The 111812-nt window shown below is 67.7% G+C and carries 107 protein-coding genes (2 of these 107 cut by a window edge); 57 read left to right on the top strand and 50 right to left on the bottom strand.

Features of this window, described 5'->3' with window-relative positions; all coding sequences use genetic code 11:
* The 7 genes in view from EL288_RS21375 to EL288_RS21345 are tightly spaced (at most 23 nt apart) and all read right to left on the bottom strand, a layout consistent with a single transcriptional unit that may run on beyond the window.
* On the bottom strand, window positions 1-112 hold the 5' portion of the coding sequence (locus EL288_RS21375) for a PhlB family protein (RefSeq protein ID WP_003807929.1). The gene continues 131 nt to the left of window position 1, outside the view; the window shows 112 of its 243 coding nt (coding positions 1-112); it begins with the start codon at window positions 110-112; its stop codon lies beyond the left edge, outside the window.
* Window positions 113-937, bottom strand: coding sequence for an alpha/beta fold hydrolase (locus EL288_RS21370; RefSeq protein ID WP_033452590.1), 825 nt, complete (start codon window positions 935-937; stop codon window positions 113-115).
* 2 nt (window positions 938-939) lie between these two features.
* Window positions 940-1674, bottom strand: coding sequence for an ABC transporter ATP-binding protein (locus EL288_RS21365; protein WP_003807934.1), 735 nt, complete (start codon window positions 1672-1674; stop codon window positions 940-942).
* Entirely contained in the window at window positions 1667-2380 is a 714-nt protein-coding gene (locus EL288_RS21360; RefSeq protein ID WP_003807937.1) for an ABC transporter ATP-binding protein, read from the bottom strand. The genes EL288_RS21365 and EL288_RS21360 overlap by 8 nt, the downstream gene beginning before the upstream one ends.
* 1 nt (window position 2381) lies before the next feature.
* Entirely contained in the window at window positions 2382-3419 is a 1038-nt protein-coding gene (locus EL288_RS21355) for a branched-chain amino acid ABC transporter permease (protein WP_003807939.1), read from the bottom strand.
* A 16-nt stretch (window positions 3420-3435) separates the two neighbouring features.
* Window positions 3436-4311 (bottom strand): branched-chain amino acid ABC transporter permease, encoded by an 876-nt coding sequence (locus EL288_RS21350; protein ID WP_003807941.1) that lies wholly within the window; start codon window positions 4309-4311, stop codon window positions 3436-3438.
* Between the two features lie 23 nt (window positions 4312-4334).
* Window positions 4335-5624, bottom strand: a complete 1290-nt coding sequence (locus EL288_RS21345; RefSeq protein WP_003807943.1) for an ABC transporter substrate-binding protein — start codon at window positions 5622-5624, stop codon at window positions 4335-4337.
* A gap of 38 nt (window positions 5625-5662) precedes the next feature.
* On the opposite strand from EL288_RS21345, the gene EL288_RS21340 reads away from it, so the two are divergent.
* Complete coding sequence (locus EL288_RS21340; RefSeq protein ID WP_125327407.1) at window positions 5663-5923, top strand: hypothetical protein; 261 nt, start codon at window positions 5663-5665, stop codon at window positions 5921-5923.
* Window positions 5904-6647 (top strand): TetR/AcrR family transcriptional regulator, encoded by a 744-nt coding sequence (locus EL288_RS21335; RefSeq protein WP_003807945.1) that lies wholly within the window; start codon window positions 5904-5906, stop codon window positions 6645-6647. Before EL288_RS21340 ends, EL288_RS21335 begins: the two co-directional genes overlap by 20 nt.
* Before the next feature lie 36 nt (window positions 6648-6683).
* Here EL288_RS21335 and EL288_RS21330 read toward each other — a convergent pair whose 3' ends face one another.
* The 8 genes from EL288_RS21330 to EL288_RS21295 form a co-directional block, all read right to left on the bottom strand.
* A complete protein-coding gene (locus EL288_RS21330) occupies window positions 6684-7121 on the bottom strand; it encodes a Zn-ribbon domain-containing OB-fold protein (RefSeq protein ID WP_003807947.1) in 438 nt (145 codons plus the stop codon).
* The gene (locus EL288_RS21325) at window positions 7118-8317 is read right to left on the bottom strand and encodes a thiolase family protein (RefSeq protein ID WP_003807949.1); all 1200 of its coding nucleotides are present in this window, start codon (window positions 8315-8317) and stop codon (window positions 7118-7120) included. The genes EL288_RS21330 and EL288_RS21325 overlap by 4 nt, the downstream gene beginning before the upstream one ends.
* Window positions 8318-8357: 40 nt before the next feature.
* Window positions 8358-9149, bottom strand: coding sequence for a maleate cis-trans isomerase family protein (locus EL288_RS21320; RefSeq protein ID WP_225665571.1), 792 nt, complete (start codon window positions 9147-9149; stop codon window positions 8358-8360).
* Between the two features lie 5 nt (window positions 9150-9154).
* Window positions 9155-9922 (bottom strand): SDR family NAD(P)-dependent oxidoreductase, encoded by a 768-nt coding sequence (locus tag EL288_RS21315; protein ID WP_003807952.1) that lies wholly within the window; start codon window positions 9920-9922, stop codon window positions 9155-9157.
* 62 nt (window positions 9923-9984) lie between these two features.
* Entirely contained in the window at window positions 9985-11142 is a 1158-nt protein-coding gene (locus EL288_RS21310; RefSeq protein ID WP_003807953.1) for an acyl-CoA dehydrogenase family protein, read from the bottom strand.
* An 11-nt stretch (window positions 11143-11153) separates the two neighbouring features.
* Window positions 11154-11906, bottom strand: coding sequence for an SDR family NAD(P)-dependent oxidoreductase (locus EL288_RS21305; RefSeq protein WP_003807954.1), 753 nt, complete (start codon window positions 11904-11906; stop codon window positions 11154-11156).
* 17 nt (window positions 11907-11923) lie between these two features.
* A complete protein-coding gene (locus EL288_RS21300) occupies window positions 11924-13588 on the bottom strand; it encodes an ATP-dependent acyl-CoA ligase (RefSeq protein ID WP_232018711.1) in 1665 nt (554 codons plus the stop codon).
* A 71-nt stretch (window positions 13589-13659) separates the two neighbouring features.
* Window positions 13660-14298 carry a DUF4286 family protein gene (locus EL288_RS21295; protein ID WP_232018710.1) on the bottom strand — a complete coding sequence of 213 codons (639 nt, stop codon included), beginning with the start codon at window positions 14296-14298 and terminating at the stop codon, window positions 13660-13662.
* A 129-nt stretch (window positions 14299-14427) separates the two neighbouring features.
* Between EL288_RS21295 and EL288_RS21290 the strand changes: the two genes are divergently transcribed.
* The 18 genes from EL288_RS21290 (at window position 14428) to EL288_RS21205 (ending at window position 31525) form a co-directional block, all read left to right on the top strand.
* On the top strand, window positions 14428-15234 hold the full coding sequence (locus EL288_RS21290) for an enoyl-CoA hydratase/isomerase family protein (protein ID WP_003807958.1): 807 nt from the start codon (window positions 14428-14430) through the stop codon (window positions 15232-15234).
* A 187-nt stretch (window positions 15235-15421) separates the two neighbouring features.
* Window positions 15422-16405 carry a Bug family tripartite tricarboxylate transporter substrate binding protein gene (locus EL288_RS21285; RefSeq protein WP_010925886.1) on the top strand — a complete coding sequence of 328 codons (984 nt, stop codon included), beginning with the start codon at window positions 15422-15424 and terminating at the stop codon, window positions 16403-16405.
* 2 nt (window positions 16406-16407) lie between these two features.
* Entirely contained in the window at window positions 16408-16980 is a 573-nt protein-coding gene (locus EL288_RS21280; protein ID WP_003807960.1) for a nuclear transport factor 2 family protein, read from the top strand.
* A 17-nt stretch (window positions 16981-16997) separates the two neighbouring features.
* Window positions 16998-18740 (top strand): FAD-dependent oxidoreductase, encoded by a 1743-nt coding sequence (locus EL288_RS21275; RefSeq protein ID WP_080705030.1) that lies wholly within the window; start codon window positions 16998-17000, stop codon window positions 18738-18740.
* A gap of 203 nt (window positions 18741-18943) precedes the next feature.
* Window positions 18944-19831, top strand: a complete 888-nt coding sequence (locus tag EL288_RS21270; RefSeq protein ID WP_003807962.1) for an HpcH/HpaI aldolase/citrate lyase family protein — start codon at window positions 18944-18946, stop codon at window positions 19829-19831.
* Between the two features lie 35 nt (window positions 19832-19866).
* Window positions 19867-20322: a MaoC family dehydratase gene (locus tag EL288_RS21265; RefSeq protein WP_003807963.1), complete on the top strand. Its 456-nt coding sequence runs from the start codon at window positions 19867-19869 to the stop codon at window positions 20320-20322.
* A gap of 25 nt (window positions 20323-20347) precedes the next feature.
* A complete protein-coding gene (locus EL288_RS21260; protein WP_003807965.1) occupies window positions 20348-21514 on the top strand; it encodes an acyl-CoA dehydrogenase family protein in 1167 nt (388 codons plus the stop codon).
* 92 nt (window positions 21515-21606) lie between these two features.
* Entirely contained in the window at window positions 21607-22845 is a 1239-nt protein-coding gene (locus EL288_RS21255) for a CaiB/BaiF CoA transferase family protein (RefSeq protein ID WP_033458386.1), read from the top strand.
* Between the two features lies 1 nt (window position 22846).
* A complete protein-coding gene (locus EL288_RS21250; RefSeq protein ID WP_003807967.1) occupies window positions 22847-24022 on the top strand; it encodes a CaiB/BaiF CoA transferase family protein in 1176 nt (391 codons plus the stop codon).
* 10 nt (window positions 24023-24032) lie between these two features.
* Window positions 24033-25007: a Bug family tripartite tricarboxylate transporter substrate binding protein gene (locus tag EL288_RS21245; protein ID WP_033453682.1), complete on the top strand. Its 975-nt coding sequence runs from the start codon at window positions 24033-24035 to the stop codon at window positions 25005-25007.
* A gap of 10 nt (window positions 25008-25017) precedes the next feature.
* Window positions 25018-25440 carry a YybH family protein gene (locus tag EL288_RS21240; RefSeq protein ID WP_003807970.1) on the top strand — a complete coding sequence of 141 codons (423 nt, stop codon included), beginning with the start codon at window positions 25018-25020 and terminating at the stop codon, window positions 25438-25440.
* A gap of 19 nt (window positions 25441-25459) precedes the next feature.
* Complete coding sequence (locus tag EL288_RS21235) at window positions 25460-26143, top strand: nitroreductase (RefSeq protein ID WP_033458385.1); 684 nt, start codon at window positions 25460-25462, stop codon at window positions 26141-26143.
* Between the two features lie 34 nt (window positions 26144-26177).
* Complete coding sequence (locus tag EL288_RS21230; protein ID WP_003807972.1) at window positions 26178-26951, top strand: enoyl-CoA hydratase/isomerase family protein; 774 nt, start codon at window positions 26178-26180, stop codon at window positions 26949-26951.
* 155 nt (window positions 26952-27106) lie between these two features.
* The gene (locus tag EL288_RS21225; RefSeq protein ID WP_003807973.1) at window positions 27107-28276 is read left to right on the top strand and encodes an ABC transporter substrate-binding protein; all 1170 of its coding nucleotides are present in this window, start codon (window positions 27107-27109) and stop codon (window positions 28274-28276) included.
* A gap of 16 nt (window positions 28277-28292) precedes the next feature.
* Window positions 28293-29168, top strand: a complete 876-nt coding sequence (locus EL288_RS21220) for a branched-chain amino acid ABC transporter permease (protein WP_033458383.1) — start codon at window positions 28293-28295, stop codon at window positions 29166-29168.
* Entirely contained in the window at window positions 29161-30057 is an 897-nt protein-coding gene (locus EL288_RS21215; protein ID WP_033458381.1) for a branched-chain amino acid ABC transporter permease, read from the top strand. The genes EL288_RS21220 and EL288_RS21215 overlap by 8 nt, the downstream gene beginning before the upstream one ends.
* A 9-nt stretch (window positions 30058-30066) precedes the next feature.
* Window positions 30067-30816: an ABC transporter ATP-binding protein gene (locus tag EL288_RS21210; protein WP_003807977.1), complete on the top strand. Its 750-nt coding sequence runs from the start codon at window positions 30067-30069 to the stop codon at window positions 30814-30816.
* A complete protein-coding gene (locus EL288_RS21205; protein ID WP_003807978.1) occupies window positions 30806-31525 on the top strand; it encodes an ABC transporter ATP-binding protein in 720 nt (239 codons plus the stop codon). Before EL288_RS21210 ends, EL288_RS21205 begins: the two co-directional genes overlap by 11 nt.
* 14 nt (window positions 31526-31539) lie before the next feature.
* Here EL288_RS21205 and EL288_RS21200 read toward each other — a convergent pair whose 3' ends face one another.
* Window positions 31540-33510, bottom strand: coding sequence for an oxidoreductase (locus EL288_RS21200; protein WP_033458378.1), 1971 nt, complete (start codon window positions 33508-33510; stop codon window positions 31540-31542).
* The gene (locus EL288_RS21195; protein ID WP_003807981.1) at window positions 33507-34289 is read right to left on the bottom strand and encodes an SDR family oxidoreductase; all 783 of its coding nucleotides are present in this window, start codon (window positions 34287-34289) and stop codon (window positions 33507-33509) included. Before EL288_RS21195 ends, EL288_RS21200 begins: the two co-directional genes overlap by 4 nt.
* Window positions 34290-34575: 286 nt before the next feature.
* On the opposite strand from EL288_RS21195, the gene EL288_RS21190 reads away from it, so the two are divergent.
* The 3 genes from EL288_RS21190 to EL288_RS21180 are packed head-to-tail and all read left to right on the top strand — an operon-like array spanning window position 34576 to window position 38370.
* A complete protein-coding gene (locus EL288_RS21190; protein WP_003807982.1) occupies window positions 34576-35541 on the top strand; it encodes a Bug family tripartite tricarboxylate transporter substrate binding protein in 966 nt (321 codons plus the stop codon).
* 11 nt (window positions 35542-35552) lie between these two features.
* Window positions 35553-36836, top strand: a complete 1284-nt coding sequence (locus EL288_RS21185; RefSeq protein ID WP_033457355.1) for an acetyl-CoA hydrolase/transferase family protein — start codon at window positions 35553-35555, stop codon at window positions 36834-36836.
* 13 nt (window positions 36837-36849) lie between these two features.
* Window positions 36850-38370: a class I adenylate-forming enzyme family protein gene (locus tag EL288_RS21180; RefSeq protein WP_003807985.1), complete on the top strand. Its 1521-nt coding sequence runs from the start codon at window positions 36850-36852 to the stop codon at window positions 38368-38370.
* 12 nt (window positions 38371-38382) lie between these two features.
* On the opposite strand, the gene EL288_RS21175 is transcribed toward EL288_RS21180, so the two are convergent.
* The 4 genes from EL288_RS21175 to EL288_RS21160 all read right to left on the bottom strand — a co-directional run bounded on the left by EL288_RS21175 (window position 38383) and on the right by EL288_RS21160 (window position 44908).
* The gene (locus EL288_RS21175) at window positions 38383-39192 is read right to left on the bottom strand and encodes an IclR family transcriptional regulator (protein ID WP_003807987.1); all 810 of its coding nucleotides are present in this window, start codon (window positions 39190-39192) and stop codon (window positions 38383-38385) included.
* Window positions 39189-39998, bottom strand: a complete 810-nt coding sequence (locus EL288_RS21170) for an IclR family transcriptional regulator (protein ID WP_003807988.1) — start codon at window positions 39996-39998, stop codon at window positions 39189-39191. Before EL288_RS21170 ends, EL288_RS21175 begins: the two co-directional genes overlap by 4 nt.
* A 215-nt stretch (window positions 39999-40213) precedes the next feature.
* The gene (locus EL288_RS21165) at window positions 40214-43717 is read right to left on the bottom strand and encodes a pyruvate carboxylase (protein WP_033452578.1); all 3504 of its coding nucleotides are present in this window, start codon (window positions 43715-43717) and stop codon (window positions 40214-40216) included.
* Window positions 43718-43759: 42 nt separating this feature from the next.
* The gene (locus EL288_RS21160; protein WP_003807990.1) at window positions 43760-44908 is read right to left on the bottom strand and encodes an acyl-CoA dehydrogenase family protein; all 1149 of its coding nucleotides are present in this window, start codon (window positions 44906-44908) and stop codon (window positions 43760-43762) included.
* A gap of 88 nt (window positions 44909-44996) precedes the next feature.
* Here EL288_RS21160 and EL288_RS21155 point away from each other — a divergent pair, with 88 nt between their 5' ends.
* From EL288_RS21155 to EL288_RS21130, 6 genes are all read left to right on the top strand, one after another.
* On the top strand, window positions 44997-46022 hold the full coding sequence (locus tag EL288_RS21155) for a MaoC/PaaZ C-terminal domain-containing protein (protein ID WP_003807991.1): 1026 nt from the start codon (window positions 44997-44999) through the stop codon (window positions 46020-46022).
* Between the two features lie 25 nt (window positions 46023-46047).
* Entirely contained in the window at window positions 46048-46797 is a 750-nt protein-coding gene (locus EL288_RS21150) for an SDR family NAD(P)-dependent oxidoreductase (RefSeq protein ID WP_003807992.1), read from the top strand.
* Window positions 46798-46900: 103 nt separating this feature from the next.
* Window positions 46901-48106, top strand: a complete 1206-nt coding sequence (locus EL288_RS21145) for an acetyl-CoA C-acetyltransferase (protein WP_003807993.1) — start codon at window positions 46901-46903, stop codon at window positions 48104-48106.
* A gap of 9 nt (window positions 48107-48115) precedes the next feature.
* Window positions 48116-50065, top strand: a complete 1950-nt coding sequence (locus tag EL288_RS21140; RefSeq protein WP_050486096.1) for an AMP-binding protein — start codon at window positions 48116-48118, stop codon at window positions 50063-50065.
* Between the two features lie 13 nt (window positions 50066-50078).
* On the top strand, window positions 50079-50930 hold the full coding sequence (locus EL288_RS21135) for an IclR family transcriptional regulator (RefSeq protein ID WP_003807995.1): 852 nt from the start codon (window positions 50079-50081) through the stop codon (window positions 50928-50930).
* Window positions 50931-50980: 50 nt separating this feature from the next.
* The gene (locus EL288_RS21130) at window positions 50981-52162 is read left to right on the top strand and encodes a CaiB/BaiF CoA transferase family protein (protein WP_003807996.1); all 1182 of its coding nucleotides are present in this window, start codon (window positions 50981-50983) and stop codon (window positions 52160-52162) included.
* Between the two features lie 23 nt (window positions 52163-52185).
* Here EL288_RS21130 and EL288_RS21125 read toward each other — a convergent pair whose 3' ends face one another.
* Complete coding sequence (locus EL288_RS21125; protein WP_003807997.1) at window positions 52186-53115, bottom strand: LysR family transcriptional regulator; 930 nt, start codon at window positions 53113-53115, stop codon at window positions 52186-52188.
* A 113-nt stretch (window positions 53116-53228) separates the two neighbouring features.
* Between EL288_RS21125 and EL288_RS21120 the strand changes: the two genes are divergently transcribed.
* The 4 genes from EL288_RS21120 (at window position 53229) to EL288_RS21105 (ending at window position 57029) form a co-directional block, all read left to right on the top strand.
* Entirely contained in the window at window positions 53229-54395 is a 1167-nt protein-coding gene (locus tag EL288_RS21120; protein WP_033452573.1) for an acyl-CoA dehydrogenase family protein, read from the top strand.
* Window positions 54396-54413: 18 nt separating this feature from the next.
* Window positions 54414-55169 carry an electron transfer flavoprotein subunit beta/FixA family protein gene (locus EL288_RS21115; protein ID WP_003807999.1) on the top strand — a complete coding sequence of 252 codons (756 nt, stop codon included), beginning with the start codon at window positions 54414-54416 and terminating at the stop codon, window positions 55167-55169.
* Between the two features lie 9 nt (window positions 55170-55178).
* Complete coding sequence (locus EL288_RS21110) at window positions 55179-56117, top strand: electron transfer flavoprotein subunit alpha/FixB family protein (RefSeq protein WP_033458376.1); 939 nt, start codon at window positions 55179-55181, stop codon at window positions 56115-56117.
* A gap of 63 nt (window positions 56118-56180) precedes the next feature.
* Window positions 56181-57029: an FAS1-like dehydratase domain-containing protein gene (locus tag EL288_RS21105; RefSeq protein WP_010925894.1), complete on the top strand. Its 849-nt coding sequence runs from the start codon at window positions 56181-56183 to the stop codon at window positions 57027-57029.
* 111 nt (window positions 57030-57140) lie between these two features.
* Here EL288_RS21105 and EL288_RS21100 read toward each other — a convergent pair whose 3' ends face one another.
* Window positions 57141-58097 (bottom strand): LysR substrate-binding domain-containing protein, encoded by a 957-nt coding sequence (locus EL288_RS21100; protein ID WP_003808002.1) that lies wholly within the window; start codon window positions 58095-58097, stop codon window positions 57141-57143.
* 110 nt (window positions 58098-58207) lie between these two features.
* Here EL288_RS21100 and EL288_RS21095 point away from each other — a divergent pair, with 110 nt between their 5' ends.
* The 4 genes from EL288_RS21095 to EL288_RS21080 all read left to right on the top strand — a co-directional run bounded on the left by EL288_RS21095 (window position 58208) and on the right by EL288_RS21080 (window position 62643).
* Window positions 58208-59632, top strand: a complete 1425-nt coding sequence (locus EL288_RS21095; RefSeq protein ID WP_003808003.1) for an MmgE/PrpD family protein — start codon at window positions 58208-58210, stop codon at window positions 59630-59632.
* A 225-nt stretch (window positions 59633-59857) separates the two neighbouring features.
* Window positions 59858-60829, top strand: coding sequence for a Bug family tripartite tricarboxylate transporter substrate binding protein (locus EL288_RS21090; RefSeq protein WP_003808004.1), 972 nt, complete (start codon window positions 59858-59860; stop codon window positions 60827-60829).
* A gap of 62 nt (window positions 60830-60891) precedes the next feature.
* A complete protein-coding gene (locus EL288_RS21085) occupies window positions 60892-61881 on the top strand; it encodes a tripartite tricarboxylate transporter substrate binding protein (protein WP_003808005.1) in 990 nt (329 codons plus the stop codon).
* 150 nt (window positions 61882-62031) lie between these two features.
* On the top strand, window positions 62032-62643 hold the full coding sequence (locus tag EL288_RS21080) for a TetR/AcrR family transcriptional regulator (RefSeq protein ID WP_003808006.1): 612 nt from the start codon (window positions 62032-62034) through the stop codon (window positions 62641-62643).
* A 52-nt stretch (window positions 62644-62695) separates the two neighbouring features.
* Here EL288_RS21080 and EL288_RS21075 read toward each other — a convergent pair whose 3' ends face one another.
* Window positions 62696-64117, bottom strand: coding sequence for an MmgE/PrpD family protein (locus EL288_RS21075; protein ID WP_033453693.1), 1422 nt, complete (start codon window positions 64115-64117; stop codon window positions 62696-62698).
* Between the two features lie 41 nt (window positions 64118-64158).
* The gene (locus tag EL288_RS21070; protein WP_033446672.1) at window positions 64159-64965 is read right to left on the bottom strand and encodes an enoyl-CoA hydratase/isomerase family protein; all 807 of its coding nucleotides are present in this window, start codon (window positions 64963-64965) and stop codon (window positions 64159-64161) included.
* A gap of 213 nt (window positions 64966-65178) precedes the next feature.
* Between EL288_RS21070 and EL288_RS21065 the strand changes: the two genes are divergently transcribed.
* Window positions 65179-65940: a nitroreductase gene (locus tag EL288_RS21065; RefSeq protein ID WP_033458373.1), complete on the top strand. Its 762-nt coding sequence runs from the start codon at window positions 65179-65181 to the stop codon at window positions 65938-65940.
* A 79-nt stretch (window positions 65941-66019) separates the two neighbouring features.
* On the opposite strand, the gene EL288_RS21060 is transcribed toward EL288_RS21065, so the two are convergent.
* Complete coding sequence (locus tag EL288_RS21060) at window positions 66020-66706, bottom strand: TetR/AcrR family transcriptional regulator (protein ID WP_003808010.1); 687 nt, start codon at window positions 66704-66706, stop codon at window positions 66020-66022.
* 173 nt (window positions 66707-66879) lie between these two features.
* Between EL288_RS21060 and EL288_RS21055 the strand changes: the two genes are divergently transcribed.
* The 6 genes from EL288_RS21055 (at window position 66880) to EL288_RS21030 (ending at window position 73015) form a co-directional block, all read left to right on the top strand.
* Window positions 66880-67887 carry a hydroxymethylglutaryl-CoA lyase gene (locus EL288_RS21055; protein ID WP_080707651.1) on the top strand — a complete coding sequence of 336 codons (1008 nt, stop codon included), beginning with the start codon at window positions 66880-66882 and terminating at the stop codon, window positions 67885-67887.
* The gene (locus EL288_RS21050; RefSeq protein WP_033458368.1) at window positions 67884-68663 is read left to right on the top strand and encodes an enoyl-CoA hydratase-related protein; all 780 of its coding nucleotides are present in this window, start codon (window positions 67884-67886) and stop codon (window positions 68661-68663) included. Before EL288_RS21055 ends, EL288_RS21050 begins: the two co-directional genes overlap by 4 nt.
* Window positions 68664-68720: 57 nt before the next feature.
* A complete protein-coding gene (locus EL288_RS21045) occupies window positions 68721-69983 on the top strand; it encodes a CaiB/BaiF CoA transferase family protein (RefSeq protein WP_003808014.1) in 1263 nt (420 codons plus the stop codon).
* A gap of 98 nt (window positions 69984-70081) precedes the next feature.
* The gene (locus tag EL288_RS21040; RefSeq protein WP_003808015.1) at window positions 70082-71053 is read left to right on the top strand and encodes a Bug family tripartite tricarboxylate transporter substrate binding protein; all 972 of its coding nucleotides are present in this window, start codon (window positions 70082-70084) and stop codon (window positions 71051-71053) included.
* On the top strand, window positions 71050-72234 hold the full coding sequence (locus tag EL288_RS21035; RefSeq protein WP_232018709.1) for an iron-containing alcohol dehydrogenase family protein: 1185 nt from the start codon (window positions 71050-71052) through the stop codon (window positions 72232-72234). Before EL288_RS21040 ends, EL288_RS21035 begins: the two co-directional genes overlap by 4 nt.
* Before the next feature lie 22 nt (window positions 72235-72256).
* The gene (locus EL288_RS21030; RefSeq protein ID WP_003808019.1) at window positions 72257-73015 is read left to right on the top strand and encodes an enoyl-CoA hydratase/isomerase family protein; all 759 of its coding nucleotides are present in this window, start codon (window positions 72257-72259) and stop codon (window positions 73013-73015) included.
* 40 nt (window positions 73016-73055) lie between these two features.
* On the opposite strand, the gene EL288_RS21025 is transcribed toward EL288_RS21030, so the two are convergent.
* The 9 genes from EL288_RS21025 to EL288_RS20985 are packed head-to-tail and all read right to left on the bottom strand — an operon-like array spanning window position 73056 to window position 81814.
* On the bottom strand, window positions 73056-74537 hold the full coding sequence (locus EL288_RS21025; protein ID WP_003808020.1) for an amidase: 1482 nt from the start codon (window positions 74535-74537) through the stop codon (window positions 73056-73058).
* Between the two features lie 3 nt (window positions 74538-74540).
* Window positions 74541-75374, bottom strand: a complete 834-nt coding sequence (hutG, locus tag EL288_RS21020) for an N-formylglutamate deformylase (protein WP_010925900.1) — start codon at window positions 75372-75374, stop codon at window positions 74541-74543.
* 17 nt (window positions 75375-75391) lie between these two features.
* Window positions 75392-75835, bottom strand: coding sequence for a hypothetical protein (locus EL288_RS21015; RefSeq protein ID WP_010925901.1), 444 nt, complete (start codon window positions 75833-75835; stop codon window positions 75392-75394).
* Window positions 75836-75874: 39 nt separating this feature from the next.
* A complete protein-coding gene (locus EL288_RS21010; protein WP_033458323.1) occupies window positions 75875-77332 on the bottom strand; it encodes an aldehyde dehydrogenase family protein in 1458 nt (485 codons plus the stop codon).
* A 7-nt stretch (window positions 77333-77339) separates the two neighbouring features.
* Window positions 77340-77948 (bottom strand): NADPH-dependent FMN reductase, encoded by a 609-nt coding sequence (gene ssuE, locus EL288_RS21005; RefSeq protein WP_003808029.1) that lies wholly within the window; start codon window positions 77946-77948, stop codon window positions 77340-77342.
* A gap of 7 nt (window positions 77949-77955) precedes the next feature.
* Window positions 77956-78741, bottom strand: coding sequence for an ABC transporter permease (locus EL288_RS21000; protein WP_003808030.1), 786 nt, complete (start codon window positions 78739-78741; stop codon window positions 77956-77958).
* Window positions 78742-78756: 15 nt separating this feature from the next.
* Window positions 78757-79572, bottom strand: a complete 816-nt coding sequence (locus EL288_RS20995; protein WP_003808032.1) for an ABC transporter ATP-binding protein — start codon at window positions 79570-79572, stop codon at window positions 78757-78759.
* A gap of 27 nt (window positions 79573-79599) precedes the next feature.
* Complete coding sequence (locus tag EL288_RS20990; RefSeq protein ID WP_003819325.1) at window positions 79600-80676, bottom strand: ABC transporter substrate-binding protein; 1077 nt, start codon at window positions 80674-80676, stop codon at window positions 79600-79602.
* Window positions 80677-80707: 31 nt separating this feature from the next.
* Complete coding sequence (locus EL288_RS20985) at window positions 80708-81814, bottom strand: LLM class flavin-dependent oxidoreductase (protein WP_003808035.1); 1107 nt, start codon at window positions 81812-81814, stop codon at window positions 80708-80710.
* A gap of 230 nt (window positions 81815-82044) precedes the next feature.
* Between EL288_RS20985 and EL288_RS20980 the strand changes: the two genes are divergently transcribed.
* From EL288_RS20980 to EL288_RS20965, 4 genes are all read left to right on the top strand, one after another.
* A complete protein-coding gene (locus EL288_RS20980; RefSeq protein ID WP_225665741.1) occupies window positions 82045-82887 on the top strand; it encodes an IclR family transcriptional regulator in 843 nt (280 codons plus the stop codon).
* A 66-nt stretch (window positions 82888-82953) separates the two neighbouring features.
* Entirely contained in the window at window positions 82954-83619 is a 666-nt protein-coding gene (locus EL288_RS20975; RefSeq protein WP_225665738.1) for a Crp/Fnr family transcriptional regulator, read from the top strand.
* Between the two features lie 96 nt (window positions 83620-83715).
* Complete coding sequence (locus EL288_RS20970; RefSeq protein WP_003808041.1) at window positions 83716-84465, top strand: SDR family NAD(P)-dependent oxidoreductase; 750 nt, start codon at window positions 83716-83718, stop codon at window positions 84463-84465.
* A gap of 67 nt (window positions 84466-84532) precedes the next feature.
* Window positions 84533-85510, top strand: coding sequence for a Bug family tripartite tricarboxylate transporter substrate binding protein (locus tag EL288_RS20965; RefSeq protein WP_010927608.1), 978 nt, complete (start codon window positions 84533-84535; stop codon window positions 85508-85510).
* Window positions 85511-85539: 29 nt separating this feature from the next.
* On the opposite strand, the gene EL288_RS20960 is transcribed toward EL288_RS20965, so the two are convergent.
* The 7 genes from EL288_RS20960 to EL288_RS20930 all read right to left on the bottom strand — a co-directional run bounded on the left by EL288_RS20960 (window position 85540) and on the right by EL288_RS20930 (window position 93895).
* Window positions 85540-87024, bottom strand: coding sequence for an aldehyde dehydrogenase family protein (locus tag EL288_RS20960; protein WP_033458321.1), 1485 nt, complete (start codon window positions 87022-87024; stop codon window positions 85540-85542).
* 5 nt (window positions 87025-87029) lie between these two features.
* Window positions 87030-88037: a Bug family tripartite tricarboxylate transporter substrate binding protein gene (locus EL288_RS20955; RefSeq protein ID WP_033458319.1), complete on the bottom strand. Its 1008-nt coding sequence runs from the start codon at window positions 88035-88037 to the stop codon at window positions 87030-87032.
* Between the two features lie 89 nt (window positions 88038-88126).
* Entirely contained in the window at window positions 88127-89413 is a 1287-nt protein-coding gene (locus tag EL288_RS20950; protein WP_050486095.1) for an NAD(P)-binding domain-containing protein, read from the bottom strand.
* A 123-nt stretch (window positions 89414-89536) separates the two neighbouring features.
* On the bottom strand, window positions 89537-90457 hold the full coding sequence (locus EL288_RS20945) for a LysR family transcriptional regulator (protein WP_033458317.1): 921 nt from the start codon (window positions 90455-90457) through the stop codon (window positions 89537-89539).
* Window positions 90458-90572: 115 nt separating this feature from the next.
* Window positions 90573-91568: a Bug family tripartite tricarboxylate transporter substrate binding protein gene (locus tag EL288_RS20940; protein ID WP_003808053.1), complete on the bottom strand. Its 996-nt coding sequence runs from the start codon at window positions 91566-91568 to the stop codon at window positions 90573-90575.
* Window positions 91569-91588: 20 nt separating this feature from the next.
* The gene (locus tag EL288_RS20935; protein WP_015064572.1) at window positions 91589-92596 is read right to left on the bottom strand and encodes a glutamate cyclase domain-containing protein; all 1008 of its coding nucleotides are present in this window, start codon (window positions 92594-92596) and stop codon (window positions 91589-91591) included.
* 3 nt (window positions 92597-92599) lie between these two features.
* Window positions 92600-93895 (bottom strand): aminotransferase class I/II-fold pyridoxal phosphate-dependent enzyme, encoded by a 1296-nt coding sequence (locus tag EL288_RS20930; RefSeq protein ID WP_225665736.1) that lies wholly within the window; start codon window positions 93893-93895, stop codon window positions 92600-92602.
* Between the two features lie 148 nt (window positions 93896-94043).
* Between EL288_RS20930 and EL288_RS20925 the strand changes: the two genes are divergently transcribed.
* Window positions 94044-94958 carry a LysR family transcriptional regulator gene (locus EL288_RS20925; RefSeq protein WP_033446568.1) on the top strand — a complete coding sequence of 305 codons (915 nt, stop codon included), beginning with the start codon at window positions 94044-94046 and terminating at the stop codon, window positions 94956-94958.
* 18 nt (window positions 94959-94976) lie between these two features.
* Here EL288_RS20925 and EL288_RS20920 read toward each other — a convergent pair whose 3' ends face one another.
* Window positions 94977-95762 (bottom strand): IclR family transcriptional regulator, encoded by a 786-nt coding sequence (locus EL288_RS20920; protein ID WP_003808058.1) that lies wholly within the window; start codon window positions 95760-95762, stop codon window positions 94977-94979.
* 187 nt (window positions 95763-95949) lie between these two features.
* Here EL288_RS20920 and EL288_RS20915 point away from each other — a divergent pair, with 187 nt between their 5' ends.
* The 5 genes from EL288_RS20915 (at window position 95950) to EL288_RS20895 (ending at window position 101237) form a co-directional block, all read left to right on the top strand.
* Window positions 95950-97140: an acyl-CoA dehydrogenase family protein gene (locus EL288_RS20915; RefSeq protein WP_010925907.1), complete on the top strand. Its 1191-nt coding sequence runs from the start codon at window positions 95950-95952 to the stop codon at window positions 97138-97140.
* The gene (locus EL288_RS20910; RefSeq protein ID WP_003808060.1) at window positions 97137-98645 is read left to right on the top strand and encodes a class I adenylate-forming enzyme family protein; all 1509 of its coding nucleotides are present in this window, start codon (window positions 97137-97139) and stop codon (window positions 98643-98645) included. The genes EL288_RS20915 and EL288_RS20910 overlap by 4 nt, the downstream gene beginning before the upstream one ends.
* 31 nt (window positions 98646-98676) lie before the next feature.
* Window positions 98677-99696, top strand: coding sequence for a cyclase family protein (locus EL288_RS20905; RefSeq protein ID WP_003819337.1), 1020 nt, complete (start codon window positions 98677-98679; stop codon window positions 99694-99696).
* Between the two features lie 9 nt (window positions 99697-99705).
* Window positions 99706-100191 carry a MaoC family dehydratase gene (locus tag EL288_RS20900; protein ID WP_003808064.1) on the top strand — a complete coding sequence of 162 codons (486 nt, stop codon included), beginning with the start codon at window positions 99706-99708 and terminating at the stop codon, window positions 100189-100191.
* A 62-nt stretch (window positions 100192-100253) separates the two neighbouring features.
* Window positions 100254-101237: a Bug family tripartite tricarboxylate transporter substrate binding protein gene (locus EL288_RS20895; RefSeq protein WP_003808065.1), complete on the top strand. Its 984-nt coding sequence runs from the start codon at window positions 100254-100256 to the stop codon at window positions 101235-101237.
* A 45-nt stretch (window positions 101238-101282) separates the two neighbouring features.
* On the opposite strand, the gene EL288_RS20890 is transcribed toward EL288_RS20895, so the two are convergent.
* The 5 genes from EL288_RS20890 to EL288_RS20870 are packed head-to-tail and all read right to left on the bottom strand — an operon-like array spanning window position 101283 to window position 106789.
* A complete protein-coding gene (locus tag EL288_RS20890) occupies window positions 101283-102104 on the bottom strand; it encodes an enoyl-CoA hydratase-related protein (RefSeq protein WP_042143145.1) in 822 nt (273 codons plus the stop codon).
* Window positions 102105-102112: 8 nt separating this feature from the next.
* Entirely contained in the window at window positions 102113-103516 is a 1404-nt protein-coding gene (locus EL288_RS20885) for a tetratricopeptide repeat protein (RefSeq protein ID WP_015064566.1), read from the bottom strand.
* Window positions 103513-104739: an acyl-CoA dehydrogenase gene (locus EL288_RS20880; RefSeq protein WP_003808068.1), complete on the bottom strand. Its 1227-nt coding sequence runs from the start codon at window positions 104737-104739 to the stop codon at window positions 103513-103515. The genes EL288_RS20885 and EL288_RS20880 overlap by 4 nt, the downstream gene beginning before the upstream one ends.
* A gap of 46 nt (window positions 104740-104785) precedes the next feature.
* Window positions 104786-105586, bottom strand: a complete 801-nt coding sequence (locus EL288_RS20875) for an enoyl-CoA hydratase/isomerase family protein (protein ID WP_003808069.1) — start codon at window positions 105584-105586, stop codon at window positions 104786-104788.
* An 18-nt stretch (window positions 105587-105604) separates the two neighbouring features.
* Entirely contained in the window at window positions 105605-106789 is a 1185-nt protein-coding gene (locus EL288_RS20870; RefSeq protein ID WP_003808070.1) for an acetyl-CoA C-acyltransferase, read from the bottom strand.
* A gap of 266 nt (window positions 106790-107055) precedes the next feature.
* On the opposite strand from EL288_RS20870, the gene EL288_RS20865 reads away from it, so the two are divergent.
* From EL288_RS20865 to EL288_RS20855, 3 genes are read left to right on the top strand one after another with little or no spacing between them, the layout of a single operon-like run.
* Window positions 107056-108030, top strand: a complete 975-nt coding sequence (locus EL288_RS20865) for a tripartite tricarboxylate transporter substrate binding protein (RefSeq protein WP_033458315.1) — start codon at window positions 107056-107058, stop codon at window positions 108028-108030.
* Between the two features lie 16 nt (window positions 108031-108046).
* Window positions 108047-109474 carry a CoA-binding protein gene (locus EL288_RS20860; protein ID WP_230591445.1) on the top strand — a complete coding sequence of 476 codons (1428 nt, stop codon included), beginning with the start codon at window positions 108047-108049 and terminating at the stop codon, window positions 109472-109474.
* A 15-nt stretch (window positions 109475-109489) separates the two neighbouring features.
* Window positions 109490-110203: an acetate--CoA ligase family protein gene (locus EL288_RS20855; RefSeq protein ID WP_003808073.1), complete on the top strand. Its 714-nt coding sequence runs from the start codon at window positions 109490-109492 to the stop codon at window positions 110201-110203.
* Here EL288_RS20855 and EL288_RS20850 read toward each other — a convergent pair.
* Both EL288_RS20850 and EL288_RS20845 read right to left on the bottom strand, forming a co-directional pair.
* On the bottom strand, window positions 110178-111149 hold the full coding sequence (locus EL288_RS20850; protein ID WP_226376496.1) for a LysR family transcriptional regulator: 972 nt from the start codon (window positions 111147-111149) through the stop codon (window positions 110178-110180). The two genes, EL288_RS20855 and EL288_RS20850, sit on opposite strands and share 26 nt — an antisense overlap.
* A gap of 204 nt (window positions 111150-111353) precedes the next feature.
* Window positions 111354-111812 carry the 3' portion of an alpha/beta fold hydrolase gene (locus EL288_RS20845; RefSeq protein ID WP_003808075.1) on the bottom strand. 399 nt of this gene lie beyond the right edge of the window, so the window shows 459 of its 858 coding nt (coding positions 400-858); its start codon lies beyond the right edge, outside the window — the gene reads right to left on this strand; its stop codon occupies window positions 111354-111356.

Raw genomic sequence — 111812 nt, 5'->3', positions numbered from 1 at the left:
CGACGCCGGCGGCCAGCAGCACGATGGCGATGGCTAGGACCAGGTTGCGGCCATGCCGCGCAACGAAGCGCAGCATGGGGTAGCGGGGGATGTTCAAGGGCAAGGCCTGCATTTATGACACTTCCCTGTCGAGAAAGGAGGCGACCCGCGCGGCCACGGCGTCGGGGCGCTGCAGCGGGGGAAAATGGGCGGCGCCCGCCACCGCCTCGAACCGCGCGCCGCTGATGCGCGCGGCCAGCGCGGCGCCGGTTGCGGGCGGCCAGATGAAATCGTGCTCGCCAGTCAGCACCAGTGTCGGCGCCGCGATGCGCGAGAAGTCGCTGTCGTCCAGGCTGAACGCGGCCAGCGCTTCGGAATGCATGGCGTAGGAGACGGGCGCATTGCAGATGAAGCGCTCCAGGTACTGGTCCCAGCCGTCATCCTCGGCCTGGCCGAGCAGGCCCTTGAAGGCGTTGCGATAGCTGGGTTCGGCCACGACGCGCATGCCGTCGGTGCGTACCTTGGCGGCGCGGCCCAGCAGATAGTCGCTGCTGTTCCTGTCGATGGCGGGCGTGCCATCGCACAGCACCAGGCCGTGCAGTCGATCGGCGTGCCGGGCGGCGACATGCGCGGCGGTGACCGCGCCCATGGCCAGGCCCATCAGGGCGAAGCGGCCTTCGATCTTCATGGCATCGACGAAATCGATGGTGTCCCGGGCCAGGTCCCAGAGGGTGAAGGGCTGGCCGGTATGTTCGGAGCGTCCCGCGCAACGCTGGTCGAACGCATAGACGTCGTAGCGGCGGCAAAGGCGCTGGGCGAAAGGCTCCCAGCTTTCCAGTGTGCCGCCCAGCTCATGCAGCAGCACCAGCGGCGTGGCGTGCGCCGGCCCGGGAAAGCGCCGGTAATGCAGGCAAAGCGGGGTAGCGCGGCCGGGGCCGTCAAGCTGGACATAGGGCATCGTCAGTGCACGCTTTCCTTCGAGCCGATGCCGAAATAGGCATTGACCACGTTGGGATTGTTGGAGAGTTCCGCGGCGGAACCCGAGAGCTCGACCGAGCCGTTCTCGATGACATAGGCCCGGTCGACGAAGGACAGCACCGAGCGCACGTTCTGCTCCACGATCAGGACCGTCACGCCCTGTTCGCGGATGCCGGCGATGGCCTGGAAAAGCTGCTTGACGATGGTGGGCGCCAGCCCCAGCGAGGGTTCGTCCAGCAACAGCATGCGCGGCGCCGACATCAACCCCCGGCCGATGGCGACCATCTGCTGTTCGCCGCCGGAAAGCGTGCCGCACAATTGGCCGCGGCGTTCCTTCAGCTTCGGGAAAAGCTGGTAGACGCGCTCCAGGTTCTCGTCGCGCCGTTGCCTGGCGCGCGGCGTGGAGACGCCGACCAGCAGGGTGTCGAGCACGGTCATCTGGGGAAACAGCTGGCGGCCTTCCGGCACGCACACCAGGCCCCGCGCCACCATCTGGCTGGGCGACAGGCCGGTCGTATCCTTGCCGTCGAAGCGGATCGTGCCGCCGGATGGCGCGATCAGCCCGGAGACGGCCCGCATGGTGGTGGTCTTGCCCGCGCCGTTGGACCCGACCAGCGACACGATCTCGCGTTCGGCGACGTGGAAGTCCAGTCCGTGCAGCACCGAGAACAGACCGTAGCCGGCGCGCAGGCCGGAAACTTCAAGCAGGCTAGGCATTGCTGACTCCCATGTAGGCAACCTGGACCGCTTCCGACTGGATCACGTCCCTGGCCGTGCCTTCGGCGATCTTGCGTCCGGAATCCATGCACAGTACGTGCTGCCCCAGGCGCTGGACGATCGCCAGCGAATGTTCCACCAGCAGCACGCCCACGCCGCGCTGGTGGATTTTCTCGATCATGGCGGCCACTTCGTGCTGCTCGGGCAGGTTCAAGCCGGCCATGACTTCGTCGAGCAGCAGGTAGGAGGGCTGGGTGGCGAGCGCCTTGGCGACCTCCAGCCGCTTGAGGTCCGGCAAGGTCAGGTATGACGCCAGGAAGTCGCGCTTCCTGTGCAGGCCGACTTCGTCGATGATGTGCAGGGCGCGCTCGCGCGCTTCCTCGTACCTGGAGCAGCGGGCGTAGGCGCCCACCATGACATTGTCGAGCACCGTCATGTCGCGAAACGGCCTGACGATCTGGAACGTGCGCGCGATACCGGCCAGCGCGACCTGGTCCGGGCGCATGGACGACACGTCGAGGCCGTTGAACCTGACCTGCCCGAGCGTGGGCCGCAGAAAGCCCGACAGCACGCTGAAAAGCGTCGTCTTGCCAGCGCCGTTGGGGCCGATGATGCACAGTATCCGGTTGGTATCGGTGTCGAAGGATATGCTGTCGACCGCCACCAGCCCGCCAAACCGGACACTGACGTTTTCCACGTTCAGCATGTCAGGACGCCTCCGGGGTTGCGCTGGCGGGAAGGCGCGTGGCCTTGCGGTCGACGCGCCGATGCAGCAGCTGGCCGACGATGCCGCGCGGGAACACCAGCAGGATCACGACGAAGAACAGGCCGTAGATCATTTGCGCCAGCGCCGACACGGAGGTCGTGCCGAACGCGCTGCCGACCGTGATCAGCGTCTCCTGGACGATGACCATCACGACGCCGCCCAGGAACGGCCCCAGGGCGGTGCCCCGTCCTCCCAGCACCGCGCCCATGACCATGAACAGGGTGATGGACAGCGACAGGTCGTAGCCGGGTTCGACGTATCTGACCAGGCCGGCGTAGATGACGCCGCCGACGCAGGTCAGCGCGGCGCTGAGGACGAACGCCAGCCGCTTGATCGCGGCGACATCCACCCCCAATGCCTGCGCCCCTTCTTCCTGCTCGCGCAGGGCCACGAGGTCGTAACCCAGCTTGCAGCGCTCCAGCGCCAGGCTGCCCAGCGCCAGGGCAATGGATATGCCCAGGAAGATGTAGAAAAAGGGCAGGTCGGAGCCGAAGCTGAAGTTCAGGGCGCCCTGCATGCCCGGGATCTGCAGGCCTTGCGATCGTCCCAGCACATCGCTGTTGATGACCAGGATGCGGGCGATCTCCGCCAGCAACAGGGTGCCGACGGCGAAGTAGATGCCGCGCAGCGCATAGCGAAAGCATATGGTGGCGATGATCCAGGCCAGCCCGACGGAGACCAGGATGGCCAGGGGAAACGCGGCGACCAGAGGAACGTCCGGCATGCGGGCAAGCAGGGCGACCGAATAGGAACCGATGGCGAAGAAGAGCGCATGGCCCAGCGACATCTGGCCCGCATAGCCGCCGATCAGGTTCCAGCTGGCGGCCAGGTAGCCGCACATCAGGCCCATGGTCATGACCCGGGTGTAGTAAGGATTCATCCACGGGGCGGCGACCGCCGCCGCGACGACCACCAGGGCGGCGATGCACCAGAGCGTCGTTCCCTGCTGCCGGAATGAGTCTGTCAATTTAGAGAACATACATTTTCCTGCGTGCTCAACGTTTGACCGCACTGATCAGCCCCGTCGGGCGGACCAGGAAGATGAGGAAAACCAGCGCATAGACGATGGCGAGCGCGAGATCGCCATGGCCGGTGACCTGCGAGACGGCGATGATGACGCCCACGATCAATCCGCCCAGGATGCTGCCGCTCATGCTGCCCATCCCGCCGAGCACCGACACCACCACCGCGGCCAGCGAGTACTCGAAAGCCCGTTCCGGGAAGATGGGCGCCATGGTGGCCAGGGCGGTGCCGCTGACCGCCGCGCAGGCGGCCGCGATGCCCAGCGCCACCGCCGAAAGGTGCTCGACGTTCAGGCCGGCCACCCGCGCGCCGACGGGGTTCTGGGCGCACGCATGCAGCTTGCGTCCCAGATCGGTGCGGGTCAGCATCAGATGCAGCAACACCAGCACCAGCAGCGAGACGGCGGCGGCGGCGAGCTGGGTGTATTGCAGGATGACCGGGCCGATGATCAGGGAATGCTGCAGGCTTTCCTCGGTCAGCGAGCGGGCGTCCGTGGAATAGACGAACTGGGCCAGGTACTGGAAGGCGATCAGCAGTCCGATGGAGAACAGGATCTGGCTGTCTTCAGGGGTCTGGAGCGAGCGGATGATCAGCCAGCGATGCAGGAAGTAGCCGATGGCGAAAGCCACCGGCACGATCAGCAGCAGGCCGAGATAGGGATTGATGCCGGTAGCCTCCCACAGCACGTAGGCCGCGTACATCGACCAAAGCACCACGGCGCCGTGCTGGAAGTTCACGACGCGGGACACCCCGAGGGCAAGGTTGAAGCCGGTGGACAGGAGGGCCAGTATCAGCCCTCCCAGCACGCCGCTGACGATACCCACCAATAACAGAGTCAGGAACATCATGGAGATCGGGCGTAAAAGGATTGTCAGGTGCGCTTGGACCAGGGCGGCATCGGCCATACCGGCTTGGTCGTGGCGATGTCGGCCGGGTAGACGATGCGCTGTTGTCCGTCGAGCAGCTGCATCACCAGGCCCTTGGCCCGGACGTTGTCGCCCGCCTGGTCGAACTTGACGCCATCGCGCAGCACGAACGGATTTCCGCCCGCCTGGAGGTCGGTGGCGCGCAGGGCTTCGGTCAGCGCTTCGCGGCTGAGATCCGGGGCGCGCTCCAGCGCGTCGTACAGCGCGCCCACGCATGTCACCGCGAGCGAGGCCTGATCGTCCAGGTCGCGGCGGTACTTGGCCTTGTAGGCGTTGGCGTAGTTGGCCAGCAGGGGGTTGTTGGCGACCAGCTCGGGAACGAACCCCACCGCATCGGTGACGAACGCGGCGTCCTTCTTCAGGTTCTCGACATACTCGGGCGTGTACGGCGCCCCTGCGATGTGCACCGACGCCATGAGGTCGTAATTGAGCGTCTTCATGGCCCGCATGATCTGTATGCCGTCAGGCGCGAAGAGGGCGTGGAAGATGAGATCCACGCCGGACAGTTTCAGCCGCTGCAGGACGGGCAGGAAATCGCTGACCTTGCCGGCCGGGAAGGAGACGTTCTCCTGGACATCCCAATCCGTCTTCTTGATGCGGGCGATGGCGCCCTGGATGGCGTCCTGGCTGAAGGTGGAGTCGTCCGCCATGGTGGCAACCTTGCGCGGCTTGGTGCCGGTGGCCTTGATCATGGCTTCGGAGAAGTCCACGGCGGTGGCCGCCAGATGGCTGGCCTTCGCGCCGATGCGGAAGAAATACTTCATCCCGCGCTGGGTCAGCGAATCGCCGAGATCGGTGCTGACCATGGGGGTACGGGATTTTTCCGCCACGGCGCTGCCGACCATGGTCGCGCCGCTGGTGACGTTGCCGATGACCGCCAGCACGTTGTTGACCTGGATCACCCGCTCGGTCTGCGTGCCGGCCATCTGCGGATTGCTTTGATGGTCGACGGAAATCAGGTCGATCTGCGCGCCGCCTTTCGATTTGATGCCGCCCGAGGCGTTGATCTGCTCCACGGCGAGCCGCACGGCATCGTTGACCGGGATGCCCCAGGGGCCGGCGCGGCCGGTCAGGCCGGCCACGACGGCAATCGGAATGCGCTTGGGCTGCGCCCGCACGATGGCGGGGAAGGCCATGGCAGCGGCCAGTCCGCCTGTGCCCAGCGTCAGGCGCCGGCGTGTCTGGTTCACTTGCGCGTCGACCGGCCGGTGGCCGTCGGGGGATTTGTCTCTCATCCTGAGCCCTCTCTCGTGGTTTCTTGGAATGTTATCGAATGACCATTCATTCATTATTGGGCCGCGCCGAAAGCCTGTCAATTGGCAATCCTGGGGAAACAGCTAGTGGAAATCCCGAACGGAAGGCGTCGGATCAAGAAAATCCGGTATCAATTTGGCATTTGGATGAACATTGGTTCATAATGCGTCCGTGCCTTGGCGCGACCGGCCGTGGCCGTGGCGCCGGGCTTTCGGGTTACAGCGGCGCCTTCGAGCCGGCTGCAGGAGTTCCATATCAAAATGCAAAACACCGTCGATGAGTCCTCTCTGGTGACAAGGCGCCGCGCGCAACTGGTCAAGGCAGCAATCAAGCTCTTCTCCCGGATGGGGTATCACGCGGCCACGGTCAAGGACATCGCCGACGAAGCCGGCGTCAGCGCCGGGCTGATGTACCAGTACGTATCGGATAAGCAGGACCTGCTGTTCCTGGCGTTGCAGCACATCGTCCAGCGCAACAAGGAAGAAATGCCCTTGGCGCTGAAGGGGGTCGAAGACCCGATCGCCCGCCTGTACCGGGCCATCGACGCCTATACGCGCGTGATCGCGGCGAACCAGCAGGCGGTGCTGCTGACCTATCGCGAAACGAAGTCGCTCAAGCCCGAGTACATCGAGCAGATGAAAGAGCTCGAGCTGGAAACCAACCAGCTGATCACCGAGTGCGTCACCGACTGCATCCGCGCGGGCTACCTGGCCCAGACCCACGAAGAGCTGCTGGTCTACCGCATCATTGTCGCGGCCCATGCGTGGCCGCTGAAGCACTGGCGCCTGCGCCACATCGTCACGCTCGACGAGTACCTGGAGCAGGCCATCCACGCGCCCTGGATGGGCCTGCTGCTGCCGCGCGGCACCAGCCGGTACGAGGAATTGCGCCGCGCCGGCGAGCTGTGCCCCACCCGTATCGCAAGCGAGCCCGAAGTCGAGGATGCCGATCAGGCCCCCGCGCCGAAGGCGAAAAAGCGCGCCCGGCGCAGCCGCGCCGCCTGAGACTGGCGCGGGCGGGCGCGGTGCGCGCCCTGCCGCCTATGCCTGTTCGGGCACGAAGTAGAAATCGGCGATGGTGCGGATTTTCGAAAGGTAGCGCGCTTCGACGCGCGTGCCCGGCGGCGCCCCGTTCTCGCCCACCACCATGAACGCCTTGATGCATGTGTCGGCGCCGTCGGGCCGCACCAGCGCCGTGGCAATCACGGCGTCCAGGTGCGCCAGGTGCGCCGGCGCTTGCGGCAGCACGATCGTGGTGATGACTTCGCCCTTGCCGCTCAACGGATATTCGCTGGCGGGGGCGTAGCATTTGGAGCAGATCGGGCGCAACGGCAGCCACACGAAGCCGCAGCCGGAACAGCGGCTGGCGATCAGCGTCTTGTTCTGCAGTCCGTGGAAATAGGCGGATTGCCCGCCGTAACTGAGGCGGTACCGGTAGACGTCCTCGAGCTCGACTTCGAAAATGTCCGTCTCGTTCATGATTTCCCCAATACGATGGTGCAGCTCTGCGAAATCCCGGGTCCGCCGATCGCCGAAAAGATCGCCCGCCCCTGGTTGATCGGTACTTGCGTGCCGCCCGCGCGGCCGCGCAGCTGCTGCACGATTTCGCCCACGCGGGAGATGCCCGAGCAGCCGGCCACGTGGCCGCAGCCGATCATGCCGCCGGAGGGGTTGACCGGCATGGGGCCGCTACGCTCGGTGAAGCCCTCGTCGATCAGCCGGCCTCCTTGCCCCGGTTCGCACAGGCCCAGCTCGGCATAGCTCATGAGCTCGACGCCGCTGAGCAAATCGTGGGTTTCGATGAAATCGAGCTGCCTGAGGGGATCGCTGATGCCCGCCATGGAATAGGCGCGCTGCGCCGATTGCTGCTGGCAGGGCAGCCGTCCCAGGTGGTCGAAGTCGGGCATGTAGCTGCGCAGGTTGGACGCGCCGGCGCCCTCGATCCAGATCGGATCGTCGCAGATCTCGCGCGCCCGGTCCTCGGAGGCCAGGATCAGCGCCGCCGCGCCCTCGCTGTACAGGCAGCAGTCGAACATCTTGATGGGGCCGGCGATGCGCCGGGAGTTCATGACCTCGTCGACGGTCAGTTCCATGCCGCTTTGCGCCAGCGGGTTGGCCAGCGCGTTGCGGTGGTTCTTGACGGAAACCTTGGCCATCTGCGCTTCGGTGGGCGCGCCGTACCGGTCGATATGCGCCTGCACGGCGAAGCCGAAGTTGGCTGCCGCCAGCGGTTCGACCGGGACTTCCCAGTTGGTGTCCAGGTCCAGCATGATGGCCTTCAGGAACGCCGAGGACCGCTTGTTCTGTTCCGGGTCCCAGAGATCCATGCCCTTGCCGGAGCCTACGACCAGCGTCACATCCGACATGCCGGACATGATCTCGATCATTCCCTGCCGCACCGACATGGCGCCGGTGACCGCGCCGGCGCTGACGTGCACCGACGACTTGCCCGCCATGCCGATGTAGTCCTGCATGGTGGTGCTCGGGCAGCATTGCCGTACCCAGGCCACCATCAGGTCGGACAGCCCCCAGACGACGTGATCCACGTCGCCGGGCGACAGGCGCGCATCCTCGAGCGCCGCCTTGGTCACGTCCAGGGCCAGTTCATAATATGTCTTGTCGGCGTATCGAACCCGCCATGGAATCAGGCCTACGCCCACGATGCCTACTTTCAATTCGAAGCTCCTTTTCGTCCCTTGCTCGTTGTCCCGCCGCTCAGTGCTCGGCCAGCAAGCGGCCATAGCCCGGTATCCGGTCTGCGCGGCCCGCGCTGCGCAACAGTTTCCAGAGCGTGGCGGTGGTGGAGGTGATGACCGGGCGGCCCAGCTGCTGTTCCAGCAGGCCGACGACTTCCTGGGCGTGCATGTTCAGGCAGCTGATCAGCAACGCGTCGGCGTCGGGGTGCCAGGCGCGCTGCGCCAGCTCGTACATCTGGCGCGCGTCCGGCGCCGCCAGCGCGAACGATTCGGCGATGTTCAGGTTGGCGGCGTTCAACACCTGGAAGCCCGCTTCCTCGAAGAATGCCTTTTCGGCATGATCGATCGCGTCGGTATACGGAGAGGCGATGGCGATCTTGCGCGCGTTGCATGCCTGCAATGCCTCGATGATCGCCCCGACGGCCGTGAAGCACGGCTTGCCGGTCGCTTCCTCGAGCGATTGCCGCAGGCGCCGGTCGTAATCCAGCCCCTGGACGATGCTGGAAGCCGTGCAGCAGTAGGCAATCGCGTCCGGACGGCAGCTGGCGATGCGCCGCGCCGCGTCCAGCCCTTCCTCGTGGTCCATGCGCCGCAGCGCTTCGGCCGTGACTTCGCTGGCCAGCAGCATGCGGGTCGCGTGCACGCGGACGTCGGCCGCGACGGCCTGGCCGAACCAGGGCTCGACCACGGTATTGACGCTGGGCAGGATCACTCCAAGCCGCGTGCGCGCCGCCTCGGGCGCGCGCAGCAGCCCGGGGAAGCTGCGCAGCGCCGCGTCGTAGGGCATCAATGTGTGGGCCGGCGTGTTCATGGCGGTCAGCACATGGTCAGGCCGCCGCTGACGCTGATGGCCTGCCCGGTTATGAACGATGCCTCGTCCGAAACCAGGAAGACCGCCGCGGCGGCCACCTCTTGCGGCCGGGCGGTACGGCGCAGGGGAATGGCCCGCACCATGGCGTTGCCGATCTTGCCCCCGAATTCGTCGTTCTTCACCAGGTCGTCCCACAACCCGGTGTCGGTCGGACCCGGGCAAACGACGTTGGCCAGCACGTTGTGCCGGGCATACTCGCGCGCGATCGATTTGGCGAACGCGATGGCCCCGCCGCGGCAGGCGGCCGAGACCGATTCGCCGCTGGTGCCCACCTTGCCCGAATCGGAGCCGATGATCACGATGCGGCCGCCGCCGTTGCGGATCAGTTCCGGCAGTACCGCGCGCACGGAGTCGATCACGCTGCGCAGCTCCACCGCGATGGTCAGGTCGACAGTGTCTTCCGAGGTCTCGAGAAAGGGCAGGATGCGCAGCGCCGTGCCCACCGTGCTCATGAATGCGTCGATCTTGCCGTAGCGCTCGACGGTGGCCGAGACGATGGCCGCGACGTCCTGGCGCCGCGTCAGGTCGCCCTTGACCAGCAGCACACGTTCGTCGCCGTACTGCGCGGCGATCTTGTTCAGCTCGTCGGCGCTGGAACGATAGTGCAAGGCGACGCGGGCGCCGCGTTCCAGCATCATCCTGGCGGCGGCCAGCCCGATCCCGCCCGAGGCCCCGCCCAACAGCACCACTTTATCGTTGAAGTCCTGCGACATGGTCTTGCTCCTTTTGGTTTGCTATTCCGTGCACCGGCACGCTGTGCCCATATGTGTTGCGCCTACATCCGTTTGGCCACTTCCTCGAGCATGATCTCGGTAGCGCCGCCGCCGATGGCGTGCACCCTGGCGTCGCGGTACATGCGCTCGACCGCAGTGCCCTGCATGTAGCCCGTCGCGCCGTGAAACTGCACGCAGTCGTCCATGACTTCGTTGACCAGTTCCCCGCACAGGGCCTTGATCATCGAGACTTCCTTGACGCACTCCACGCCGCGCGCATCCAGGGCGGCGACGCTGTAGACGAAGTGGCGGGCGCTTTCGACCCGCGCCGCCAGCATGGCCAGGCGGTGCCTGATGGCCTGTTTGTCCCACAGGGTGGCGCCGAAGGCCTTGCGCAGCCTGGTGTAGTCCAGCGTCTGGGCGATCGCGGCCTGGGACTCCCCCAGGGCCTGCGCCGCCAGGACCAGGCGTTCGTTCTGGACGTTCCTCATCAGCGCGGCGAAACCGCGGTTCGGTTCGCCCAGCAAGGCGCCAGCGGGCACGCGGCAGCCATCGAAAGACAATTGCGCCGTGTCGGAGCTTTTCCAGCCCATCTTGTCCAGGCGGCGCTCCACGCGCAGCCCGGGCGTCCCCTTGTCGACCAGGAACAGCGAGACGCCCTGCGAGGGGCGGGCCGACGCATCGGTGCGCGCGGCCACCACGTAAAGGTCGGCATGCACGCCGTTGGTGATGAAGGTCTTGGCGCCGTCCAGGACCCACTCGTCGCCGTCGCGCACGGCGCGCGTGCGCAGCGTGGCGATATCCGAGCCCACGTCGGGCTCGGTCATGGCGATGGCGACCAGGCATTCGCCGCGGACGATGGCGGGCAGATAGCGCGCCTTCTGCTGCGGCGTGCCGACCGCGGCGATGGGCGGCGAAGCGGTATCGGTCTGGGTGAGGATGGTGATGGCGAAGCCGCCGAAGGTGCTGCGGCCCAGTTCCTCGGCGAACACGACCGAGGCGACGGTATCGGCGTCGGCGCCGCCGTAGCTTTCCGGAAAGCGCATGCCGAGCATGCCGAGCTCGCCCATGCGGCGGATCACCGGGCGGGGTGTATGGCCATCGTGCTCCCACGCCTGCGCATGGGGGATGACTTCGCGCTCGACGAAGCGCCGCACCTGCGAGCGCAGCAGTTCGTGCTCTTCCTTCAGGCCGGGCAGGTTCGAGGTTTCAATGGACATGGCGTGGTTCCTCAGCGGGCGATCTGCCCGCCGTCGACCACGAAACTCTGGCCGGTCGTCCATTGCGCCTCGTCCGAGGCCAGGTAGACGGCGATCGGACCGATATCGGCGGGCTGGCCGAAGCGGCGCAAGGGAATCTGTTTCAGCCCGGCCGCGCGCACCTGTTCGTCCTGCATGTACGGCGCGGTCAGGTCGGTCTCGATCCAGCCCGGGCAGATCGCGTTGACGCGCACCTTGTGGCGGGCCCATTCCATCGCCAGGCTTTTCGTCAGTTGCAGCAAGCCGCCCTTGGTGAGGCAATAGACGCTGTTGTCGGGCGCGCCCACATGGCTGTAGATGGACGACATGGTGATGATGCTGCCCTGCTTGCGCTCGGTCATGTGCCGGCCGACGGCCTGCAGCGTGTGCATCGCGCCGACCAGGTTCACGCCGATCATGTGGTCCCATTGCTGCGGGGTCCAGTCCAGGAAGGGGCGCAGCACATTGACGCCGGCGTTGACGACCAGCACGTCCAGGTGGCCGAAACGCTCGATGGCCTGGGCCGTGGCGCGCCGCACCGATTCGGCCTCGGTAATGTCGAAGGCGTCGATGGTGGACTGGACGCCGTATTCGTCGATCCGTACGCGCGTCTGTTCCAGTTCCGCCTGGTCGCGTCCCCACAGCACGACGTTCGCGCCCGCCTGCGCCAGGCACAGCGCGACATTCTGGCCGATGCCACGGCTTGCCCCGGTGACGAGGGCGGTCTTTCCGCTCAAATCGAACAAAACAATCTCCGCAGGATTCAGGTTCCGGACCGCGGCGTTTGCAGGCGGTCCCATGTGTTGGTGGTAAAAGGCTGGGCGCGCAGGACGTGTTTCATCACCTTGTTGGTGGGCGTCTTGGGCAGGGCGTCGACGAACTCGACATAGCGCGGGACCGCGAACCGGGGCAGCCGCGCGAGCGCATGCTCGACCAGGGTCTGGGGCTCCAGTTGCGCGCCGTCGCGCACGACCACGACGATCTTCACGTCGTCGCCGCCGAGTTCGCACGGCACCGCGATCGCCGCCACCTCGAGCACGGCGGCGTCCTCGCTGATCGCGCGCTCGACCTCGAAAGCGGATACGTTCTCGCCCCGCACGCGGATCGCGTCCTTGATGCGGCCGGTAAAGTAGAGATCGCCATCGGCGTCCAGCTTGCCGGAGTCGCCCGTGTGGAACCACAGATCTTTCCACGCGGCGACGGTCGCGGCCGGATCGCCGTCGTAGCCGGCCATCAGGGCGCCGGGCTCGGCGGCCCGCACCAGGATCTCGCCCACGCTGTCGGCGGGCAGGGCCTGGCCGTGCTCGTCGGCGATGCGTATCTCGAACCCGGGCGCGGCGCGTCCCGCGCTGCCGGCCTTGGCCGATCCGTGCGGCACGTAGCAGGGCACGTTCGCCTCGGTGGATCCATAGCCCGAACGCAGGTCGACGCCGAAGCGCTCGCGAAACGCCACCAGGTCGTCCGCCGCCCCGCCGATGCCCCAGCCGACCCGCAGGGTCGAGCCCTTGCTGTCTTCCCGCGTGGTCGACTTCAAGAGGATGTGCAGGATCTCGCCGATGTAGTAGAAGGCGGTGCAACCGTGCTCCCGCACCTCGGGCCAGAAGCGCGATGCGCTGAAACGCTCGGTCAGCACCATGCGGGCGCCGACCAGCATGACGGGGATGGTCAGCATCGCCTGCGCGGTGTTGTGAAAGAGCGGGAAGTAGTTGTAGTAGACGTCGTCCGGGCCGAGATGCATGTCCGCGGCCATCATCCGGCCCAGGATGTACTGCTGCGCGTGCGTCAGCAGCACCCCCTTGGACGGGCCGGTCGTGCCGGAGGTGTTCATGACCGCGCCGATGTCCGCGCCGCTGACATCGGCGCAGCCCGGCACCGGCGCGTCGGAGGCGGCCGCGACCAGCTCGGCGTAATCGAACCCGCGGGCGGCGGACACTTGCGCGGGGGCCGCGTCCAGCAACAGCAGCGCCGGGCGGCTTTCCAGGCCTTCGAGCGCCGCTTCCAGCTCGGGCAACAGGGCGGCCTGGACCACCACGGCGTCGATGCCCGAGCGCTTGAAGGTATGGGCGATCTGCGGGGTGCGGTAATCGGTATTGATCGGCACCTGTATGGCGCCGAGCCGGGACAGGCCGAACCACAGATCCAGGTACTCGAGGCGGTTGTGCAGGTCGATGGCAACGCGATCGCCTGGCTTGACGCCGGCGGCGGCCAGCGCGTGGGCGGCCCGGTTGGCGCGCCGGTCGGCTTCCGCATAGGTAAGCCACTGGCCGTTGAAATAGACAAAAGGCCGATCCGGCGCGGCCTCGGCCTGCCTGGCGAGCACTTTCGCCGCGACGCGCTCGCCAAGCGGTAGCGGATCTTCCGAGGGGGCGGCCAAGCCAGCGCCCAGCGGAAATCCGAATTGCAGCGGATTTTTTGAATGATCAGTCATTCGATAATTTTCCAGAGCCATGTTTGAACCAATGCGAGTTTCGATGTGTCCGTCGGGGCCGCGCGCCGCGGTCAGTCGTCCAGCACTTTCCCCAGCACGGGATTGGGCGCGTATGCCCAGTATCGAGCGTACTCGTTTGCCACCACGATGCAACGGCCGTTTTCCCCCTCCAGGGCGGGACCGCGCAGGGCGCCCAGGCTGCCCTTGCCCTCGATGAGCGCGACATGGCCGGGCGGCTCGCCGGCGCCGGATTGGTAGCGGATGACCCGCAGCTGGCTGACCTGGGCGTGGGGTTCGTAAGTGGCGCGCAGTTCGTCGACCAGCCTGGCGGCCGCGGCCTGCGGGACGCCGCGGTAGTGCAGCAGAAGCAGGCGCGGCGCCTCGCAGGCGCGCGCCTGGCCGGGGTAGACCTGCTCGCCGGTGACGCGCCACAGGCCCTTGGCCTTGCGCAGTATCCGCTGGGACCAGGGGCTGAAGCGCTCGCCCGCCATGTTGCGGTAGGACTCGGCTTCCAGCACGGCGGGCGAACTCAGGTCATAAGCCGCCATATAGCGCGGAAATCCGTCCAGGCACACGTATCGCCGGGCCGTCTCGAATCCGTCGACGGCCGCGCGCTCGGGAAGATGTTCGGTGTCGTACCACTCGTTGAACTCTTCCTCCATGGCCGATGGCGGTTCCATGGTCACCATCAGAAAGCCCTTGCTGTTCATAGTCGGTTGCGACTCCCCCGCCGTTATCCGCAGGCTTGAAATTGACATCGAATGAATGTTCATTTAGCTTACGTGACACCCTTTTGCCCGTCAACAGGATATTTCCCTAGAACCACGATCAAGGCTGATATGAACTACGACGACTTCAAGCACATCGACTTCGACCGCCGCCCGGATGGCGTGCTGCTGGCCACGTTGAATCGCCCCGAAGTAATGAACGCCACCAACGCGCGCCTGCACTGGGAGCTGAGCAAGCTGTGGAACGTGATCAATGACGACGCCAGCGTGAAGGTGGTGGTGGTCACCGGCGCCGGCGACCGGGCCTTTTCGGCCGGCGGCGACCTGGAATGGATCGAAGGCATGATCGGCGATCCGGAGGTGGTCACGGCCGTCATGAAGGAAGTGGCGGACATCGTCTACAACATGCTCGCTTGCGAGAAGCCGATCATTTCGGCCATCAACGGCACGGCGGTCGGCGCCGGACTGGCGGTCGCGCTGCTGGCCGACGTCAGCGTCATCGCCGAGGACGCCACGTTCACCGATGGCCACGCCCGCATCGGCGTGGCCGCCGGCGATCATGCCGCCATTGTCTGGCCCTTGCTGTGCGGCATGGCCAAGGCCAAGTACTACCTGATGACCGCGGACTTCATCAATGGCAGGGAGGCGGAGCGGCTGGGCCTGGTCACCTTCGCCGTGGCCCGCGACGAACTCATGGAGCGCGCCATGGCCATCGCCGCCAAACTCGCGCGGGGCAGCCAGACCGCCATCCGCGGCACCAAGAAAGCGCTGAACAACTGGATGCACATGGCCGGTCCGATCTTCGATGCGTCGCTCGGCATCGAGATGCTCGGATTCCTCGGCGCGGACGCCCGGGAGGGCCTGGACGCGGTACGCAACAAGCGGGCTCCCGATTTTCCATCCGCCCGGCTGCCTTGAGCCACGGCGCGGCCCTTCGTTGCCATCGCCCGCGGGCAGGATGGCTGGGGGGCACACAAATTGAATGACTAGCCATTCAATTTCATGATAAATTCGCTGCGCCTGGAAGGCCGGCGCCGGATGCGGCCGGCCGCGACCCGGCGCCAACAAACGATGGTCTGTGAAAGATCCACGAGGAGACGTTGAGATGGGGAGTTCGATTTTCCGGCGGGCCGTGCCTGTGCTGGCCATGCTGGCTTTTTCCGCGTTCTGCGCCCATGCCGGCGCCGCGCCGTTTCCGAACAAGGACCGGCCGGTGCGGCTGATCGTGCCCTTCACGGCGGGCAGCTCCTTCGACGCGGGCGCGCGCGCCTACGCGCAGGCGCTGTCCGAGGATCTGGGGGCGAACGTGGTGGTGGAAAACCGGCCGGGCGCCGATGGCGTCATCGGGGTTTCGGCGGCGAAAACCGCCGCGCCCGACGGATACACCATTCTGTTCACGTCCCTGTCGACGCAGGTGGTGAACCCGCACATCTTCAAGAAGCTGGCCTACGATCCGATCAACGACTTCATTCCCCTGATCGGGACCATGAAAACGACCCTGGTCATGGCGGTGGGGCCGTCGTTCCCGCAGGGCACGGCGGCCGATTTTCTCGAGGCGGCCCGCAAGAACCCCGGCAAGCATACCTATGCCAGCTACACCGCCACCACCAAAATGGCCGGCCAGATGGTGGCCAAGGCGGCTGGCGTGGACTACCTGAATATCCCGTACAAGTCGCTCAATGACGCCATGTCGAACATGCTGGGCGGGCTGGTCGACATGATCGCGGCGGACATGCCGTCGATCCAGCCGTTCTTCTCGAAGGGCGTGCGGCCGCTCGCCGTGCTCGCGCCCGCGCGGCTGAGCGCCTACCCCGACATCCCCACGTTGGCGGAATACGGCCTGGCCGATGTCGATATCGCGGGCTGGTTCGCGGCCTATGTTCCCAAGGGCACGCCCGCCGACGTGACGCAGATCCTCACGGATTCGCTGCGCAAGGCGGCCAAGAGCAAGTATGTGGGCGATTTTGTCACCACCTTCGGGATAGAAACCTTCCCCCTCGAAGGAGAGGCGCTGTCGACCTATCAGAAGGCCGAGCTGGAAAAATGGGGCAAGGCGGTGAGGGACGCCGGACTTTACGGCACGCTCTGACCATGCAAGGCGATCCCATGGCCGGCTGCATCGAAGAGATCCGCGACCGGATGGCAATCCAGGACGTGATCCTGAAATACGCCCGCGCCATCGACCGCAAGGACTGGAGCGCGGTGCGGGCCGCCTTCCATGAAGGCGCCACCGACGATCATGGCGAATACCGGGGCGGCATCGACGGGATGATCGAATGGATTGCACGGCGCCATGCGGCCATCCATCAGTCGATGCATTTCATCGGCAATTTGCTCGTCGAATGGCTGCCCGGCCGCAGGGCCCTGGTGGAAACCTATTACCAGGCCCACTTCACGCTGGACGGCGACGCGCGCGAGGCCAGGGCGCTGTGGCTGGATGGCCAGGCCGGCGGCGGCGCCAACCTGATCGTGCTGGGCAGGTACATCGATGTGTTCGCGGCCAGGCCGGACTGGCGCGTCGCCGAACGAACCAATGTCTATGAGTCGGTGCTTGCGCCGCAGCAGCCGCCATCGGGGCGCAATCCCGCCAATCATTGGTCCACCCGCGACCGGCACGACATGTACTTCAAGATACGCCGGGACCTGCTTCCGGACGCGCCATAGGCGCACGCAAGGCCTGCATGGCCGCCCGGCGCCAGGATATGCTGGGGCAGGGCCGCAGTCCGTCATTGGCAGAGGAATGCATGACCACGGAAGACAAGGTAGACCTTTTGGTAATCGGCTCGGGCGCGGCCGGATTGAGCGCCGCCATCACCGCGCGCAAGCTGGGGCTCGATGTGCTGGTGGTGGAAAAAACCCCGGTGCTTGGCGGCACCACCGCAGTGTCGGGCGGCTGGGCCTGGATTCCCTGCAGCCCGGTCGCGCGCCGCGCCGGCGTGGAGGACTCCACGGAGCAGGCCGCGACGTATCTCAAGCACGAGCTGGGCGAGGCCTACTCCGCGCCTCACGTCGAGGCCTACCTGAAGCACGGCCCCGAGATGGTTGCCTTCCTGGAGGATGCCACCGAGGTCAGGTTTCTCGCGTCGCCGACGTTTCCCGACTACCACTCCGAAGCCCCGGGCGCGGCGATGGGGCGCTCCATCGTCGCGCAACCCTATGACGCGCGCCTGCTGGGCAAGCATATCAAGCTGCTGCGCCGGCCCTTGCGGCAAACCACGCTGTTCGGGCTGAACATCGGGTCCGGCACCGAGCTGGGCCATTTCTTCAACGCCACGCGGTCCGTCAAGTCCGCGTATATCGTCTCGAAACGCCTCGCGGCCCATTGCCGCGACCTGCTGCTGTATCGGCGCGGAACCCGGCTTGCCAACGGCAATGCGCTGGCGGCCAGGCTGATAAACAGCGCCATGGACGCCGGCGTCAGGTTCAGCGTCTCGACCCAGGTGGAGAGGCTGGAGCGCGAGGGCGGGCGGGTCACGGGGGCATGGGTCAGCATCGACGGCAAGCCCGCGCGACGGATCCGGGCCGATCGCGGCGTGGTGCTTGCATGCGGGGGATTCTCCAACGACGCCGCGCTCAAGCAGGAACTCTTCAGGCACGTGGCAGCGGGGCGCCCGCATGCTTCGCCGGTCATCGCAAGCAACGTGGGCGACGGCCTGCGGCTGGGCATGTCGGCCGGCGGCGTGGTGCGCAACCAGCTGCCGGACAATGCCGCCTGGATGCCGGTTTCCCTGGTCCCGATGCCCGGGGGGGAGGCGGCGTTTCCGCATGTGATCGATCGGGCCAAACCGGGAATGATCGCCGTCCTGCGCGATGGAAAGAGATTCGTCAACGAATCCCACTCGTACCATGACTTCGGCCGTGCGTACATCAAGTCGGGCAGCGACGGCGACATCTTCCTGATCTGCGACCGCCGCGCGCTCAGGCGCTATGGGCTGGGCTTCGTCAAGCCTTTCCCGTTTCCCGTCGGCAAGCACGTGAAGTCGGGCTACCTGATCCGGGGCGAGTCGATCGCGGACCTGGCCGGAAAGGCGGGAATCGACGCCGCGAACCTGGCCGAGACGCTGGCGAGATTCAACGCGGGAGCGCCGCGCGGCATCGACCCGGAGTACGGCAAGGGCAGCACCCGGTACAACCGCTTCCAGGGCGACGGCGGCCACGCCGGCAACCCGTGCGTGGCCGAGATACGCAGCGCGCCGTTCTATGCGGTGAAGCTGCTGATCGGCGACATCGGAACCTTCGCGGGGCTGGCGACCGACGAGCGCGCCCGGGTGCTGGACGGCGACGGACGGACCATCGACGGGCTGTTCGCCGCGGGCAACGATATGCAGAGCATCATGGGCGGCAACTATCCGGGCGCGGGCATCAACATCGGACCCGCGCTGACCTTCGGATACATCGCCGCGCGGGGCGCCGCCGGCGCCTGAACGAGAGGGCGCCACGGCGCGGCGCGCCCGCCGCCGGATACGGGCCCTCGACCCCCTTTCCGCACATACTCAGTGAAAACCCTAGTTTCGGGCGCGCATTTTCGTCGTCAAACTAACTAACTAACTGTTGTTAGGCAGCTAACTACCAGTTGGTAGATTGGCGGCCGACTGAACCTGATCGATACCCCCAAGTCGAGGTGGACATGACGACGCAAGTGAAGCCTATCCGTTCCTTTCTTTTCGTTCCCGGCAACAAGGAGTCCATGCTCGACAAGGCCGCGCTGGCCAAGGCCGACGCACTGATTCTCGACCTCGAAGACAGCGTGCCGCCGGCGGAGAAGCTGGCCGCGCGCGAGCTGGTGGCGCGGAAAATCCCCGCGCTGATCGCCCAGGGCCAGCGCATCTGGGTGCGCATCAACCGCAGCGCGCACATCTATGACCTGGACGACATTCTTGCCGTGGCGCAGCCCGGCGTCGAAGGCGTCGTCATCTCCAAGCCCTGGGGGCCGGAAGATGTGTACATGGCCTCGAGCATGATCGCCGAGGCGGAAACGCGCGCCAATCTGCCGCTGGGCTCCATCGGTCTGATCCCCCTGCTGGAGACGGCGCGCTCGATGCAGCTGTGCTACGAGATCGCGCAAATGCCGCGCGTGGTCGGCATCGTCGGCGCCACGGCCAAGAACGCCGACATGGGGCGCGCCCTGAAGTTCGTCTGGACGCCGGAAGGCCGCGAAACCGAGTACCTGAAATCGCGCGTGGTCATGGCCGCGCGCGCCGCGGGCAAGCAGGCCATCGGCGGCATCTGGCAACAGATCAAGGACCTGGAGGGACTGGCCCGGTCTTCCGCGTTCGACCGCCAGCTCGGCATGTCCGGCGAGCTGGCCCTGCATCCGATGCAGGTGGAAACGATCAACCGCACCTATACGCCGACGGCCGAGGACGTGGCGTATTACCAAGGAATGATAGACGCGCTCGACGCCGCCCAGGCGCAAGGCCGCGCATCGGTCATGTACGACGGCGAACACATCGACATCGCCCACGTCAAGACCGCGCACGAGGTCATTGCGCTCGCGCGGGCCTTCGACGCCTGAGCACGGCAACACCCCCCATACCCAGGAGATCCGACATGGCAGGCCTGTATTTCGAAGACTTCAAAACCGGCATGGTGGTCGAGCATGCCATCCGCCGTACCGTCACCGAGACCGACAACGTGCTGTTCTCGGCCATGACCTACAACTGCGCGCCGCTGCACATCGATGCCGAGTACAGCGCGAACAGCATCTACGGCCAGCGCCTGGTCAACAGCATGTTCCTGCTGGCGCTGGTGGCCGGCATTACGGTGTACGAGACCACGCTGGGCACCACGCTGGGGAACCTGGGCTTCGGGGAGATCGCGTTTCCCAAGCCCACCTTCCACGGCGACACCATTCGCGTCGAGACCGAGATCCTTGAAACCCGATTGTCCAGGAGCCGCCAGGATTCCGGCATCGTCACCTTCAAGCACGTGGCCAGGAATCAGCGCGATGAGATTGTATGCACGGCCGTGCGCACGGGCCTGATGATGCTCAGGCCCGCCGCCTGATCGCGTCGCTACAAGGAGATGCAGCATGAATTATCAGCTCAGCGAAGAGCAGCAGGCCATTGTCGACGCGGCGGAGAAGATCTGCGCGGACTTTCCGCATTCCTACTGGCGCGAGAAGGACAAGAAGCATGAGTTTCCCCATGAGTTCTTCGAGGCTGTCGCGAGCGGCGGCTGGCTGGGGATCTGCATGCCGGAGGAGGTGGGCGGGGCGAACCTGGGCGTGACCGAGGCCGCGCTGTTCATGCGCGTGGTGGCCGAATGCGGCGGACAGGCCGCGGCGTCGAGCATCCACATGAACATTTTCGGCCTGCAGCCGGTGGTGCATTTCGCCACGCAGGCCCAGAAGCAGGCCTGGCTGCCGCCCTTCGGCCGCGGCGAACACAAGGCGTGCTTCGCCGTCACCGAGCCAGATCCGGGGCTGGACACGACGAAGCTGAAGACCGTGGCCAGGAAGCAGCCCGACGGCAGCTACCTGATCACGGGGAAAAAGGTCTTCATCTCGACCGCGCAGGTGGCCGACCACATGCTGATCCTGGCCCGCACGACGCCGATCGAGGAAGTGAAGAAGCACAGCGAAGGGCTGAGCCTGTTCTACACCAAACTGGACCGCAACTACGTCGACATCCGGGAGATCGACAAGCTGGGCCGGGGGGCGGTGGATACGAACGAGTTGTTCATCGACAACCTGCCGGTAGCCAAGGATGCCCTGATCGGCGAAGAGGGCAAGGGGCTGTCCTATATCTTCCACGGCATGAACGCCGAACGCGTCCTGGTGGCGGCGGAGCAGGTCGGCATGGGCCGCGCCGTGCTGAAGCTGGCCACGCAGTACGCCAAGGAGCGCGTGGTGTTCGGCCGCCCCATCGGCAAGAACCAGGGAATCCAGCATCCCCTGGCGCGCAGCTGGGCCGAGCTGGAGGCCGCCAATCACATGATGCTTGCCGCGGCGGACCTGTACGACCGCGGAGAGTCCTGCGGATCGGAGGCCAATGCGGCCAAGCTGCTGGCGTCCGAGGCCTGCATGCAAGCGTGCCAGAATTCGATCCTGACGCACGGCGGCTACGGTTATGCGAAGGAGTACCACGTGGAGCGCTTCATGCGCGAGGCCTGGATCGGCTACATCGCGCCGGTTTCGCCGCAGCTGGTCTTGTCGAACATCGCCGAGCGCAAGCTGGGGCTGCCCAAGTCGTATTGAGCGGCGGGCGCGGATGTTCCCAATAATGGTTGCGGCGCCAACCCGGCCTTCGATGGCCGGGCCCCGACCGCACAGGGCTTGAGGAGACGGCCATGGCAGTAACAGGACCTTTGGAAGGTATACGCGTTCTTGATTTGACCGTGGCGCTGGCCGGCCCGTTGGGCTCGCTGCTGCTGGGCGGCCTGGGCGCCGAAGTGATCCGGGTCGAATCGCCGGGCGGCGGCGACATCGCGCGCAACAATCCGCCCTATGTCGGCAAGGACGGCATTCACTTCGGCGTCAGGCATGAGGACGAGGTGTCCTTGACCACGCTCAACCGGGCGCGCAACAAGAAAAGCGTCACCTTGAACCTGAAGACCGAGCAGGGCCGGGCGCTGTTCATGGAGCTGGCCAAGGAGTGCGATGTCCTGATCGAGAACGCCAGCGAGGGCACCACGGCCCGCCTGGGCGTGGATTATGAGAGCGTGCGCAAGGCCAACCCGAAGATCATCTACGCTTCGGTCAAGGCCTTCGGCGAGCCCAGCCCGTATCCCAAGCTCAAGGGCATGGATATCATCGTGCAGGCGCTGTCGGGCATCATGGACGTGACCGGCGTCGCCGATGGTCCGCCCACGCGCTGGGCGCTGCCGATTGCCGACATGGTCGCGCCCCTGTACGCGGTAAACGGGATTCTCGCCGCGCTGATCCATCGCGGCAAGACGGGCGAGGGGCAGTGCGTGCAGGTATCGATGCTCGATTGCCTGGCCTCGCTGGTGGCCGAAGAGCATTTCGACGTGTTCATGGCGCACGGCTATCCCAAGCGCTCGGGCAACTTCCACGACCGGCTCGTGCCGTTCGGGGTTTATGGCACCTCCGACGGCCATGTGGCGATGGTGGCCTTCCAGCCGGATTGGTTCGGCAGTCTCATGCAGGCCATCGGCAAGCCCGAGCTGGCCGAGGACCCGCGCTATGCCACGCGGGGGCCGCGGATGAAGCACGCGACCGAGATCAACGCCATGATCGAGGACTGGACGCGCCGCCATACCAGCGCCGAAGTCATACACGAGCTGCAGGAAAAGCGCGGCGTGCCGGCCGCGCCGGTGCGCTCGCCCCAGGAGGTGCTGCAGGATCCGGCATTGCGGCAACGCGGCGCGGTGGTCAAGCTGGAGCACCCGGGCCTGGCCAATATCGATGCCATGGGCATGGGCCTGCCCATCCAGTTTTCCGGCACGCCTTCCAGCTTCGGGCAACCCGCCCAGGAGCTCGGGACATCCAACAACGAGATCTACCAGGGCCTGCTCAAGCTGTCCGACGCCCAGCTCGACCAGTTGCGCGGCGCAGGGGTGATCTGAGATGGGCGATGCTGCGAAGGCCGGCCACCGTCCTGGCCCGCTTGCCGGCGTGAAGGTGGTCGAGATCGCGGGCATCGGCCCGGGGCCGCTGGCCGCCATGTTCCTGGCCGACCTGGGCGCCACGGTGATCCGCGTGGACCGCAAGCAGCCCTCCGGGCTGGGGGCGCCGCGTCCGGTGCAGTTCGACCTGGGCCTGCGCAACCGCAAGTCCATCCGCGTCGATCTCAAGGACCCGGCCGCCGTCGAGATGGTGCTGGAATTGCTGGGCCAGGCCGACGCCTTGATCGAGGGCTTCCGCCCGGGGGTGATGGAGCGCCTGGGCCTGGGGCCGGATGCGTGCCTGGCCCGCAACCCGCGCCTGGTCTATGGCCGGGTGACGGGCTGGGGGCAGGAGGGGCCGCTGGCCAAGGCGGCGGGCCACGATCTGAACTACATTTCCATCACGGGCGCCCTGCATGCCATGGGCCGGGCCGGGCAGGCGCCCACGCCGCCGCTGAACGTGCTGGGCGATTACGCGGGCGGCTCGCTGTACCTGGCCTTTGGCCTGCTGGCCGGCATACTGGAGGCGCGCGGGTCCGGCAAGGGCCAGGTGGTCGATGCCGCCATGGTGGATGGGGTCGCTTCGCTCATGACGGTGATCATGGGCATGCATGGCGCGGGCATGCACGGCAAGCAGCGCGGCACCAATCTGGTCGATACGGGCGCGCCCTGCTATGAGGTGTACGAATGCGCGGACGGCAAGTATGTGTCGGTGGCGCCCATCGAAGACAAGTTCTACCGGCTGTTGCTGGAGAAACTGCAGCTGCAGGATCATCCGCTGCTGCAGGAACAAATGGACCGCGCCGCGTGGCCGCAGGCCAAGCAGGTTCTGGCGGCCCGGTTCCGGGAGCGCACGCGCGATGAGTGGACCGAACTGCTGGGGGCGTCGGACGCCTGCCTGGCGCCGGTGCTGGATTTCGACGAGGCGCTCGCGCATCCGCATATCCGCCAGCGCGGCACGCTGACCGACATCGAGGGCGTGGTCCATCCCGCGCCGGGGCCGCGCTTTTCGCGCACCCCGGCGGGGCGGCCCGAGCCGCCCGCGCCGCTCAGTACCGGCAATGCCGTCGCCGCGTTGCGCGGCTGGCTGCCGGACGAACACATCCTCGCATACCAAGAAAGACAGACCTTTATCTAAGGAGACGATCATGACGATTGCGCGCACACTCTTCGGCGCCGCCGCGCTGGCCATGCTTGCCGTGCTGGCCAGCCCCGCCATGGGCGCGGATTTTCCCGATGGCAAACCCGTGCGCATCATCGTGCCGACCGGCGTGGGATCGGGCACGGACCTGACCGCGCGCCAGATCGCGGCCAGCATGGGCAAGGCATGGAGCGTTCCGGTCGTGGTCGAGAACAAGGCCGGCGCCAGCGGCATGATAGGCACGGAATTCGTGGCCAAGGCGACGCCCGACGGCTATACCTTGCTGGCCACCTATGCGCAGCACTACACCAATCAATTGGTGATGAAGACGCCCTACGATGCGGTCAAGGACTTCGAGCCCGTCGCCCGCGTCGCGAATTCGGCGCTGGTGATCTCCGTGTCGACGAGCTCCCCGTACAAGACCCTGGGCGACGTGATCGAGGCCGCCAGGAAGAAGCCGGGCGTCATTACCTATGGTTCGTCCGGCAATGGCACGACCTCGCACCTGGCCGCGACGCTGTTCGAGGAAATGACGAAGGTCAAGCTCAACCATATCCCGTACAAGGCGCCGGGCCAGGTGGCGCTGGACGCCGCATCGGGGCAGATCGACCTCAGCTTCAACGGCATGTCCTCGGTGTTGCCGCTGATCAAGGGCGGCCGCCTGCGCGCCCTGGCGGTAACCACCTTGCAGCGCTCGCAAAGCCTGCCCGATGTGCCGACGGTGGCCGAGTCGGGCTATCCCGGTTACGAGACGGCCTCGCCGATCTGGCTGTTCGTGCCGCGCGGCACGCCGCAGGCCGTCGTCGACAGACTGTCAGCAGGCGTTACCGCGGCCGCCGGCACGACCGAGTTCCAGGATTTGTGCCGGCAGCAGGGCCTGGAAGTGGACATCCAGGATGCCGCGACCGCCAAGGCGGCCGGCCCCGGAGAGCTGGAAAAATGGCGCAAGCTGATGAGCACGGCCGGCGCGCCGAAAGGCTGAGGAGGCGCGCGTGGCCGATCTCTGCGATATCGCGCAGCCCGCGCTGGACGCGGTGTGCGCCGAATGGAACCGCGCGGGCGCGCGTTGGGACGCCGACGGCCTGGCCGCCACGTATTGCGAGGACGGCCTGCTGTTTGGCGGACGTCCCGGCCACTACGTGGGGCGTGAGTCCATAAGGGCCTACTTCGCCACCTACGACGGCGTGATCCTCGCCGGCGGCATGACGCTGTCGGAGACGGCGCTGCGCACGCTGGGCGAGGATTGCATACTTGCCCAGGGCATGGTGTGTTTCGCGTTCACGCTGGCCGGCCAGGCGCAGACGCGGTCGACCCTGCGCGCCACCCTGGTGCTGCGGCGCGACGCGGGCCGCTGGCGCATCCTCCAACACCACTTTTCCTCCGAACCGGCGGCGCCGCCGCTGGGCCAGGACTGACCTTCCGGGAGTCGCATTCATGACCGCAGGCCACGCCGACATCGAAGCGCTGAAGCGCCTGAGCGCGGGGCGTTCCACCTGCCGCGCCTATCTGCCGCGCCAGGTACCGGAGGCGGTGATCCGCGACATCGTCGATGTGGCGCGGCGTACCGCCTCGTGGTGCAACACCCAGCCCTGGCAGCTGGTGGTTGCCTCGGGCGCGAGCACCGACCGTTTCCGCCTGGCCTTGATGGAGCAGGCGCGCCGGCATCCCGAGCTGGATTCCGATTTGCCGTTTCCGGCCGAGTACCGGGGCGTCTACCTGGATCGCCGGCGCAGGTCGGGCCTGCAGCTCTACGAGGCGCTGGGTATCGAGCGGGACGACAAGGCGCGCCGCGCGAGCCAGTCGTTCGAGAATTTCCGCCTGTTCGGCGCGCCCCATGTGGCGATCGTCACGGTCGCGCGGGAGCTGGGCGCGTATGGCGCGGTGGACGTGGGCGGCTTTGTCGGCGCGTTCCTGCTTGCCGCCCATGCCCACGGCGTCGCGACCACGCCCCAGGCCGCGCTGGCGATGCAGTCGGGATTCATCCGGCGGTATTTCGGCCTGGACGAAGGGCGCGCCGTGGTGTGCGGCATTTCGTTCGGCTACGCGGACCGCGCGCACCCCGTCAACGGATACCGTACCGAACGCGCGGGGCTGGACGACATCCTGCAAATGGTTTGATCCATCCGATGGCGATGACGCCGGAGAACCCAGCATGACATTGTTGATCGACAATCCCGCGCCCCATGTGCGGCGCCTGACGCTGAACCGCCCCGAGCGGATGAACGCCCTGGACGGACCGACGCTGCAAATGCTCAACGATGCGGTGCGCGAATGCGGCGCGGCCGCGGACGTGAAGGTCCTGGTTATCCGCGGCCAGGGGCGCGCCTTCTGCGCAGGCAATGACCTCAAGTGGCTGGCCGGCGGGGTGCTGGCCGACCGCGCGGCGCATATGCGCCACCAGGACCTGATGCAGGACACCTACGAGCGCCTGGAGTCCGCGCCGCAGATCGTGCTGGCCAGCGTCAACGGCTATGCCATGGCGGGCGGCTTCGAGCTGGCGCTGGCCTGCGACCTGATGATCGCGGATGCCCAGGCCCAGCTGGGCGACGAACACATCCGCCGCAATCTGTTGCCCAGCGGCGGCAGTTCCCAGCGCTTGCCGCGCAAGCTGGGCCTGCAGCGCGCCATGTACTACCTGGTGACGGGCAGGCGCATGACGGGCCAGGAGGCGGTCGAGCTGGGCCTGGCGGCGCAGGCCGTGCCCGCCGAGCAACTGGAGCGCGCCACGCTGGAGCTGGCCGGCGAAATTGCCCGGGCCGATGCGCTGGCGCTGGCGTCGATGAAAGAGATGGTGCGCAAATCGATGGAGCTGCCGCTGTCGGACGGACTGCGCCACGAACGCTGGATGCAGCATCGCTATCGGACCCAGTCGCCGTCGCTGGAGGCGGGCGTGGCGCGCTTTGCCGGCGGCCGCAAGGACGGTTGAGACTGGCCGCAACACCATCATGATGCCGCGCCTGGCGCGCGTTTCCAGGGTACGGAACAACCGCGCGGTCTGGATTGACCGGGTTCTGTCTCCACGCATCTAATGCGTACGGGCCAGGCGGCTTAGCCTTCACGAGCCCTTCCGAAGGAGACATCATGAAAACATCGTTTCACCTTGCGGTAACGCTTAAGAGCGGTTTCGCGATTGCCATGCTGGCGGCCGCCACCTTGAGCCATGCCGAGACCATCAAGCTGGGGATGTCGATTCCCCTGTCCGGCTCCGGCGCCAACTGGGGCAAAGGCTCCGAATGGCTGTGCGCGAAGGCAGCCGAAGAGATCAAGGCCGCGGGTGGCGTCAAGGTCCAGGGCAAGGTCTACGACTTCGAGTGCGTCGGCTACGACAACAAGTACAACGCCGCCGAAGGCGCCAAGGTCGCGCAGGCGCTGGTGTCGCGCGACGGCGTGAAGTACGTGGCGGGCAGCATCGGCGTGGCGCCGGTGCGCGCATTGCAGTCGTTGACCGAGCGCAGGGGTGTGCTGCTGTTCACCGCGGCCTGGGGCAATTCGATCAAGGGGCCGAAGTTTCCGCTGACCTTTACGCAGATGAACTCGGTCAATGAAATCTCCGAGCCCATGATCGCGCACGTCAAGAAGCTGCACCCGGAAATCAAGACCGTGGTGCTGCTCAACCCCAACGACGCGACGGGCCAGGAAACCGAGAAGGTGGCCAAGGCCGCCTGGGAAAAGAATGGCGTGAAAGTCCTGGCAAGCGATTGGTACGAACGCGGCACCAGCGAGTTCCAGCCCATCGCCGCCAAGCTGAATTCCCTCAAGCCCGATCTGGTCGACCTGGCTTCCACGCCGCCGGCCGACGCCGGCCTGGTGTTCCGGGAATTGAAAGCCTTGGGCTGGAACGGCGTGAAGGTGGTGGAAGTGGGCACGGGAGCCGATGGCTTGCTGGCGACCGGCAAGGATGCCGTCGATGGCACGTACCTGGGCGCCGCGGTGGCCGTGGATGGCTTGAGCGCGCACCAGAAAGCGCTGAACGACGGCGTGAAGAAGGTCACCGGCGAGAACATCAACTCGGTGCAGATCGGCTTCTACGACTCGGTGTACGCGATCAAGGCGGCGATGGAAAAGGCCCAGAGCGTCGACCCGCAACAGGTCGCCAAGGTCATGCCCGACGTCAAGTTCCAGTCCTTCTTCGGCGAGGTCGATTTCGGTGGCAAGAGCGTCTACGGCAGCGACCAGCAGATGCAATTGCCCGTCATCATTACCCAGATCTCCGGGACCGCGCTGAAGGAAGTCGGCCGCGTGCAGAAATAAGCCAGGAGCCACGCTCATGCAGGACAACCTCCAGTTGCTGTTCACGGCGCTGCAGATCAGCTCGGTGTACATACTTTTCTCGCTCGGGCTGACGATCATCTTCGGCGTGCTCAAGGTCGTGAACTTCGCTCACGGCCAGTTCTTCACCTTTTCGGCACTGGTGTTGTCGCTGGCGCTTTCCTGGCTGGCTCCGCATGTGGGCAATCCATTCGTGGTTTACCTGCTTGCGGGCCTGGCCGGACTGGCAGCCTGCCTGCTGTTCGGGCTGGTGCTGTACCAGTTCGGCTTCAAGCGGCTGGAGCGCGACATGATCGGATCCTTCATCCTGTCGGCCGGCCTGGTGCTGTTCTTCGAAGGCCTCATGCTGGAGATATTCGGCGGTGCGGTACGCCCCGTTCCCGCGCTGATCGACGGCAACGTCGACCTGTTGGGCCTGTCGGTCTCGAAACAGCGCCTGGTGCTGTTCGCGTTCGCCGTGGCGCTGACGACCCTCATCATCACGCTGCTTCGAAGCACCAAGTTCGGCAAGGCGCTGCGCGCCGTGGCCATCGACCACGAGGCGGCGATGCTGCAGGGCATCGCCTATCGCAAGATCGCGCTCTATGGCTTTCTGATCGCGACCGGCGTGGCGGCCATCGCCGGCATGCTGATCGCGCCGGTGGCGGCGGTCACGCCCACGCTGGGCGATTCGTACCTGGTCAAGGGTTTCATCGCCGTGGTGGTGGGCGGAATGGGCAGCATCGTCGGGGCCATCTTCGGCAGTCTGCTGATCGCGCTTCTGGAATCATTCATCGGGTTTTACTTCGACCCTTCGGCGGCCAACCTGACCATCTTCGTCATCGTGATGCTGGTACTGCTGATCAAGCCCAAGGGGTTCTTCGGCAATGACTAAACGCAAAGACCTCGTATTCATCCTGTTCATCGCCGCGGTGCTGGTCGGCTGCATCGCGCTGGGCAGCGGCTATATCGGCAACCTGGTGGTGTGGATGAGCGTTGCCGCCGTCATGGCGACCAGCCTGCGCTTCGTGCTGTTGATCGGCGAACTGAATTTCGCCACGGCGGCCTTCTTCGGCATCGGCGCGTACTGCACCGGCTATATCGCCAACTACCTGGACCTGCCGTTCTTCCTGATCCTGGCCCTGAGCGCGCTGCTCGCGCTGGCGGTGAGCGTGGTGTTCGGCTGCATCACGCTCAAGGTGAAGGGGCCGTACTTCCTGCTGATCGGCTTTGCGTTCACCGAGGCCTTGCGGATTCTCTACACCCGCACCGACGTGCTGGGCGGGAACTCGGGCCTGGTGGGCATTTTCCCGCCGATCTGGCTCGAAGCGCACTACCACTATTTCGCGACGGTATTGTGCTTCGCGCTGATCGTGGCGTTGCTGTTCGTGGAGCGCTCGAACCTGGGCAAGGTCTTCGTCGCCATCCGCGACAACGAGAACGTGGTGCGCAGCCTGGGCATTCCGGTCTTCATGACCAAGGTGCTGTGCTTCGCGGTCGCATCGGCGGTGGCCGGCCTGGCGGGTTCGGTGCATGCCTATGCGAGCAATGTCATCAGTCCGCTGGATTTCGGCTTCATGCTCTCCACCTTCGCCCTGGCCTATCTCAAGGTGGGCGGCGAGGACAGCCCGCTGGGGCCCATCATCGGGGCGGTGCTGCTCGTGGGGATCGCCAGCTATGCGCAGACCCTCGGAGGCAACGAGCACATTCTCTACGGCCTGGCCATCATTGTGTCGGTGCTGTTCATGCCCAAGGGCCTGATGGGCCTGTTCAAGAGTCGCTGAGAGGACCGCATGCAGACAGGATCAATGCTGCTCACGGGGCAGAATCTTTCGAAGCAGTTCAAGGGCCTCCTGGCGGTATCCGGCGTCGACATCCGGATCGCGCGGGGGGAGATCGTCGGCCTGATCGGGCCCAATGGGGCGGGCAAGAGCACGACGTTCAACCTGCTTTCCGGCTTTCTCAGGCCCACTTCGGGCAGCCTGGAGATCGCCGGCGCGGATATGTCCAAGGCCAAGCCGGAACGCATCAGCAGGCAGGGCCTGGTGCGCACCTTCCAGCACGGCAGCTATCTGCCGTCCATGTCCGTGCGCGACAACGTGCTCATCGGCTGCCTGGGCGGCCGGCGCACCGGCCGCGTGGCCGCAAGCGAGCAGGAACAGGTCATCGCGCAGGCCATTGCGCTGTTCGGCCTGGCCGGGCACGAGAACGATATTGCCCGCAACCTGCCGCACGGCCTGCAGCGCCTGGTGAGCATGGCCATGGCATTCGCGGCGCGGCCCTCCCTGCTGTGCCTGGACGAGCCGCTGACCGGCTTGAACCAGACCGAGGTGGCCGAGACGCTGGGTGTCTACCGGCGGCTCAAGTCCGAGTACGCCATGTCCATTCTGCTGGTCGAGCACAATATGCGCGCGGTGATGAATATCTGCGATCGAATCTACGTCCTGCACCACGGGGAAATCATCTTCAGCGGCACGCCGGACGAGGTGAAGGCCAGCGAGACGGTGCTCAAGGCTTACCTGGGGGAAGCGCATGGCCTCTGAGAATACCTTGACGGTGCGCAAGCTGTCGGTCAGCTACGGAACCGTTCCCGCCATCATCGACGTGGACCTGGAGGTCAAGGGCGGCAGCATCGTCAGCCTGATCGGCGCCAATGGCGCCGGCAAGTCGACGCTGATCAAGGCCATTACCGGGCTGGTCAAGGTGGCCGGGGGCGAGATCCACTATGGCGGCAAGCCGCTTGCCAACCGCGAACCCAACGTCATTCTCGGGCACGGCGTCGCGCTGGTGCCCGAAGGCCGGCGCCTGTTCGGCAGCATGACGGTGCGCGAGAACCTCGAGATGGGCGCCTACCGGATCGACGACGCGCGCAGGAGGGCCGAGCTGCTGGCGACCTGCCTGCATTATTTCCCCGACCTCGAGGCCAAGCTGCCCAGCCCGGCGAACGCGTTGTCCGGCGGACAGCAGCAAATGGTGGCCGTCGCCCGCGCGCTGATGAGCGCGCCCAGCATGCTGCTGCTGGACGAGCCCACGATCGGCCTTGCGCCGGCCTTCGTCAATGTCATCAGCAAAGTGGTGCGCGACATCAACCAGCAGGGCGTGAGCGTATTGCTGGTGGAGCAGAACGCCGAGGTCGCGCTGCGCGTGAGCGACTACAGCTATGTGCTGGAATCGGGGACGGTCGTCAAGCACGGCCCCGCCGAGGTGTTCCTCAACGACCCGGATATCAAGAAGGCGTATCTGGGCCTTTGAGGCGTGGCGGTGGCTCAGGTGATGGACCGCGCCGCGAGGTGGCCCTCGCGGATCGCGGGCTGGATATCGCGCGCCGACAGCGCGTCGCCCACGATATGCAGTTGCGGCACGCGTTCGCGCAGCGCTGCCCAGACTTCGTTCTGCGACTGCCGGTAGCCGGCCAGCACGACCGTCTCGGCGGCCACGGTCTCGGTGCGCTCGCCATACAGGGAGCGGATCTGCGCGCTGCCGCGCTCGATCGATACCAGCGCCGACTGCGTCACGATGCGGAAATTGCCCGCCTTGTAGAAGCGCTGCAGGGCCGCCTGCGTACGCCCGGTGCCTTCGACGGCCGGGGCGAACATCTGGTGGCGCGTCACATAGGTGACCTCGGCGCCGGCCTCGATCAGCGCTTCGCAGCAGCCTATGGCTTCGTAATGCCCGACGTCGTCGAACACCAGCGCGGTCTTGCCGAAATCGCCGCGGCTTTCCATGCCCAGTTCGAACGAGGTCAGCACGCGCGCGTCCGGCGCGATGGCCAGCGCTGCGGCCGGGTCGGCCGTCTGGCGGAACTCGCCGGCATCGACGGGTTGCGAGCCGGTCGCGACGATGACGACCTCGGGCTGTTCGGCCAGGACTTCGTCGGCTTCCACGTAGGTCGCAAGCCGAACGTCCACGCCCAGGCGATAGATTTCGCTTTCCAGCCAGATGGCGATGTCGCCGATCAGGTGCAGCTTGGGCAGGTGCCTGGCGGTGTTGAGCAGCCCGCCCAGGTCCGAAGCGGCCTCGATGAGGGTGACGCGATGGCCCATGAGCCGGGCCACCCGCGCGGCCTCCATGCCGGCCACGCCGCCGCCGACCACCACCACCTTGCGGGGCTGCGCGGCCGCGACGATGAGGTCTTCGGCCAGCCGGCGCTCGTCGCCGACCGCGGCGTTCACCGCGCAGCGCATGCGGCCGGTGAACACGCCGCCGATACAGCCCTGGTTGCAGCTGATGCAGGGGCGCACTTCGGTGCCTCGGCCGTCACGGGCCTTGGCGACCAGCATCGGGTCCGCGATCATGCCGCGCACGATGCTGATCATCTCGGCATGGCCTTCCTTGAGGGCCTGCTCGGCATCGTCGAGCGTGGCGTAGCGGCCCACGATGATGCGCGGTACGGTAATGCCCTGGCTGACGTGGTCGCTGGCGGGCAGCTGGTAGCCGACGGGGCGGTCCATGCCGGCATAGCGCTCGACGTGGAAGTAGTAGTCGCCATGGGTGATGTTCACGAAGTCGATCAGGCCTTCGGCCTGGGCGCGCAAGGCGATGGCGTTGACGTCGTCGGTGGAGAGGATGCGGGCGTCGGTGCTGCCGCCGATGCGCATGCCCAGGGCGAAATCGGGCGAGGTCGCCGCGCGGATGGCGCGCAGCGTTTCCAGCAAGGCCCGGATGCGGTTGTCGAAGCTGCCGCCGTAGGCATCGTCGCGCTGGTTGAGCACCGGCGAGAAGAACTGCGAGAACAGGTAGCCGGCGCCGGCCAGCACTTCCACGCCATGCAGGCCGGCCGCCTGCATGCGGGCGGCCGCCTTGCCGTAGGCCTCGACCAGTTCGCCGATCTGCTCGGTCGTCATCGGAATCGGCGGCGCCACCGAGTAACGTCCGGGCAGCGGGCCGACCGCCCAGGGCAGGCCGCCATCGGCGGCCGGGTCGGTATAGCCGCCGTGCCAGAGCTGCGTGAACAGTTTCATGCCGGTCGGCGCGATCGCGTCGGCCAGGCGGCGCATGGGAGCGATCGCGCCGTCGTCGGCCGCGCTCAGCGAGAACGTGGACGAAGGATGGACCGAGGTGCTTTCAAGAATGGAAAGCCCGGCGCCGCCCTTGGCCCGCTCCAGGTGGTAGGCGATCAGGTCGTCGTTGACATAGCCCTGGGCCAGCCGGGTGGCGTGCGCGGTGCGCACGATCCGGTTGGGAATCTCGACGCCGCCGATGCGCAGCGGCGAGAAAATGCGTCGGTACATGCTCATGCCACGGATCGCTTGGACGAGATGCCGCCGTCCACGGTGACGATGGTTCCGCTGGTATAGGCCGAGCGCGGCGACGCCAGGTAGACGAACAGGTCGGCGACCTCCGCGACCGTGGCGGTGCGGCCCAGCGGATAGCCGGCCAGCAGTTCGTCCGAGCGCTGTTCGTCGCCCAGCAGGCGGGCGGCGTGGCTCCTGAGGACCTTGGCGATGCGTTCGGTGGCCACCGGCCCGGGGTTTACGCCGATGACCCGGATGCCGTCTTCCAGGCTGCGGCCGCCCAGGGCGCAGGTAAACGCCATCAGCGCCGCATTGCCGGTCGAGCCGGCGATATAGTTGAAGTCGGGGTTCTGGCCGCCGTTGCCGATGTTGTTGAGGATGACGCCATGGCCACGGGCCTTCATGCGCGGATAGACCGCCCGCGCCAGATCGATGTAGCCGAAGACTTTCAGCTCCCAGCCCTGGCGCCAGGCCGGCGCGTCCACGTCCCAGAGATTGCCGCCGGGAATGGCGCCGGCGTTGTTGACCAGCACATCGATATCGCCGGCGAAGGCGGCGACCTGGTCGACCGCGCCGGGTTGCGTCATGTCCAGCGGCAGCACGTCCACCTGCACGCCGTGGCGGCCGCGCAGATCCTGCGCCAGCGCCTGCAGCTTGTCCGCCGAGCGGGCGGTCAGCGCGAGGTGGCAGCCCTCGGCCGCGAAGGCTTGCGCCAGTCCGGCACCGATGCCTTGCGAGGCGCCGGTGATCAGTACGCGCTGCCCTGCGATTTTCATGTCCATGTCTTTCTCCCTGGTATACGGGAATTAGATCGGCGGCGCCGCCGATTATCAATGCGCCCGTGCCTTGTGTTCCGTACTTCGGGAGGGTGCCGCAAGCGCCATGCGGCGCCTTTTGCATCGGCCGCGGTGCTGATGTACGGAACAAGCCGTCGCCGGTGATTGCCGCCATCGCAGCCGGTGGCAATATTCGCAGCCAGACTGACGGCAAGCTGCCCGGCCGGTATTGGCAACGCGGGTTCGGCGGCATGCGAAGTCGGCGCCTTTCCACCTATCGGAGACAGACTCGATGATCAACCGCCGTTTTTTCTGCCTGGCTATCGTCAGCGCGGCCTTGCCCATGTGGGCGCAAGCCGCTTCCTATCCCAACCAGCCCGTGCGCGTCATTGTCAGCAATGCGCCCGGCACCGGCACCGATATCACGGCCCGCTTCCTGGCCAACCAGGTCGCGGGCAAGCTGGGCCAGCCGACGGTGGTCGAGAACAAGGCCGGCGCGGGCGGCGTGCTGGCCACCGATTTCGTGGCCAGGACCGAACCGGACGGCTACACCGTCCTGTTTTCCACCGGCGCGCACTTCATGCTGCCCGCGATCTACAGCAAGCTGAACTTCGACGCCAAGGCGGATTTCGTACCGGTGGGCGTCTTCGCCCAGTCGCCCATGGTGGTTTTCGTGCCGGCGGACTCGCCTTTCCGGAGCATCGAGGATCTGGTCGCGGCAGCCAGGAAGGCCCCGGACACCATCAGCTATTCCTCGCCGGGAGTGGGCACCTCGTCGCACCTGGCCGCGGTGATGATGTTCAACCAGGCCAAGGTCGACCTGCGCCATATTCCGTACAAATCGGCCTCGCAGGCGGCGATGGAAGTGGCTTCGGGCCAGGCCCAGGTCGGCATCAATGGCACGGGCGTGACGCTCCCCTTGCTACAGGCGGGAAAAATCCGCATCCTGGCGGTAACCAGCCTCAAGCGCTCCGCGTCCTTGCCCGAGGTTCCCACGCTGGATGAATCCGGCCTGAAGGGCTACGACTTCGTCGCGCCCATTCTCGCGCTGGTGCGCGCGGGCACGCCCGCGCCCATCGTGCAGACCCTGGGCGACGCCTTCACGGCGGCGGCGGCGCAGCCGGAGTTCAAGGAGCTGTGCTTGAAGCAGGGGCTGGATGTGGCCATCCAGGGGCCGGCCGAACTCAAGGTTTCGGCTCCCAAGGAGTTCGACAAGGCCAGGCGCCTGTCCGAACTGGCAGGCGTGCAGGCTCGCTGAACAGGAAAACAATGGAAAAGCGCCTTTTGATCGATCGTTTGCAGGGCCTGCTGAGAGCGGGGGATGCGTTGTGGTGGGGGCAGGCGACCGCCGAGCCGCTCACGCTGACGCGGGCAGTCACCGAGCATCGCCATGCCCTGGCGCACGGCGGGCGGCTGAAAGTATTCGTCGGCATAGGCGCGTCCGACACGCTGCATCCCGGCCTGGCCGACGCGATCGATTTCTTCGGCTACACGGCCAGCGGTACGCACCGCAAGCTGGCCCAGGCGGGCGTGCTGGACATCGTGCCCAGCCATTACTCCCAGTTGCCGGCGCTGATTCGCGCCGGCGTCCTGCCGGCCGACGTGGTGTTGCTGCAGGTGTCGCCGCCGGACGAAGACGGCCGCTACAGCCTGGGCCTGGTGCATGAGTACCTGACCGCCGCGCTGCAGCGCGCGCGCGTGGTGATCGCCGAGGTCAGCCCCGAGATCCCCTGGACCCACGGCAGCGTCCACCTGCGGGCCGGCGATTTCGACTTGCTGGTGGACGCGGCGCATCCCCCCCTGGATGCCGCCAGCGCCGAGCCTGGTCCGGTGGAGCGGGCGATCGCGGGCCATATCGCGGCCCACGTGCAGGATGGATCCACCTTGCAGGTGGGCATAGGCAAGCTGCCCGAGGCGGTATTGTCCGCGCTGTACGACCGGCGCGACCTGGGCTTGCACACCGGGGCGGCCGGCGACGGCATCGTGGCGCTGGCCGAGGCGGGCGCGCTCACCAATGCGCGCAAGGGCCGCGACGAAGGCGTGGGCGTCGCGGGGGTGCTGACCGGCGGGGCGCGCCTGCGCAAGTGGGCGCATCGCAACCCGCGGCTCATGCTGCAGGGTACCGATTACACACACGACCCGCAGGTGCTGGCCAGCCTGAACCAGCTGGTCGCCATCAACTCGGCCGTCGAGGTGGACCTGACCGGGCAGGTCAACGCCGAGGTGGCGGGCGGGGTCTACGTGGGGGCCCTGGGCGGCGCGGTGGATTTCCTGCGCGGCGCCGCGCGCAGCAAGGGAGGCGTTCCCATCGTGGCCTTGCCGGCCACGGCCAAGGGCAGCACGCGCATCGTGGCGCAGCTGTCGGGGCCCGTGAGCACGCCGCGCTGCGATGCGGGTTTGATCGTCACCGAGCACGGCGTGGCCGATTTGCGTGGACTGTCCTTGTCGCGCCGGGTGCGATGCATGCTGGATATCGCCGCGCCCGAGCATCGCGCCGAGCTGGAGCGCCAGGCGCACGAGGCCCTGGCCCGTTGCGGCGCCGCTTTCGCATGAGCGGGCGGCATCCATGGCAAGCGAGGTGAACCGGGAAATGGCCGAACGCATCCATGAGTTGCTGGACCGCTGGTTGATCGAGGCGCCGCAGCGCGCCTTTATCCACCTGCCGGACCGGACCCTGAGCTACGCCGACCTGGGCGGCATGGCCGAGCGGCTGGAGCGCGAATTGCGCGCCGATGGCGTGCGCGCGGGCGACCGCGTGCTGGTGGTGGCCGAGAACTGCGCCGAGCACGCGGCGCTGCTGGTGGCTTGCAGCCGCGTGGGGGCATGGTCCTGTGGCGTCAACGCGCGCATGGCGCAGGGCGAGGTCGAGGCCTACGCCGCCAAGGCCGACGCGCGGGTGACCTACTTTACCGCCGGCGTTTCGCAGGCCGCCGCGGCCCATGCCGTGCGCCACGACGTGCGGCCGTCGTGCATAGACGGCCTGGCGCGTTCGGCGCTGCGCGCCGAGGCGGTGGCCGAAACCGGCCCGCTGGCCGGCGAGGTGGCGGCCATCATCTTCACGTCGGGCACGACCGGTACGCCCAAGGGCGTCATGATGACCCACCGCGGGGTGCTGCACTTTGCCCGCGTTTCGGCCGAATCGCGCGCCCTGGATGCGCGCGACAAGGTCTACGCGTACGCGCCCATGACCCACATTTTCGGGCTGGGCACGGTATTGCTGGCGTCGCTGCATGCCGGCGCCGCGCTGGAAATGCGTCCGCAGTTCGATCCGGCGGAGCTCTTCGATGCGCTGGCGCATCGGGGCGTGAGCCAGGTGCAGGGGCCGCCGGCGCTGTTCGCCCGGCTGCTGCAGTATTGCGCCGAGCACGGCATCGCGCGGCCCGAGGCGCCGCGGCTGCGTTACCTGTACGCGGGCGCCGGACCGCTGGACATGGCGCTCAAGCGCAAGGTCGAGGCCGTATTCGGGCAGACCCTGCACCATGGCTATGGCCTGTCGGAGTACGCGGGGTCGCTGCATGCCACGCGCCTGGGCGAGTCGCGCGCCGACACCAGTTCCGGCTATGCCTTCGCCGGCGCGCAGCTGCGCATCGTCGATCCGGCCACGGGCCATGCGTTGCCCGCGGGCGAGCGCGGCGAGATCTGGCTGCGCGGCGTGGGCCTGATGCCGGGCTACTTCCGCGACGCCCAGGCCACGGCCGAAGCGATGCGCGACGGCGGCTGGTACGCCAGCGGCGACCTGGGCGAGCTGCATGCCGACGGGGCGTTGTTCGTCGTCGGCCGCATCAAGGAAATGATCATCCGTTCGGGTTTCAACGTCTATCCCGCCGAAGTCGAACAGGCGCTCAACGGCTTTGCGGGCATTCTGCGCTCGGCGGTGGTGGGGCAGAAGGAAGCCGATGGCAACGAGGCCGTGATTGCCTTCGTGGTAGAGGATCGGGCCAACCCGCCCGACATGGCGGCCTTGCGGCAGCATCTGCGCACGCAGCTGGCGCCCTACAAGCGGCCCGCGCGCATCATCGCCATCGACGAGCTGCCGGTGAGCGCGAATGGAAAATTGCAGCGCCGACGCCTGTTGGAGCAGTTGTAGCCCCTGCGCGGGCTAGAGCTGGCCGTCGAAGTCGGCCAGCAATTCCTGCAGCGCGGCGGCGGTCTGCTTGAGCGCGGGGGCGATGCGTTCGCGTTCGGCCTGCAGGTCGAGTTCGACATCGGCCTTGCCGCAGCTCATGGAGATCGGAATGCGCTGGCGGCCCGCCCAGATGGGCATGGCGACGCCGAAGGTGCGGCGTTGATAGCCGCCCATGACCGCGCACGTGCCGGTGGACGCCAGTTCGTCGAAGGAGGCGTGGATGGAGCGCTCCAGGGCGGCGCCTTCGTCGCCTGCGTGGCGCTTGTATTCGGCGATCAGCTGGCGTTGCTGGTCGCACGGCAGCGCCCACAGGTACGCGCGTCCTATGGACGTGGTGCTCATGGGCAATACCGAACCCACGCCCAGGCGCAGGGTCGCCACCTTGCGGCTGACCCGGTAGCCGATATAGAGCAGGTCCAGCCCGTCCTGGATGCCCAGCGCGACCGATACGTCGAGCTGGTCGGCCAGGTTCTGCAGCAGGGGTTGCGCGGCCTGCAGCATTTCGTTGGTATCGAGGTACGCATGGCCGATGCCGAGCGATCCCGCCGCGAGCTCGAATTCGCGGCGGCCGGGCACCTGGCGCAGGAAACCGACCTGAAGCAGGGTAGACGTCAGCCGGGATACGGTGGCCTTGGGCAGGCCCGTGCGCCGGACCAGTTCGGCGTTGCTCAGCGGCGTGCGGTCGGACCGGAAAGCGCGCAGCACTTTGAGGCCGCGTTCCACCGTCATCAGCGCGGCGCTTTCCGAGTCATGCTCGTCGACGGTGTCGGGCAGGGATGTCATGACGTATTCCATACACGTTGGATTTCCTCGACCATGCGCACCAGCGCCGGCCCCAGCTCGCGCGTGCTGCGGGCCCGGCCTATGCGCGTGGCGGGCCCCATGCAGCTGACGGCCAGGGGCGCCAGGCCGGGCCGGCGGATGGGCGCGGCCACCATGGTCATGGGATGGCCCGATTCGCCCAGGGCCACGCAAAAACCGTCGTTGCGAACCTGGAGTATGGCTTCGTTGGCGTGCCGGCGCATGGGGTTCCAGTCGCTTTTGGGTTCGGCGGGCGCGTGCGGCCGGGCGCGCAGCAGGTAATCGCGCTCGGCTTCGGGCAGGCAGGCCAGCAGGGCCCAGCCGGCCGCCGACGACGCCATGCCCAGGCGGGTGCCCACGCCTGGCTGCAGCAAGGCGGGCAGGGCGTCGGTGAGACAGCTGTCCATGACCACGAGGTCCAGGCGGTCGCGGCAGCTCAGCTGCACGTTGACCTGGTGGTGTTCGGCGAACACGCGCATCAGCTGGTTGGTGGGCCGGTGGATCTCGGCGTCGACCGCCGCGCCATAGCCCAGCGCCAGCACCGACGGACTGAGGCAGAACCGGCGCGTATCGGGGGCGCAATGCAGGTAGCCGAGCGTGACCAGGGTGCTGGTCATGCGGGTCACGGTGGACGCCGGCAGGCCCGTGCGGGCGACGAACTCGCTGTTGCTCAGCCATTGGTCCCGGGACGAGAACGACGCCAGGACGGACAGCGCCCTGGCAAACGGCGCGACGGTCGGGCGACGGCTCTGGGCAGCCGGTGCAGGGTCAGGGAATCGGGAAAGCATGCCGTTCGTGAAACGCACTTATCAAACTAACATTCATTAGAATAAAGCGCTGGCGCCGAAAATCGATTAGGGTTTTCCCGCCACCCGCGCACCGGCGGGCCAGCAAGGCGGGAGCGCCGGCGGTCGGCGCCTGGCGAGGAGGCAGGCTCGCCGGCCGGCGCGGGATGGATGCCACCGGTCGATGGCGACGCCGGGCGCGGCCGGGCGCCGTGGCGTCACGCGCCGGCTCGGGGGCGCTGGCGCGGGACGTCCGCGGGCTGGGCGGCTTGCGGCGCGAACTCCAGCAGCAGGTCTTTCGCCTCGATACGGTCGCCCACCGCGACGACGATGCGCGACACCACGCCGTCGCGCTCGGCGCACAGAGTGTTCTCCATTTTCATGGCCTCGATCGTCACCAGGGGCGCGCCGCGCCGCACCGCCTGCCCCGCCCGGACCGAGACCGCCGACACCATGCCGGGCATGGGAGCGCCCAATTGTCCGGCATTGCCGTCCTGCGCCTTGGGGCGCGCCTGGTCCTGCGCGCCCGCCAGGCCGGCGCGCGCGACCCGCACGGAACGCGACTGGCCATTGAGCTCGAAGAACAGGCGGTGCTCGCTGCCGCCCTTTTCTTCGGCCCGGCCCAGCAAGCGTATCAGCAGCGTCTTGCCCTGGTCGATATCGACGGCCATCTCCTCGCCCTCGGCCAGGCCGTAGAAGAAGACGGGCGTGGGGATGGCGCAGACGTCGCCATAGCTGCGCTGGTGCGCGGCATAGTCGGCGTAGACCTTGGGATACATGAGCCAGCTCGCCAGGTCGGCGTCGCTGACCGGACCGTCGGTGGCCTTTTCGGCCCGGCCGCGCTCGGCCTCCAGGTCCACGTCGGGGATATGGGCGCCGGCGCGGCCCTCGAGCGGCGCCTCGCCCTTCAGGATGCGTTGCTGCAGGGCCGGGGGAAAGCCGTCGGCGGGATAGCCCAGCTCGCCGCGCATCATCGACACCACGGATTCCGGCAGGGACAGCTCGCGTTCGGGGTCGAGCACATCGGCGGCCGTGATGCCGCCGGCGACCATGAACAAGGCCATGTCGCCGACCACCTTGGACGACGGCGTGACCTTGACGATGTCGCCGAACAGCTGGTTGGCGTCCGCGTAGCACCGGGCGATGTCGTCCCACCGGGCGTCCAACCCCATGGCGCGCGCCTGTTCGCGCAGGTTGGTGTACTGGCCGCCGGGCATCTCGTGGCGGTAGACGTCCGAGGTGCCGCTGCGCATGTCGGCTTCGAAGGGGGCGTAGTAGCGGCGCACATTCTCCCAGTAGCGCGAGAACGGCGCGATGCTTTCGTGCCGCATGCCGGTCTCGTGGCCGGTATGCTGCAGGCCGGCGATGATGGCGCCCAGGCTGGGCTGCGACGTCAGCCCGCTCATGGCGTCCATGGCGCCGTCGACGGCATCGGCGCCGGCCTCGGCGGCCGCCAGTACGCTGGCCACCGAGCCGCCGCTGGTGTCGTGGGTGTGGAAATGCAGCGGCAGGCCGACCTCTTCGCGCAGCGCCTGGACCAGCGCGCGGGCGGCCGGCGGGCGGCACACGCCGGCCATGTCCTTGATGCCGATGATGTGGGCGCCGGCCCGTTCGAGCTGGCGCGCCATGTCCACGTAGTACTTCAGCTGGTACTTGGGGCGGCTGGCGTCGAAGATATCGCTGGTGTAGCAGATCGTGCCCTCGCACAGCGCGCCGCTTTCGATGACGGCGTCCATGGCCACGCGCATGTTCTCGACCCAGTTGAGCGAGTCGAAGACGCGGAACAGGTCGATGCCTTCCCGGGCTGCCTGCTGGACGAAGTAGCGCACGACGTTGTCGGCGTAGTTGGTGTAGCCGACCGCGTTGGAGCCGCGCAGCAGCATCTGGAACAGGATGTTGGGCGCGGCCGCGCGCAGCTTGCGCAGGCGGTCCCATGGGTCTTCCTTGAGAAACCGCATCGCCACGTCGAAGGTGGCGCCGCCCCAGCATTCGAGCGAGAACAGCTCGGGCAGCAGCCGGGCGTAGTGGGGGGCGATGGCCAGCATGTCCGTCGTGCGCATGCGCGTGGCGAACAGCGATTGATGGGCGTCGCGCATGGTCGTGTCGGTCAGCAGCGTGCGCGGCTGCGTCCGCATCCACGCCGAGAACGCCGCGGGGCCGAGTTCGAGCAGCCGGTCGCGGGTGCCGGCCGGCAGGGGCGCGGCGAGATCCGCCTTGGGCAGCGCCGGGCGCGCCAGCGGCGCGGCGGGGGGCGTGCGTCCCTGCATCTCGGGGTGGCCGTTGACCACCACCTCGCCGATGAACCGCAGCAGGCGGCTGGCGCGATCCTTGCGCGGGGCGATCTCGAACAGCTCCGGCGTGGTGTCCAGGAAGCGCGTGGTGCATTTGCCCTGCGAGAACTGGGGGTGCGCGATCACGTTCTCCAGGAACGCCAGGTTGGTGGCGACCCCCCGGATGCGGAATTCCCGCAATGCACGGTCCATGCGCTGGCTGGTTTCCTCGGGCGTATGGCCGCGCGCGGTCACTTTCACCAGCAGCGAATCGTAGTAGGGCGTGATCACCGCGCCGGTATAGGCCGTGCCGGCGTCCAGCCGTATCCCCGGGCCCGCGGCGCTGCGGTAGGCGGTGATGCGCCCGTAGTCGGGCGCGAAGTCCTTGCGCGGATCCTCGGTCGTGATGCGGCATTGCAGCGCATGGCCCGACAGGCGGATGTGCTCCTGCGCGGGCAGATAGTCGTCTTCGCCTATGCGCACGCCCTCGGTCACGCGGATCTGGGCCTTGACGATGTCCAGGCCGGTCACTTCCTCGGTGACCGTGTGTTCGACCTGGATGCGCGGGTTCACCTCGATGAAATAGAAGTTCCCGGTGTCGGCGTCCATCAGGAACTCGACCGTGCCGGCATGGGTGTATCCGACCCCCCGGGTCAGGGTGAGCGCGGCCTGGAACAAGGCCTGGCGCCCGGCGTCGCCGAGATAGGGGGCGGGCGCGCGTTCGATGACTTTCTGGTTGCGCCGCTGCACCGAGCAATCGCGTTCGAACACATGCACCAGGTTGCCGTGCTGGTCGCCCAGCACCTGCACCTCGACATGGTGGGCGCGCTGGACCAGCTTCTCCAGGTACACCTCGTCGTTGCCGAAGGCCGCGCCGGCTTCGCGCCGCGCCGAGGCGATGGCGGGCAGCAGTTCGGCCTCGTCGTGGATGGCGCGCATCCCGCGGCCGCCGCCGCCCCAGCTGGCCTTGAGCATCAGCGGATAGCCGACTTCCCGCGCCAGGCGCAGGCATGCGGCGTCGTCGTGGGGCAGGGCGTCGGTGGCGGGGACCACGGGCACGCCCAGGCTGATGGCCAGGTTGCGCGCGGCGACTTTATTGCCCAGGCTGCGCAGTACCGCGGGGCTGGGGCCGATGAAGGCGATGCCGGCGTCGGCGCAGGCCTGGGCGAAGTCGGGGTTCTCCGACAGGAAACCGTAGCCGGGGTGGATCGCGTCGACGCCGGCCCGGCGGGCGATGTCGAGAATGCCGGGAATGTCCAGGTAGGCCTCGATGGGCCGCCGCCCCTGGCCGATCGGGTAGCTTTCGTCGGCCTTGAAGCGGTGCAGGGAAAAGCGGTCTTCGTTCGCATAGATGGCGACGGTGCGGATGCCCAGTTCGGCAGCGGCGCGCATCGCCCGGATCGCGATTTCGCCGCGATTCGCGACGAGGATGCTCTTGATAGCGGTAGTCATGGCCTGGTGGCTCGGGTAGCTGGTGTCGCGCGGGCTCGGGGCTTACAGCTCGCGCAGCATGTTGCGCGCGATCACGGTCTGCTGGATCTGCGTGGTGCCTTCGTAGATGCGGAACAGGCGCACGTCGCGATAGAAGCGTTCGATGGCGTATTCGCTCATGTACCCCGCGCCGCCGAAGATCTGTACGGCGCGGTCGGCCACGCGGCCGCACATCTCGGAGGCGAACATCTTGGCGCACGAGGCCTCGGTCGAGTTGGGCAGCTTGTCGTCGCGGCGGCGGGCGGCGTCCAGCACCATGCTGCGGGCCGCGTAGATCTCGGCCTTGCTGTCGGCCAGCATGGCCTGCACCAGCTGGAAGGTGCCGATGGGCTGGCCGAACTGCTTGCGTTCGGCCGCATAGCGCAGCGCCATGTCCAGCATGCGTTCGGCCACGGCCACGCACACGGCCGCGATGTGGATCCGGCCCTTTTCCAGCACCTTCATGGCCGTCTTGAACCCCTGGCCTTCCTTCAGGCCGATCAGGTTGGCGGCGGGCACGCGCACGTTCTCGAAGATGACGTCGCAGGTATGCGCGCCCTTTTGCCCCATCTTTCTGTCGCGCTTGCCGAAGCTGATGCCCGGCGTGCCCGCGTCGACGATGAAGGCCGATACCCCGGCCGCGCCCTTGTCGGCCGGGTTGGTGCGCGCCATGAGCGTGAACATGCCGGCATGCGGGGCGTTGGTGATGAAGCGCTTGGTGCCGTTGACGACGTAGGCGTCGCCGTCCTTGATGGCCGTGGTGCGCAGGGACGCCGCGTCGGAGCCCGCCTCGGGCTCGGTCAGCGCGAACGACGCCATGATTTCGCCGGTGGCCAGGCGAGGCAGGTATTTTTCCTGCTGCTCGGGCGTACCATCGAACAGAATGCCCTGCGAGCCGATGCCGACCGTGGTGCCCAGCAGCGAGCGGAACGCCGGCGAGGCGCGGCACAGCTCGAACACGACCAGCACTTCCTCTTCCATGGTGAGGTCGAGCCCGCCGAACCGCTCGGGGATGGTCAGGCCGAACAGGCCCATGGCCTTCATGTCGGCGACGATGTCTGCGGGGATTTCGTCGGTTTCCGCCACGAGTTCCTCGTTGGGAATCAGGCGTTCGCGCACGAAGCGGGAGATGGTGTCGAGCAGGCCATTGAGCGTTTCTTGGTCGCGGATCATGTCGGGTCGTGGGAAAAGGAAAGTGATGCGCCGATGCTGCGCCCGGCGCCGGCCTGGATCAAGCGCTTTGCCATGATTGTTCCGAAAGATGGAATTGGATTGGCGACCCCTGCATGGGCAAGCCCGGGGGATGTCCCTGCGAGCCTTTGCCAAGGTACGGAACAAAGTGCGGATAGTGGTTGACCGGAACCGGCGCCGCTTTCATCGTATGCGGCAGTTCCTAGCCTACCTGCCTGCCATGTCCATCGATCCTCGCCATCTGCTTGCCCGTTCTTTCCCGGTCATCGAGCATGCCTATTCGCTGCGCGATACCGCTCTCTACGCCCTGGGCCTGGGGCTGGGCGCCGATCCCATGGACGGCGGCCAGCTGCGCTATGTCTACGAAGGGCAGGATGGCAAGTCGCTGCGCGCCATGCCCACCATGGCCAACATCCTGGCCTATCCCGGGTTCTGGGCCCGCGAGAGCGATACCGGGATCACCTGGCAAAAGCTGCTGCACGCGGAGCAGGAAATCCATATCCACGCGCCGCTGCCTGCCAGCGGGCGCGTCACCGGCGCGACGCGCATTACCGGGCTGTGGGACAAAGGGCCGGGCAAAGGCGCCTTCCTGCAGCAGACGCGCGACATCACCGACGCGGCGAGCGGCCAGTTGCTGGCTTCTGTGGTGCAGCTGAGCCTGCTGCGCGGCGACGGCGGCTTCGGGGAGGGCGGCAGCGCGGGCGCGCCGCCGGCCGCCCATGCCATGCCGGAGGGCGCGCCCGACCACGTCTGCGAGCTGGCGACGCCGGCGCAGCTGGCGCTGATCTACCGCCTGAGCGCGGACCTCAATCCGTTGCATGCCGACCCGGCGGTGGCCGCCGCGGCGGGCTTCGCGCGTCCCATCCTGCATGGCATGGCCCTGATGGGGGTGGCCGCCCACGCCGTGCTGCGCACGGTGCTGGACTATGACGACACGCGCTTTCAGGGCATGCGCGTGCGGTTCACGGCGCCGGCCTGGCCCGGCGATACGCTGCGCACCGAGATGTGGGTCGATGGCAACACGGTATCGCTGCGCACCATCGCGGTCGAGCGCGATGTGGTGGTGCTGAACAACTCGCGGGTCGACCTGCGCTGAACGAACGATTTCAACAGGAGAGAAAATGGATCTGGGTCTGACTGGCAAAGTAGCCATTGTTACGGGTTCGGCACGCGGCCTGGGCGCCGCCACGGCGCGGCGCTTGGCCGAGGAAGGCGCCAAGGTCGTCATCACCGACATCAACGCCGAACTGGCGCAGGAGACGGCCCGGCGCATGCAGGACGACGGCCTGGCCGCCCATTGCATCATCGGGGATGTGACCAAGGCCGCCGACGTGCAGCGCCTGGTCGAGGAGACGGTGGCGCATTTCGGCGGCGTGCATATCCTGGTGAACAACGCCGGCGCGCCGCGCGACAAGTATCTCGTGAAGATGAGCGAGGACGACTGGGACTTCGTGATGGCGGTCATGCTCAAGGGCGCCTTCCTGGCGGCCAAGGCGGTGATGCCGCATTTCATCGAGCAGGGCTGGGGCCGCGTCATCAACATAAGCTCGCGCGCGCACCTGGGCAATCCGACCCAGGCCAATTACTCGGCCGCCAAGGCCGGCCTGATCGGCCTGGCCAAGGCGCTGTCCAAGGAAGAGGGGCGCTACGGCATTACCTGCAATTGCGTCGCGCCGGGCTTCATGGAAACCGAGATGGTCCAGGCCCTGTCGACCTACGAGACCATCAAGGAACAGGCCGTGGCGGCCCAGCCGATCAAGCGCGTGGGCAAGCCCGATGACATCGCCGACGCGGTGGCCTTCCTGGCCAGCGAGCGCGCCGGCTTCATCAGCGGCGAGGTGCTGCACGTGACGGGCGGACGCTACGGTTGATCGCGTCCTTGCCGCGCGGGCGGGGATAGAAGGTAATAATGTGTGGCGTTTTCCGGACAAGCGTCAGCACCTGGTTTTCCATCAATATGCATAGGTGTTTGAAATGAGACGAGCAGCCATAGTTTCTCCGCTGCGCACGCCCGTGGGGGCATTCGGCGGGGCATTGAAGGCGGTTCCCGTGGAAGAGCTGGGCGCCGCCGTGGCGCGCGCCATCGTGCAGCGTACGGGCCTGGACCCGGCACGCATCGACGACGTGGTGTTCGCCCAGAGCTACGCCAGCGGCGAGACGCCTTGCACCGGGCGCTGGGTGGCCCTGCAGGCGGGGTTCCCGATCGAAGTGGCCGGCATGCAGCTGGACCGCCGCTGCGGCGGCGGCGTGCAGGCCGTGGCCACGGCGGCCATGATGGTGCAGACCGGCGCGGCCGATGTGGTCATGGCCGGCGGCGTCGAGAGCATGAGCAACGTCGAGCACTACACGACCGATATGCGCTGGGGCAAGCGCGCCGGCTCGGTCACGCTGCACGACCGGCTGGACCGGGGGCGCGAGCGCTCGCAGCCCGAGAGCCGCTTTGGCCGCATCAGCGGCATGATCGAGACGGCCGAGACGCTGGCGCGCGAGTACGGCATCAGCCGCGAGCAGGCCGACCTCTTCGCCGCGCGCAGCCACCAGCGGGCGGCCGCGGCGCAGGCGGCGGGCCACTTCGATGCGGAGATCGTTCCCATCTCGGTTGCGCAACGCAAGGGCGAGCCCCTGCTGGTCGGCCAGGACGAAGGCGTGCGCGGCGAGACCAGCGCCGAGAGCCTGGGCAGGCTGCGCACCATCATGAAAGAGGGCGTGGTCACCGCCGGCAACGCCTGCCAGCAGAACGACGCCGCGGCGGCGTGCCTGATCGTCGCCGAGGACAGGCTGGAGGAGCTCGGCCTCGAACCCATGGGCTGGCTGGTCGGCTGGGCCGCGGCCGGCTGCGACCCGGCGCGCATGGGCATCGGCCCGGTGCCGGCCGTGAGCAAGGTGCTGGCGCGCACCGGCCTGGGCTTCGACCAGATGGACCTGATCGAGCTGAACGAGGCGTTCGCCTGCCAGGCGCTGGCCTGCGTCAAGGGCTGGGGAAGTTCGATGGACGCGCTGGAGGACCGGCTCAACGTCAACGGCTCGGGCATTTCGCTGGGCCACCCCGTCGGCGCGACGGGCGTGCGCATCATGACCACGCTGTTGCACGAAATGCAGCGGCGCAAGGCCCGCTACGGCCTGGAGACCATGTGCATAGGCGGTGGCCAGGGCATAGCCATGATTGTCGAGCGCGCCTGAGAAGACAAGATGATGCATACCAACGATTCCTCCCATGTCTGGCAGCCGGGCCAGCGCGAACTGCAGGATTCCGGCATCGCGCACCTGATACGCACCCTGGGCGCCGCTACGTACGACGACCTCATGCGGGTGTCGGTGGAGGAGCCCGAGCGCTACTGGAACACCGTGATGCGCGAGTGCGCGATCGCGTGGGACGAGCCGCCCACGGGCTATGTGGACCTGGCGCGCGGGCCGCAGTTTCCCAGCTGGTTTCCCGGCGGCAGGCTGAACTGGGTCAATACCATCTACGCCTGGGCCAGGAACCCGGCCACCGCGGGGCAGACCGCCGTGATCGGCGAGCGCGAGGACGGCAGCGTCGGTTCGCTGACCTACCAGGAACTCGAGACCCGCGTGCGTGAATTCGCGGCCGGCCTGGCGCGGCACGGCGCCAGGCCGGGCGACCGCATCGGCCTGCTGATGGAAAACGGCGTCGATGCCACGGTGTCCCTGCTTGCCATCGTGCACCTGGGCGCCCTGGTCGTGCCGCTGTTCAGCGGTTTCGGCGTCGATGCGATCGTGGCCCGCCTGTCGGCCGCCGAGGCGCGCATGGTGATCGCGTCCACCGGCTTCCAGCGCCGTACCAAGCGCGTGGACGTGCAGGGCGCGCTGCGCGACGCATGGCGCCAGCTGCCGTTGCTCGAGAACGTGGTCTGGAAGCGCGCCGACGGCGAAAGCGCCCAGGACCAGCGGGACCTGGACTGGCAGCAGATCGCCACGGCCGCGCAGGGCCAGGGCCAGGATCCCGTGTCGGTGACGCCCGATACGCCCTTCATGGTGATCTACACCTCGGGCACCACCGGCAAGCCCAAGGGCGTCGTGCACACGCACGGCAGCTTCCCGATCAAGATCGCGCACGATTCGCTGGTCCATTTCGACGTCCATCCCGGCGACGTGTATTGCTGGCCGGCCGACATAGGCTGGATCGCCGGAACGCTGGTGCTCGGCTGCGCATTGCTGCGCGGCGCCACGCTGGTGTGCTATGACGGCGCGCCGGACTATCCCGACTGGTCGCGCATGTCCCGGGTGGTGGAGCGCCACAAGGTGACGCACTTCGGCTCGGCGCCCACGCTGATCCGCGGCATGGCCAGCAACGAGACGCTGGCGCTGGCGGGCGATCGCGCCACGGTGCGCGTGCTGATCACGGCGGGCGAGGGTATCGCGCCCGAGCATTTCATCTGGTTCCAGCAGCGCTTCGGCGACGGCTCGGCGCCGCTGGTCAATTACACCGGAGGCACCGAGGTGTCGGGCGCGCTGCTCTCGAGCGTGCCGATCCGCCCGATCCCGCCCAGCGGCTTCAATACCATTTCGCCGGGCGTGGCCGTCGACGTCGTCGATCCCGACGGCCACAGCGTGACCGGCGAGGTCGGCGAGCTGGCGGTGCGCGCGCCTTTCGTGGGCATGACCCAGTCGTTCTGGCACGACGACGCGCGCTATCTCGAAACCTACTGGCAGGCCATCCCCGGCATCTGGGTGCATGGCGACCTGGCCCTGCGCACCCCCGAAGGCTATTTCTTCATGATGGGGCGCTCGGACGACACGCTGAAAGTCGCGGGCAAGCGCCTGGGTCCGGCCGAGGTGGAGGAGGTCGTCCTGGAACTGCATGACGTGGCCGAGGCGGCCGCCATCGGGGTGGCCGACGCCGCCAAGGGCCAGAAGCTGGTGGTCTTCGTCGTGCCCAGGCCCGGCGTCAGCGTCCCGGACGACGCGCTGCAGGCCGCCGTGATCGGCCACGTGGACAAGCGCCTGGGCCGTCCGTTCCGGCCCGGCCGGGTGCACGTGGTGAGCCAGTTGCCCAAGACGCGCAGTTCCAAGATCATGCGGCGCGTCATCCGCAGCGTGTACTGCGGACAGCCGCCGGGCGATCTTTCTTCGTTGGACAACCCGGCCGCGCTCGACGAAGTGCGTGCGGCCGCGGCCTGACGCCGCGCTGGCGATGAGCTCCGGTCCCCCCGCCGCCCGCAAGCCCGGCGTTGTGCAGCCCGCGCTGCTCAACATGTCCGCCTGGCTGCGGCCCGAGCCGGGCCTGACGGTGGTGACGCCGCTGGTCCGCGCGCTGGTGCTGATCTCGGCGTTCTCGCCGCAGGAGCGTTGGCTGGGCAATGGCCAGCTCGCGCAGCGCACGGGATTGCCGCCCTCCACGGTGTCGCGTATCGCCCAGTCGCTGGTGCATCTGGGCTACCTGCTGCATGACGAGGCCGAGCGCAAGTACCGGCTCGCGCCGGCGGTGCTGGGCCTGGGCTATGCCGCCATTGCGCACTCGGCCATCCAGGGCCTGGCCGGCGAGCGCATGGCGGCCTTCGCGCGGCAGCACAAGGTCCATGTGTGCCTGGCCGCGCGCGACCGGCTGGACCTGGTCGTGCTCGAGTGCCGGCGCAGCCTGGAGTGTCCGGTGGCGCTGCCGCTGCACGTGGGCATGCGGGTCGGCATCGCGCAGTCTCCGATGGGCTGGTCGATGCTGGCTGCCCTGCCCGAGCTGGAGCGCTGCTATCTGCTGGACAACGTGGAGCGGCGCATGGCGCGCGACTGGAGCCGCCTGCGGCGGCGCGTCTGGGAAGGCATGGCGCAGGTCGGCGAAACCGGGTATTGCACGTCCATCGGCGAATGGGACCCCGAACTGGGGGCCCTGGCCACGCCGGTGCTGCTCGAAGGGAGCTCCCCATTCGTACTGGCTTGCATCGGCACGAGCCAGACCATGACCCGGGCGCGCGTGGCGCGCGAACTCGGGCCGCGCCTGCTCGCGATGCGGGAAGCCCTGCAAACCGAATTCAACGTCATCGGGCATTGAGCCCTGTGCGGCGCGCACGCGCCGGACTCACGGAAAACGAGAAACAGTTCATGAAGGTACTCGAAGGCATCAAGGTGCTTGATTTTGGCCGCTTCATCGCCGGCCCCTATTGCGCGGCCCTGCTGGCCGACTATGGCGCCGACGTCATCAGGATAGACCGCGTCGAGGGCGGCGAGGACCGCTACATCGTGCCCGTCACCGAAGGCGGCGAGGGCGCCATGTTCCTGCAGCTCAACCGCAACAAGCGCTCGATGACGCTGGACCTGGACAGCCCGCAGGGACGCGAGATCGTGCGCAAGCTGGTGGCCGGCGCCGATGTGGTCATCGCCAACATGCCGCCGCGCACGCTGAAAAGCCTGGGGCTGGACTATGCAACGCTCAGCGGCGTCAACCCGGGGATCATCCTGGTGGCTTCCAACGCGTTCGGCGACGCCGAGGCGGTGCGCGACCGGGTGGGCTTCGACGGCGTGGGGCAGGCGCTGAGCGGGGCCGTGTACATGGCCGGCACGCCGGATCAGCCGCAGAAGGCCATGGTGCCGGTGGTGGACTTCGCCACCTCGTTCGCCTGCGCGCTGGGCACCATGCTGGCCCTGTACGAGCGCAAGCGCAGCGGCAAGGGCCAGGAAGTCAGCGCATCGCTGCTGTGCACGGGCCTGAACATGGCCAGCGGCGCGCTGATCGAGGAGGCCCTGCTGGGCCTGGACCGCCAGGCCACGCTCAACCGGGCCTCCGGCTATGCGCCATCCGATATCTTCAAGGCCCGCGACGGCTGGTTCATTACCCAGGTCATCGGCCAGGCCATGTTCAAGCGCTGGACACGGCTGGTGGAGCGCCCCGAATTGTTCGAGGACGCGCGGTTCGCCGACGACAGGCTGCGCGGCGAGCATGGCGAGGTGCTGAGCGCCATCATGAGCGACTGGTGCGGGGACAAGACCCTGGACGAGGCGCTCGCGCAGCTGGAGAAGGCGCGCATTCCGGCCGGGCGGGTCAATTCGCCGCGCCAGGCGCTGGAGGACGAGACGGTCAGGGCGGCCAACCTCATCCAGTGGATGGACTACCCCGGCGCGCCCGGGAAGGTGCCCATTTTCAGCACCCCGGTTTCGCTGTCGCGCACGCCGCCCGAGATCCATCGGCGCGCGCCGCTCAACGGCGAGCATACCGAGGCGATACTGGCCGAGCTGGGCGTCGACGCGCGCGCCATCGCCGATCTGCGGCAGCGGCGGGTCATATAGCCGCCACGGGCATCGCGATGCGCCTAACCCAGCCAGCGGGCGTCCGGCCAGCGCCGTTCATCGAGCGTGGCCTTGACGCAATCGATCAGCACGCCGACCACGCAGCGCACCGGCGCGGTGGCCTGCCGGCTGCTGGCCGCGCCGAGCACGATGGTCCGCTTCAGCCCGCCGCCGGCCAGCGGCGCCGCGCTGAGCCTGCCGCTTTCCACGTCGGGCGCGACGCTGGCCGCGGGCAGTATGCTCCAGCCATGGCCCTGCGTCACCAGGTCCTTCTGGACGCTCAGCGCGTTGGTTTCGGCAAAGATCTGCAGCGTCACGCCGGCCTCGGCGGCCGCGTGCTCGATCACGGCGCGCAGCCCCTGGGGGGCGGCGGGCAGGATGAAGGGGTGGCGGCTGATGCGTTCGAGCGATTGCGCGCGCGTGCGCGTCAGCCTGGCCGATGGCGGCGCCACGACCCAGAGGTTTTCCTCCAGCAGCGCCTTGACGTGCAGGGCCGGGATGTCTTTTTTTCCATACAGCAGGGCCGCGTCCAGGTCGCCGGCCTCCAGCCATTCCCGCAAGTGGCCCGCGTAGCCTATCGTCAGCCGCAGGCGGATCTGCGGATAGCGCTGCGCCACTTCGGCGGCGATCCGCGTGGCAAGCAGGTCCGATGTGCTGGCCAGCAGGCCGATGCTGACGATGCCGGCCACCGGCCCCTCGGTGGGCTGGATCTCGGCCTTGGCGCGCGCCACCTCGCCGAGGATGCGGCGCGCGTATTCCAGCATGGTCTTGCCGTTGGGCGTCAGCCGCATGCCGTGGCGGCCGCGGTCGAACAGCTCGGTTCCCAGGTCCTGTTCCAGCAGGCGCAACTGGCGCGAGACGGCGGGTTGCACCAGGTTGAGCAGGCCGGAGGCGCGGGTGACGTTGCCGGTTTCCGCCACGGTGACGAACGCGCGCAATTGCTTGATGTCCATGGCCTTCCAATGCAAAAAATTGATGCTTCGATCAGGAAATTCTATTTTTTTTAAGATCGATCAAATAATACTATTGTTATTGCAAATCTCACTATTCTCTGGAGACACCTACCGTGAGCGCACTTTCTGCCCCCGACCAGTATCAGGAAATCCGCGATGCGGTGCGTAGCCTGTGCAAGCAGTTTCCTCCCGAGTACCACCGGCAGGTCGACGAGAAGCGCGGCTATCCCGAGGAGTTCGTCAATGCCCTGACCAGGGCCGGTTGGCTGGCCGCGCTGATTCCCCAGGAATACGACGGCCCGGGGCTTTCGATGGCCGAGGCCTCGGTCATCATGGAGGAGATCAACCGCAGCGGCGGCAACTCGGGCGCCTGCCATGGCCAGATGTACGTGATGAACACCATCGTGTTCAGCGGCACCGAGGAGCAGAAGCGCAAATACCTGCCCAGGATCGCCTCGGGCGAGCTGCGCGTGCAGTCCATGGGGGTGACCGAGCCGACCACCGGCAGCGACACCACCAAGCTGAAGACCACCGCCGTGAAGAAGGACGGCCGGTGGGTGATCAACGGCCAGAAGGTCTGGATCAGCCGCGTGCAGCATAGCGATCTGCTGATCCTGCTGGCGCGCACCACGCCCGTGGAGCAGGTGCAGAAGCGCAGCGACGGCCTGTCGTGCTTCATCGTCGAGCTGGACAAGGCCATCGGCAACGGCCTGACCGTGCGTCCCATCCTCAACATGGTCAACCACGAGACCAACGAGCTGTTCTTCGACAACCTCGAGCTGCCCGAGGACGCCTTGCTGGGCGCCGAGGGCAAGGGCCTGAAGGTGATTTTCGAAGGCCTGAACGCCGAACGCACGCTGATTGCCGCCGAGTGCATCGGCGACGGTTACTGGTTCCTGGAGAAGGCGCGCGACTATGCCAACGAGCGCAAGGTATTCGGCCGGCCGATCGGCCAGAACCAGGGCATCCAGTTTCCCCTGGCCGAATGCTTCATCGAGCTGGAAGCCGCCAACCTGATGCGCTGGCAGGCGTGCAGCAAGATCGACGCGCGCCAGAACGCCGGGGTGGAGGCGAACATGGCCAAGTACCTGGCGGCCAAGGCCAGCTGGGAAGCGGCCAATGCCTGCCTGCAGACGCATGGCGGCTTCGGCTTCGCCTGCGAATACGACGTGGAGCGGAAATTCCGCGAGACCCGTCTCTACCAGGTGGCGCCGATTTCCACCAACATGATCCTGGGGTATGTGGCCGAGCATGTGCTGCAGCTGCCCCGTTCCTACTGATTCCGAAGGATGGCCCTTATGAAGATTCTCGTTCCCGTCAAGCGCGTGGTGGACTACAACGTGAAGGTCCGCGTGAAGTCGGACAACACGGGCGTGGACATCGCCAACGTCAAGATGAGCATGAACCCCTTCGACGAAATCGCCGTCGAGGAAGCCGTGCGGCTGAAGGAAAAGGGCGCGGCCAGCGAGGTGATCGCGGTGTCGTGCGGGGTGGCGCAGTGCCAGGAAACCTTGCGCACGGCCCTGGCCATCGGCGCCGACCGGGCCATCCTGGTCGAGACGGCGGCCGAGCTGCAGCCGCTGGCGGTGGCCAAGCTGCTCAAGGCCCTGGTGGATCGGGAACAGCCCGGCCTGGTCATCCTGGGCAAGCAGGCGATCGACGACGACGCCAACCAGACGGGCCAGATGCTGGCCGCCCTGGCCGATCTGCCGCAGGCGACCTTCGCGTCCAAGGTCGAGCTCGCCGGCGACAAGGTCAGCGTGACGCGCGAGGTCGACGGCGGGCTGGAAACCCTGTCGCTGGACACGCCGGCCGTCATCACCACCGATCTGCGCCTGAACGAGCCGCGCTATGTCACCTTGCCCAACATCATGAAGGCCAAGAAGAAGCCGCTCGACACGATCAAGCCGGAGGACCTGGGTGTGGACGTCGCGCCGCGCCTGAAGACGCTCAAGGTGTCCGAGCCGCCGCAGCGCGCCGCCGGCGTGAAGGTGCCCGATGTCGCCGCCCTGGTGGAAAAGCTGAAGAACGAAGCAAAAGTGATCCAAGGATAGGTGACAGAAATGACCGTACTCGTTATTGCAGAACACGACCACGCTTCGATCAAGCCGGCCACCCTGAATACCGTCACGGCCGCCCTGGCGTGCGGCGCCGATGTGCACGTGCTGGTGGCCGGCGACAACGCCGCCGGCGCGGCGCAGGCCGCGGCGCAGATCGCTGGGGTGGCCAAGGTCGTCCATGCCGATGGCGCGAGCCTCAAGGACGGGCTGGCCGAGAGCCTGGCCGCCCAGGTGCTGGCCGCACAGGCGGACGGCAACTACAGCCACATCCTGTTTCCCGCCACCGCCAGCGGCAAGAACGTGGCGCCGCGCGTGGCGGCCCGCCTGGACGTGGCCCAGATCAGCGACATCACCAAGGTTGTCGGCGCCGATACGTTCGAGCGCCCCATTTACGCGGGCAATGCCATCGCCACCGTGCAAAGCGCCGATGCCGTCAAGGTCGTGACGGTGCGCACCACCGGTTTCGACGCCGCGGCGCCGACCGGCGGCTCGGCCGCCGTGGAGACGGCGGCGGCGGTTCCCGATGGGGGCAAGAGCCGCTTCGTGGGCCGCGAAGTCACCAAGAGCGACCGTCCCGAACTGACGGCCGCCAAGATCATCGTCTCGGGCGGCCGGGCGCTGGGTTCGGCCGAGAAGTTCGCCGACGTGATCACCCCGCTGGCCGACAAGCTGGGCGCGGCGATCGGCGCGAGCCGCGCGGCCGTGGACGCCGGCTATGCGGCCAACGACCTGCAGGTCGGCCAGACCGGCAAGATCGTGGCGCCGCAGCTGTATATCGCGGTGGGCATTTCCGGGGCCATCCAGCACCTGGCGGGCATGAAGGACTCCAAGGTCATCGTGGCGATCAACAAGGATGCCGAGGCCCCCATCTTCGCGGTGGCGGACTACGGCCTGGAGGCGGACCTGTTCCAGGCGGTTCCGGAGCTGATCGGCGCCCTCTGAGGCGCGACGGTCGCAATCGCCGGTCGCGCGCATGCGCGGCCGGTTTTTTTTGAGCGAGTTGGCATGCACCCAGATAATCCGCCATCCTACGACGCCTGGATCGGCCGCACCGAAACGAGCGCGGACCAGATCGGCCCGACGCCGATCCGCCTGCTGCGCGGCACGCTGGACGACGAGCATGCGTCGGCGCTGCCGGCGCACCTGCCGCCGCTGTGGCACTGGCTGTACTTTCTGCCGGGCGAGCGCCAGTCCAGCATCGGCCCCGATGGCCACCCCCGGCGCGGCGGCTTCCTGCCGCCCATTGCCTTGCCGCGCCGCATGTGGGCCGGCGGCCGCCTGCGGTTCCTGCGCCCGCTGGCCGTGGGGGCGGCGGTCACGCGCCTGTCCACGATCAGGCACGTCCAGGTCAAGCCGGGCCGCAGCGGCCAGCTCGTTTTCGTGACGGTGCTGCACGAGATCGGCGACGACGCGGGCGTGGCCATCCGCGAGGAGCAGGACATCGTGTACCGCGACGCGCCCGCCGCGGGCGCGCCCGCGCCGCAGCCCACGCCGGCCCCGGCGGACGAACAGTATTCGCGGGTCATCACGCCCGATCCGGTGCTGCTCATGCGCTTTTCGGCCCTGACATTCAATGGCCATCGCATTCACTACGACCGCCCCTACGCCATGCAGGAGGAAGGGTACCCGGGCCTGGTGGTGCATGGCCCGCTGATCGCCACCCTGCTGATGGAGGAACTGCGCCGCAACCATCCCGGCAAGACCGTCCGCGGGTTCGAGTTCAAGGCGGTCAGCCCCTTGTTCGACACGGCGGCGTTCTCGGTCAACGGCAAGGTGGCGGGCAATACCGCCCAGCTGTGGGCGCGCGGCCCGCAGGGGCAATTGGCCATGCGGGCCAGCGCGGAAATCGAGTGAGCCCCGCCCATCGCGGCGCGCCGTGCAGGGGCGCCGCGATGGGCCAGCCCTGGGCGGCGCCGGAAGACGGCGGTCCCGGCTGCCAGGCGGGCATGCGGGGGCCGGCGCGGTTCAGGGCCCGCCGGCATCCCAGTTGCGGTAGGCCGTTCTGACCAGCTTGCGCAGCCAGATATGGCTGGCGTCATGCTGGTAGCGTTCATGCCAGATCATGCGGGTGGCGAGCGTTCCGACGTCGAAGGGCAGGGGCTGGATGCGCACGGGCAGGAAGGCGGCCAGTTGCCGTGCGACGGCCCTGGCCACCGTGCACAGTGCGTCCGTCTGCACCACGGTGGCCGCGGCGACGAAATCGCTGGAGACGGTAATCATGATGTTGCGCTCGATGCCGTTGAGCCGCAGGCGCTCGGAGACCGGGTCGAGATTGTCCGATACGCGCCGCACGGCCACGTGCCGGCCCTGCGCATAATCGTCCAGGGTCGGCGGCGTGTCCGCCCAGCGGCCCTGGCCGGAGACCAGGCAGACCATGCCGTGGTCCGTCAATCGCTGCTGGCGTAGCGAGGGCGCCGCGCCGGCCAGGCTGCCCAGCGCCACGTCGGCCTCGCCCTTTTCGAGCATGGCGAGCAACTGCGAATGATGGATCCGCATGCCGCGGATGCGGCATCCGGGCGCGCGCCGGCCGAACTCCGCCGCGACGAAGGGGATCACCGCGAATTCCGCGGAGTCGGACATGCACAGGCTGAACTCGCGGTCCGCGTTCGCCGGGTCGAAGCTGCCCGCGGGGCATGACAAGGTATCGAGGTCCTGGATCAGGCGCGCGATCACGGGACGGATGCCGAGCATGAGCGGCGTCGGCTGGAGGATGTTCCCGCCCCGCACGAATAGCGGATCGCCGAAGTGTTCGCGCAGCTTGCGCAGGTTCTGGCTGACCGCGGGTTGGGTGATGCCCAGGGCTTCGGCCGCCCTGGAGACGTTGCCGGTGTCGAAAATGGCCAGCAGCGACACCAGCAGGTTCGGGTCGACACGATGCAGGCGGGCGGGCTTGTTCGGTCTAGGTGCGGACATAAGCGTCAATTATGTTCCCCATAAGCGCCAGGCGCTTTCCTGTCATGCGCCTCGGGCATGTAATGGCCGCAGAGCCGGGCGGCGCTGCGCGCGGCATCCATTACCCGAGGAAGGCAAGCATGAGCACGATTATCGAGAAGTTGGCGGACTTCAGCGTCAACACGGCGTTCGAGGACATACCGGCCCACGTTGTGGAGGAATCGAAACGGTTGATACTCGACTCCATCGGTTGCGCGTTCGCCGCGGTGGACCATCCCAAGGGGCGCATCGGCGTCGAATATAGCAGGTCGATGGCGGGCAACGGCGGCGCCACGATCATCGGAACGCCGCACCAGGCCTCCGCGCTGGGCGCAGCCATGGCCAACGGCGAGCTGATCAATGCACTGGACATGGACGCGGTCGTGCCGCCGGGGCACGTCACGCCCTACGTGCTGCCCGGCGCGCTTGCCACGGCGGAGCTGGCGAACGCCTCGAGCCGCGACCTCATCCGCGCGGTGGCGGTGTCCCACGAGATGTCGTGGCGTATCGGCAAGGCCATGGACTATCTGCGCGATGCGCGCAACGGGCAGCTCGACACGCCCAAGGTGTACGGCTTCAGCAGCACGATATTCGGCGCCACCGCCGCCATCGCCATGTTGCAGGGCCAATCGGCGTCCACGCTGGCGCATGCCTTGAGCATCGCCGGCTATATCTCTCCCGTGCAGTCCATGATGGCGTTCTTTCATCATGCCCCCAGCACCACGATCAAGTACCAGATGGCCGCCGCGCTGATCCAGGCGGCGATGATGGCCGCCCACATGCCGGTGCTGGGGCATCGCGGCAATGTGCAGCTGCTGGACGACGCCGAGAACGGCTATGCGAAGTTCATCGGCACCCGGCGCTGGGACACGGACCGGATAGTCAGCGATCTCGGCGCGCACTGGGGATTCACCACCGAGCAGCTGTACAAGCCCTATCCGCATTGCCGGATTCTGCACGGCCCGCTGGATTGCCTGATCGAAATCGTGGAAAGGCACGATCTCCGGCCCGAGGAAATCGACGGCATCCACCTGTTCGTCGAAGGGTTCGTGCAGAAGCCCACCTGGCAGACGCGGGACATCCAGCATGTGCACGACGGGCAGTTCAGCATCGCGCACGGGATGGCCATCGCGGCCCATCGCCTCAAGCCCGGCCGCGACTGGCAGGACCCCAAGCATGTATTCAGCCCGTCCGTGCTCGGCCTGATGGAGAAGGTCCGCTACGAAGTCCATCCCGATTACCTGCAACAGCTGTCTGCCCACGCGTCGGCGCGTCCGTCGCGGGTCGAGGTCGAGGCGCGCGGCCAGCGTTTCGTGGCCGAACGCCTGTATCCCAAGGGAAGTCCCGCGCCGGATCCCGCCAACCTGATGTCCACCGACGAGTTGATCGCCAAGTTCCATCACAACGCCGAAGGCGTGGTGCCGCGCGACGGCGCCGAGGCCATCGTCGAGGCGGTGATGCGGCTGGACGATGGCCGCGGCGTGGCGAGCTGGACGCCGCTGCTGGCCGGGGCGCCGGGCGCCTGAACGCAAGGGCGGCAGGGGCGCCGCTGCGTCCCCGTCGATGTACGGAACAATGCGGCGCCTGCGTTGACGCGTCCTGGCGCGATTGGATTGAATGCTCCGTGACACCGTGCGCCGGCTTGCCGTCGCCGGCGTCCGGTGCGGCGCCGATTCACGGAAATCGAGTCGTGCTTCAGAACCCAGTCGGACGCTCGCGCTGCGACAAGTCCGCCCCATCGGAGACAACTGATGTTTACACGCCGCCACTTCCTCAAGACCTGGGCCGCGCTGCCCGTGGCATTGCAGTCGCAACACGTACTGGCCCGGCAACTGTCGGACAAGCCGATCCGGCTCCTGGTGGCCGCCTCGAGCGGGACGACGGTCGACACCGTGGCCCGTTTCCTGGCGCCGCCACTGGCCGGCCTGGTCGGCGCGCCCGTCGTGGTCGAGAACCGGCCCGGCGCGGGCGGCGCGCTGGGCAGCGCGGCGGTGGCCAAGGCGCCCGCCGATGGCCATACCCTGCTCATGACCGGCATCACGCACTTCTCGGCGCTCTATTCGGGCGAGGCCGCGGCCACCTACGATCCGGTACGGGACTTCAAGGGCGTGGCGCGCGCATGCAGCGCGGCGCTGGCGCTGGTCGTGCCGGCCAACTCGCCGTACAGGACGTTTGGCGATCTGCTTGCCGCCATGAAGGCCAACCCGGAGGGTATCGACTACGGTTCGGGCGGCGTGGGCAGCACATCGCACCTGTGCACCGCCATCATGAACGACCTGACCGGCACGCGCGCCAGGCACATCCCGTACAAGGGCAATACGCAGGCCGTCACGGACACCGCGGCGGGCATCGTGGCGTTTACCTGCCAGGGGGCGGCCGGCGTGCTGCCGCTGATACAGGCCGGCCGGCTGCGCGCGCTCCTGGTGACCAGTCCGCGCCGCTGGGATGCGTTGCCGGATGTTCCGACCGGGGTGGAGAGCGGCATTCCGGGTTTCGAGGTGTCGTCGTGGATGGCCGCGTTCGCGCCGGCGCAGACGCCCGATCCCATCGTCGTGCAGTTGTCGGACGCGATTGCCAGGATCGTGCGTTCGTCCGAGTTCAAGGACTTCTGCGCCAACCAGTCGATGTATGTCGATCTGATGGAGTACCGCGAATTCCAGGCCAGCATCCCCGCTGAAGACAAGCGCTGGCAGCGGGTGGCCGAGCTGATCAAGCGGTCGTGACGCCGGCGGCGCGTCCGGTGCGCCCGATCGCGAGACGGATTTCATAAAAAAGGAGACTGGCAATGAACCGCAACTTGCGCTCGCGCGCACTCGTACGCTGCGCCCTGGGCGCGATGCTCGCGCTGTTGCCGCCGTGGGCGGCGGCAGCGCAGGATTACCCCGATAAAGCGCGGCCGGTCCGCATCATCGTACCGTCAGGGGCGGGCAGTATCGTCGACCTGCTTGCCCGGGCCCAGGCCAAGGCGATGAGCGAGGTGGCGGGCATCAACGTCGTCGTGGAGAACAAGCCGGGCGCGGAGACCATCATCGGCGTGCAGGCGCTGATGGCCGCGCCGCCCGACGGCTACACCATGCTGGTTACCAGCAGTTCGAGCCAGTCCATCAATCCTGTCATGCTGCCGAACCTGCCGTACAACCCGCTGGAAGACTATATTCCGCTGGAAGCCATCAGCACCTCTCCGTTGTACATGAACCTGGGGGCGAGCACGCGGTTCGGCTCGGCCGGCGACTTCATCGCCGCCGCCCGGGCCAGCCCGGGCAAGTACACATGCGCCAGCGCCACGACGGCCACGCGCCTTGCCTGCGCCCAGCTCGAAGGCACGACCGGCATCGAAATGCTCAATGTTCCCTACCGCACTTCCGCCAGCGCCCTGACGGCCGTGGCTTCCGGCGAGGCCGACGTCTTCTTCATCGATATCGGCTCGGCGCGGGCGTTCTGGCAGGCCGGCAAGATGCGTCCGGTCGCCGTGACCAGCAGCGCCCGCGCCAAGGCCTTGCCGCAGGTGCCGACCTTGCGCGAGCAAGGCGCGGCGAACTACGAGTTCGTCGCCTGGTTCGCGGCTTATTTTCCCGCCAGGACCCCGCCGCAGACCGTGGCGAAGATGCGCGAGATCCTGCAGGCTGCCTATGCAACGCCGGGTTTTGTCGAGGCCTTGGCCACGTATGGCCACGAGCCGCTGCAGCTTGCGGGCGCCGATCTGCTGGAGCTCAACCGCAAGGAAATCGCCAAATGGTCGACGCTGGTCAAGGAGGGGGGCATCCAGGTGCAATAGGCGGTGCGGCGCGTGGCGCGCCGCGCTTGCAATGGCTTGCGGCCGGCGCCGCGGCGAACGCCTGAGCGGCTTTCCAAAGCGCTTTGCCACTGGGTTTTTTTACCTTCCAGGTGTTAGAATTTATGCACCTTACCTACACTAGTCAGAGCAATGGCAAGAAGGCAGACGAGTTCCAACGGCGCCGGCGAAACGCGCGAGAATCTGCTGCGGCTCGCAGCGCGGATTTTCAGCGCCCAAGGCTATTCCGGAACGACGATGCGCAGCATTGCGCAGCAGGCCGGCATAGAAACCGCCAGCATCTACTACCATTTCCCGTCCAAGGAAGACCTGGTCGACGAGGTGATGGAGATCGGTGCCACTGCCATCATCCAGCACATGACGGAACGGATCGAGGCCCTGGGCGACGGCGCCACGGCGGAAGAGCGCTTCCGCGCGGCCGTGCTGGGGCAGATGGCCGGCATGGTCAAGCATGGCGAGTACACGCTGGCCAGCAGCAGCTTGATAGAACAGCTGCCCGAAAAGGTGCGTGAACGCCAGAGCAAGCGGCGCGAGAGCTACCAGAAACTATGGGCCGGCCTGCTCGAGGACCTGCGCGCCGAAGGCCGGCTGCGCAGCGATGTAGACCTCCATCTGGCGCGCATGTTCATATTGGGCAGCGTGCAATCGATTCGATACTGGTTCAATCCGCGCAAGGGGTCGCTGGAGAAGGTCGCCGCGCAGCTTTGCGACCTGTTCTTCGAAGGCGTGGGCCAGCGCGGCTAGGCGGCGCGCAAAGCGGCCCGGGCCGCGGGCCGTGCCGGGCGCCGGCCCGGCGTCATGGCGCGGGTTCGCACAGCGCCATCAGGTCGGCGGCCTTCATCGCTGGATCCATCTTCCGTAGCGCGGCCAGCAGCGCCCGCGCGCGCGCCTGGCCCAGGGCGTCGGCGGTCAGCTCCATGAACTTGGCGTCCTGCTCGTGCTCGGGCATGGGATTCGTGTCCGTGCCGATCGGGTCCGCCACGAAGACGTGCTCTGCGCTGCCGTCGCGGAAGGTAACGGTCACGTCGGCGACGAACTTGCCGGGATGGCGCGTTTCGAGGCCGGGATCTTCGGTGATGCGGATGCCGCGCGCCATGGCGATGACCGGCGCCATGTCCACCCGGCCGTCCAGGTAGTCGCGATGGATACGGTAGCCGTTGCCCAGGCCCTGGACGGCAAGCGCCGCCTGGATGGGCAGGCTGAACTGGACATGTTCGATGTTGGTGGGTGCGTAGGCGCAGGCGTTGGCGGTGCCGACGACCACGTTGAAGTGCGGCGTGATCTTCAGGTGTATGTCGGCGATCTCGCCGCGCCGCTCGGCGTAGGGCCGCAGCGCGTCGATGTAGGCGTGCGTGCAGTAGCAGGCGCAATAGGCCTTGAGCCAGACGGTCGCGACCTGGAAGGGTTTGCCCGGCGCGAAGCGCTGCTGCGGGGCCTCGCCCGCCGGGCGCTGCAGGAAGGTCTTGAAGAATCCCTTGTTGCCGCTCAGGAAGGCGCGCGGTCCCGTGATGCCGGCCCGCGCCATGTCGGCGGCCATCATGCCGTTGCGGGTGCCCAGGCCGGCGTGGATGCGCTTGATGGAGCCGCCGGTCGAAGAGTATTCGGTGGTACCCGAGGTATGGCTGAGCGCGATCGCCAGTGCGTGGAGGGTGGTTTCGGCGTCGAAGCCGCGCAGTTTTGCCGCCACGGCGGCGGCGCCGAAGTTCGACAGGGTGCAGTGGGGATGGTAGCCGCGCCGCAGCAGGTCGGGCGCGGCAAGCAGGCCGATGCGCGTGTAGACCTCATAGCCGGCGACCATTGCCGTGATGACGTCCTGCAGCGACGAGCCCAGTTCCTCGCCGATCGCCAGGGCGGCGGGGATGACGCAGCTGCCCGGATGGCTGTAGCTGGGGCCATGGGCGTCGTCGTACTCGAAGCCGTGGCCGTACGAGCCATTGACGAAAGCGGCGTCGGCAGCGCTCATTTTCAGGGTCGAGGCGCTGACGCGGCTGGCGCCCGGACGCTGGTGGGTCAGGGCGTAGTCCAGCAATTGCCGGGACCATGGCATGGCCGAGATGCCGACCTGCAGCGCGAGCTGGTCGCGCATCAGGCGGTTCACGCCGGCCAGCGCCGCGGCATCGATATGCTCGTACTTCAGGTCCTGGATGAAGCGCACCACGGCCTGTTCGAGCGGCGGGCAGTTATCGGGCGGGTTGGAGGGGCTTGGGGTCGCGTTCATGCGGTCTCTCGAAAGGGGGCGTCGCTTGCGCGGCTTGACGGTCAGGGCAGGCGCGCCGAGGGAAAATCGGGCGCGCGCTTGTCGCGCAGCGCGGCCAATCCTTCCTTGACGTCCGGGCCCAGGAAGCACAGCATCTCCAGCGCCAGCGAATTGTCGAAGGCGGGGCCGGCGGTGCGCATCCAGTTGTTGAGCGACTTCTTGGTCGCGCGGATGGCTGTCTGGCTGCCCCGCGCCAGCTTCGCGGCAATCGCGAGCGACCTGGGCAGGACCTCGGCGCGTGGCGCGCAGAACGTCACCAGCCCGATGCGTTCGGCTTCCTTGCCGTCGACGAAGTCCGCGGTCATCAGGTAGTACTTCGCCTTGGACATGCCGCAGAGAATCGGCCAGATGATGGCGGCATGGTCTCCGGCCGAGACGCCCAGCCGGGCGTGCCCGTCGGTCAGCTTCGCATCCTCGGCCATGACGCTCACATCGGCCAGCAGGGCCACGGCCAGGCCGGCGCCCACGGCTGTGCCGTTGATCGCGGAAATGATCGGCTTGTCGCAGGCCAGCATGTTGTAGACGATGTCGGAGGCCTCTTTCATGACCCGCATGGTGGTTTCGTGGCTGTTGGACATGGCCTCCACGACGGACAGGTCGCCGCCGGCCGAGAACGCCCGCTCGCCGGCGCCGGTGACCACGACCGCCTTGACGCCAGGGTCGTCGTTGACGACGCCCCAGATCCGGGTCAGTTCCCAGTGCATGCGGTCGTTGGTGGCGTTCATGGCGTCGGGCCGGTTGAGCGTGACCAGCATGACGCCGTCGTCCTGGGGTTCGCACAGCAGGAATTCAAAGTCTTCGTAGCGCATGTTCGATACGGCTCCATAGCGTTGATGCGTATTGATTGCGCCACGCCGCATGGCGTGGCCGGCTGGGGCGAGTTTGAGTCCGCGCGCGAAGAAGGCGCAAGGGACTGCGGGCTTGCGTTCCGTACATCGGGCCGGGCGCCGATGGTATGCTCGTTTCGCTCGAGGCGCAGCGTGCCTCGGCGACGCAGCGAACCAGGAAGAACGGACCCAAGGATGAATGCTGAAACCCCTCAAAACCTGATGCTCGCCTCCTTGCAGGCGCCGCCCGTGCGTACGGTCGTGGCGGATCCGCAGAGCGTGCATGCCGCCATCGAAAGCCGCTTCTGCTGCCGCGAGTTCCTGGCCGACCCGGTCGAGCGCGAGACGCTGGAGCGTATCCTGCGGGTCGCGAGCTGGGCGCCGTCCGGCTCCAACAACCAGCCATGGAAGGTGTACGTGGTGCAGGGCGCCAGCCGCGCCGCGCTGTCGCAAAAGGTGCGCGCCGCGCAGGATGCGCTGAGCCAGGATCCGGCGCTGGCGGACAATTATCGCGAGCCGTACCAGTACTACCCCGTCGAGTGGGTGTCGCCGTACATCGAACGGCGGCGCGCTTGCGGCTTCGGCTTGTACGGCGTCCTGAACATCGCCCGCGGCGACCGGGTCCGGATGAACGAGCAACTGCTGCGCAATTTCGATTTCTTTGGCGCGCCGGTGGGGATTTTCTTCACCAACGACGAGATACTGGCCGAAGGCGCGCTGGTGGATACCGCCATGTTCGTGCAGAACGTGATGCTGGCGGCGCGGGCCGAAGGCCTGCATACCTGCGTGCAGGCGGCCTGGAATCGCTTCTCGTCGGTGGTCCTGCCGCATATCGGCGCGCAAGGCGAGCGCCTGGTGTGCGCGCTGGCGCTGGGCCACGCGGATGTGGATGCGCCCGTGAACACGTTCCGTCCGGATCGCGCCGATCCGGCGTCGTTCACGGCCTGGCTGGATTAGCGCCTGCGCCCGGCCTGGCCGAGCGTGCACGCCGCCCCGCAACCGGGGCGGTTTTTTTTCGCGCGGGCAAGGCGCCGGCTCATGCGGGCAGCGGCGTGTCGGTCTGGCCCAGCACGATGCGCGCGATGTCCGAGCCTATGGCTTCGATGGACCGGCCGCCCTTGGGGTCGTACCACTCGTGGGACCAGTTCAGGCCGCCGATCATGAACAGCCGCAGCACGGTCAGGTCGACATCGCCGGCAAGGTATCCCTCGTCCTTCGCCTGGCGCAGCAGTTCGCGCCATACGTCGCCGTACGCGGATCGCTTCTCGTGGTGCCGCTTGCGTAATGCCGGCGGGGCCAGGTGGAAGTTGATCACGCCGGCCGCCGTGAAATCGTTGTGCATGAGCAGCGCGGACAGGTGTCCGATGATGGCGATCCTGAGGCGGTCGGCGGCCGTCGCGTCCCTGGGGGCGCTGGCCAGGCGCCGCTGCACCTCCTGCTGCGGGGCTCCCAGGCCGACCGTCATCACTTCTTCGAGCAGGGCTTCCTTGCTGGCGAAGTGATAGAGGATGGTGGCCGGGCGCAGGTCCGCCAATTGCCCGATCTCGGCAAGCGTGGCGGCCACGTAGCCCTTGTGCCTGAAGACATGCGCCGCGGCGCGCAGCAGGCGATCCCGCGTCTCCGGCGACGCCTTGCCTTCCCCGCGCTGGCCGCGGGAGCGTCCTTTCTCCGACGCCTGGCTCTCGATGTGCTCTGTCGATGAAGTTGTGTCTGGCATGGGCAAATTCTAGCTTGACAGCAAAATCTCTTTTCTGAATAATCGTTTGAAATAGATCGGCCGACAATTGCCGTTTGGAATTGCGGCTTATGGATTCTAATCGCGTTATTGATTGAATTTAAAAGAAAAATATATGTTCCATCGCTATTTGCATGGAATTCCGTCTATTTTTTAATTGAATGATTGTTAGATTGGAGGGTGAAATGGCATATCCGAGGTTTGTCGAGTTCCATGAAGAGGGGCCCCGCGAGGGTTTCCAGAGCGAAAGGACGCTGTATCCGCTGGCCCGCAGGGTCGCCCTGGTGGACGCGCTGACCGCGACGGGCCTGAGGAAAATCCAGGTGGCCTCGTTCGTCAACCCCAGGATGGTGCCGGCCATGGCCGACGCGGCCGAGCTGTTTGGCGCCATTCAGAAAAAATCCGGCGTGCGGCATACGGCGCTGTGGCTCAACGCCAAAGGTATCGAGAAGGCGGCGGCCACCGCCGGCGTGGACCTGGACGGCAAGATGATGCTGTACGCGTCGGAAGCGTTCTCATGGTCCAACAATGGCTGTTCCGCCAAGGACCAGCAACAGCGGCAGCTGGAGTGGCTGGCGATCTACGACCGCCTGAATCTGCCGCTGGAGGCGGTCTATGTGGCGACCGCCTTCGGCTGCCAGATGCAGGGCGAGGTCCCGCTGCAGGCGGTGCTGGACATCGTGGATTTCGTCAGGGACCTGTGCGCGGAGCAGTCGCGCCCCTTGCCCAGCATTTTCCTGGGCGACACCGTGGGCTGGGGCAACCCCGAGGAGATCAAGCGCCGCGTCAACGCCGTGCGCGAACGGGCGCCGGGGATGCGGGTGGGCCTGCACCTGCACGACACGCGTGGCATGGGCGCGGCCAATTTCTATGCCGCCTTGCAGGAAGGGGTGGATCTGTTCGACAGCTCCATCGGCGGCCTGGGCGGCTGCCCGTTCTGCAATCACGCCAATATGCAGGCCGCGGGCAATATCTGCACCGAGGACATGGTGCAGCTGTGCCACGAGCTGGGCATCGAGACGGGCATCGACCTGGACCGGCTCATCGAGGCATCGCGCCTGGCCGAGGAGATCATCGGGCGTACCCTGGCGGGCAAGGTCATGCACAGCGATTCGCTGGATGCCCAGCGCGCCGCCCTGCGCCAGGCCCAGGCGGGGGAGCCGGCATGAGCGACGCGCTGCTTTTCTCGGTGGACGACGGGATCGCCACGCTGACCATCAACCGGCCGGCGCAGCGCAACGCCATCAACATCGAGGTCAACAGCCGGCTGTACGAGGCCTGGGAAACCATCGACAGCCGTCCGGACATCCGCGTGGTCATTCTCACCTCGGCGGATTGCGGCACCTTCTGCGCCGGCATGGACTTGAAGGAGGCCGCGCGCGTCAGGGAGGAAACGGGCGAGGACGTCGTGCGGTCGTTCAAGGATCCGTTCCAGGCGCGCATGCGCCGGGTGAAAGTGCCGATCGTCGCCGCCATGACCGGGCACCTGATGGCGGGCGGCATGATGCTTTCGCTGAACTGCGATCTGCGGGTGGGGCTGGCCGGCACCAAGGCGGGCATCACCGAAAGCAAGGTGGGCCGCGGCTCGCCGTGGGGCGTGCCGCTGGTATGGATGCTGCCGCAGCCGGTGCTGATGGAATTGATGCTGACCGGCAACCTCATGCCCATCGAGCGCCTGCGCGACCTGGGCTTCGTCAACGACCTGGGCGAAACGCCGGACGCGGTGCGGGCCAAGGCGCTGGCGCTGGCTCGCGCCATCCGCGACAACGCGCCGCTTTCCGTGGCGTGCGCCAAGCAGTCCATCCTGGCCGCCATGAGCGTGGGGTGCGATGCCGGCCTGGAAATGGCCTGGCGCATCCATCGTCCGGCCTACGAAAGCGAGGACGCCGAGGAAGGCCCGCGGGCGTTCGCCGAAGGCAGGAAGCCGGTATGGCTGGGCAGGTAGTGCCCGAACGTGGACGGAAAGGCGATGCCGGCGTCCGGCTGGCCCGCCGCCGATTGATTGTTTACGCACCTGGTTGATTTCATGTCTATTTCATCTCATCGGCTGCTCGAAGGCATTCGCGTCCTCGACATGACCGTGGCGCTGGCCGGGCCCTACGCCTCGATGCTGCTGGGCGGTCTGGGCGCCGAGGTCATCCGCGTCGAGGCGCCGGGCGGCAGCGACCTGGGCCGCAGCAATCCGCCGTTCGTGGGGCCGGGCGGGGTCAACTTCGGCCAGCAGGGCAGCGACGATGTGTCGCTGACATTGCTGAACCGCGCCCGCAACAAGAAGAGCATCACGCTCAACGTCAAGGATCCGGAGGGGCGGGCGCTGTTCGCCAGGCTGCTGCGCGAAAGCGATGTCTTCATCGAGAACCTGAGCGAAGGGGCCTCGGAGCGCCTGGGCGTGGACTATGCCCGTGTGCGGGAAATCAACGATCGCATCATCTATGCGTCGATCAAGGCCTTTGGCGAGCCCAGCAAGTACCAGAACCTCAAAGGCATGGACATCCTGGTGCAGGCGCTGTCGGGCCTGATGGCGGTGACCGGCGAGGCGTCGGGTCCGCCGATGCGCTGCGGGGTACCGGTGGCGGACCTGCTGGCGCCGCTGTACATGGTCAACGGCATCCTGGCGGCGCTGATCTACCGGGGCAGGACGGGCAAGGGGCAGAAGATCCAGGTGTCCATGCTCGATTGCCTGTCGTCCTGGGTGGCCGAGGAGCATTTCGATGTGCTGGCCCAGGCGGGTTTCCGCATGCGCACCGGCAACAACCACGAGCGCCTGGTGCCGTTCGGGACCTACGAATGCGTGGACGGCCACATCGCCATCGCGGCGGTGCACCCGGACTGGTTCGCCAGCCTGCTCGATGCCATGGGCCGGGCCGACCTGCAGCGCGACCCGCGCTTTGCCGACCGCGGCACGCGGATGCGCCATGCCGCCGACCTCGCTGCGCTGGTGTCCGAGTGGACCCGGGACAAGACGGTTGCCTTTGTCGAGCAGGCCCTGGTGCAGGAGCGCGGCGTGCCGGCGGCGCGGGTGCGCACGCCGCTGGAGATGCTGGACGATCCGGACCTGCACCGCAGCGGCGCCATCACCGATTTGCAGACCCCCGATGGCGGCACGGTGCGCGGCATGGGGCTGCCCATCGGTTTCTCGGAATGCCACGCGCAATTCGATGTACCGGCCCAGGCGCTCGGCCAGGCCAATGCATCGGTGTACGCGGACATATTGGGCCTTTCCGACGCCGAGATCCGGCGGCTGGAAGAAAAAGGCGTGATCTGATTCAACCAAGGAGACAAATACGCCGGCCTGTTCCGTACGCCCATGAACCTGGCGCCCGGAGCCTGCCCCGTATCCATATCATGAACATGATGAAAAAAATGCATCGCAAAGTTGTCGCGTTGATCGCGGCGTCCCTGGCCTGCCTGGCGGGCGCCGCGAGCCAGGCGCAGACCAAACCCTATCCCAGCGAGCCATTCACGCTGATCGTTCCGTTCGGCGCGGGCGGGGGCACCGACCTGCTGGCGCGCCACATCGGCAAGGCCATTACCGAGAAGACGGGGCTCGCGGCGATCGTGGAAAACAAGGCTGGCGCCAATGGCATCATCGGCGCGCAGCATGCGAAGAAGGCAACCGCCAACGGCTACAACATCCTGCTGACCACCAGCACCACGCATGGCGCCAACCCCAGCCTGTACAAGTCGCTGCCCTATGACCCGGTGGCCGACTTCGATCCGATAGGCCTGGTCGGCGTCGGCGGCGTCGTGATGGTGGTGAAGGCCGACTCCAGGATCAACAATGTCCAGGACTTCATCGCGGCGGCGAAGGCCAGCCCGCGCCCGATGACGTTCGGCTCGGGCAATTCGTCGTCGCAGGCGGGCGGCGAACTCCTGAAGTCGTACGTCGGCGTGGACCTGATGAACGTGCCCTATAAATCCGTACCGGCGGCCTTGACGGACCTGGTCGGCGGCCAGGTGGACGTGGTGTTCGCGGACTCCATCGCGGCGCAGCCCATGATCACGGGCGGGCAGGTCAAGCCCATCGGGGTGTCGACCAGGACCCGGATCCCGGGGCTGGAGAACGTGCCGACCATCGCCGAGCAGGGCGTGCAGGGCTACGAATTCCTGGGATGGATCGCCGCCTATACGCCCAAGGGCGTGCCCGAGGACCGGCGCAAGTACCTGAACGCCATGTTCAACGACATCGTGAAGGAGCAGGCGGTGGCCGACTTCCTGGCCCGCAATGGCTGGATCGTCCAGCCGGGCAGCATGGCAGAGATGGACAACTTCCAGAAGAGCGAGATCGCGAAATGGCGCAAGATCGTGGAAACGACGGGCATGACGGTGCAGTGAGGCAGAAGATGCCATCCTATGCCAGGTACCACACCCCGGAGATGCGGGCGTTCGAGGGCGAGGGGTGTTTCGAGGCGCTGCCGGCCGAGCTGGACCGGCTGGGGTGCGCGAGCGCGGTGATCGTCTGCGGGCGCTCGATGGCCAGGGACGAGCGCCTGCTCGCGCTGATACGCCGGCCGCTGGGAAGCCGGCTGGACGGCATATGCGCCGACGTCAGGCCGCACAGCCCGTTGTCGGCCGTACAGGCCGTCGCGCGGTACCTGCGCTCCAGCGGTACGCAGTGCGTCATCGCCGTGGGGGGCGGCTCGGCCATCGTGACGGCGCGCGCCGCCAGCATTCTCCGCGCCGAGGACGGGGACGTCGCGTCCCTGTGCACGCAATGGCTGGCCGACGGGAGCATGCGCAGCCCCCGGCTGGTGGCGGACAAGATGCCGCAGATCGTCGTGCCGACCACGCCGACCACCGCCATCCCCAAGGCGGGCAGCGCCATGCTGGACGAAGCGAGCGGGGCGCGGATGGCGCTGTTCGATCCCAAGACCCGGGCCCGCAGCGTGTTCCTGCATCCCGCATTCACCGCCAGCGCGCCGCTGGCGCTGCTGCACAGCGCGGCCTTCAATTCGCTGGCGCTGGCGGTCGAGGGGCTGCTGTCCAGGACGGCTCATCCCTTGTCGGACGCGGCCCTGGTGCATGCCGCCGGGGGGCTTTACCGCAGCCTGGCGCAAGGCGGCGCCCTGGCGTCGCCGGCCGAGCGCCGCGACCTGATCTGGTATGCGATCCAGGCCGGGCAGGGCAGCGACCATACCGGCGCGGGCATGTGCATCCCCATCGGGCACGCGATTTCATCGATGTTCAATATCGACAACGGTATCGCCAACGCCATCGTGCTGCCTCATGTGCTGCGCTTCAATGCGCCGTCGGCCAGGCGGGGAATCGAACTGCTGGCCTCGGCCCTGCGGGTGGATGGGGGCGGCACGGATGCCGGCGTGGCCGCCGTCGCGCGGGCGCTGACGCAGCTGGCGGCGGCTACGGCGTACCCGTCGCGCTTGCGCGATGCCGGGGTCGCCCGCGAGCGCCTGCCGGATATCGCCGCCGTGGCCATGCGGGACTGGTACTTGCGGAACAACCCGGTCCGGATCGAACACCCGGGCCAGATCGAGGCCGTGTTGCGCGATGCCTGGTAAGCCGGGCTGGAAATTTGGAGACATGATGGATTTCGACAATCTCGATGTCAGCGTCGAGGACGGCATTTGCCAGGTGACGCTCAACCGTCCGGAAAAATTCAATGCCATGAGCCTGGCGCTGCGCAAGCAGATGACCGCGTGCCTGCAGCGGATTGCCGGCGACACGGCGATCCGGGTCGTGGTGCTGACCGGCGCGGGGCGGGCGTTCTGCGCCGGCGGCGATATCAGCGAGTTCGAGTGCAGCAGCGAAGAGCTCAATGACCTGATCACGCGCGTCAGCCACCAGTGGTTCAGGGCCTTCGCCAACCTGCCGCAGCCGGTCATCGCAGCGGTCAACGGGCCGGCCGCGGGGGCCGGCTGCAGCCTGGCGCTGGGAAGCGACCTGATATACGCCAGCGAGTCGGCGTACTTCACGCAGAGCTTCTCGGCCATAGGCCTGGCGCCCGACCAGGGGTCGGCCTATCACCTGCCCAGAAGGGTGGGGCTGGCGCGCGCCAAGGAAATGTGTTTTTTCGCGGACCGCGTGAGCGCGCCGCAGGCCCTGGAGTGGGGCATGATCAACGGCGTGTTTCCGGCCGATGCCCTGATGGACGCAGTGCGCGGCAAGGCCCGCGCCCTGAGCCTGAAATCGCCGCAGGCGCTGCAGATGATCAAGCGCATGCTCAACCGCAGTTTCGAGTCGACGCTGGAGGCCACGCTGGACATGGAGGCGGCCGCGCAGAGTTTCCTCTTTTCGACCGAGGGAACCCGCCAGGCGATCGGCGCCTTCCTGAAGAAGTGAGGCGGGCGGCGCGTGGCCGCCCGCCTTGCCGGGTGCCGGTTCAGGCGGCGCGTTCGAGGGCCTGGGCGTAGGCGTCGCCGCGAAAGCGCGCCAGGCGGCCATGCCAGGGGGCGGCGCGCTCGAATTCCGCGGCCAGGCGCATGACGAGATCGTCCTGGCCGAAGTGGCCGATGAGCTGCACGGCCACGGGCAGGCCGTCGGCCGTCCAGTACAGCGGAACACTGGCGGCCGGCTGGCCGGAGGCGTTGATGATGGCGAGGAAGGTGGTGTATTCCGAGACGCGCCGGCGGAAGTCCAGGAAGCCGCCGACCGGGGTGAGGGTGCCCAGCTTGACCGGCAGGGTGGTGAGCGCGGGCGAGAGAATGAGGTCGCAGGATGCCATGGCGCGCTCGATGGCGCGGCCCACGCCGTGGAAGCAATCGACGGCGCCGGCGTAGGTGATGGCGTCGATCCGCTTGCCCAGGGTGTAGCCGTCGGCGATGGCGGGCTCGAGGTCGCCGTCGGCGAGCGATTGGCCCGTTTGCCGCAGGCGCGCGTCGACGAGGCGGGCGATGGTGGTCGCCAGCATGGTGGCGTGCGCGTCGACGAACTGGTCGTAGTTGAAATTGGGCAGCGGCAGGTCGACGACCTCGTGGCCGAGTTCGCGGCACAGGTCGGCGGCCTGCTGCACGGCCTGCAGGCAGGGCTGGGCGATGGGCACGCCGTTCCAGGCTTCGCGCCACACGCCCACGCGCAGGCGCGCCCGGCCGATGGCCGGCACGACGCTGGCGCTCAGCGGCTTGGCGCATACCGGAGAGGCATAGGGGCTGCCCGGCTCGTAGCCGCTGACCGCGTCGAGCAGCGCGGCGCTGTCGCGCACGGTCTGGCTGAGCACGCCGTCGGTGGCCATGCCGCCCAGGCTCTCGCCCTTGAGCGGGCCGACCGGCAGCAGGCCGCGCGAGGGCTTGAAGCCGAACACGCCGCAACAGGCGGCGGGGATGCGCACCGATCCGCCGCCGTCGCTGCCGTGCGCCATGGGAACGATGCCCAGCGCGACGGCGACGGCGGAGCCGCCGCTGGAACCGCCGGCGGAGCGCTCGGGCGCCCAGGGGTTGCGCGTGGGGCCGCCGTAGCGCACGGCTTCGCTGGTCGGCGCCATGCACAGCTCGGAGACGCGGGTGCGGGCAAAGGGTATGAGCCCGGCCTGCTCCAGGCGGCTGGCCAGGGTCGAGTCCTGGGCGTAGCGGGTATCGGAGAACAGGCGCGATCCCACGCTGGAGGGCAGGCGCGTGGAGGGCAGGCCCGAATCCTTGAGCAGGAACGGAACGCCGGCGAAGCGGGTGCCGGGGCGCCCCTGGCGCGCGCTTTCCAGCGCGGCCTCGGGATGGGCGTGGCACAGCACCCCGTAGGGTTCGTCGTAGCGGCCGGCCAGTTCGAGGGCGCAGCGCATGGCGTGCTCGGCGGTCATGTCGCCGCGCGCAATGTGCTCGGACAGCTCGACCGCATCGAGTTTCAGGTAGTCAATGATGTGGCTTGCGTGCATAAATCAGCGATTCGGTTTCTGGCGCGCGGCCCAATCCCGCAGGGCCTGCAGCAGGGTTTGCAGGGTGGCGCGCAATGCGGCGGATGCGTCGGCCGACCACGGCGAGGGCCAGTTTTCCTCGCTGGGGGCGTCGGCGGGTTCATGCATGTAGGCGCGGCAGGCCAGTTCCATCTGGATGGCGTGCACGCCGGCGTCGGGCTGTCCGTACTGGCGCGTGATGGCGCCGCCCTTGAAGCGGCCGTTGACGACGTAGTCGCGGCCGCTGGCGCGGCAGGCGTCGGCGACGATGGCCTGCAGTTCCGGGCTGCAGCTGGCGCCGTCGTTGGTGCCGACGTTCAGGGCGGGTAGCTGCCCGTCGAACAGGCGCGGGATGCGCGAGCGGATGGCGTGGCAGTCGTACAGCACGACGGCGCAGTGCCGCTCGCGCAGCCGCGCGATCTGGCTTGCGAGCGCCGCGTGGAAGGGCTGGTGGTACTGCGCCTTGCGCCGGGCGATGGCGGCGTCATCGGGTTCGCGGCCGACGCGGTAAAGCGGCGCGCCGTCGAAGTTGGTGGTGGGGCACAGCCCCGTGGTGGCCTGCCCGGGGTAGAGCGAGCGCCCGTCCGCGGGACGGTTGACGTCGATGACCGAGCGCGACACGTTGGTGCACACCAGCGTGGCGTCCAGGTCGCGCGCGAAATCGTAGAGCCGGTCGACCCACCAGTCGCAGTCGCGCACGGCATCCCAGTCGGAGACGAAGTCGTGCCTGAGCTCGTCGGGGATCCAGCTGCCGGCGTGGGGGATGCTGCACACCAGCGGCGAGCCGCCTTCGTGGATGGTCAGCCATGGCGGCGCCATGGCCGTCTGCGGTCCGGTCATCGGGCGGCGCCAAAGCCGGCCGTGAAGCGTTCGAAGACGGCGGCCACCTGGTCGACCTCGGCTTCGGCGCAGAAGAAATGGTCGGCGGCGGCGCCGCATTGCGGGGCGGCCTTCATGCCCAGCGTGTTGACCGGTTCGAGGGCGGCCTTGATGAAGCCGGTGACGTCGAACGGCAGCGGGCCGTCGGTGGAGATCACCTTGAGCGGGCCGAATTTCTGCCGTTCGGCCTGCGCGCTGCCGTGTCCGTCCCAGGTCTGCTCGTCGACGACCAGGGAAAAGCCGGTCTGGTCGCGGATGACGGCCACGTACCGGCTCTGGCTATGGGCCAGCGCGCGCGCGACGGCCTCGCCGTGCTCGGCCGGCACGTCGATGAGCCAGTAGCGCTCGGGCCAGACCTTCATGGGCATCTTTTTCCAGACTTCGATCGGATCGTGTGCCATGGCGTGTTCTCCTTCAATACGGATCGTGGGGGGACGGCATCAGGCCAGGTAGACGGATTTCTTGTGCAGAAAGAAATCGACGCCGTCTTCGGATAGTTCGTTGGGGCCCAGGCCGGAGGCTTTCCAGCCGCCGGTGGAGACGTGCGGGTACAGCCCGGGGGGGACGTCGTTGATCTTCACCACGCCGGCCTGCACCTGGTCGGTAAAGCGGCCGATCGCGCGCGCGTCGTGGCTGAACAGGGCGGCGCCCAGGCCGTAGCGCGTGGCGTTGACTTCGGCGATGGCCTGATCCAGGTCGTCGCAGACCCGCAACGCCAGGACCGGGCCGAAATACTCGTCGGTCCACAGCGGGTCATCGAGGTCATGGACCTGGATGAGCGCCGGCGACAGGTAGTTGCCGTGGGCATAGGGCGCCTGTTCGATCGGCGCGCCGCCTTCGATGAGGCGGGCGCCGCGTTCGCGCGCCTGGGCGATGGCGTCGACCAGCAGGTCGCGCTGGCGCGCCGAGATGAGCGGGGCCAGGCAGGACTCTTCCTGGTGGGGCAGGCCGGGCCGCAGGTCGCGGACGATGTCCAGCAGGCGTTCCAGGAACGCGTCGGCGATGTGGCGGTGGACCAGCACGCGGCTGACGGCGGTGCATTTCTGGCCGGCAAAGCCGAAGGCGCCAAAGGCGATGCGTTCGGCGGCAAGGTCGAGGTCGGCGTCGGGCATGACCACGGCGGCGTTCTTGCCGCCCATCTCGCACTGCACGGCCGCGCCCCGGCCGGCTGCGGCGGCGGCCACCTGCAGGCCGACGCGCGTCGAGCCGGTGAAGCTGACGGCGGCGACGGCCTCGCTGGCCACCAGGGCGCGGGAGACCGCGTCGCCGTCCTCGATGAGCGCATTGAACACGCCGTCGGGAAAGCCCGCCTGGTGCATGATTTCGATCAACGCCAGCGACACGGCGGGGGTGGAGACCGAAGGCCGCCAGATGATGGGGTTGCCGCCTATCAGCGCCGCGCCGATTTTCTGGCAGGGATTGGACAGGGGGTAGTTCCACGGCGTGATGATGGCCGCCACGCCGCGCGGGAATTTCTCCTGGACGATGCGCAGCGCGCCGTTGCGTTTGACGGCGCCCTGGCCGCCCCAGGCCGGCCAGCCGGCGTAGGCGTGCAGGAAGCCCGCGGCGGCGCTCACTTCGCCGCGCGCCTCCTGCAGGGGCTTGCCGGCTTCGAGGGCGAGCAGGCGGGTCAGTTCGTCGAGGCGTTCGAGCAGCAGCGCGGCGGCCTTGCGCAGCGGCTCGGCGCGTTGCAGCGCCGGCACGGCGGCCCAGGGGGCGGCGGCGGCCGTGGCGCGGGCAACGGCGGCCTCGGCGTCGGCCGGCGTGGCGCAGCCGAACTCCCGGCCGCTCTGGCGCGTGTCATGGGGCAGCGCGGTGCGGAACGTGCGCGCGGCCGGCGTCTGTGCCCAGCGGCCGCCGATGTAGGCGCAGGCGCCGATGTCAGGGGAGGAGGTCATGGTGTTCCTAGGCGCAGCCGAACTGGGCCGCCGTGCCCGGCGAGCGGTTGGGGCGCGGGTGCCCGAGCAGGGTGTCGGCCACGGGAGCGTCGAGCACGCAACGGAAATGGTGCAGCACTTCGGCCAGTTTCTCGTCGGCGGTCTCGTGGATGCGGAATGGCGCGGGCGCGGCGAGCACGTCGCCTTCGGCCAGGAAGAAGCCCTGGATGACGTGGCGCGCGCCCATCGACTGCAGCACGGGCCGCAGCGCGTAGTCGACCGACAGGACGTGGGCGACGCTGCCGCCGGTGGCCAGCGGGAGGACCGATTTGCCGGCCAGCGCGAACTGCGGCAGGACGTCCAGGAAGGCCTTGAGCAGGCCGGAGTAGGACGCCTTGAAGACGGGCGTGGCCACGATCACGGCGTCGGCCTGCTCGATGAGCGCGGCCGCCTCGCGCAGCGCCGCGTTGCCGAAGTCGCCGGCCAGCAGCGCCCGCGGGTCGATGTCGCGCACGCGGATGTGGCGGGCCTGCTGGCCGCGCGGGCCCAGTTGCGCCAGTACGTGGTCGACGAACAGCGCGGTCTTGGAGGTGGGTGAGGGGCTGGCCGAGATGGCCACGATTCTTGCGTCGATCATGATGGTCTTACCTTGCTTTGCGGTCCTGTCCGGCCGTGGTCTCGTGCCAGAACAGCAGGCGGCGTTGCGCCCAGTTCACCACCAGCGTCGCCATGGCGCCCATGAAGGCCAGGGTGAGGATGCAGGCGAACATGATGGGCAGGTCGAAGTTCAGCGAGGCGGCCTGGATCAGGCTGCCCAGCCCTTTCTGCGACGCCACGAACTCGCCCACCACCGCGCCCAGCAGCGACAGCACCAGGGCGATCTGCAACCCGGCGAAGATGGAAGGCAGGGCCGAGGGCAGCTTAATGTCGCGGAAGATCTGGAAACGGCTGGCGGAAAAGGCGGTGTACAGGTCGATGAGTTCCTGGCGGGCGCCGCGCAGCCCCGTGACGACGTTGACGAACATCGGGAAGAAGCAGATGAGCGCGACCAGCACCACCTTGGACATCAGGCCGAAGCCGAACCAGACGATGAGCAGGGGAGCCAGCGCGACCTTGGGCATGGACTGCAGCGCGACGACGTAGGGGTAGACCATGCGTTCGAGCAGGCGGAATTCCGCCACCAGCCCGCCCACGACCACCGCCACGCTGCATCCGAGCACGAAGCCGCCGATGGTTTCGGCGGTGGTGGTCAGCAGGTGGGGCCACAGCAGCCCGGTGGAGTAGCCATGCCAGAGCGCGCGGAAGACGTCCAGCGGCGGCGGCAGGAGATAGGCCGGCATGCCCAGCCAGCGTACCGAAATGTCCCAGAGGCCCAGGATGAGCACGAGCGTGACCAGGGGCAGCAGGACGTTGGAGAATCGATTTGCCATGGGTGTGTGTTCCCGTCAATGATTCGCGACGGGGCTTTCCGTGCGATTGGCAGCCGTGGTGAAGTGGCTCTTGAGATGCGCGCACAGTTCGCCGAATCGCGGGTTGGAGGCGATGTTCGACTGGCGCGGGCGGGGCAGGTCGATGACGACATCATCGATGACCTTGGCCGGGCGTTCGGACAGGACGATGACGCGGTCGGCCAGGAAGACGGCTTCGTGGATCGAGTGGGTGATGAACAGCACGGCCTTGTCCGTTTCCATCCAGATGCTTTGCAGCTCCTCGGACATCTGCTCGCGCGTCATGGCGTCGAGCGCGGCGAACGGTTCGTCCATCAGCAGCAGGCGGGGGTTGTGCACCAGGCCGCGCGCGATGCCCACGCGCTGCTGCATGCCCCCGGAGAGTTCGCGCGGATAGTGGTCGGCGAATTTCTCCAGCCCGACCAGCTTGAGCAGGTCCAGCGCGATGCCGCGGTGTTCGTTCTCGTTCAGGCGCAAGGCGCGGATCGGCACCAGCACGTTTTCGACGACGGTCTTCCAGGGCAGCAGCACCGGCTGCTGGAAGACGATGCCGACGTCGCGGCGCGGGCCTTCGATCCGGCTGCCGTCCAGCAGCGCCTGCCCGCCGCTGGGCCGCAGCAGGCCCGAGACGATCTTTAGCAGCGTGGACTTGCCGCAGCCCGAGGGGCCGAGCACCGCGACGAATTCCTTGCGGCCGACGCTCATCGTCATGTTGTCGACGGCGAGCAGGCTGCCGCGGCGCGTTTCGTAAGTGACCGACAGCGCGTCGATCTGGAGTTGGGGGACCGACGGCCCCCCGGATTGTTCAGTCATGGGCGTGCTTCCTGACGTACGGCGTTCTCAATGCTCCCGGGCCTGCCTGGCCACGGCATCGGCGTCGAACTTGTTGTATTCGCCGACCAGCTTGTTGGAATAAAGCGTGTCCAGCGGAATGTCGGTCTTGGTGACTTCGTTGCCCAGCTTGAGCGCCTCGATGAGCATGGTCCAGTCTTCCTGCGAGAACGCGCCGTACTGGCGCGGCTGGCCGTCGCGGAAGTAGTTGAGGTTGGCCATGCGCACCTTCAGCACTTCCTTCTCGCGCTCGAGCGTGGCCTGCTCCTGGTCGGGCCGCGGCTTCATCGCCGGGTAGTCGTCCCAATAGGCGCGGATGCAGCTCTCGAGGTTGGCCTGGCAGGCCACGGTGCCCTTGGTCAGGGCGCGGCCGAAGCGCGCGATCAGGTCCGGGTTCTGGTCGTACAGCTTGCGGGTGACGGAGATGCCGTGGCTGGACAGGCCCTGGTAGGCGGCGGGCAGCGGCACGCGGCGGATCGGGATGCCGTTCTGCTCGACGCGCACGTGCGCGGTGTCGAACAGGTTGAGCACCTGCACCTGGCGCGTCTTGAGGGCGTCGAACGCGGCCGCGCCGGTGCCCACGGCCAGGAACTTGACGTCGCCGGCCGGCACGCCCTGGCTGGCGAGGATGGCGCGCGACATGAAAATATTGCCCGAGGTCAGCCCCAGCACGCCGATGGTCGCGTCCTTCATGTCGGCGAAGGACTGGATGGGCGAGTCCTTCAGCACCGCGAATTCCCAGATCGAGTTGCGCAGGTAGTTATAGGGAAACAGGATCGGGTAATCCGGCTTGCCGGGCTGGCGCGCGACGACCAGGGTTTCCAGGCTGGAGTAGGCGCCCTGGATGTTGCCGGCCAGCAGCTGGGGCACGATGACCCCCGAGCCGGTCAGCACCTGCACCGTCAGGTCGATGCGCTCGTCCTGCCAGTAGCCCAGCTTCTTGGCATAGGACAGCGGCGCCACGCCCGAGTTGATGGCCGACGGCCAGGCGAACACGAATTTGTCGGCCGCGCTGGCGGCCGCCGGCGCGGCGCCGGCCAGTGCCGCGGCCACGCCGGCGGCGATGAATAGTTTCGATGCTTTCATTTCTTCCCCTTGGCCGTGTGCCGGCGTGAAGTCAGCTCTGGTTCCAGGTCGAGCTGGGTGTCGAGTACTCGTGTTCGGGCCAGCTCTGCACGACCGGCAGCACTTCCTTGCCGATCAGCTCCAGGGCCTTCTTGTTGGTTTCGTGGCCCATGCCGTCGATGCGCCAGATCAGGTCGTCGATGCCCATTTCGTGCAGCCGGCGGCAGCGTTCGATCAGGTCGTCGGGCGTGCCGGCCATGATGTAGGGCGCGTTGTCGATGAGGTATTGCAGGTTGTCCATGTTGGCGCGGATGCGCTCGATCTGGGCGAAGTACTCATAGCCTTCCGAGCGCTTGGCCAGCTTGGTCATCCAGTCCATGATGACTTCGACGAAGCGCAGGGTGTTTTCCTCGGTCTGCTTCAGCGCCGTGGCGCGATCGGCGTGGCAGTTCACGCCGACCGAGAACAGGGCCTGGCGCTTGGTGATGGAGCCGGCCACGCATTGCGCGTTCTCGGCGCCCTTGCGATAGGCGTCGATGCAGGCTTGCGCGTACTCCCAGCCCAGGATGCTCAGGCCGCTCATGGCGCCCACGCCCATCCGGCCGGCTTCCTCGTGCGATTCGAGGCTGGTGGCCGACAGGTGCACCGGCACCGGGCGCCGGCCCACGGGCCACGGCGACATGCGGCGCGGCGGGATGTTGTAGTAGGGGCTCTGGTGTTCCAGTTTTTCCTGCGTGAAGCCCTTGCCGATGATGGCCAGGAACTCGTCGCGGTACTCGCGCGTCAGCTTGGCATCCACGCCGAAGGCGTCGAGCGTGTAGGGGTTGTTCGAGCGCGCGCCGCCCAGTTCGGCCCGGCCGCCCGACAGCAGGTCCAGCGTGGCCATCTGTTCGACGATGCGGATGGGGTGGTTGTAGGGCAGCAGATTGACCGAGGCAATGCGCAGGCGCATCTTCGTGGTGCGCGCGGCCACGTACGGCAGCACGATTTCCGGCGCCGAGGTGATGGCCTCGCCGCTGGCGAAGTGCTGTTCCGACATGGCGTAGCCGTCGAAGCCGCAGGCTTCCGCATGGACGGCTTCGTCCACCACTTCCTTCATGCGCTGGGCCCACGTGGTGCCCGCCGGGCAGATGGCCTCATGGAAAAGAATGACCTTCATGGCAACTCCTGCTATAAATGGTGTGGCTTGTTTGTGGTGTTCCTAATATAGGAACATCGTTCCGAATAAGATGAGCGCATCATCGCCGCTGCGCCTGCCGGCGTCAATATAGGGTTTCCCATTACTCCGCCCTGGACAGGGAAAAGGGGCTTGTGTGCTGGCTCTACGCCTCATGATTTGAAAGGCGGAACGATTGTTTCTATAATCGGAACGATTTTGCGAAACATAAGATGGAGGAAGCCACAGTGGCGGCAGACGGGAGCAAAACCCGCAAGGAGGAAGGCGGGGCCGAGTCGGGCGGAAGCCAGGTGATGACCAAGGGCCTGCGAGTGCTGAGCCACGTCGCGCACTGCGGCGGCGAGATCGGCGTGCGCGAACTGGCCCGCGACGTGGGCCTGCCCGTGGCGGTGGTGCATCGGCTGGTGAGTTCGCTCTCCGAGCTCAACTACCTGGAAAAGAACCCCGAGTCCGGCAAGTACCGGATCGGCTATGAAGCCTTCGAAGTGGGGCGCACCTATCTGCGCTCGGCGCGCATCGAAACCTGCGCCCCGCCGGTGCTGCGCAACGTGGTCGACGCCCACAGGCTCAATGCGTTCCTGGGCGTGATGCGCGACCTGAGCGTGATCTACCTGATCACGATCCAGGACTATGGCCACTACGACATCCGCATCGCGCCAGGCTCCGAGGTGCCGCTGGCCACCACCGCGATGGGCAAGGTGCTGCTGGCCGACCTGGCCGACGACGAGATCCTGGAGAAGCTGGGGCAATATGCCGAGAAGCGCTTCTCCGCCTTCGATATCTCCAGGCGCGACACGGTCATCGAGGAGATCGTGCAGATCCGCCAGCAGGGCTATGCCGTTTCCGAGGACGGCTCGTTTCGCGGCACGGTGTCGGTGGCGGCGCCGGTCTACAACTTCACCGGCCGCGTGATCGCCGCGGTCAGCGTCGGCCGGCCCACGCAGATCAGTAGCGGTCCGACCGTCGAGTCGATGATCGAGTGCGCGGTCGAGGCCGCGGGCAGGATCTCCGCCTGCCTGGGCGCGCAGATCGCCAACCAGCGGCGCGGCGGCTGAGCCGCGCGGCTTTTCGGGTAACCTGCGATGGCGCGCCGCCCGGCGCGCTTGCACGCAGGAAGGGCCGTGGCCATCGATGTCAATTATTCGTCCTGGGATACGTCGCGCAAATTCGGCGCGGGCTGGCTGCTGCGCACCGATCTGGGGCGGGTGCGCGCGTTCGCCGAGGGCCAGGCGCTATACAGGCAGGGCGATGTGCACGACAGCTTCTTCCTGGTGCGATCGGGATTCCTGCATACGGTCGTGCACGGCGCCAATGGCGGCGTCCTGCTGCTGGAGATCTTCGGGCCGGACGCGATTTTCGGCGAGGCCTCGGCCTTCGTCGACGAGCCGCGCTATGTCACGGCCAGGGCGGTCACGCCCGCGGTCGTGACCGAGTACCGCGTCTCCGAACTGCTGCCGGTGCTGGCCGGCGAGCCCGGGCTGGCGGTGTCGCTGATCCAGTTGCTGGGCATCAAGCACCGCATTCTCATCGGCAAATTGCTGCGGGCAACCTCGGCCAGTCCGCGCGAGCGGCTGGAGGGCCTGCTGGGCCGCATCGCGGCGGGCTCGGAGCAGACCCGCGCGCTGCGCCTGACGCACGAGCAGCTGGCCCGCATGACCGGCCTGAGCCGGGTGACGGTGACCCGCGCGCTGAAAGCCATGGCCGAGGAGGGACTGGTCGACACGCGCGGCAAGGGCGTGGAGATCCGCGACGCCGAGCGCCTGCGCGCGCGGCTGGGGCCGTTCTGAGGCCGGCGTGAAAATCCCCGCGGTTTTGTAGCGCGCGATACAACCCGCTGCCTGCCTTGTTTCTACAGTGATGGTTTTCACGGGGAAGCGGGCGGCATGCTGCTGGACAATGTAATCGCCTTGGTGACGGGCGCCGCGCAGGGCAACGGCGCGGCGATTGCGCGCGGGCTGGCGGCGCAGGGCGCCGCGGTGGCCGTGTGCGACATCGACCTGGCCGGCGCGCGGCGCACGGCCGAGGCCTTGCGCGCCGAGGGCGCGCGCGCCGCCGCCTATGAGCTCGATGTCCGCGACGCGGCGCGTTGCGCCGCGGTGGCCCGCCAGGTCGGCGAGGACCTGGGGGCGCTCGGCGTGCTCGTGAACAACGCGGGGGTGCGTCCCAGGCATGCCTTCGACGGCGACGAGCGCGACGCGCTGTGGCGCCAGGCCATGGACGTGAACGTGGACGGCGTGCGCAACATGACGCTGGCCTGCCTGGAGGGCCTGGCGGCTACCCGCGGCGCGGTGGTCAACATCACCTCGATCGCGGCCAGCCGGGCGTCGGCGCAGTCCATCGCCTATTCGACGTCCAAGGCGGCCGCGCAGATGCTGACCAAGGTGCTGGCGCTGGAGCTGGCGCCTTGCGGCATCCGCGTCAACGCGGTGGCGCCCGGCGTGATCGAAACCGCCATGACCCAGTCCAGCCGGGACGATCCCCAACGGCGCGGCGCCCTGATGGCGCGCATCCCGATGCGCCGCTTCGGCAGCCCGCAGGACCTGGTCGGACCCGTGACATTCCTGGCTTCGCCGATGTCGGCCTATGTCACCGGCGCGGTGCTGGCGGTCGACGGCGGATTCCTGGCTGTATGAACACCGGCGTGCGCGCCGATATCGAAGCCCGTCCTGGAAGGCGGGCAAGCACTGGAGGAGACCTGCAATGAAATCGCTGTTCCGTTCCCTGTCCGCCGCGACGCTTGCGCTGGCCGTGGTGGCGCCCCAGGCGTTGGCGCAAGACGCCTATCCGACGCGGCCGATCCGCATCGTGGTGCCGTATCCGGCCGGCAGCGCGCTGGAGTCGGTGGCGCGCACGGTGTCGCAGACCTATAACGACAACCTGGGCCAGCCGGCCGTCATCATGAACAAGCCTGGCGGCTCGGGCATCATCGGCACCCAGGAAGTGGCGCGCGCGCAGCCCGACGGTTATACGCTGCTGCTGGGCACCAACCAGACGCATGGCGCGAACTCGGCGCTCTATCCCAACCTGCCGTACGACGCGCTGGGCGATTTCACGCCCATCGCCGGGCTGGCGCGCATGCAGCACGTGCTGGTGGTGCGCAAGAACCTGGGCGTGGACAGCGTGCGCGGGCTGATCGAGCTGGCCAGCAAGCCTGGCGCAAACCTGAACGTGGGCTCCAGCGGCAATGGCTCGGCGTCGCACCTGGTAGCCGAAATGTTCATGCGCAGCGCGGACGTGAAGATGGCCCATATTCCGTACAAGGGCTCGGGCGAGGTCGCGCAGGGCCTGCTGGGCGGGTTCGTGGACGTGTCGTTCGCCACCTTGCCCAGCGTCCTGCCCTTCATCAAGGACGGTTCGATCGTGGCGCTGGCGGTGGCTTCCAGGGATCGCGCGCCGCAGCTCGACAGCCTGCCCACGCTGGCGCAGGAGGGCGTGCGCGATGTCGAGGCCGATGCCTGGACGGCGCTGTTCGCGCCGGCCGGCACGCCGCCGGCGGTGCTGGCCAAGGTCTCGGCGGTCACGATCGACGCGTTCAAGGATCCCGGCGTGGTCGAGAAGATCGCCGCCACCGGCTTCGTGCCGGAGGTCTCCGACGGCGCGGCGTTCAAGGCCTTCCTGGCGCAGGACATGCAGCGCTGGGCGGACGTGATCAAGGCGGCCAACGTCAAGCTGGATTGAGGCGGCAGATGGCGGCGCGGCCAGACGCCCTATGTCGCCACCCAGATGCTTTTCAGGCGGGTGTATTCCTGCAGCGCTTCGCGGCCGCTGGAGCGGCCGTAGCCGCTGAGCCCGATCCCGCCGAACGGAGAGCGGATGTCGGTGGATTTGTATGTGTTGATCCACAACGTGCCGGCGTTGATGGCGGCGGCGACGCGATGGGCCCGCTTCACATCATGGGTCCATACGGCGCCGGCCAGGCCGAACTCGGTATCGTTCGCGAGGTCGATGGCCTCTTGCTCGGTGTCGAACGGAAGGCAGGCCATGACGGGCCCGAACACTTCCTGGCGGGCCAGCGCGCCATCGCGCGCCACGCCCGTGAAAATGGTGGGCGGCACATACAGGCCGCGCTGCGGCACGGCGTTGCCCGCCTGGCGGCACCGGGCGCCATCGCGCCTGCCCTGTTCGATCATGCGGTTGACGTGGTCGAATTGACGGCGATTGTGGATGGGCCCGATCGCGGTGCTGTCGAGCTCGGGCAAGCCCATTTCCAGGGTCGACGCGGCGTCCAGCAGGCGCTCGACGACCTGCTGCTCCAGTGAGCGGTGCACGATCAGCCGCGAGGGCGCGACGCAGGTCTGCCCGGCGCCTATGAACATGCCTTTGACGGTGGCTTCGCAAAACCGATCGAGGTCGGCGTCCGGAAAGACAATATTGGCCGACTTGCCACCCAGTTCCAGCACACAGGGCTTGACGACGCGGGCGGCGGCGCCCGCGACCCTGGCGCCGGTTTCCGGCGAGCCGACGAAGCCTATCTTGCGTACCAGGGGATGCTCGATGGCGGCATTGCCCATGGTGTGTCCCAACCCGGCAAGCACCGCCACCAGGCCGGTGGGCAGGCCGGCCGATTCCGCGATCCTCACCAGCGCTATCGCGCTCAGGGGCGTGAGTTCGGAGGGCTTGAGCAGGACGGCGTTGCCGGTCGCCAGACTGGGCGCCAGGTGCCAGGCGGCCATGAAAAGCGGCGAGTTCCACGGCACGATGTGCAGCAGCACGCCGATGGGTTCGCGCACGGTGTAGTTGAGGTACTGGTTGGGAACGGGAATCACGTCGCCGTAGAACTTGTCGCACCAGCCCGCGTAGTACTGGAACATGTCGGCGACCCGGTCGACCTGGGCGCGGCAGTCCCTGATGGGGCGCGCGGCGGTCACGGCTTCCAGTTCGGCCAGGCGCGCCAGGTTTGCCCGGATCGCCGCCGACACGGCAAGCAGCACGGCGGCGCGTCCGTCCGCCGGCATGGCCGCCCACCGGACTTGCGCCGCCGCGGCGCTTTCGGCCGCGCGCCGGACCAACCCGTCCGAGCCGTCCAGGTAACGGAACAGCGGTTCGCCGGTCGATGCGTCCAGGACCTCGATCGCTGCGCCGTCGCCCGGCACGATGTCGCCGCCGATGAGCGAGCCGACCCGTCCATCGCAGTGGATCGACGGCCACGGACCGCCATCGATGACGTGTTGCAGGCGTGCGCCGATGGTCATCGCCGTTACTCCATCGTGATGTTGGCGTTGCGGATGACGGCGCCCCACATCGCGGCGTCGTGCGCCACGTGGGCCTTCATGTCCTCGCTGCTGCCGCCGACGGTGGCAGCCCCGATTTTCTTGAAGCCGTCCTGTACCAGCGGGGCTTGAAGCGCGATGTTGATTTCCCGGTTGAGCCGTTCGATGACATCGTCGGGGGTGCCTTTCGGCACGATGATGCCGCCCCAGCCCGATACGTCGAAATCCGGCACGCCGCTTTCGATCATGGTCGGGGTGTCCGGAAACTCGGGCAGCCGTTGCGGCGAGGTGACCGCGATCGCCTTCAGCTTGCCCGCCTGCACGAGCGGGGCCGAGGATGTCGTGTTGTCGAACATCACGTCGACGCGGCCGGCGATCAGTTCGCTGAGTCCGCCCGCGCTGCCCGTGAACGGGACATGGGTCATCTCGACTCCGGTGCGCTGCATGAACATTTCAGAGGAAAGATGGCCGGTGGTCCCGTTGCCGGAGGAGGCGAAGAAAGCGCCTTCGGGCTTCTTCTTCAAGTAGGCGACCAGTTCGTCGACCGAGTTCGCGGGATTGCTGGCAGGGACGAGCAGGAAGTTATAGGTCTTGATGAACTCGGTGACGTAGTCAAAGTCCTGCTCCACGTCGTAAGGCAGCTTCTTGTAGAGAAACTGGTTTATCGCCAGCATGGTCGTGGGGGCATAGCCTATGGTGTAGCCGTCGGGCTTGGCCCGCGCGATGGCCATCGCGCCTATGCTGCCCGATGCGCCCGGCTTGTTTTCGATGACGACGCTCTGTCCGAGCTGCACGCCCAGTTGCTGGCCGAGCAGGCGCGAGACGACGTCCGGAGAGCCGCCCGCGGCGGTGGGAACGATGAAGCTGATCGGACGCTCGGGCCATGCGGCCTGGGCGGGCGCGGCCAGCGGGACAAGCAGGCAGGCGGCAAGCACCATGGCGGTGCGGGAGAGGGTTTTCGTTGGACGCAAGGTGCGCAAGACGGTATGGAACATGATTTCCCCAGGTTGGTGTCGTTATGCAAAGGGCGCCGCTTCGAGCGGGCGCCCCGTTCGTCGGTCCGGCTTGCCGGCCCGCCAAGGCCTCAGCTGTAGAGGATGTCGAACAGCCGCGAGTTATCCAGGTCTTTCTCTTCCGATTGCTCGAGGGCCGTCTGGATGATCCGGTGGGCCAGTGTGCCGACTTCGGCATCGACGTCCATCTGCCTGGCCAGCCCCACGGCGATACCGACGTCCTTGGCCATCAACGCCAGGGAGAAGCCGGTGTGATAGGTGCCGGACAGCACGGCCTGTTCGACCTTGTTGGCGGTCGAGCTGTTGCGGCCGCTGGATTGGTTGAAGATCCGGTTCATGGTCGCGACGTCGAGCCCGAAGCGCTTGCCGGTATGGATCGCCTCGATCACCGCCAGCCAGCCGATTGCCGAAATGTAGTTGTTCAGGGCCTTGACGGTATGGCCCGCGCCGATCGGCCCTACGTGCGCGATGGAGGTGCCCATGGCCTGCAGGATGTCCATGGCCGCGGCGACGGTGTCCGCCTCGCCGCCCACCATGATGGCCAGCTCGCCGGTACGCGCCTTGACGAAGCCGCCCGAGACGGGCGCATCGATCATCCGTACGCCCGCCTCGCCCAGGCGCGCGGCGAGCGCGCGGGTCGTGGCGGGGTCGCCGGAGGTCATGTCGATGAGCGTCGCGCCGGGCTTGATGCGGGCGGCGACGCCGCCGCTGCCGTTGTCCCCGTCGAGCACGCGCGTCACCACCGTGGAATCGGGCAGGACCGTCACGACGAAGTCGGCGCCCGCGACGCAGGACGCGATCGGCGCGACGCCGGTGTTGAATTCCTCGGCGAACCGGGCGAGCACGGCGGGATTCGCGTCGTACGGACGGACGTCATGGCCGGCCCGGACCAGCTGGGCGGCCATCGGGTAGCCCATGGCGCCCAGGCCGATGACGGCGATCGATTTGCGCGCCGCGGGGCTGGCTGGCGCGCAAGCGGCGGCGGCATCCGCTTCGTCGAAGACGGACTGCATCTGCCGGAACGCGTCGCCGGCGGCGGGGATGCCGCAATACACGGCGCTCTGGAGGATGACCTCGGCGATTTCCTTGCGCGGCACGCCGTTCGTCAGCGCGCCCTTGATGTGGATCCGCAGTTCGGGCGCCCGGTTCAGCGCAATCATCATGGCAATGTTGGCGATGCTGCGGGTGCGGCGATCCAGCTCGTCACGGCCCCAGACGCGGCCCCAGCAGTATTCGGTTGCCAGGGCCTGGAATGGCGCGGTGTATTCGGTGGCATCGCGCAGGGAGCGCTCCACGTTGTCCGCGCCCACGACTTCCTTGCGTATCGCCAAACCCTTGTCGTATATGTCGTTGGTCATTGCTGTTCCCGGTATGCAGCCTTGGCGAAGCGGCCAGGGCCATGGGCGCTAGTCTAGGAAGGCGGCACGCGCCAGGGAATTGCCGCGCGCGGTATTTTGCGTTGCCCTGTGGGCAACGCCTGCTCAGGCCGTGGCCTGGAAGGCCGTCATGGCGCCGGCCAGGTGAGCGGCCAGGCGTTGCGCGCTCAGCGGCAGGGAGCGGCCCATCCTGGTGACCAGATGGGCCTCGGCGCTGGAGAGCACCGGATGATCCATGGGCAGGGCCACGAGTTCTCCGGCGATCAGCTCCTGGGCGATCGAGAAGGCGGGCGCGAACGTGATGGCCTCCTGGCTGCGGAGGTAGTGGTACATCACCGAAGACGAGTTGGTCGTCAGGGACACGTTCAGGGCCACATGTTCGACGCGCGCCGCCATGTCCAGCAATTGCATGGTGCCGAAAGAAATCGGTTTCATCGCGATATTGAAATCCGCCACGTCGCCCAGTTTCAGCGGCCGGCCGATCCGTTGCAGCGGATGGCCCGCGCGCACGATGGCGCACAATGGTTGCACGGCATGCGCCCGCGACAGAAGCCGGTTCTCCTGTGTGGGGTGGTAAACCAGGCCGATGTGCGCGTCGTCGTCGCAGACCCTGCGCATCACCTCGTTCGTTCCGGCTGTTTCGATATTGAGCGTGATGTGCGGATAGCGGGCGCGGAACGCCTGGATCGGGGGGCCCATCAGGTCGCTGACGAAACCGGCGCCAAGCGAGATGGACACGTGGCCGCGCAGCATGCCGCGGGTCTCGCGCAGTTTCTCGGCCAGGTCGTCGCTCATGGACCGATGCGAGCGGTAGAAATCCATGAGCAGGGCGCCGACTTCGGTCGCCTGGACGCCCCTGCTGCTGCGTTCGATCAGCGTGGCCGCCACCTCTTTCTCCAGCAAGGCGATCTGCCGGCTGACGACCGATGCGTTGACGTTCAGCTTGTCCGCGGCCGCGCGTACCGAGCCGGCGGAAACCGCCTCATACAGGTAGAACAGGCGATGCAGGTTCAGCTCTTCGTTCATGATCCCGGCGCTGGTTGCGTGATGGCGGGGACGATTGTAAGAGCTGGCCGGCGACCGGGGCCAATGGGGCGTGCGCCATGCGGCGGCGCGCCGGCCCGCGCGCTGCCGGTCGGCGCTACTGGTCCGCCTTGGCCCGGGCGGCGAGCCCCTCGGTGTCCTTGGCGACGGTGCGGACGAACTGGTTGAACTGCGCCACCGACGCGGAGGGCTGGGCCTCCATGCCCAGGCTGTTGAGCTTTGCGCGGACTTCCGGGTCCGTGAGCACGGCCGTCGACACCTCGTACAGGCGTTGCGTCACTTGGGGATCCATGCCCGCGGGGCCGTAGAGTCCGTGCCATACCTTGAAGTCGTAGCCCGGCAATCCTGCCTGGCTCGCGGAGGCAATGCCCGGGAACAGCGTGGATGGTTCGGAGGAGGTCAGGCCGAGCGCCTTGATGCGGCCGGCGGCGATCAAGGGCATGACGGTCGGCGGCGTGGCGAAGCTGACGTCGACGTCTGCGGCGATGGTGGCTACCGCGGCGGGGTTGCCGCCCTTGTAGGGGACGTTCAGCAGCTTCACGTTGGCCGCTCGCATGAACTCCACGGCCGCGAGGTGATTGGACGAGCCCACGCCGGCGCTGCCGTGGCTGATGCCCCGCGAGCTTTGCCTGGCCGCGGCGATGAGGTCGGTGAAGTTGTTGAACGGGCTTTCATTGCGGGCGACGACGACCAGCGGAAAGCTGACCAGCTTGTTGATGTGCGTGAAATCCTTGATTCCGTCGTAGTTGACGCCGGTATAGAGCACCTTGTCCATGCCATGGAGGTTCATCATGCCGATGTACAGGGTGTAGCCGTCCGGCTTGGCGCGCGCGACGTAACTGCTTGCGATGACCGTGGCGGCGCCGGGGCGGTTCTCCACGACGACGCTTTGTCCCAGCTTCTGTCCCATCTTCTCGGCCAGGATGCGGCCCAGCGAGTCGGCCGACCCGCCGGGCGCGAACGGAATGACCAGCGTGATCGGCCGTTGCGGCCAGTCGGAGGCCAGGGCGGCGGCTGCGCCGGCCAGCGAAAGCGCGAGTGCGCCGGCGCAGCGGCTCAGCCATTGGAGGGGGGTGGGCTTGGTGGTGGGCATATCGTTCCTCTTGTGCTTTGTTATCGCGGGGCCTGGGCGATATGGCGGACCGCCATGCTTTCGATGATCTGGACCAGGGCCAGGTGGGTGGCGAGGGGGATGCCGTCGACATTGGGGTCGACGCGGTTGTCGACCGAGTTGATCAGGCCCACATCCACGCCGCGGCGCAGCAGGTGTTCCTCGAGACTGGCGGTATGCAGGATCGGCGCCATGCCCAGCCGGGCCGCCAGCGCGGCGGCGATGGCGGTGCAACCCCAGTTGCTGCAGGCGGCGGAGACCAGCACGTCGCACGAGGAGATGGCGCCGATTTTCTCGCCGTGCTTCACATGGCGGGAGACGGCGTCGGCGATCAGGCCCATGCCGATCTCATTGCCGCCGTCGCCGATGCAAAGCGTGGGGATGCCGCGGGCGCGCGCCAGATCGAAGATGTGGTCGATGCGGGCGCGTCCCTGGCCGTAGTCGATCGCGCGCATGCTGTAGTAGACGCCGTCCCGGGCCCGGCCGACGCGCTCGGCCGAGATCAGCAGGTCCGGCTTGACGCGGGCGAGCAGCCGTTCGGCTTGCCGGTCGGCATCCGCCGTATCGACCGTGAAGGTCTCGAACGAGACCGCCGCGAGGCTGCCGTCCTGGCTGGCGTGCCTGGCCTCGTCGAACGAGAGCACCGAGAATCCGGCCACGGTGAAAAGCGCGGCCAGGCCTTCGGCCAGGGTTGCTTCGCATACGACTACGTTGTGCGTGCCGCGCGCCAGCGTCAGGGCGCGCGCCAGCACGGCGGTGCCCGCGGGGCCGTCGTTTTCCCCCACGCGCGGCGAGATCCAGGCGCGCGAGACCGAGCCGGTCGTGTACAGGACGGTGGCGCCCTGTCGTAGGCCCGCCAGCAGGTCGGCGGCGGCGCCGACTGGCGAGGCGTTGCCCAGCGTGGCGCGGGAGGCCTCGAGCAGGGCTTCCACGCCCCTGCCGCCGATGTCGATATTGCTCAGTACGTCCAGGCGCCGGTCCAGTGCGGCCAATGCGGATTCCTTGTGCATGGTCTATTCCTTGCCGATCACCAGGCTCGCCACGGCGTCGGGGTTTTTCATCATCGCCGCCAGGGTGCCGAGCGAGCGCTCCACGGCTTGCACCACCGTGGCCAGGCCACCCACGCGGGCCACGCCCTCGGGGGTGGGGCGCAGGCGCAGCGAGACCTTGGCGCCCGGCTGCCCATGGGTGTTGGTGGTGAGCACGCCGTGGTCGCGCAGCAGGATGGCGCCCAGCGCGGAGGTGACCTCGGCGGGCACCAGGGATGTGTCCGCGGCTGTCAGCCCGGCGCGTTCCAGGGCCATCTCGACCAGGTCGTCTTCCACGATGATGGGCCCCAGATCGCTGCGCAGGACCCGCCGCCGGCCGAACTTCCGCTCGAACAACACGGTCAGCTGCTCTCCCATCGCCGCTTCTTCGCGCAGCCAGGCTGGGTCGAACATCTGGAGGGACTGCGTGACGGCGGCGATGATGGGCGAGCGCGCTTCGCTGCCGAATTCGGCGGCTTTCGCCGCGACCCGCTGGACCAGCGCGTCGCGGCCGGCAAGCAGGCCCGCCCGCGGGCCGACCATGCCCGCCTTGTCGCAATTGGTGATGACGAGATCGGCGCCCAGCGCAAGCGCATGCGCGCCACCATGCAGGATGGGCCGGATGCGCGCGCCGTAGGCGTCGTCCATCAGCACGACGGCGCCGCCCTGGCGGGCGATGTCCAGCATGGCGACGATGTCGGCCTCGGGCAGGCGGTCCAGGTTGCTCGATACCGTGGTGATCAATACCAGGGCGGGTTCGTGGGCGGCGACGGCCTGCCCGAGGCCCTCGACGCTGTCGCTTTCGACCAGTTCGACCCTGGCCGCGTAGCTGCCGCGCGGGACCGACGCGTGCGATTTGCTGGCCGCGGGCACCGCGCTGACGACCGGACGGCCTTGGCAGAGAGCGCCGATCGCGGCAATCAGCCCGCCGCTGGTGCGGTTCAGCAGCGTTGCCGTATGCAGCGGCCGGGTTCCGCCCACGTGCCGCACCGCGGCCTCCTGGAAGGCCTCGTCGACCAGCCCCGGGCCGGTCCATTCGTCGCACACGACGGGCATGCGTTCGGCCTGCATGGGAAAGGTGCGCAGGTTGCCGGTGAAGATGGCGATGGAATCGCGGCCTTGCCGCTGCAGCCGTCCGGTCGCGATGCGTTGCGCGTGGACCAGCCGCTGCCGTTCCTCCACGCTGGATTTGAGGATTTTGCCCCGGGCGTAACCCACCGTCGGGTCCACGGGGTTGCCAAACCGGTCGGTGCGGGCGTTCGTGCCCTTCGTCGTTTCCATGCGCTGCCAGTCCATGAGGGTGTGCCTGCGAAAAAATTATAGGCAGCGCTGGGAAATTTAAAACGACAGTAAAACTGACTTGTAGCGTAAATTTTATTTACGCTAAGATTGGCCTGTCCCAGCGTCGCAGAAAGTGCGCAAGTCCGCCATGCTCAATCTGAATCGCCTACGCCTGCTGCACGAGCTTTCGGTCATGGGCTCGATTACCGCGGTGGCCAAAGTCATGGGCCTGACCCGGCCGGCCATCTCCCAGCAACTCGCCCTGCTGGAGAAGGAAATGAACGAAGCCTTGCTGGAGCGCTCGTCGCAGGGCGTGCGGCTGACGCCGGCGGGCGAGCGGCTCGCCTTGCGCGCCGCCGAGGTCTTCGGCCTGGTCGACCGGCTGGAGAGCGACCTGCAATCGGGCGGGGGGCTGATCACCGGCGAGGTCAGGGTCTCGGCGTTCGGTTCGCTGGCGACCGGCCTTGCGCCGCTGGCGTTTCGCAACCTGCGCGAACAGCATCCGCGGATCGCCTTGCGCTTTACCGAGACGGAATCCAATTCCGGACTCAAAGCGGTCGTCGCGCGCGAAATCGACCTTGCAGTCATCGACGAATGGGCGGACGTCATGCGGCCAGCCAGGCCGCTGGAGTTCGCGCAGTTGGGCGAGGACCGCTTCGTGCTGGTGGTGGGCAGCACGCACCCGCTGGCCAACCGGCGCAGCGTCCGCCTGCGCGAGCTGGCGCAGCAGCAGTGGGTCATCAACCAGGCGGCGCCGGCGTATCGGGCCCATCTCATCCGCGCATGCCAGGCCGCCGGTTTCACGCCGAACGAGATCTGCAACTGCAGCAACATGACCGCGACCATCGAGTTCGTCCGGCAGATGGGACTGGTGACCGTCCTGCCATCGATGGGGCTGGGCTGGATCGCGCATTTCGACGGCGTCAGGATGATCAGCCTGAATCCGCCGATCAACCGCAAGATCCGTGCCGCCATGCTGCCCAACGCGCTGGCCCGGCCGGCGGTGAGGGCGGCGCTCGAAGCTCTCAAGCAGGCCGCCGCGCAGTGGCGGCAGCGCGCCTGAGCCGCGCGCTCGCGCGCCTTACCCCAGTTCCTCGGTCACCCGGTCGGCCTCGCGCTTGAGCGCGGCGGCGATGGTCTTGCGGCGGTCCGGGCCCATGCGGCCGTAGTGGGCGGCGATGCTGAGCGCGGCGACGGGCTGGCGGGCCAGGTAGATCGCCACGCCGATGCCGTACATGCCCTTGAGCAGGTAGCCCGGGTTGAGCGCGTAGCCGCGCTGGCGGGTGTCGGCCACCTGGGCGCGCAGCTTGTCCACGTCCAGGCTGGGATAGGGCTGCAGGCGCGGTTGGATGCGGCGCAGCACGTTCTCGACCTCGCCGTCGCCGAACGCGGCCAGCAGCGCCAGGCTGCCCGAGCCCACGCCCAGCGGGCGGCGGGTGCCGATGTTCTGGGTCAGCACCTTGACCGGGAAGGAGCCTTCCTTGCGGTCTATGCAGACGGCGTCCAGCCCGCTGCGTATGGTGAGCATGACGGTGTCGCCGGTGCTTTGCGCCAGCCGCTCCAGCGCCGGCCGGGTGACGGCCTGGATGTCGAGGCGGTTGGAGGCGCGCTCGCCCATGGAGAGGAATTCCAGGCCCAGGTAGTAGACGCGGCTGCCGGCGGCCTGCTCGACGAAGCCTTCGGCGCTGAGGGTCTTGAGGAAGCGGTGCAGCGTGCCCTTGCTCAGCCCGCTCTGGGCCTGCAGGTCGGAAAAGCGCATGCCGTTCGATGACGAGCTGTAGGAGAGGATGCGCAGAATCTCCAGGGCGCGCCTGACGCTTTGCACGGTGTCGCCGCCGCCGGCCCGCGTGGTGCCGTTGTCCTCCATTGCCGTCTCCTGCCTGTCCGTTGCGGCGGCCCGCCCGCCCGGGCGCGCCGCCATTTTTTCTGGCTGTTGGTACTAGTGTTCCGTATCGCGGAACTTTTTAGGCGTATCCGCGATTTTGCCGCGTTTCGTTTCTAGAGTCCAAACCCAGTCCCGGCGGCGTCGCCGCGTTCGGGGAGGAGGCAAGGACATGATCGATATCGCGAAGTCATACCAATGCAGTCCCGCGCTGTGGCGCGACAGGGTGGATCCGGCGTTCCTGCGCGAGCTGCGGCGCGTGGTGGCCGATACCGTGCTGCCCGAGGCCGAGGCCATCGACCGGCAGGACGTGTACCCGGTGCAGATAATCAAGGCCATGGCGCGCCGCGGCTATACCAGCCTGACGCTGCCGCGCCAGTGGGGCGGCGGCGCGGCCCCGTACGGGCACTGCGCGGCGGTGTTCGAGGAGGCCTCGTACGGCAGCGCGGCGGTGGGGATCAGCCTGATCACCATCCTGCAGGCGCAGACGCTGATCAACCAGTTCGGCGCCGAGTCGCTGAAGGCGGCGGTGCTGCCGGAATTCGCGCAGGGCCTGATCACCGCCTACGCGCTGACCGAGGCGAATCACGGCAGCGATATCCGCAGCCTGGACACCAAGGCGCGGCGCGGCGCCGGCGGCTGGACGCTGGAGGGCCGCAAGTCGTTCATCACCTCGGGTTCGGCCGCCGAGGCCTATATCGTGCTGGCCGAGACGGACCACGGCGTGTCCACGTTCTTCGTGCGCCGCGATATGCCGGGGGTGTCGACGTTCGACGGCCCGACGTCGGGGACGTTCGGCCTGCGCAACGGTCCGCACGTCGACCTGATCCTGGACGGCGTGGTCGTGCCGGACGACCACCTGATCGGGGTCGAGGGCAAGGGCGTGCGTCAGGCGGTGACCACGCTGGATTTCTCGCGCACCATGGCCGGCGCCATCAGCCTGGGCATCGCCCGCGCCGCGTTTGACAACGCGCTGGCCTACGCGGCCGGGCGCGAGGCGTTCGACCAGAAGGTGCTGGGCTTCCAGGGCATCCAGTGGTATTTCGCCGATCTGGCGACCCGGATCGACGCCGCCCGCCTGCTGGTGTACGAGGCCTGCGTGGCGCTGGACGAACACCGCGAGATCGCCCGCTATGCCAGCGAGGCCAAGCTGGCCGCCAGCCAGGTGGCCACGCGCGCGGCCGAGCAGGCGATCCAGATCTGCGGCGCCTATGGCGTGACCGAGCGCGCGCCGTTCGGCCGCTATCTGCGCGACGCCAAGGCCTACGAGATCGCCGGCGGCTCGTCCGAGATCCTCAAGAACACCATCGGCAAGCAATTGCTTGCCTTCGCCGCCCACCATCTGTCCGGAACCAAGACGTGATCACCGACCGCCTGTATGCCCTGGCCGAAAGCCAGCCCGACGCCATTGCGCTCGTTTTCGAAACCCGCCAGTACCGCTACCGGGAGCTGGCCGACATGGTCAGCGCCATGGCGGCGCGCCTGCACCGGGCCGGCGTGCGGCCGGGCGACCATATCGCCCTGATGTGCGGCAACCGCCCGGCCTTCCTGGCCTGCTGGTTCGCGCTGGGCGAGCTGGGCGCGGTGTGCGTGCCGCTGAACACCGGGCTGGTGGGCGAGGGCTTCTGCTATTCGCTGGCCAAGAGCGAATCGCGCCTGCTGATCGTCGAGCCCGAGCTGCTGGCGCCGCGCCGCGACACCCTGGCCGCCATGGAAGGCGCGCCGCCGGTGCTGGAGATCGACGCCGCGATGGACCTGCCGCCGGCCGAGCCGCCGGCGCGCTGGGCCGGACCGCCGTGCGCCGCGGGCGACCTGAACAGCATCCTGTTCACGTCGGGCACCACCGGCCTGCCCAAGGGCGTGACGCTGCCGCATGGCGCCTATGTGGCCGCCAGCGACGACATGGTGCAGTCGCTGGCGCTGACCCGCGCCGACCGCATCCTGGTGTTCCTGCCGCTGTTTCACGCCAACCCGCAGATGTACGCGGTGGCCTCGGTGCTGGGCTGCGGGGCCACGCTGGTGCTGCTGCGCAACTTCTCGGCCAGCCGCTTTTTCGACGAAGCGGTGGCCCACGGCGCCACGGGCTTTACCTATGTGGGCACCGTGCTGTCGATCCTCGACAAGCATTATCCCGAGCCGCGCCGCGATCACGCCCTGCGCTGGTGCGTGGGCGGCGGTGCGCCGGCCCGCGTCTGGGAGGCGGTGGAGTCGCGCTTCGGCATCTCGGTGCGCGAGCTGTACGGCATGACCGAAACCGGCGGCTGGGTGTCGATGAACACGCCGCAGCGGGCGCGCTTCGGCTCGGTGGGGCATGCGCGCGCGGGCATCGAGCTGGCCGTGGTGGACGAGGCCGGCGCGCCGGTGGCCATCGGCGCCAAGGGCGAGATCGTGGCGCGTTCCGAACGCCCGCACGTGTTCTTCTCGGAGTACTGGCGCAATCCCGAGGCTACGGCCGGCACGCTCAAGCAGGGCTGGCTGCACACGGGCGACCGCGGCTACCTGGACGAGGACGGTTTCCTGTACTTCGACGGCCGCCAGAAGGAACTGATCCGGCGCGGCGGCGAGATGATCGCGCCCACCGAGGTCGAGCAGCAGCTGCTCAAGCACGAGCAGGTGCGCGATTGCGCGGTGGTCGGCGTGCCCGACGACATCATGGGCGAGGAGGTGCATGCGTACGTGGTGCTGCAGGGCGAGCCGGACGCCGGCGCGCTGCAGGCCTTCCTGAAGGCACGCCTGCCGGCCTATATGGCGCCGCGCTATTTCTCGTTCGTGCCCGCCATTCCCAAGACCGAAACCCAGAAAATCAAGCGCCATCTGCTGGCCGACCTGCCGGCGCAGGTCGTGGACCTGGCCGTGGCGCGCCGCTGACCCTTTGCACCGATAACAGGAGAGACAACCCATGACCCGACGATGGAAACAACGGCCCCCCGGCTCGAACTGGGGCGATTTCGGCGATGACGACCAGCTCGGCCGGCTCAACCTGCTGACCCCCGAGAAGGTGCGCGAGGCCGTGGCCGAGGTGCAGGAAGGGATCGTGTTCAGCCTGAGCCTGCCGCTGGACATGCCGGGCGGCAACGTGCTGAACCCGGCGCGCCATCCGCCGCGCCTGATGCCGACGCGGCGCGACGACAAGCCCATGTACCTGCACGCCTTCGAGCACGACCACAACACCACCGACGTGGCGTGCGACGACATGGTGGCCATGAGCCTGCAGTACTCGACGCAATGGGACGCGCTGTCGCACATCGGTTCGCATTTCGACGCCGACGGCGACGGCGTGGCCGAGATCGTGTTCTACAACGGCTATACCGGCAAGGAGAACTTCTCGCACCGGCGCGAGGACCGCGACAGCCCGTCGCGCGCGCATCGCCTGGGGATCGAGCACATGGCGGCCAAGGGCGTGCAGGGGCGCGGCGTGCTGCTGGACCTGCGGCGCCATTTCGGCGACGAGCGCAAGCGCGTCGGCTACGACGATCTGATGCGCGTGATCGAGCATGACCGCGTGGAGGTGCGCAAGGGCGACATGCTGTGCCTGCACACCGGCTTTGCCGACGTGGTGCTGGGCATGGGCGGCAAGCCCGACGCCCAGCGGCTGGCGCGTTCGTGCGCCGTGCTCGATGGTTCGGACAGCCGCCTGCTGGACTGGATCGACGACAGCGGCATCGCCGCGCTGATCGCCGACAACTATGCGGTCGAGGACCGGCCCTACGATTTCAAGGGCGATGGCTGCCATGCCTTGCTGCCGCTGCACGAGCGCTGCCTGTTCAAGCTGGGCCTGCACCTGGGCGAACTGTGGCATCTCAGCCCGCTGGCCGAATGGCTGGAGCGGCACGAGCGCCATGCCTTCCTGCTGACCGCGCCGCCGCTGCACCTGCCCGGCGCGGTGGGCTCGCCGCTGAACCCGATCGCCACCGTATAGGAGCGCGCCATGGCACTGGAAATCGAGGACGCCGATGGCGTTCCGTACGTGGGCCTGGGCCTGCACTTCGCCGAGTTCCCGCTGGGCCGCCGGTTCCGCACCGTGGGGCGCACCATCACCGAGGCGGACTTGGTCAACTTCGTCAACGCCACCGGCTTTACCGAGGTGCTGTTCACCGATACGGAGTTCGTCCAGGCGCAGTCGGACATGCGCGGCCGGGTGGTGCCGGGGGCGCTGGTGTTTTCCATGGTCGAGGGCCTGCTGATGCAGGCCTGCATGCAGCACACCGGCTTCGCCTTCCTGGAGATGGAGCTGAAGGTCGAGGGCCCGACGTACGTGGGCGACACGCTGCACGTGCGCTGCGAGGTCATCGAGGCGCGGCCCAGCAAGAGCCGCGCCGACCGCGGCCTGGTGCGCACGCGCAACCATGTCGTCAACCAGCGCGGCGAGGTGGTGATGGTGTACACCCCCATGCGTTTCGTCAGGCGGCAGTAGCATGGCCCGGCGCAAGATGCCGGGCATCGTATAACAACGACGATTTCTACAAGGAGAGAGACATGAAGAAACCAATCGGAATCCTGCGGGCCACGCTGCTGTGCGGCGTTGCCGTCCTGGCCACCGGCGGCCACGCGTTCGCCCAGGACAACTGGCCGTCCAAGCCGATCCGGCTGCTGGTGGGCTTCGCCCCGGGCGGGCCGACCGACAACGTGGCGCGCATCCTGGCCGAGAAAATGGGCACGGAGCTGGGCCAGCCGGTCATCGTCGAGAACAAGGCGGGGGCGGCGGGCAATATCGCCGCCACCGCGCTGACGCAGGCCACCGCCGACGGCTACACGCTGCTCTACAACACCTCGTCCATCGTCATCGCGCCCTGGGTCTACCGCTCGCCCGGTTTCGACCCCTTGAAGGACTTCGCGCCGGCCGGCCTGACGGCGGCCGTGCCGCTGGTGCTGGCGGCCAACATGCAGGTGCCGGCGCAGACGCCCAAGGCGCTGGTCGATATGGTCAAGGCCGGGCCGGACAAGTACAACTATGCGTCCTCGGGCGTAGGCGCCATCGAGCACCTGACCGCCGCGCAACTGTTGAGCACGCTGGGCCTGAAGGCGACCCACGTGGCCTACAAGGGCACGGCGCCGGCCCAGGTGGACCTGATCTCCGGGGCCACGCAGTTCACCACGACCACGCTGAACACGGTGATTGCGCCGGTGCAGGCCGGCAAGCTGCGCGCGCTGGCGATCACCAGCCGCGAACGCTGGTCGGGCATGCCCGACGTGCCGACCGTGGCGGAAACGCTGATCCCGGGCTTCGAGAGCCTGGCCTGGCAGGGCATCGTGGCGCCGGCCGGCACGCCCGAGCCGGTGCTGGCGAAGATCAACAAGGCCATCAACGACGCCCTGGCCTCGCCCGACGTGCGCCAGAAGCTGGACCAGCAGGGCACCATCGTGCTGGGCGGCTCGGTCGACAAGTACCGCGCCTACATCAAGTCGGAATACGACCGCTGGGGCAAGGTGGTGGAGCAGGCCGGCGCGCGCATCGACTAGCCGGCGGCCGGGCTGCCCCTGCGGGCGGCCCGGCGCCCGCATGTTTCAACGCCGGCTTCGGCTGGCGACGGCGTCGGCGATCGCCCGGGCGGCGTCCTTGTGCTCGTCGGCCGTCTGCACCATGCCCTGCATGGAGGCCGTCATCTCCAGCGTATCGTGCAGCGTCGCATGCGCGCCGAACTGCATCAGGCGCTTGGTCATGCGGGCGATGCGCGGGGGATGCCGCGCGATGCGCCGGGCCAGGGCGTAGGCTTCGTCGAGCAGGGTGGCGTGCGGCACCACCCGGGATACCAGCCCGATTCGTTCGGCCTCGCGCGCGTCGATGAAATCGCAAGTCAGGGCCATTTCCATGGCGCGCGACAGGCCCACCGCGCGCGGCAGGAACCAGGCGCCGCCATCGCCGGGCAACAGGCCGACCCGCAGGAACGATTCGGCGAACACCGCCTGGTCGGACGCAATCCGGATGTCGCACATCAGGGCGACGTCGCAGCCGCCGCCGACCGCGTGGCCGTTGACGGCCGCGATGGTGGGCATGGGCAGCCCGTGGATGGCCCGCGGGATGGCGTGCACGCGCTCCAGGTTCAGGTCGCGCGCGGCCAGCGGATCCTCGGGGGCGAAAACGCCGCGCCGCTCCAGCATGTCGTGCACGTTGCCGCCGGCCGAGAAGGCCTTGCCGGCTCCGGTGACGATCAGCACGCGCAGTTGCGGCGTGGCGCAGATCACGGGATGTATGGCGGCCAGGGCGTCCATCATCGCCAGGCTCATGGCGTTCTGGGTGGCCGGGTCGTCCAGGGTCAGCAGGCCTATGCCTGCTTCGTCGACCGAGAACCTGGCGTAGCAAGGGGAAGCGGGGGCGGGCGTCGTCATGGGCGGGCTCATGCGGTGGCGTGGGCGGCGGCCTGGCGGCGCGCGGTCGCCGCCGCCAGGGTCCGGTCCTGGCCGGACTGTTCCAGCGACTGCAGGTACAGGCGCCAGTTGTGCGGGTTGTGGGGCGCGCGGAACGAGCGGCGCGCCAGGTACGCAATGGTGTCGGGATGGGCGGGGGCGGCCCGGAACAGCGCTTCGGCGGTCAGGTATTCGTACACATCGCGCTGATCGTGGCTGCCGCCGGCCGCGTGCGCCACGTCGGCGCAGGCAAGCAGCGCGTCGGCGCTTTCCCGGTAGCGGCCCTGGCGGAACGCCAGCAGGGCGCCGACGATCGGCACGACGGCCTGGCGGTAGGCCTGGGCGTTGTCGGTGCCGCCGTGGCTGTAGCGCTCCAGCCGCTCGGCCAGGGCCTGGGCCTGCTGCCGGTGCTCGGGGTTCGCGCTGCTGCACAGCGCCATCGCGTAGTGCACGTCGGCAAAACCCATGACCTGGTCGTCGATGCGCGCGGCGCTTTTCTGCGCCACGGCTTCCCAGCGCCGGCCGACATCGACGCCGCTCAGTTCCAGCCGCATCAGCAGCGAGGCTTCGTTGCAGACATCCAGGTATTCCACCGAATCGGCCGCGAACACGGTGCGGTCGTACCAGTCCAGCGCGGCCTGCGCGTCGCCCTGTTCGAGATGGATCAGCGCGCGGTGCCAGTGGATGTGGTGGCGGAAGTTGTTGGCTTCGCTCCAGTGCCGCTCGTGGCGGGCGATCCACGCCAGCGCGTCGGCCTTGCGGTCGGTCGGCTCCAGCGCGTGCGCGACGGCATGCACCGCCCACGGATCGTGCGGCGTCAGTTCGAGCGCGCGCCTGCCGCTGGCCTCGCCCCGGGCCAGCTCGCCGGCCTCGACCTGGCCGAAGGCCATCATGCTGAGCATGTAGGGATACAGCGCGTCGTCCTCCGACCAGGAGTCGATGGCTTGCGCGATGCCGTCGCGGATGCGGGCGGAGCGGCCCAGGTAGAAGTAGCCGAAATGCGCCATCTTGACCGCCAGGATGTCGCGGGGATGGGCGCGGGCGATGCGCTCCCAGTGCTCGGTCGCCGCCTGCAGCGAGTCGCGCGACCAGCAGGCCAGGGCGTCCAGGTGCCGCTGTTCGCGTTCGGTGAGCGCGGCGCGCCCGGGCTGCAGGCCGGCCGCCAGCTGCGCGGCCTTGTCGGCCAGCGGGCGCAGTCCCATCAGCAGGTAGAAGTAGCCGCGCAGGATCAGCGCCATCGGCATTTGCGCGTCGTGCGCGAAGGTGGCCTTGAGCGCGCCGCCGATGTCGCCGTGGAACTGCAGATAGCGCTTGACGGTTTCGTCGAAGGCCTCGACCGCCTGCGCGTTGGCGGCCGTGAATTCCAGCCCTTCGCGATTTCGCTGCCGTGTCATTGCGTGCTCCCGGAGTCGTAGAACGCCTGGATGCCCGTGATGGCACGCCCGACGATCAGGGCGTGGATGTCGTGCGTGCCTTCATAGGTGTTGACGGCCTCGAGATTGATCATGTGCCGGATGATGTGATATTCGTCGGACACGCCGTTGGCGCCCAGCATGTCGCGCGCCACGCGGCTGATCTCCAGGGCCTTGCCGCAATTGTTGCGCTTGATGATGGAGATCGCCTCGGTCGAGACGCGTCCCTGGTCCATCAGGCGCGCGACCTGCAGGCTGGCCTGCAGGCCGATGGCGATTTCGGTTTCCATGTCGGCCAGTTTCTTCTGGACCAGCTGGTTCGAGGCCAGCGGCCGCCCGAACTGCGTGCGCGCCAGCACGTAGTCGCGCGCCTGGTGCAGGCAGGCTTCGGCCGCGCCCAGCGCGCCCCACGAGATGCCCAGGCGCGCCTTGTTCAGGCACGAGAAGGGGCCGCGCAGCCCCTTGACGTGGGGCAGCATGCGGTCCTGCGGCACGAAGACCTCGTCCATGGCGATGGTGCCGGTGATCGAGGCGCGCAGGGAGAACTTGCCGTCTATGCGTTCGGTCGACAGGCCCTGCATGCCGCGATCGAGGATGAAGCCGCGGATATCGCCGGCGTCGTCCTTGGCCCAGATCAGGAACACGTCGGCGATCGGCGAGTTGGTGATCCAGCTCTTGGCGCCGGACAGGCGGTAGCCGCCCGCGACGCTGCGCGCGCGGGTGGCCATGCCGCCGGGGTCGGAGCCATGGTCGGGCTCGGTCAGGCCGAAGCATCCCACCAGTTCGCCCGAGGCCAGGCCGGGCAGGTAGGTCTGCCGCTGTTCTTCCGAGCCGAACGTATGGATGGGGTACATGACCAGGCTCGATTGCACGCTGACCGACGACCGGTAGGCGCTGTCCACGCGCTCCATTTCGCGCCCGATCAGGCCGTAGCTGACGTGGTTGACGCCCGCGCAGCCGTACCCCTCGAGGGTGGCGCCCAGGAAGCCCAGCTGCCCGAGTTCCAGGAAGATCTTGCGGTCGAAGGTCTCGGTGCGGTGCGCATGCACGATGCGGGGAAGCAGCTGCTCCTGGCCGTAGGCGTGCGCGGTCGCCTGGATCATGCGCTCGTCTTCGGTCAGCTGCTCATGGAGCAGGAAGGGATCCTCCCAGACGAAGGGCTGGTAGTGCTGCTTGGTGTCGGGCGATGAGGTCTGCGTGTCCATGGTGTCCGTCTCGGGCGTATCGGTGTGGTTGCGGCGCCATCCGGCGTCAGGTTCCGGAGAACCTGGGCTTGCGCTTGTCCTGGAAGGCCTGCAGCCCTTCCTTGATGTCGTTGCTCAGGCCATAGCTTTCCCAGGCCACCACTTCGAGCCGCAGCGCCGTGTCCAGGGGCTGCTCGTAGCCGTCGTTGATCAGCTGCTTGATCAGGCGCACGCCCAGCGGCGAATTCTTGGTGATCTGGGCCAGCAAGGCCTGGACGGCCTCGGTCAACTGTTCGTCCGGGACCACCTGGTTCACCAGGCCGTACTCGGCCAGCTCCCGGGCGGGCAGCAGGTTGCCGGTGAACAGCAGGCGCTTGGCCAGGGCCATGGGGATCTTGCGCGGCAGGCGGATCGCCCCGCCGCCGCCCGGGATGATGCCGAAGTTGGCGTGCCCGTCGCCGATCTTGGCCGACTCGGCGGCGATGACCAGGTCGCAGGAAATGATCAGTTCCATGCCGCCGGCCACCGCCACGCCATTGACGGCCGCGATGGTCGGGTGCGGGAAGTTCTCGACGCGGCGGTACATGTTCTGGCAGAGGTTCAGGTAGGCGCGGAACTTGTTCATGTCGCCGCTGCCCACGGTTTCCTTGAAGTACTTCAGGTCGCCGCCGGCGCAGAAGGCGCGGCCCTGGCCGGTGAACACCAGCGCATGGACGTCGGCGCGCGCCTCGAGCAGCTGCAGCGCCTGGTCGATCTCGATGACGGTTTCGCGCGCCAGGGCGTTCATGGCGTCGGGGCGGTTGATGGTGATCCACGCGACGTGGTCGCGGACTTCCACCAGGATGGTCTTGGGCGTGAATTCGGACATGGGTTTCTCCTTCCCGTCTTATCGATACACTTCGAACAGTCCGGCCGCGCCCATGCCGCCGCCTACGCACATGCTGACGACCACCAGGCGCGCGCCGCGGCGGCGGCCCTCGATCAGGGCGTGGCCGACCATGCGCGCGCCGCTCATCCCGTACGGGTGCCCCACCGAGATCGCCCCGCCGTTGACGTTGAGCAGTTCGTTGGGAATGCCGAGCTGGTCGCGGCAGTACACGGTCTGGCTGGCGAAGGCCTCGTTGAGCTCCCAGAGGTCGATGTCTTCCATGCGCAGGCCGAAGCGCTGGAACAGCGTCCGGACCGCCAGGATGGGGCCGATGCCCATCTCGTCCGGTTCGCAGCCGGTGGCCACGAAGCCGCGGAACGCGCCCAGCGGTTCGAGGTTGCGGCGTTCGGCTTCCTTGGCTTCCATGAGGATGCAGGCCGACGAGCCGTCCGAGAGCTGCGAGGCATTGCCGGCGGTGATGGAGGTGTCCGGCTCCATCACAGGCTGCAGGGTCGCCAGGCCTTCGCGCGTGGTGTCGGGACGGTTGCCCTCGTCGCGCAGCAAGGTCACTTCTTCTTCGTAGGTGGCGCCGGTTTCCTTGTTCTTGCTCAGCTTGACGGTCGTCATCGGGACGATCTCGTCGTCGAACCGGCCGTCGCGCTGCGCCGCGGCCGTGCGCATCTGGCTCTGGAAGGCGTAATCGTCCTGCGCGTCGCGGCTGACGCCGTAGCGTTGCGCCACCACTTCGGCCGTGCGCAGCATGGCGTCGTAGGTGTGCGGTTTGTGGGCCTCGATCCAGGGGCTTTTCTTGACGCCGTTGTGGTGCTCGTCCTGGACGATGCTGATGCACTCCAGGCCGCCGGCGGCCATGACGGGCACCCGGTCCACCATGATGCGCTGGGCGGCGATGGCGATGGCCTGCAGGCCCGAGGCGCACAGGCGGTTGACGGTGGTGCCGCCCGTTTCGATCGGCAGGCCGCCGCATATGGCGATCTGCCGGCCGATGTTGTAGCCGGTGGCGCCCTGCGGCATGCCGCAGCCGATGATGACGTCCTCGATCTCGGCCGGGTCGACCTTGGAGCGGGCGATGGCGTGCCGCAGCGAATGGCCGCCCAGTTCGGCGCCGTGCGTCTGGTTGAAGGCGCCGCGGTAGGCCTTGCCTATCGGGGTGCGGGCGGTTGAAACGATTACGGCTTCTCTCATCGCTGTCTCCTTGTTGTGCCTGGGATGTGAGGATGGAGACGACTATATCGACGGCCGAAATCGGGCGGCAACCGACTATTTCGCAGCGGTGGCTCAGTTTTTCTCAGCCAGGTTTCTTCTGGTTGAGTTTTTGTAGGCCAGCGGGAAAAAAAGTCGTTTGCCGGCCGGGATGGCGCTCGCCGAACATGTGTGCGCCGGCCAAGCTGCCACCGCGAGACCTTCCGACGGGAAGCCCGCAATCCATAAAACAGTGACAGGAGACAACCATGATCCGCTCGTTACTTGTCGGGCTGCTGCTTACGCTCGGACCCGCGGCCGCTCAGGCCGCCGAAAGCCCGGACCGCTATCCGTCCAAACCCATCACCATCATCGTGCCGTTTTCCGCCGGCGGTCCGGCCGACAATGTCACGCGCTATATCGCCAACCAGCTGGGCAAGACCTGGAACCAGCAGGTCGTGGTCGAGAACCGCACCGGCGCGGGCGGGATGATAGGGGCCGAGGCGGCGGCCCGCGCCGCGCCGGACGGCTATCACCTGGTGCTGCTGGTGACCGGCCACACCATCATGCCCGGCATGCAGGCGAGCATGCCTTACCGGATGCCGCAGGACTTCACCGGCATCACCGTGGTCAACCGCGCGCCCAAGCTGGTGGTCGTGCACCCCTCGGTTCCGGTGGCCTCGTTCGCCGAGCTGATCGAGAAGGTCAAGCAGGAACCGGGCAAGTACGGCAGCTACGGGACGTCGGGCGTGGGCTCGATGGCGCACCTTTCCATGGAACTGGTCAACAAGCTGGCCGGCACCAAGTTCGTGCACATTCCCTACAAGGGCGGCGGCGCCACGCAGGCGGACCTGGTGGCCGGACGGCTGCCCATCGGGGTGCTGGACCTGGGCTCGGTGCTGCCGCACGTGCAGGCAGGCAGCCTGAAGGTGCTGGCGGTGACCAGCGACACCCGCTCGCCGCTGTTTCCCGACGTGCCCACCATCGCCGAGGTGATTCCGAACTTCCAGGCCACCGAGTGGTTCGGCATCGCCGGGCCGAAGGGCGTGCCGCCGGCGATCGCCGACAAGCTGCAGGCCGCCATCAAGGCGGCGCTCAGCACCCCGGAGGCCCGTACGCGCTACATCGAGGGACTGGGCTGGGAGCTGCCGGCGTCCACGCCCAAGGAGATGGACGAAGTCCTGGCTTCGCAGACCGTGAAGTGGGGCGCCCTGGTCAAGGAACTCGGATTGAAGGCTCAATGAGATGGACGCCGTGGCAATGAAATCCGTGACGCAGCTTACGGTCAACGCCGATCACCTGCAGGGCGCCATCGGCGCGCTGTTCAAGGCCAGGACCGTCGCCGTGGTCGGCATCTCGGCCGACCACGCGAAGCTGGGCAACGTCATTCTGCGCAACGTCGTCAAGAATGGCTTTGCCGGCAATATCTACGGCGTGTGCCGGGCTCCGGTGGAGCCCGGCGTCTTCGAGTCCGGCTACGAGCGCGTGCGGTTCGTGCAGGCGTTCTCGGAGATCGAGGAACCGGTCGATGTGGCGCTGTTCGCCGTGCCGGCCGACATGGTCGTGACGGCGCTGGCGTCCGTGCCGCTGGGCAGGCTGCGCCTGGCCGTCATCCTGGCCTCGGGCTTTACCGAAACCGGCGAGCGCGGGGCGTCGCTGGAGACCGCGCTGCGCCAGTACTGCCTGGAGACCCAGTTGCCGGTCGTCGGCCCCAACTGCCAGGGCGTGGTGGTGCCGGGCGTCAAGCTGCAGATGACCTTCAGCCCGATGTACAACCAGATGCTGGAGGGCAAGGTCGCGATCGTGTCGCAGTCCGGCGCGATGGCGGGCTACATGGCCAACAACCTGATGCGCCGCGGCGTCGGCCTGTGCTGCGTCGTCAGCTCGGGCAACGAAGCCGTCCTGACCGCCGCGGACTATATCCATGCGCTGGCCGACAAGCCGGAGTGCCGGGTCGTGCTGTGCTATATCGAGCAGATCAAGAACGGCCGGCATTTCGCCCGCAGCGTGCAGCGGCTGGGCCCCCAGCAGCGGATCGTGGTGGTCAAGAGCGGGCGTTCCACCGCCGGCGTGGCCGCGGCCAGCAGCCATACCGGCGCCATGGCGTCGGACGACCGCGTCATCGACGGGGTGTTCCGCCAGCTCGGGGTGGTGCGGGCGCGCGACAGCGCGACGGCCATCGATGTTGCCATGGCCCTGGCCAACGGCAGGCGGATGAAGGGCGGCGCGGTCGGCATCCTGTCGGTGGCCGGCGGCCTGGCCGTGGAGCTGTCGGATCTGCTGGAGCTGGACGGTTTTACCGTGCCGCCGTTCGATCCGGACACGCTCGAGCGCCTCAAGGCGAAGGTGCCCGAGTTCGGCGCCAGCCGCAATCCCATCGACCTGTCCGGCGCGATCCTGACGCAGGAGTCGCTGTTCGAAGAGGTGCTGAACCTGTTCGCGCGCGCCAGGAACCTCGACGGGTTCGCGATCATCTCGACGTTCATCCGCAATCCGGCGTTCGCGCACGCCATCGTCCGCATGTACCGCAGCACCGACAAACCCGTGGTGGTCTGCTGGACCGGCACGCCGGAGCAGACGCCGGAGTCGCTGGAGATACTGACCCGCAGCGGCATTCCGATCTATGGCGACACCGGCCGGGTGGCCCTGGCATTGCGGGCCATACGTGGCGACACGGACATCTCCTGAGGAACAGGCGTAGACATGAGCACAGCGATTTCCATGGCAGGGGCGGGTACGAAACTGGACGAGATCGATTTGCTGCTGCAGCAATGGATCGATGCCGGACGGCAGGTGGTGCACGAGGCGGACAGCAAGCGCATCCTGGCCATGGCGGGGTTCCCCGTGCCGGGCGAGGCCCGCGGCGGTCCGGCCGTCGTCAAGCTGTGCGCCGATGAGGTCTTGCACAAGTCGGAACTGGGGTTGGTGGCGCTCGACGTGGCGCCGGGCGACGTGGAGCGCGCGCGGCGCGAGCTGCAGGAGCGATCGCGGCGGGCCGGCGTGGCCGGCGGGGAAGTGCTGGTCGAATCCATGGTGGGCGACGTCCTGATGGAATGGTTCGTCGGCTGCCGCACCGACCATACCTTCGGCCCCGTCGTCGTGGTGGGCGCGGGCGGCATCTATGCCGAGCTGCTGGGCGCGCCCGAGATCCGCATGGCGCCGCTGTCAGCGCGCGATGCCGAGCGCGCGCTACGCCATCACAAGGCGTTTCCGATCATCGACGGCGCCCGGGGCAGGGAGCCCGCCGATATCGGCGCGTTCGCCGGGCTGATCGCGGATGTCTCGGAGTTCTACTACCGGCGCAGCCACCTGATCGCCGAGCTGGACCTCAACCCGGTCATGGTGCGCGGCCGCCACCTGGACCCGGGCATGGTCGTCGCCGACGCATCGATCATTCTGCAAAAGCCGACTTTCTGAGCGCGGCGGCGGTGTCGGTGGCGCGCGTCTTGTTGCGCTCCTGGACCATCCAGCGGCGGATCTGCTCGATGCGCGGGACACGCGCCGCCCGCTGGGCGTTGAAATAGATGTTGAACCCCATGTGGCTTTTGCGTACCTGGGGAAACGGCGCCACCAGCCTGCCCGATGCAATGTCGTCGGCGATGAAGGCGTGGATGCCGATGGCCATGCCCGCGCCCGACATCGCCGCGTTGTAGGCCAGGGTCAGGCTCTCGAACACCAGCGCGGGCGCCTGGCGCAAGGCGGGCTGCCCCACCGACTGGAGCCAGCGGTTCCAGTCCTGCGGGCGCAGCTGCGCGTGGATGAGCGGATAGCGCTCGATATCGTCGAGCCCCAGTTCGCCGCCATGCCGTTGCAGGAAGGCCGACGAACAGATCGGGAACGTCTCGACATCCAGCACGCGTTCGGCGGCCACGCCGCCGCTGCAGGCCTGCTCGGCGGCGGGATCGGGGCCCAGCTTGACGACGAAGTCGTAGTCGTCCGTGCTTTCGAGTTCGGGCGCCAGGGTGGTCTTGACGTTTATCTGCGTGCTGGGCAGCGCCGCCTGGACCTGCGCCCAGCGCGGGGTCAGCCAGTGCGCGGCGAAGGTCGGATGGCAGCAGATGCTCAGCCCGCGGTCGCCGGGATGCTGCTGGACGCGGTCCGTGGCGATGCCGATCTTGTTGAACGCTTCGAGAATGTCTTCGGCGAACGCCTTGCCTTGCGGCGTGATGGCCACGCCGCGGTGCGAACGCATGAACAGTTCGACGCCCAGGTAGCTTTCCAGCGATTTGACCAGGCGGCTGACGGCTCCTGGCGTGACGTGCAGCTCCGCGGCGGCCTTCAGGAAACTCTCGTGCCGCGCCGCGCTTTCAAAACTTCGCAATGCGTTCAGCGGCGGCATGCGCTGCATACGGGTCGTATTCATGTACGTCAATTCGCCTAACGAGCACTGGCTGGGCGACCACTGAAGGTGATTCGCAGGAATGATACGTACGGCAACGGAAAGCCGCGATACAGCTCGAAAACATGGTAGCAACATCGCGCTTTTGCGTCGATGCGCGCTGAATAGTGGAAACCCTTAGCAGGGCCGCAATGCGCTCGCGCAGCGGTTTGCGCGCGAGCGCCGCGATCACGCGCCGGCCGGCGCGTGCGGCTTCAGGAACCGGCAGACGTGGCGAGCGAATGCCGCCGGCTGGTCGTCGTGGATGTAGTGGCCCGCGTCGGCGATCTCCACCGCTTCGATGCGCGGGTTGAGGGCGCGCATGCGTTCGACCATGGCCGGTTGCAGGTAGTCGGAGCGGCCGCCGCGCAGCAGCAGGGTCGGACAGCCGATGCGCGCGACGTAGGCGGCCAGGTCCACCACGCGCGCGGGGTCGGGGTGCAGGCGCGTGCGGGCGATGCCGGCATGGTCGTAGCGCCAGACGTACCCGCCCTCGGGCGCGGGCTTGAGCATGCTTTCGAGGCGCTGCTGCCGAGCCTGCTCGGACACGCTGGGGCGCAGCGACCGCATGAAGTCGCTGGCGGCGTCCCAGGAGGCGAAGCCGGCCGGGGTCTCGGCCAGTTCGCGGCGGATGCGGCGCGCGCCGTC

Source organism: Bordetella bronchiseptica (genome assembly GCF_900636925.1).
GTDB lineage: Bacteria > Pseudomonadota > Gammaproteobacteria > Burkholderiales > Burkholderiaceae_B > Bordetella > Bordetella pertussis.
The sequence above is the reverse complement of the archived record's forward strand: the minus strand, read 5'-3'. Positions and strand labels throughout refer to the sequence as shown.

Bases quoted from the DNA above. Each gene is read 5' to 3' on its own strand.
- EL288_RS20855 (WP_003808073.1), top strand. From the start codon at position 109,490: ATGAGCACAGCGATTTCCATGGCAGGGGCGGGTACGAAACTGGACGAG.
- EL288_RS20995 (WP_003808032.1), bottom strand. From the start codon at position 79,572: ATGACTGAACAATCCGGGGGGCCGTCGGTCCCCCAACTCCAGATCGAC.
- EL288_RS20945 (WP_033458317.1), bottom strand. From the start codon at position 90,457: ATGAACGAAGAGCTGAACCTGCATCGCCTGTTCTACCTGTATGAGGCG.
- EL288_RS20895 (WP_003808065.1), top strand. From the start codon at position 100,254: ATGAAGAAACCAATCGGAATCCTGCGGGCCACGCTGCTGTGCGGCGTT.
- EL288_RS21050 (WP_033458368.1), top strand. From the start codon at position 67,884: ATGAGCGACGCGCTGCTTTTCTCGGTGGACGACGGGATCGCCACGCTG.
- EL288_RS21330 (WP_003807947.1), bottom strand. From the start codon at position 7,121: ATGAACGAGACGGACATTTTCGAAGTCGAGCTCGAGGACGTCTACCGG.
- EL288_RS21170 (WP_003807988.1), bottom strand. From the start codon at position 39,998: ATGCTTTCCCGATTCCCTGACCCTGCACCGGCTGCCCAGAGCCGTCGC.
- EL288_RS21355 (WP_003807939.1), bottom strand. From the start codon at position 3,419: ATGTTCTCTAAATTGACAGACTCATTCCGGCAGCAGGGAACGACGCTC.
- EL288_RS21255 (WP_033458386.1), top strand. From the start codon at position 21,607: ATGGCAGTAACAGGACCTTTGGAAGGTATACGCGTTCTTGATTTGACC.
- EL288_RS21030 (WP_003808019.1), top strand. From the start codon at position 72,257: ATGATGGATTTCGACAATCTCGATGTCAGCGTCGAGGACGGCATTTGC.
- EL288_RS21125 (WP_003807997.1), bottom strand. From the start codon at position 53,115: ATGGACATCAAGCAATTGCGCGCGTTCGTCACCGTGGCGGAAACCGGC.
- EL288_RS21095 (WP_003808003.1), top strand. From the start codon at position 58,208: ATGAGCACGATTATCGAGAAGTTGGCGGACTTCAGCGTCAACACGGCG.
- EL288_RS20860 (WP_230591445.1), top strand. From the start codon at position 108,047: ATGAAATCCGTGACGCAGCTTACGGTCAACGCCGATCACCTGCAGGGC.
- EL288_RS21180 (WP_003807985.1), top strand. From the start codon at position 36,850: ATGGCAAGCGAGGTGAACCGGGAAATGGCCGAACGCATCCATGAGTTG.
- EL288_RS21295 (WP_232018710.1), bottom strand. From the start codon at position 14,298: ATGAACAGCAAGGGCTTTCTGATGGTGACCATGGAACCGCCATCGGCC.
- EL288_RS21365 (WP_003807934.1), bottom strand. From the start codon at position 1,674: ATGCCTAGCCTGCTTGAAGTTTCCGGCCTGCGCGCCGGCTACGGTCTG.
- EL288_RS20850 (WP_226376496.1), bottom strand. From the start codon at position 111,149: ATGAATACGACCCGTATGCAGCGCATGCCGCCGCTGAACGCATTGCGA.
- EL288_RS21350 (WP_003807941.1), bottom strand. From the start codon at position 4,311: ATGATGTTCCTGACTCTGTTATTGGTGGGTATCGTCAGCGGCGTGCTG.
- ssuE (WP_003808029.1), bottom strand. From the start codon at position 77,948: ATGATCGACGCAAGAATCGTGGCCATCTCGGCCAGCCCCTCACCCACC.
- EL288_RS21150 (WP_003807992.1), top strand. From the start codon at position 46,048: ATGGATCTGGGTCTGACTGGCAAAGTAGCCATTGTTACGGGTTCGGCA.
- EL288_RS20980 (WP_225665741.1), top strand. From the start codon at position 82,045: ATGGAGGAAGCCACAGTGGCGGCAGACGGGAGCAAAACCCGCAAGGAG.
- EL288_RS21155 (WP_003807991.1), top strand. From the start codon at position 44,997: ATGGAATTGGATTGGCGACCCCTGCATGGGCAAGCCCGGGGGATGTCC.
- EL288_RS20965 (WP_010927608.1), top strand. From the start codon at position 84,533: ATGAAATCGCTGTTCCGTTCCCTGTCCGCCGCGACGCTTGCGCTGGCC.
- EL288_RS21175 (WP_003807987.1), bottom strand. From the start codon at position 39,192: ATGACATCCCTGCCCGACACCGTCGACGAGCATGACTCGGAAAGCGCC.
- EL288_RS20955 (WP_033458319.1), bottom strand. From the start codon at position 88,037: ATGTTCCATACCGTCTTGCGCACCTTGCGTCCAACGAAAACCCTCTCC.
- EL288_RS21265 (WP_003807963.1), top strand. From the start codon at position 19,867: ATGGCAGGCCTGTATTTCGAAGACTTCAAAACCGGCATGGTGGTCGAG.
- EL288_RS21315 (WP_003807952.1), bottom strand. From the start codon at position 9,922: ATGTCGCAGGACTTCAACGATAAAGTGGTGCTGTTGGGCGGGGCCTCG.
- EL288_RS21115 (WP_003807999.1), top strand. From the start codon at position 54,414: ATGAAGATTCTCGTTCCCGTCAAGCGCGTGGTGGACTACAACGTGAAG.
- EL288_RS20920 (WP_003808058.1), bottom strand. From the start codon at position 95,762: ATGGAGGACAACGGCACCACGCGGGCCGGCGGCGGCGACACCGTGCAA.
- EL288_RS21300 (WP_232018711.1), bottom strand. From the start codon at position 13,588: ATGACTGATCATTCAAAAAATCCGCTGCAATTCGGATTTCCGCTGGGC.
- EL288_RS21245 (WP_033453682.1), top strand. From the start codon at position 24,033: ATGACGATTGCGCGCACACTCTTCGGCGCCGCCGCGCTGGCCATGCTT.
- EL288_RS21015 (WP_010925901.1), bottom strand. From the start codon at position 75,835: ATGGCACACGATCCGATCGAAGTCTGGAAAAAGATGCCCATGAAGGTC.
- EL288_RS21055 (WP_080707651.1), top strand. From the start codon at position 66,880: ATGATTGTTAGATTGGAGGGTGAAATGGCATATCCGAGGTTTGTCGAG.
- EL288_RS21340 (WP_125327407.1), top strand. From the start codon at position 5,663: ATGACCATTCATTCATTATTGGGCCGCGCCGAAAGCCTGTCAATTGGC.
- EL288_RS21040 (WP_003808015.1), top strand. From the start codon at position 70,082: ATGCATCGCAAAGTTGTCGCGTTGATCGCGGCGTCCCTGGCCTGCCTG.
- EL288_RS21235 (WP_033458385.1), top strand. From the start codon at position 25,460: ATGACCGCAGGCCACGCCGACATCGAAGCGCTGAAGCGCCTGAGCGCG.
- EL288_RS20900 (WP_003808064.1), top strand. From the start codon at position 99,706: ATGGCACTGGAAATCGAGGACGCCGATGGCGTTCCGTACGTGGGCCTG.
- EL288_RS20940 (WP_003808053.1), bottom strand. From the start codon at position 91,568: ATGCCCACCACCAAGCCCACCCCCCTCCAATGGCTGAGCCGCTGCGCC.
- EL288_RS21275 (WP_080705030.1), top strand. From the start codon at position 16,998: ATGGCCGCCCGGCGCCAGGATATGCTGGGGCAGGGCCGCAGTCCGTCA.
- EL288_RS21130 (WP_003807996.1), top strand. From the start codon at position 50,981: ATGAAGGTACTCGAAGGCATCAAGGTGCTTGATTTTGGCCGCTTCATC.
- EL288_RS21360 (WP_003807937.1), bottom strand. From the start codon at position 2,380: ATGCTGAACGTGGAAAACGTCAGTGTCCGGTTTGGCGGGCTGGTGGCG.
- EL288_RS21010 (WP_033458323.1), bottom strand. From the start codon at position 77,332: ATGACCTCCTCCCCTGACATCGGCGCCTGCGCCTACATCGGCGGCCGC.
- EL288_RS21215 (WP_033458381.1), top strand. From the start codon at position 29,161: ATGACTAAACGCAAAGACCTCGTATTCATCCTGTTCATCGCCGCGGTG.
- EL288_RS21140 (WP_050486096.1), top strand. From the start codon at position 48,116: ATGATGCATACCAACGATTCCTCCCATGTCTGGCAGCCGGGCCAGCGC.
- hutG (WP_010925900.1), bottom strand. From the start codon at position 75,374: ATGGCGCCGCCATGGCTGACCATCCACGAAGGCGGCTCGCCGCTGGTG.
- EL288_RS21075 (WP_033453693.1), bottom strand. From the start codon at position 64,117: ATGAACGCGACCCCAAGCCCCTCCAACCCGCCCGATAACTGCCCGCCG.
- EL288_RS20880 (WP_003808068.1), bottom strand. From the start codon at position 104,739: ATGGACACGCAGACCTCATCGCCCGACACCAAGCAGCACTACCAGCCC.
- EL288_RS21085 (WP_003808005.1), top strand. From the start codon at position 60,892: ATGAACCGCAACTTGCGCTCGCGCGCACTCGTACGCTGCGCCCTGGGC.
- EL288_RS21370 (WP_033452590.1), bottom strand. From the start codon at position 937: ATGCCCTATGTCCAGCTTGACGGCCCCGGCCGCGCTACCCCGCTTTGC.
- EL288_RS21185 (WP_033457355.1), top strand. From the start codon at position 35,553: ATGGAAAAGCGCCTTTTGATCGATCGTTTGCAGGGCCTGCTGAGAGCG.
- EL288_RS21000 (WP_003808030.1), bottom strand. From the start codon at position 78,741: ATGGCAAATCGATTCTCCAACGTCCTGCTGCCCCTGGTCACGCTCGTG.
- EL288_RS20935 (WP_015064572.1), bottom strand. From the start codon at position 92,596: ATGCACAAGGAATCCGCATTGGCCGCACTGGACCGGCGCCTGGACGTA.
- EL288_RS21190 (WP_003807982.1), top strand. From the start codon at position 34,576: ATGATCAACCGCCGTTTTTTCTGCCTGGCTATCGTCAGCGCGGCCTTG.
- EL288_RS21345 (WP_003807943.1), bottom strand. From the start codon at position 5,624: ATGAGAGACAAATCCCCCGACGGCCACCGGCCGGTCGACGCGCAAGTG.
- EL288_RS21025 (WP_003808020.1), bottom strand. From the start codon at position 74,537: ATGCACGCAAGCCACATCATTGACTACCTGAAACTCGATGCGGTCGAG.
- EL288_RS20960 (WP_033458321.1), bottom strand. From the start codon at position 87,024: ATGACCATCGGCGCACGCCTGCAACACGTCATCGATGGCGGTCCGTGG.
- EL288_RS20925 (WP_033446568.1), top strand. From the start codon at position 94,044: ATGCTCAATCTGAATCGCCTACGCCTGCTGCACGAGCTTTCGGTCATG.
- EL288_RS21220 (WP_033458383.1), top strand. From the start codon at position 28,293: ATGCAGGACAACCTCCAGTTGCTGTTCACGGCGCTGCAGATCAGCTCG.
- EL288_RS21285 (WP_010925886.1), top strand. From the start codon at position 15,422: ATGGGGAGTTCGATTTTCCGGCGGGCCGTGCCTGTGCTGGCCATGCTG.
- EL288_RS20875 (WP_003808069.1), bottom strand. From the start codon at position 105,586: ATGTCCGAATTCACGCCCAAGACCATCCTGGTGGAAGTCCGCGACCAC.
- EL288_RS20990 (WP_003819325.1), bottom strand. From the start codon at position 80,676: ATGAAAGCATCGAAACTATTCATCGCCGCCGGCGTGGCCGCGGCACTG.
- EL288_RS21320 (WP_225665571.1), bottom strand. From the start codon at position 9,149: ATGAACACGCCGGCCCACACATTGATGCCCTACGACGCGGCGCTGCGC.
- EL288_RS21225 (WP_003807973.1), top strand. From the start codon at position 27,107: ATGAAAACATCGTTTCACCTTGCGGTAACGCTTAAGAGCGGTTTCGCG.
- EL288_RS21310 (WP_003807953.1), bottom strand. From the start codon at position 11,142: ATGTCCATTGAAACCTCGAACCTGCCCGGCCTGAAGGAAGAGCACGAA.
- EL288_RS21290 (WP_003807958.1), top strand. From the start codon at position 14,428: ATGAACTACGACGACTTCAAGCACATCGACTTCGACCGCCGCCCGGAT.
- EL288_RS21065 (WP_033458373.1), top strand. From the start codon at position 65,179: ATGAATGCTGAAACCCCTCAAAACCTGATGCTCGCCTCCTTGCAGGCG.
- EL288_RS21105 (WP_010925894.1), top strand. From the start codon at position 56,181: ATGCACCCAGATAATCCGCCATCCTACGACGCCTGGATCGGCCGCACC.
- EL288_RS20970 (WP_003808041.1), top strand. From the start codon at position 83,716: ATGCTGCTGGACAATGTAATCGCCTTGGTGACGGGCGCCGCGCAGGGC.
- EL288_RS21335 (WP_003807945.1), top strand. From the start codon at position 5,904: ATGCAAAACACCGTCGATGAGTCCTCTCTGGTGACAAGGCGCCGCGCG.
- EL288_RS21230 (WP_003807972.1), top strand. From the start codon at position 26,178: ATGACATTGTTGATCGACAATCCCGCGCCCCATGTGCGGCGCCTGACG.
- EL288_RS20930 (WP_225665736.1), bottom strand. From the start codon at position 93,895: ATGGAAACGACGAAGGGCACGAACGCCCGCACCGACCGGTTTGGCAAC.
- EL288_RS21135 (WP_003807995.1), top strand. From the start codon at position 50,079: ATGAGCTCCGGTCCCCCCGCCGCCCGCAAGCCCGGCGTTGTGCAGCCC.
- EL288_RS20885 (WP_015064566.1), bottom strand. From the start codon at position 103,516: ATGACACGGCAGCGAAATCGCGAAGGGCTGGAATTCACGGCCGCCAAC.
- EL288_RS21270 (WP_003807962.1), top strand. From the start codon at position 18,944: ATGACGACGCAAGTGAAGCCTATCCGTTCCTTTCTTTTCGTTCCCGGC.
- EL288_RS21160 (WP_003807990.1), bottom strand. From the start codon at position 44,908: ATGATCCGCGACCAAGAAACGCTCAATGGCCTGCTCGACACCATCTCC.
- EL288_RS20870 (WP_003808070.1), bottom strand. From the start codon at position 106,789: ATGAGAGAAGCCGTAATCGTTTCAACCGCCCGCACCCCGATAGGCAAG.
- EL288_RS21260 (WP_003807965.1), top strand. From the start codon at position 20,348: ATGAATTATCAGCTCAGCGAAGAGCAGCAGGCCATTGTCGACGCGGCG.
- EL288_RS21165 (WP_033452578.1), bottom strand. From the start codon at position 43,717: ATGACTACCGCTATCAAGAGCATCCTCGTCGCGAATCGCGGCGAAATC.
- EL288_RS21110 (WP_033458376.1), top strand. From the start codon at position 55,179: ATGACCGTACTCGTTATTGCAGAACACGACCACGCTTCGATCAAGCCG.
- EL288_RS21195 (WP_003807981.1), bottom strand. From the start codon at position 34,289: ATGGACATGAAAATCGCAGGGCAGCGCGTACTGATCACCGGCGCCTCG.
- EL288_RS21070 (WP_033446672.1), bottom strand. From the start codon at position 64,965: ATGCGCTACGAAGACTTTGAATTCCTGCTGTGCGAACCCCAGGACGAC.
- EL288_RS20915 (WP_010925907.1), top strand. From the start codon at position 95,950: ATGATCGATATCGCGAAGTCATACCAATGCAGTCCCGCGCTGTGGCGC.
- EL288_RS20950 (WP_050486095.1), bottom strand. From the start codon at position 89,413: ATGACCAACGACATATACGACAAGGGTTTGGCGATACGCAAGGAAGTC.
- EL288_RS20905 (WP_003819337.1), top strand. From the start codon at position 98,677: ATGACCCGACGATGGAAACAACGGCCCCCCGGCTCGAACTGGGGCGAT.
- EL288_RS20890 (WP_042143145.1), bottom strand. From the start codon at position 102,104: ATGACGACGCCCGCCCCCGCTTCCCCTTGCTACGCCAGGTTCTCGGTC.
- EL288_RS21210 (WP_003807977.1), top strand. From the start codon at position 30,067: ATGCAGACAGGATCAATGCTGCTCACGGGGCAGAATCTTTCGAAGCAG.
- EL288_RS21250 (WP_003807967.1), top strand. From the start codon at position 22,847: ATGGGCGATGCTGCGAAGGCCGGCCACCGTCCTGGCCCGCTTGCCGGC.
- EL288_RS21145 (WP_003807993.1), top strand. From the start codon at position 46,901: ATGAGACGAGCAGCCATAGTTTCTCCGCTGCGCACGCCCGTGGGGGCA.
- EL288_RS21080 (WP_003808006.1), top strand. From the start codon at position 62,032: ATGGCAAGAAGGCAGACGAGTTCCAACGGCGCCGGCGAAACGCGCGAG.
- EL288_RS21090 (WP_003808004.1), top strand. From the start codon at position 59,858: ATGTTTACACGCCGCCACTTCCTCAAGACCTGGGCCGCGCTGCCCGTG.
- EL288_RS20985 (WP_003808035.1), bottom strand. From the start codon at position 81,814: ATGAAGGTCATTCTTTTCCATGAGGCCATCTGCCCGGCGGGCACCACG.
- EL288_RS20865 (WP_033458315.1), top strand. From the start codon at position 107,056: ATGATCCGCTCGTTACTTGTCGGGCTGCTGCTTACGCTCGGACCCGCG.
- EL288_RS21200 (WP_033458378.1), bottom strand. From the start codon at position 33,510: ATGAGCATGTACCGACGCATTTTCTCGCCGCTGCGCATCGGCGGCGTC.
- EL288_RS21205 (WP_003807978.1), top strand. From the start codon at position 30,806: ATGGCCTCTGAGAATACCTTGACGGTGCGCAAGCTGTCGGTCAGCTAC.
- EL288_RS21280 (WP_003807960.1), top strand. From the start codon at position 16,408: ATGCAAGGCGATCCCATGGCCGGCTGCATCGAAGAGATCCGCGACCGG.